This is a genomic window from Leifsonia sp. NPDC080035 (genome assembly GCF_040050925.1).
Classification (GTDB): Bacteria; Actinomycetota; Actinomycetes; order Actinomycetales; family Microbacteriaceae; genus Leifsonia.
Genome location: NZ_CP157390.1, coordinates 3312730 through 3423023, shown reverse-complemented (window position 1 = coordinate 3423023; position 110294 = coordinate 3312730). Strand labels below are relative to the sequence as shown.

At 70.8% G+C, this 110294-nt stretch carries 109 protein-coding genes and 6 tRNA genes (2 of these 115 only partly in view); 45 read left to right on the top strand and 70 right to left on the bottom strand.

Annotated features, from left to right (window positions below):
- The 4 genes from AAME72_RS16615 to AAME72_RS16600 form a co-directional block, all read right to left on the bottom strand.
- On the bottom strand, positions 1–567 hold the 5' portion of the coding sequence (locus AAME72_RS16615; RefSeq protein WP_348787640.1) for a WYL domain-containing protein. Its footprint begins 486 nt before the window's first position; the window shows 567 of its 1053 coding nt (coding positions 1–567); it begins with the start codon at positions 565–567; its stop codon lies beyond the left edge, outside the window.
- Positions 568–597: 30 nt separating this feature from the next.
- Positions 598–1524, bottom strand: a complete 927-nt coding sequence (locus AAME72_RS16610) for a peptidylprolyl isomerase (RefSeq protein WP_348787639.1) — start codon at positions 1522–1524, stop codon at positions 598–600.
- A gap of 63 nt (positions 1525–1587) precedes the next feature.
- Positions 1588–2589 (bottom strand): tRNA (adenine-N1)-methyltransferase, encoded by a 1002-nt coding sequence (locus AAME72_RS16605; RefSeq protein WP_348787638.1) that lies wholly within the window; start codon positions 2587–2589, stop codon positions 1588–1590.
- The gene (locus AAME72_RS16600; RefSeq protein ID WP_348790164.1) at positions 2586–3251 is read right to left on the bottom strand and encodes an HAD family hydrolase; all 666 of its coding nucleotides are present in this window, start codon (positions 3249–3251) and stop codon (positions 2586–2588) included. The genes AAME72_RS16605 and AAME72_RS16600 overlap by 4 nt, the downstream gene beginning before the upstream one ends.
- 110 nt (positions 3252–3361) lie before the next feature.
- Here AAME72_RS16600 and AAME72_RS16595 point away from each other — a divergent pair, with 110 nt between their 5' ends.
- A complete protein-coding gene (locus AAME72_RS16595; protein ID WP_348787637.1) occupies positions 3362–4297 on the top strand; it encodes a PAC2 family protein in 936 nt (311 codons plus the stop codon).
- Positions 4298–4344: 47 nt separating this feature from the next.
- Here the strand turns inward: AAME72_RS16595 and mshC are convergent, their stop codons facing one another.
- The 4 genes from mshC to AAME72_RS16575 form a co-directional block, all read right to left on the bottom strand.
- Positions 4345–5586, bottom strand: a complete 1242-nt coding sequence (gene mshC, locus AAME72_RS16590; protein WP_348787636.1) for a cysteine--1-D-myo-inosityl 2-amino-2-deoxy-alpha-D-glucopyranoside ligase — start codon at positions 5584–5586, stop codon at positions 4345–4347.
- Positions 5587–5597: 11 nt separating this feature from the next.
- On the bottom strand, positions 5598–6461 hold the full coding sequence (locus tag AAME72_RS16585) for an undecaprenyl-diphosphate phosphatase (RefSeq protein WP_348787635.1): 864 nt from the start codon (positions 6459–6461) through the stop codon (positions 5598–5600).
- Between the two features lie 8 nt (positions 6462–6469).
- Complete coding sequence (locus AAME72_RS16580) at positions 6470–7795, bottom strand: M20/M25/M40 family metallo-hydrolase (protein ID WP_348787634.1); 1326 nt, start codon at positions 7793–7795, stop codon at positions 6470–6472.
- Between the two features lie 77 nt (positions 7796–7872).
- Positions 7873–8076: a cold-shock protein gene (locus tag AAME72_RS16575; protein WP_314149134.1), complete on the bottom strand. Its 204-nt coding sequence runs from the start codon at positions 8074–8076 to the stop codon at positions 7873–7875.
- Between the two features lie 182 nt (positions 8077–8258).
- Here AAME72_RS16575 and AAME72_RS16570 point away from each other — a divergent pair.
- The 4 genes from AAME72_RS16570 (at position 8259) to AAME72_RS16555 (ending at position 11585) form a co-directional block, all read left to right on the top strand.
- A tRNA-Leu gene (locus AAME72_RS16570) sits at positions 8259–8343 on the top strand.
- Between the two features lie 105 nt (positions 8344–8448).
- Positions 8449–9423 carry a cation diffusion facilitator family transporter gene (locus AAME72_RS16565; protein ID WP_348787633.1) on the top strand — a complete coding sequence of 325 codons (975 nt, stop codon included), beginning with the start codon at positions 8449–8451 and terminating at the stop codon, positions 9421–9423.
- A gap of 66 nt (positions 9424–9489) precedes the next feature.
- A complete protein-coding gene (locus tag AAME72_RS16560; protein ID WP_348787632.1) occupies positions 9490–10473 on the top strand; it encodes a transcriptional regulator in 984 nt (327 codons plus the stop codon).
- Positions 10470–11585: a VIT1/CCC1 transporter family protein gene (locus AAME72_RS16555; RefSeq protein WP_348787631.1), complete on the top strand. Its 1116-nt coding sequence runs from the start codon at positions 10470–10472 to the stop codon at positions 11583–11585. Before AAME72_RS16560 ends, AAME72_RS16555 begins: the two co-directional genes overlap by 4 nt.
- Before the next feature lie 30 nt (positions 11586–11615).
- Here AAME72_RS16555 and AAME72_RS16550 read toward each other — a convergent pair whose 3' ends face one another.
- Positions 11616–12110, bottom strand: a complete 495-nt coding sequence (locus AAME72_RS16550; protein WP_348787630.1) for a DUF1707 domain-containing protein — start codon at positions 12108–12110, stop codon at positions 11616–11618.
- A gap of 102 nt (positions 12111–12212) precedes the next feature.
- Here AAME72_RS16550 and AAME72_RS16545 point away from each other — a divergent pair, with 102 nt between their 5' ends.
- The 5 genes from AAME72_RS16545 (at position 12213) to AAME72_RS16525 (ending at position 19147) form a co-directional block, all read left to right on the top strand.
- Complete coding sequence (locus tag AAME72_RS16545) at positions 12213–12503, top strand: DUF6504 family protein (RefSeq protein WP_348787629.1); 291 nt, start codon at positions 12213–12215, stop codon at positions 12501–12503.
- Between the two features lie 51 nt (positions 12504–12554).
- Positions 12555–13394: a DUF3097 domain-containing protein gene (locus AAME72_RS16540; RefSeq protein WP_348787628.1), complete on the top strand. Its 840-nt coding sequence runs from the start codon at positions 12555–12557 to the stop codon at positions 13392–13394.
- Between the two features lie 103 nt (positions 13395–13497).
- Entirely contained in the window at positions 13498–14208 is a 711-nt protein-coding gene (locus tag AAME72_RS16535; RefSeq protein WP_348787627.1) for a hypothetical protein, read from the top strand.
- Positions 14208–15758, top strand: a complete 1551-nt coding sequence (locus AAME72_RS16530) for a DNA polymerase Y family protein (protein WP_348787626.1) — start codon at positions 14208–14210, stop codon at positions 15756–15758. The genes AAME72_RS16535 and AAME72_RS16530 overlap by 1 nt, the downstream gene beginning before the upstream one ends.
- A complete protein-coding gene (locus AAME72_RS16525; RefSeq protein ID WP_348787625.1) occupies positions 15758–19147 on the top strand; it encodes an error-prone DNA polymerase in 3390 nt (1129 codons plus the stop codon). Before AAME72_RS16530 ends, AAME72_RS16525 begins: the two co-directional genes overlap by 1 nt.
- A 128-nt stretch (positions 19148–19275) precedes the next feature.
- Here the strand turns inward: AAME72_RS16525 and AAME72_RS16520 are convergent, their stop codons facing one another.
- The 7 genes from AAME72_RS16520 to AAME72_RS16490 form a co-directional block, all read right to left on the bottom strand.
- Positions 19276–19827 (bottom strand): YceI family protein, encoded by a 552-nt coding sequence (locus AAME72_RS16520; protein ID WP_348787624.1) that lies wholly within the window; start codon positions 19825–19827, stop codon positions 19276–19278.
- 104 nt (positions 19828–19931) lie between these two features.
- The gene (locus tag AAME72_RS16515) at positions 19932–21134 is read right to left on the bottom strand and encodes a glycoside hydrolase family 3 N-terminal domain-containing protein (RefSeq protein WP_348787623.1); all 1203 of its coding nucleotides are present in this window, start codon (positions 21132–21134) and stop codon (positions 19932–19934) included.
- Between the two features lie 16 nt (positions 21135–21150).
- Positions 21151–22098, bottom strand: a complete 948-nt coding sequence (locus AAME72_RS16510; protein WP_348790163.1) for a carbohydrate ABC transporter permease — start codon at positions 22096–22098, stop codon at positions 21151–21153.
- A gap of 62 nt (positions 22099–22160) precedes the next feature.
- Positions 22161–23111, bottom strand: a complete 951-nt coding sequence (locus tag AAME72_RS16505) for a sugar ABC transporter permease (RefSeq protein ID WP_348787622.1) — start codon at positions 23109–23111, stop codon at positions 22161–22163.
- A 79-nt stretch (positions 23112–23190) separates the two neighbouring features.
- Positions 23191–24567, bottom strand: a complete 1377-nt coding sequence (locus tag AAME72_RS16500; protein WP_348787621.1) for an extracellular solute-binding protein — start codon at positions 24565–24567, stop codon at positions 23191–23193.
- Between the two features lie 44 nt (positions 24568–24611).
- Positions 24612–26285 carry an alpha-amylase family glycosyl hydrolase gene (locus tag AAME72_RS16495; RefSeq protein WP_348790162.1) on the bottom strand — a complete coding sequence of 558 codons (1674 nt, stop codon included), beginning with the start codon at positions 26283–26285 and terminating at the stop codon, positions 24612–24614.
- Between the two features lie 143 nt (positions 26286–26428).
- Positions 26429–27445: a LacI family DNA-binding transcriptional regulator gene (locus AAME72_RS16490; RefSeq protein ID WP_348787620.1), complete on the bottom strand. Its 1017-nt coding sequence runs from the start codon at positions 27443–27445 to the stop codon at positions 26429–26431.
- 76 nt (positions 27446–27521) lie between these two features.
- Here AAME72_RS16490 and AAME72_RS16485 point away from each other — a divergent pair, with 76 nt between their 5' ends.
- A complete protein-coding gene (locus tag AAME72_RS16485; RefSeq protein ID WP_348787619.1) occupies positions 27522–28355 on the top strand; it encodes a UbiA family prenyltransferase in 834 nt (277 codons plus the stop codon).
- On the opposite strand, the gene AAME72_RS16480 is transcribed toward AAME72_RS16485, so the two are convergent.
- On the bottom strand, positions 28337–29725 hold the full coding sequence (locus tag AAME72_RS16480; protein WP_348787618.1) for an MFS transporter: 1389 nt from the start codon (positions 29723–29725) through the stop codon (positions 28337–28339). The genes AAME72_RS16485 and AAME72_RS16480 overlap by 19 nt on opposite strands.
- A gap of 64 nt (positions 29726–29789) precedes the next feature.
- Here AAME72_RS16480 and AAME72_RS16475 point away from each other — a divergent pair, with 64 nt between their 5' ends.
- Both AAME72_RS16475 and AAME72_RS16470 read left to right on the top strand, forming a co-directional pair.
- Positions 29790–30416, top strand: a complete 627-nt coding sequence (locus AAME72_RS16475; protein ID WP_348787617.1) for a hypothetical protein — start codon at positions 29790–29792, stop codon at positions 30414–30416.
- On the top strand, positions 30413–30619 hold the full coding sequence (locus AAME72_RS16470; RefSeq protein ID WP_348787616.1) for a DUF6186 family protein: 207 nt from the start codon (positions 30413–30415) through the stop codon (positions 30617–30619). The genes AAME72_RS16475 and AAME72_RS16470 overlap by 4 nt, the downstream gene beginning before the upstream one ends.
- Positions 30620–30635: 16 nt before the next feature.
- On the opposite strand, the gene AAME72_RS16465 is transcribed toward AAME72_RS16470, so the two are convergent.
- The 13 genes from AAME72_RS16465 to rplU form a co-directional block, all read right to left on the bottom strand.
- Positions 30636–31943, bottom strand: coding sequence for an LCP family protein (locus tag AAME72_RS16465; protein ID WP_348787615.1), 1308 nt, complete (start codon positions 31941–31943; stop codon positions 30636–30638).
- A gap of 71 nt (positions 31944–32014) precedes the next feature.
- Positions 32015–33334 carry an LCP family protein gene (locus AAME72_RS16460; protein ID WP_348787614.1) on the bottom strand — a complete coding sequence of 440 codons (1320 nt, stop codon included), beginning with the start codon at positions 33332–33334 and terminating at the stop codon, positions 32015–32017.
- A gap of 85 nt (positions 33335–33419) precedes the next feature.
- Positions 33420–34010 carry an NAD-dependent epimerase/dehydratase family protein gene (locus tag AAME72_RS16455; protein ID WP_348787613.1) on the bottom strand — a complete coding sequence of 197 codons (591 nt, stop codon included), beginning with the start codon at positions 34008–34010 and terminating at the stop codon, positions 33420–33422.
- 92 nt (positions 34011–34102) lie between these two features.
- A tRNA-Ala gene (locus AAME72_RS16450) sits at positions 34103–34178 on the bottom strand.
- Between the two features lie 209 nt (positions 34179–34387).
- On the bottom strand, positions 34388–34765 hold the full coding sequence (gene rsfS, locus AAME72_RS16445) for a ribosome silencing factor (RefSeq protein WP_348787612.1): 378 nt from the start codon (positions 34763–34765) through the stop codon (positions 34388–34390).
- Between the two features lie 28 nt (positions 34766–34793).
- Positions 34794–36137 carry a hypothetical protein gene (locus AAME72_RS16440; protein WP_348787611.1) on the bottom strand — a complete coding sequence of 448 codons (1344 nt, stop codon included), beginning with the start codon at positions 36135–36137 and terminating at the stop codon, positions 34794–34796.
- Positions 36134–36736: a nicotinate-nucleotide adenylyltransferase gene (gene nadD, locus AAME72_RS16435; RefSeq protein WP_348787610.1), complete on the bottom strand. Its 603-nt coding sequence runs from the start codon at positions 36734–36736 to the stop codon at positions 36134–36136. The genes AAME72_RS16440 and nadD overlap by 4 nt, the downstream gene beginning before the upstream one ends.
- Positions 36737–36747: 11 nt before the next feature.
- Positions 36748–36984: a hypothetical protein gene (locus AAME72_RS16430; protein WP_348787609.1), complete on the bottom strand. Its 237-nt coding sequence runs from the start codon at positions 36982–36984 to the stop codon at positions 36748–36750.
- Positions 36985–37057: 73 nt separating this feature from the next.
- Positions 37058–38323, bottom strand: a complete 1266-nt coding sequence (locus tag AAME72_RS16425) for a glutamate-5-semialdehyde dehydrogenase (protein ID WP_348787608.1) — start codon at positions 38321–38323, stop codon at positions 37058–37060.
- A gap of 20 nt (positions 38324–38343) precedes the next feature.
- Positions 38344–39159, bottom strand: coding sequence for a glutamate 5-kinase (proB, locus tag AAME72_RS16420; RefSeq protein ID WP_348787607.1), 816 nt, complete (start codon positions 39157–39159; stop codon positions 38344–38346).
- Entirely contained in the window at positions 39156–40712 is a 1557-nt protein-coding gene (obgE, locus tag AAME72_RS16415) for a GTPase ObgE (RefSeq protein WP_348787606.1), read from the bottom strand. The genes proB and obgE overlap by 4 nt, the downstream gene beginning before the upstream one ends.
- A gap of 79 nt (positions 40713–40791) precedes the next feature.
- Positions 40792–41049, bottom strand: coding sequence for a 50S ribosomal protein L27 (rpmA, locus tag AAME72_RS16410; RefSeq protein ID WP_314149437.1), 258 nt, complete (start codon positions 41047–41049; stop codon positions 40792–40794).
- 30 nt (positions 41050–41079) lie between these two features.
- A complete protein-coding gene (gene rplU, locus AAME72_RS16405) occupies positions 41080–41388 on the bottom strand; it encodes a 50S ribosomal protein L21 (RefSeq protein WP_055916382.1) in 309 nt (102 codons plus the stop codon).
- Positions 41389–41657: 269 nt separating this feature from the next.
- Between rplU and AAME72_RS16400 the strand changes: the two genes are divergently transcribed.
- On the top strand, positions 41658–41942 hold the full coding sequence (locus AAME72_RS16400) for a DUF4031 domain-containing protein (RefSeq protein WP_348787605.1): 285 nt from the start codon (positions 41658–41660) through the stop codon (positions 41940–41942).
- Between the two features lie 9 nt (positions 41943–41951).
- Here AAME72_RS16400 and AAME72_RS16395 read toward each other — a convergent pair whose 3' ends face one another.
- Positions 41952–44474 carry an Rne/Rng family ribonuclease gene (locus AAME72_RS16395; protein ID WP_348787604.1) on the bottom strand — a complete coding sequence of 841 codons (2523 nt, stop codon included), beginning with the start codon at positions 44472–44474 and terminating at the stop codon, positions 41952–41954.
- A 319-nt stretch (positions 44475–44793) separates the two neighbouring features.
- On the opposite strand from AAME72_RS16395, the gene AAME72_RS16390 reads away from it, so the two are divergent.
- Positions 44794–45411 carry a vitamin K epoxide reductase family protein gene (locus AAME72_RS16390; RefSeq protein ID WP_348787603.1) on the top strand — a complete coding sequence of 206 codons (618 nt, stop codon included), beginning with the start codon at positions 44794–44796 and terminating at the stop codon, positions 45409–45411.
- A gap of 98 nt (positions 45412–45509) precedes the next feature.
- Here the strand turns inward: AAME72_RS16390 and ndk are convergent, their stop codons facing one another.
- From ndk to AAME72_RS16365, 5 genes are all read right to left on the bottom strand, one after another.
- Positions 45510–45932 carry a nucleoside-diphosphate kinase gene (gene ndk, locus AAME72_RS16385; protein ID WP_348787602.1) on the bottom strand — a complete coding sequence of 141 codons (423 nt, stop codon included), beginning with the start codon at positions 45930–45932 and terminating at the stop codon, positions 45510–45512.
- A 10-nt stretch (positions 45933–45942) separates the two neighbouring features.
- A complete protein-coding gene (locus AAME72_RS16380; protein WP_348787601.1) occupies positions 45943–46332 on the bottom strand; it encodes a DUF4233 domain-containing protein in 390 nt (129 codons plus the stop codon).
- Positions 46329–47702, bottom strand: coding sequence for a Mur ligase family protein (locus AAME72_RS16375; RefSeq protein ID WP_348787600.1), 1374 nt, complete (start codon positions 47700–47702; stop codon positions 46329–46331). Before AAME72_RS16375 ends, AAME72_RS16380 begins: the two co-directional genes overlap by 4 nt.
- A complete protein-coding gene (ileS, locus tag AAME72_RS16370) occupies positions 47699–51031 on the bottom strand; it encodes an isoleucine--tRNA ligase (RefSeq protein ID WP_348787599.1) in 3333 nt (1110 codons plus the stop codon). The genes AAME72_RS16375 and ileS overlap by 4 nt, the downstream gene beginning before the upstream one ends.
- A gap of 220 nt (positions 51032–51251) precedes the next feature.
- A complete protein-coding gene (locus AAME72_RS16365) occupies positions 51252–51893 on the bottom strand; it encodes a TetR family transcriptional regulator (RefSeq protein WP_348787598.1) in 642 nt (213 codons plus the stop codon).
- 66 nt (positions 51894–51959) lie between these two features.
- On the opposite strand from AAME72_RS16365, the gene AAME72_RS16360 reads away from it, so the two are divergent.
- The 5 genes from AAME72_RS16360 (at position 51960) to AAME72_RS16340 (ending at position 57330) form a co-directional block, all read left to right on the top strand.
- Positions 51960–53288, top strand: a complete 1329-nt coding sequence (locus AAME72_RS16360; protein WP_348787597.1) for an MFS transporter — start codon at positions 51960–51962, stop codon at positions 53286–53288.
- Between the two features lie 182 nt (positions 53289–53470).
- Complete coding sequence (gene valS, locus AAME72_RS16355) at positions 53471–56080, top strand: valine--tRNA ligase (protein WP_348787596.1); 2610 nt, start codon at positions 53471–53473, stop codon at positions 56078–56080.
- Entirely contained in the window at positions 56077–56523 is a 447-nt protein-coding gene (locus AAME72_RS16350) for a GNAT family N-acetyltransferase (RefSeq protein ID WP_348787595.1), read from the top strand. Before valS ends, AAME72_RS16350 begins: the two co-directional genes overlap by 4 nt.
- 70 nt (positions 56524–56593) lie before the next feature.
- The gene (locus tag AAME72_RS16345; RefSeq protein WP_348787594.1) at positions 56594–57064 is read left to right on the top strand and encodes a GNAT family N-acetyltransferase; all 471 of its coding nucleotides are present in this window, start codon (positions 56594–56596) and stop codon (positions 57062–57064) included.
- Positions 57064–57330 (top strand): hypothetical protein, encoded by a 267-nt coding sequence (locus AAME72_RS16340; RefSeq protein WP_348787593.1) that lies wholly within the window; start codon positions 57064–57066, stop codon positions 57328–57330. The genes AAME72_RS16345 and AAME72_RS16340 overlap by 1 nt, the downstream gene beginning before the upstream one ends.
- 21 nt (positions 57331–57351) lie before the next feature.
- Here the strand turns inward: AAME72_RS16340 and AAME72_RS16335 are convergent, their stop codons facing one another.
- Genes AAME72_RS16335 through AAME72_RS16325 form a run of 3 tightly spaced genes read right to left on the bottom strand, consistent with a single transcriptional unit; the run spans position 57352 to position 59440 of the window.
- The gene (locus AAME72_RS16335) at positions 57352–57537 is read right to left on the bottom strand and encodes a hypothetical protein (RefSeq protein WP_348787592.1); all 186 of its coding nucleotides are present in this window, start codon (positions 57535–57537) and stop codon (positions 57352–57354) included.
- Complete coding sequence (locus AAME72_RS16330) at positions 57534–58805, bottom strand: MFS transporter (protein ID WP_348787591.1); 1272 nt, start codon at positions 58803–58805, stop codon at positions 57534–57536. Before AAME72_RS16330 ends, AAME72_RS16335 begins: the two co-directional genes overlap by 4 nt.
- Positions 58802–59440: a winged helix-turn-helix domain-containing protein gene (locus tag AAME72_RS16325; RefSeq protein WP_348787590.1), complete on the bottom strand. Its 639-nt coding sequence runs from the start codon at positions 59438–59440 to the stop codon at positions 58802–58804. Before AAME72_RS16325 ends, AAME72_RS16330 begins: the two co-directional genes overlap by 4 nt.
- Positions 59441–59559: 119 nt before the next feature.
- Here AAME72_RS16325 and AAME72_RS16320 point away from each other — a divergent pair, with 119 nt between their 5' ends.
- Positions 59560–61593, top strand: a complete 2034-nt coding sequence (locus tag AAME72_RS16320) for a M3 family metallopeptidase (RefSeq protein ID WP_348787589.1) — start codon at positions 59560–59562, stop codon at positions 61591–61593.
- 65 nt (positions 61594–61658) lie between these two features.
- Entirely contained in the window at positions 61659–62963 is a 1305-nt protein-coding gene (locus AAME72_RS16315; protein ID WP_348787588.1) for an ion channel protein, read from the top strand.
- Here the strand turns inward: AAME72_RS16315 and clpX are convergent.
- From clpX to AAME72_RS16275, 8 genes are all read right to left on the bottom strand, one after another.
- Positions 62920–64194: an ATP-dependent Clp protease ATP-binding subunit ClpX gene (clpX, locus tag AAME72_RS16310; RefSeq protein WP_314148401.1), complete on the bottom strand. Its 1275-nt coding sequence runs from the start codon at positions 64192–64194 to the stop codon at positions 62920–62922. The genes AAME72_RS16315 and clpX overlap by 44 nt on opposite strands.
- Positions 64195–64321: 127 nt before the next feature.
- Positions 64322–65068: an AAA family ATPase gene (locus AAME72_RS16305; protein WP_348787587.1), complete on the bottom strand. Its 747-nt coding sequence runs from the start codon at positions 65066–65068 to the stop codon at positions 64322–64324.
- Between the two features lie 10 nt (positions 65069–65078).
- Positions 65079–65750 carry an ATP-dependent Clp protease proteolytic subunit gene (locus tag AAME72_RS16300; RefSeq protein ID WP_348790161.1) on the bottom strand — a complete coding sequence of 224 codons (672 nt, stop codon included), beginning with the start codon at positions 65748–65750 and terminating at the stop codon, positions 65079–65081.
- 41 nt (positions 65751–65791) lie between these two features.
- Complete coding sequence (locus AAME72_RS16295) at positions 65792–66385, bottom strand: ATP-dependent Clp protease proteolytic subunit (protein WP_314148398.1); 594 nt, start codon at positions 66383–66385, stop codon at positions 65792–65794.
- A gap of 101 nt (positions 66386–66486) precedes the next feature.
- Positions 66487–67380: an EamA family transporter gene (locus AAME72_RS16290; RefSeq protein WP_348787586.1), complete on the bottom strand. Its 894-nt coding sequence runs from the start codon at positions 67378–67380 to the stop codon at positions 66487–66489.
- A 340-nt stretch (positions 67381–67720) separates the two neighbouring features.
- Positions 67721–68206 carry a tetratricopeptide repeat protein gene (locus AAME72_RS16285; protein WP_348787585.1) on the bottom strand — a complete coding sequence of 162 codons (486 nt, stop codon included), beginning with the start codon at positions 68204–68206 and terminating at the stop codon, positions 67721–67723.
- Between the two features lie 85 nt (positions 68207–68291).
- The gene (gene tig, locus AAME72_RS16280) at positions 68292–69713 is read right to left on the bottom strand and encodes a trigger factor (protein WP_348787584.1); all 1422 of its coding nucleotides are present in this window, start codon (positions 69711–69713) and stop codon (positions 68292–68294) included.
- A gap of 60 nt (positions 69714–69773) precedes the next feature.
- Positions 69774–69848, bottom strand: a tRNA-Pro gene (locus AAME72_RS16275).
- Positions 69849–69946: 98 nt separating this feature from the next.
- Here AAME72_RS16275 and AAME72_RS16270 point away from each other — a divergent pair.
- Positions 69947–70017 (top strand) — tRNA-Gly (locus AAME72_RS16270).
- Positions 70018–70078: 61 nt separating this feature from the next.
- On the opposite strand, the gene AAME72_RS16265 is transcribed toward AAME72_RS16270, so the two are convergent.
- From AAME72_RS16265 to AAME72_RS16255, 3 genes are all read right to left on the bottom strand, one after another.
- Positions 70079–72790 (bottom strand): FG-GAP-like repeat-containing protein, encoded by a 2712-nt coding sequence (locus tag AAME72_RS16265; protein WP_348787583.1) that lies wholly within the window; start codon positions 72788–72790, stop codon positions 70079–70081.
- 176 nt (positions 72791–72966) lie between these two features.
- Positions 72967–73623 carry a response regulator transcription factor gene (locus AAME72_RS16260; protein WP_348787582.1) on the bottom strand — a complete coding sequence of 219 codons (657 nt, stop codon included), beginning with the start codon at positions 73621–73623 and terminating at the stop codon, positions 72967–72969.
- Between the two features lie 105 nt (positions 73624–73728).
- Positions 73729–75117, bottom strand: coding sequence for a sensor domain-containing protein (locus tag AAME72_RS16255; RefSeq protein WP_348787581.1), 1389 nt, complete (start codon positions 75115–75117; stop codon positions 73729–73731).
- A gap of 156 nt (positions 75118–75273) precedes the next feature.
- Here AAME72_RS16255 and AAME72_RS16250 point away from each other — a divergent pair, with 156 nt between their 5' ends.
- On the top strand, positions 75274–75756 hold the full coding sequence (locus AAME72_RS16250) for a DNA starvation/stationary phase protection protein (protein ID WP_348787580.1): 483 nt from the start codon (positions 75274–75276) through the stop codon (positions 75754–75756).
- Positions 75757–75803: 47 nt separating this feature from the next.
- Here the strand turns inward: AAME72_RS16250 and AAME72_RS16245 are convergent, their stop codons facing one another.
- From AAME72_RS16245 to AAME72_RS16225, 5 genes are read right to left on the bottom strand one after another with little or no spacing between them, the layout of a single operon-like run.
- Positions 75804–76427, bottom strand: coding sequence for a methyltransferase domain-containing protein (locus AAME72_RS16245; protein ID WP_348787579.1), 624 nt, complete (start codon positions 76425–76427; stop codon positions 75804–75806).
- Between the two features lie 4 nt (positions 76428–76431).
- The gene (locus tag AAME72_RS16240; RefSeq protein ID WP_348787578.1) at positions 76432–77871 is read right to left on the bottom strand and encodes an amidohydrolase; all 1440 of its coding nucleotides are present in this window, start codon (positions 77869–77871) and stop codon (positions 76432–76434) included.
- On the bottom strand, positions 77868–78506 hold the full coding sequence (locus tag AAME72_RS16235) for an FMN-binding negative transcriptional regulator (protein ID WP_348787577.1): 639 nt from the start codon (positions 78504–78506) through the stop codon (positions 77868–77870). Before AAME72_RS16235 ends, AAME72_RS16240 begins: the two co-directional genes overlap by 4 nt.
- 10 nt (positions 78507–78516) lie before the next feature.
- Complete coding sequence (locus AAME72_RS16230; RefSeq protein WP_348787576.1) at positions 78517–79491, bottom strand: zinc finger domain-containing protein; 975 nt, start codon at positions 79489–79491, stop codon at positions 78517–78519.
- Entirely contained in the window at positions 79491–79979 is a 489-nt protein-coding gene (locus AAME72_RS16225) for a ribose-5-phosphate isomerase (RefSeq protein WP_348787575.1), read from the bottom strand. Before AAME72_RS16225 ends, AAME72_RS16230 begins: the two co-directional genes overlap by 1 nt.
- 104 nt (positions 79980–80083) lie before the next feature.
- Here AAME72_RS16225 and pepN point away from each other — a divergent pair, with 104 nt between their 5' ends.
- The 8 genes from pepN to AAME72_RS16185 all read left to right on the top strand — a co-directional run bounded on the left by pepN (position 80084) and on the right by AAME72_RS16185 (position 89891).
- Positions 80084–82627 carry an aminopeptidase N gene (pepN, locus tag AAME72_RS16220; RefSeq protein WP_348787574.1) on the top strand — a complete coding sequence of 848 codons (2544 nt, stop codon included), beginning with the start codon at positions 80084–80086 and terminating at the stop codon, positions 82625–82627.
- A 151-nt stretch (positions 82628–82778) separates the two neighbouring features.
- Positions 82779–83690 (top strand): ATP-binding cassette domain-containing protein, encoded by a 912-nt coding sequence (locus tag AAME72_RS16215; protein WP_348787573.1) that lies wholly within the window; start codon positions 82779–82781, stop codon positions 83688–83690.
- A complete protein-coding gene (locus AAME72_RS16210; protein WP_348787572.1) occupies positions 83687–84526 on the top strand; it encodes an ABC transporter permease subunit in 840 nt (279 codons plus the stop codon). Before AAME72_RS16215 ends, AAME72_RS16210 begins: the two co-directional genes overlap by 4 nt.
- 8 nt (positions 84527–84534) lie before the next feature.
- Positions 84535–85809 (top strand): sensor histidine kinase, encoded by a 1275-nt coding sequence (locus AAME72_RS16205; RefSeq protein ID WP_348787571.1) that lies wholly within the window; start codon positions 84535–84537, stop codon positions 85807–85809.
- Between the two features lie 26 nt (positions 85810–85835).
- Positions 85836–86513: a response regulator transcription factor gene (locus AAME72_RS16200; RefSeq protein WP_348787570.1), complete on the top strand. Its 678-nt coding sequence runs from the start codon at positions 85836–85838 to the stop codon at positions 86511–86513.
- A gap of 55 nt (positions 86514–86568) precedes the next feature.
- Positions 86569–87780, top strand: a complete 1212-nt coding sequence (locus AAME72_RS16195) for a mechanosensitive ion channel family protein (RefSeq protein ID WP_348787569.1) — start codon at positions 86569–86571, stop codon at positions 87778–87780.
- Between the two features lie 4 nt (positions 87781–87784).
- Complete coding sequence (locus AAME72_RS16190) at positions 87785–88189, top strand: globin (RefSeq protein ID WP_348787568.1); 405 nt, start codon at positions 87785–87787, stop codon at positions 88187–88189.
- A 52-nt stretch (positions 88190–88241) separates the two neighbouring features.
- Entirely contained in the window at positions 88242–89891 is a 1650-nt protein-coding gene (locus tag AAME72_RS16185; RefSeq protein ID WP_348787567.1) for an FAD-binding dehydrogenase, read from the top strand.
- Positions 89892–89915: 24 nt separating this feature from the next.
- Here the strand turns inward: AAME72_RS16185 and AAME72_RS16180 are convergent, their stop codons facing one another.
- The gene (locus tag AAME72_RS16180) at positions 89916–90599 is read right to left on the bottom strand and encodes a hypothetical protein (protein ID WP_348787566.1); all 684 of its coding nucleotides are present in this window, start codon (positions 90597–90599) and stop codon (positions 89916–89918) included.
- A gap of 41 nt (positions 90600–90640) precedes the next feature.
- On the opposite strand from AAME72_RS16180, the gene AAME72_RS16175 reads away from it, so the two are divergent.
- On the top strand, positions 90641–91513 hold the full coding sequence (locus AAME72_RS16175; protein ID WP_348787565.1) for an acyl-CoA thioesterase II: 873 nt from the start codon (positions 90641–90643) through the stop codon (positions 91511–91513).
- 22 nt (positions 91514–91535) lie between these two features.
- On the opposite strand, the gene AAME72_RS16170 is transcribed toward AAME72_RS16175, so the two are convergent.
- Positions 91536–92231 (bottom strand): zf-HC2 domain-containing protein, encoded by a 696-nt coding sequence (locus tag AAME72_RS16170; protein ID WP_348787564.1) that lies wholly within the window; start codon positions 92229–92231, stop codon positions 91536–91538.
- Entirely contained in the window at positions 92228–92740 is a 513-nt protein-coding gene (locus AAME72_RS16165) for a sigma-70 family RNA polymerase sigma factor (RefSeq protein WP_348787563.1), read from the bottom strand. Before AAME72_RS16165 ends, AAME72_RS16170 begins: the two co-directional genes overlap by 4 nt.
- Positions 92741–92864: 124 nt before the next feature.
- Between AAME72_RS16165 and AAME72_RS16160 the strand changes: the two genes are divergently transcribed.
- Positions 92865–93299, top strand: a complete 435-nt coding sequence (locus tag AAME72_RS16160) for a Rieske (2Fe-2S) protein (protein WP_348787562.1) — start codon at positions 92865–92867, stop codon at positions 93297–93299.
- A 16-nt stretch (positions 93300–93315) separates the two neighbouring features.
- Here AAME72_RS16160 and AAME72_RS16155 read toward each other — a convergent pair whose 3' ends face one another.
- The 6 genes from AAME72_RS16155 to msrA form a co-directional block, all read right to left on the bottom strand.
- A complete protein-coding gene (locus tag AAME72_RS16155; RefSeq protein WP_348787561.1) occupies positions 93316–93801 on the bottom strand; it encodes a thioesterase family protein in 486 nt (161 codons plus the stop codon).
- A 7-nt stretch (positions 93802–93808) separates the two neighbouring features.
- On the bottom strand, positions 93809–95491 hold the full coding sequence (ettA, locus tag AAME72_RS16150; protein WP_348787560.1) for an energy-dependent translational throttle protein EttA: 1683 nt from the start codon (positions 95489–95491) through the stop codon (positions 93809–93811).
- Positions 95492–95589: 98 nt separating this feature from the next.
- Positions 95590–96042, bottom strand: coding sequence for a DUF3995 domain-containing protein (locus tag AAME72_RS16145; protein ID WP_348787559.1), 453 nt, complete (start codon positions 96040–96042; stop codon positions 95590–95592).
- Between the two features lie 11 nt (positions 96043–96053).
- Positions 96054–96569, bottom strand: coding sequence for a hypothetical protein (locus AAME72_RS16140; protein WP_348787558.1), 516 nt, complete (start codon positions 96567–96569; stop codon positions 96054–96056).
- A gap of 10 nt (positions 96570–96579) precedes the next feature.
- Positions 96580–97068 carry a single-stranded DNA-binding protein gene (locus AAME72_RS16135; protein WP_348787557.1) on the bottom strand — a complete coding sequence of 163 codons (489 nt, stop codon included), beginning with the start codon at positions 97066–97068 and terminating at the stop codon, positions 96580–96582.
- Between the two features lie 139 nt (positions 97069–97207).
- Positions 97208–97735: a peptide-methionine (S)-S-oxide reductase MsrA gene (gene msrA / locus AAME72_RS16130; protein ID WP_348787556.1), complete on the bottom strand. Its 528-nt coding sequence runs from the start codon at positions 97733–97735 to the stop codon at positions 97208–97210.
- A gap of 105 nt (positions 97736–97840) precedes the next feature.
- On the opposite strand from msrA, the gene AAME72_RS16125 reads away from it, so the two are divergent.
- Complete coding sequence (locus AAME72_RS16125; protein ID WP_348787555.1) at positions 97841–98548, top strand: hypothetical protein; 708 nt, start codon at positions 97841–97843, stop codon at positions 98546–98548.
- A gap of 108 nt (positions 98549–98656) precedes the next feature.
- On the opposite strand, the gene nadE is transcribed toward AAME72_RS16125, so the two are convergent.
- Positions 98657–99499, bottom strand: coding sequence for an ammonia-dependent NAD(+) synthetase (nadE, locus tag AAME72_RS16120; RefSeq protein ID WP_348787554.1), 843 nt, complete (start codon positions 99497–99499; stop codon positions 98657–98659).
- A 75-nt stretch (positions 99500–99574) separates the two neighbouring features.
- Between nadE and AAME72_RS16115 the strand changes: the two genes are divergently transcribed.
- Entirely contained in the window at positions 99575–100792 is a 1218-nt protein-coding gene (locus AAME72_RS16115) for a cation:proton antiporter (protein ID WP_348787553.1), read from the top strand.
- Between the two features lie 37 nt (positions 100793–100829).
- Here the strand turns inward: AAME72_RS16115 and AAME72_RS16110 are convergent, their stop codons facing one another.
- A complete protein-coding gene (locus AAME72_RS16110; RefSeq protein WP_348787552.1) occupies positions 100830–101684 on the bottom strand; it encodes a LysR substrate-binding domain-containing protein in 855 nt (284 codons plus the stop codon).
- A 169-nt stretch (positions 101685–101853) separates the two neighbouring features.
- Here AAME72_RS16110 and AAME72_RS16105 point away from each other — a divergent pair, with 169 nt between their 5' ends.
- Both AAME72_RS16105 and AAME72_RS16100 read left to right on the top strand, forming a co-directional pair.
- Positions 101854–103158, top strand: a complete 1305-nt coding sequence (locus tag AAME72_RS16105) for an MFS transporter (RefSeq protein WP_348790160.1) — start codon at positions 101854–101856, stop codon at positions 103156–103158.
- Positions 103159–103211: 53 nt separating this feature from the next.
- Positions 103212–103284 (top strand) — tRNA-Arg (locus tag AAME72_RS16100).
- Between the two features lie 99 nt (positions 103285–103383).
- On the opposite strand, the gene AAME72_RS16095 is transcribed toward AAME72_RS16100, so the two are convergent.
- Positions 103384–103686, bottom strand: a complete 303-nt coding sequence (locus AAME72_RS16095) for a thioredoxin family protein (protein ID WP_348787551.1) — start codon at positions 103684–103686, stop codon at positions 103384–103386.
- A 98-nt stretch (positions 103687–103784) separates the two neighbouring features.
- On the opposite strand from AAME72_RS16095, the gene AAME72_RS16090 reads away from it, so the two are divergent.
- From AAME72_RS16090 to AAME72_RS16080, 3 genes are all read left to right on the top strand, one after another.
- Complete coding sequence (locus AAME72_RS16090) at positions 103785–104594, top strand: SGNH/GDSL hydrolase family protein (protein ID WP_348787550.1); 810 nt, start codon at positions 103785–103787, stop codon at positions 104592–104594.
- A 9-nt stretch (positions 104595–104603) separates the two neighbouring features.
- On the top strand, positions 104604–105227 hold the full coding sequence (gene orn / locus AAME72_RS16085; RefSeq protein WP_348787549.1) for an oligoribonuclease: 624 nt from the start codon (positions 104604–104606) through the stop codon (positions 105225–105227).
- A 48-nt stretch (positions 105228–105275) separates the two neighbouring features.
- Positions 105276–105351 (top strand) — tRNA-His (locus tag AAME72_RS16080).
- A 61-nt stretch (positions 105352–105412) separates the two neighbouring features.
- Here the strand turns inward: AAME72_RS16080 and AAME72_RS16075 are convergent.
- Complete coding sequence (locus tag AAME72_RS16075) at positions 105413–105946, bottom strand: winged helix-turn-helix domain-containing protein (protein ID WP_348787548.1); 534 nt, start codon at positions 105944–105946, stop codon at positions 105413–105415.
- 73 nt (positions 105947–106019) lie between these two features.
- Between AAME72_RS16075 and AAME72_RS16070 the strand changes: the two genes are divergently transcribed.
- From AAME72_RS16070 to AAME72_RS16055, 4 genes are all read left to right on the top strand, one after another.
- Positions 106020–107294 carry an MFS transporter gene (locus AAME72_RS16070; RefSeq protein ID WP_348787547.1) on the top strand — a complete coding sequence of 425 codons (1275 nt, stop codon included), beginning with the start codon at positions 106020–106022 and terminating at the stop codon, positions 107292–107294.
- 334 nt (positions 107295–107628) lie between these two features.
- Positions 107629–108417, top strand: coding sequence for a hypothetical protein (locus tag AAME72_RS16065; protein WP_348787546.1), 789 nt, complete (start codon positions 107629–107631; stop codon positions 108415–108417).
- A 46-nt stretch (positions 108418–108463) separates the two neighbouring features.
- Positions 108464–109513 (top strand): hypothetical protein, encoded by a 1050-nt coding sequence (locus AAME72_RS16060; RefSeq protein WP_348787545.1) that lies wholly within the window; start codon positions 108464–108466, stop codon positions 109511–109513.
- Positions 109514–109587: 74 nt separating this feature from the next.
- Positions 109588–109869: a metallopeptidase family protein gene (locus AAME72_RS16055; protein WP_348790159.1), complete on the top strand. Its 282-nt coding sequence runs from the start codon at positions 109588–109590 to the stop codon at positions 109867–109869.
- 10 nt (positions 109870–109879) lie between these two features.
- On the opposite strand, the gene AAME72_RS16050 is transcribed toward AAME72_RS16055, so the two are convergent.
- Both AAME72_RS16050 and AAME72_RS16045 read right to left on the bottom strand, forming a co-directional pair.
- Positions 109880–110146, bottom strand: a complete 267-nt coding sequence (locus tag AAME72_RS16050) for a hypothetical protein (RefSeq protein ID WP_348787544.1) — start codon at positions 110144–110146, stop codon at positions 109880–109882.
- Positions 110143–110294: the end of an ATP-binding protein gene (locus AAME72_RS16045; RefSeq protein ID WP_348787543.1), read on the bottom strand. The gene runs 478 nt beyond the window's last position; the window shows 152 of its 630 coding nt (coding positions 479–630); its start codon lies beyond the right edge, outside the window; the stop codon is at positions 110143–110145. Before AAME72_RS16045 ends, AAME72_RS16050 begins: the two co-directional genes overlap by 4 nt.

Here is a 110294-nt window from a genome sequence, read left to right as displayed (position 1 = left end):
CAGCCGCGACGCGCTCTCGCCGGGCTTGAGGTACGGGAACTGGACGATCGCGTGGCGCTCGAGCGCCTGGCTCAGCGGCTCGAAGGCGCTCTCGCGCACCCGGAGCCGCGGCGCGTAGCCGACCACCGGGTCGTCCGCCTCGACACCGAGCGACCGCAGTTTCATCAGCGCCCGGCGCGACTCCCCCGAGAGCGAACCCTCGCGCCACACGGTCGCGGCGAGGCCGAGCAGGGTGATCTCCTCCGGGGAGAACACCACGTCCTGCGGCAGGTCGTATGCGCCCTTCGGGATGCGGTAGCGCAGCAGCTGGTTGTTCCCGGCGGCGTCCGGCGACTCCACCGTCTCCAGCGGCACGCCGAGCTCGCGGATGTCGTCCTTGTCGCGCTCGAACTGACGCTCGAGACTGCTGTTGTCGCCGTGCGCGTCGAACCGCTGCCGGTACCCCTGAACGGTCGAGAGGATCTCGTTCTTGGTCAGGCCGTTCTCGGTCGCGAGCAGCGCCAGGACGAGACTGAACAGACGCTCCTCGACCGGGACGCGCGCGGGCGAAGAGGACGATCGGGGCACCCGACCATCCTAGTGCGGTTCCAGGCTCCGCTAGCGGACGCCGAGGATGTCGACGACCCAGGCCTGCGGGGCGAAGTTCGCGTCCTTCGGGGTCTCGATGACCAGCTGCGAGCCGACCTTCTGACCGACCAGCTCGCCGAGCATCGCCTGCGGCAGCGCCGTGATCTGGTCCTGGTTGCTGATCTGGAGCTGGCCGTTGGCCATGCTGACGAGACCCGGGCCGCCGTTCAGCCAGCTCGTGGTCGTCACCTGCTTCGAGTCCCAGCCCACCGCGGTGTACTGGAGGGTGACGATGCTCGTCTTCTTGACCTCGGCGCCGTCGCCGGCCTTCAGGACCTCGCTGCGCACCTTCGTCGGGGCGCCTCCCGAGGACGGGAGGGTGACGCCCGGCTGGCCGGTGGGCGCGAGCACGACGGTCGGGAAGCCGTTGGCGGCGGGACGGACCGCGCCGTCCGCGCGGGAGAGCGAGGTGCCGACGACATCGAACACGTAGATCTGGGCGGGGCCGCCCGCGGCGGACTGCGCACCGGTGTCCTTCGGGGCGATCGCGACGGCGACCCGGGACCCGACGGTGGTGCACTGCAGGGCCTTGCTGAGCGCCTTGGGGACCGAGTCGGTGCCGAGCGGGATGACCGCGGCCTGCGCTCCGTAGCCGCTCTGCGCGACCTGTCCTGTCGACCCGTCGATCGCCGTGAAGCCGACCTCGACCAGCTGTCCGGTGTGCACCTGGGCGCCACGGCCCGTGGTGAGGACGGTGCGCTGCGACGTGGAGGTGTCGACGGGCGTCGGCACCGTGATCTTCGGCTCGGAGCCGATCTTCCCGGTCGCGGTGACCAGATCGGACGCCTGGCCGCTCGGCAGCGCCGTGGAGCAGTCGGTGTTGGGGTCCGAACTGCATCCGGTGAGCGCGACGGCGACGATGCCTGCCGCCACGACGAGAGCGGGAACTCTGCGCACGGGTCCTCTTTCGATCCGATCGGTGGGGAGGGTGCGAGGGATGATCCTCACGCCCTGTTCATGCTAGTCGACGCTCGCGTCGTCCTCGCGCGCCTTGGCCAGCTCGGCGCTGGCCGCAGCCTCGCGCATCCGCTTGCGAAGTGCCTTGGGGGTGGACTGGCGTTCGCCGAGAGCGCCCGGTGTCCACGCCTCCACGTCCTCAGCGCTGTAGTCGCTCTTGGACGGCCGGCGCTTGAGCTCCGGCAGCACCGTGCCCGGCGCGAGGCGGCGGGCGGTGAGCAGGAAACCGGTGTGCGCGATCATCCGGTGGTCGGGGCGGACGGCCAGGCCCTCCACGTGCCAGCCGCGGACCATGGTCTCGCTCGACTGCGGGTGCGTGTACTGGCCGGTCGCGCGGATCGCCTCGGCCACGCGGGAGAGCTGGGTCACGGTCGCGATGTAGCAGATCAGCACGCCGCCCGGCTTCAGCGCCTCGGTCACCGGCTCCAGCGTCTCCCACGGTGCGAGCATGTCGAGCACGACCCTGTCGACGCTGCCGGGCTCGGCCGCCGCCGGGAGCTGCTCCTGCAGGTCGCCGACCGTGACGCTCCAGTTCTCCGGGTCGGAGCCGAGGAAGGTCGCGACGTTGTCACGGGCGACGTCGGCGAACTCGTCGCGGCGCTCGAAGGAGAGCAGCCGGCCCTCCGGGCCGATCGCGCGCAGCAGCCACAGCGAGAGCGCTCCCGAGCCGACGCCGGCCTCGACGACCGTCGCGCCGGGGAAGATGTCGGCGAGGGCCAGGATCTGCGCCGCATCCTTCGGGTACACGATGGCGGCGCCGCGCGGCATCGACATCACGAAGTCGTTCAGCAGCGGACGCAGGGCCAGGTGCTCGACGCCCGCGTTGTTCGTGACGACGGAGCCGTCGGGCAGCCCGATGATCGCGTCGTGCTCCAGCACGCCGCGATGCGAGTGGAAGAGCTTGCCCGGCTCGAGGGTGATCGTGTTCAGCCGGTTCTTCGGGCCGGTCAGCTGCACGCGGTCGCCGGCGCGGAAGGGGCCGGAGCTGCGGCGGGTCTCGTTCATCGGGAGGTCTCCGTCCGTGCCGCGGCGACCGCGGCGATGTCGTCGGCGGTGCGGCCGTCCAGGGTCGGCCAGAGTGTGTGCCGGTCGGACTCCGGCAGCGGCACGATGTGCGGGACGCCGATCGCGGCCGCGCCGGACGCGACGGCCGAGGACAGCCCGACCAGCGAGTCCTCGATCGCGACCGCGTCGCGCGGGTCGACGCCCAGCAGCGTCGCCGCCCGCAGGTAGGGCTCGGGATGCGGCTTCGGCTCGTCCACCTCGTCGCCGGAGACGATCACGTCGAAGGCGTCGAACGGGATGCCCGCGACGATCTGCTCGGCCATCGAGCGCACCGACATCGTCACGAGGGCCGTCGGCACGCCGCGGTCGCGCAGGGACTTCAGCAGCTCGCGGGCGCCGGGGCGCCACGGAACGCCGTCCGTCGCCAGCCGCTCCCGCACCCGCTCGGTCAGCCAGTGCACGATCGCGTCCTCGTCCATGTCCACTCCGCGCGAGCGCAGGATCTCCGCCGAGTTCCAGAGGCCGAGGCCCACCAGCAGCAGGCCGTCGTCGTGGGTCCAGGTGCCGCCGAACGAGCCGACCAGCTCCTGCTCGGAGGCCATCCAGTACGGTTCGGTGTCGACGAGCGTCCCGTCCATATCCCAGAAGACGGCGGCCGGCATCCCGTGCGGAGTCAGTGAGGTCACGACGGACAAGTCTATCCCGGGGCACCTCGGGCCTATCCTGGATGGATGGCGCCGACCGGTCGCCGACGAGAGGACCACGAACTCACGTGACTGACGCGAAGAACATCCTGGGCGGCCGCATCCTGGTGGTGGCCTTCGAGGGGTGGAACGACGCAGGCGAGGCGGCGAGCGGTGCGGTGAAGACGCTCAAGGAGCAGCTGGACGTCGTCCCCGTCGCCGAGGTCGACCCCGAGCTCTACTTCGACTTCCAGTTCAACCGTCCGGTGGTCACGGACGACGACGGGCGCCGCCGGCTGATCTGGCCGTCGGCCGTCATGCTCGGCCCCGCCTTCCCCGGTGACACCGGGGACGCACTCGCCGGCGACGCCGAGCTCGACGTGACCGGCGACAACGCCGGCAACATCTACCTCCTGCTCGGCACCGAGCCCTCCCGCAGCTGGAAGTCGTTCACGGCGGAGATCATGGATGCGGCGCTCGCCGCCGACATCGGCGCCATCGTCTTCCTCGGCGCCATGCTCGCCGATGTGCCGCACACCCGCCCGATCTCGGTCTTCGCCTCCAGCGAGAACGCAGCCGTGCGCGCGGAGCTCGGCATCGAGCGCTCGACCTACGAGGGACCCGTCGGCATCCTGAGCGCGCTGGGCGAGGGCGCGGAGGACGTCGGCATCCCGACCATCTCCATCTGGGCGTCCGTCCCGCACTACGTGCACAACGCGCCGAGCCCCAAGGCCGTGCTCGCGCTGATCGACAAGCTCGAGGAGCTGGTCGATGTCACCATCCCGCGCGGCACCCTCGTGGAGGAGGCGGCGGCCTGGGAGGCGGGCATCGACGCACTGGCGGCGGACGACGAGGAGATGGCCGCATACATCCAGCAGCTGGAGCAGGCTCGCGACACCGTCGACTCCCCCGAGGCGAGCGGCGAAGCGATCGCCCAGGAGTTCGAGCGGTACCTGCGCAAGCGCGGCGACGGCCGTGACGGAGGCACCGCCGGCCGCGCACCCGACGACCCCCGCCGCGGCTGACGCCGGTCGCGACGCGGCGTGTCGGGTCCCCTCTGCCGCCGGCTCGATCAGAGGCGGACGCCGAGGAGGGCCTGGACGGCGGTCGGGACGAGGTCGGTCGCGGCGGCGGGATGCGTCGCCGCCCACTGATCGACGGCCCGCAGCGCCGACGGCGTGTCCAGGTCATCGCGCAGCGCCGCGCGCATCCTCTCGACCACGGCGCGCTCCTCCAGCGCCGCGTCGGCGTCGACCGCCTGCGCGGGGTTCGCGGTGGCCGCGCGCCAGCGCGCGAGACGCTCGGCCGCCCCGTCCAGCGCGTCGTCGAACCACTCCCAGTCGCTGCGGTAGTGGTGCGCGAGCACCGCGAGCCGCAGCGCGCAGGCCTCCGTTCCGTGCTCGCGCAACGTCGACACGAGCACGAGGTTGCCGAGCGACTTGCTCATCTTCTCTCCGCGGTACGCGATCATCCCGGCATGGCTGTAGACGCGGGCGAGCGGGTGGCCGCTGAGCGCGGCCGCGTGGCCCGCGCTCAGTTCGTGGTGCGGGAAGACGAGGTCGGAACCGCCGCCCTGAACGGTGAAGTCACGGCCGAGGTGCATGAGCGCGATCACCGAGCACTCGATGTGCCAGCCGGGGCGTCCCTCCCCCACGGCCGACGGCCAGCTCGGCTCACCCGAGCGCGCCGACCGCCAGAGCAGCGGGTCGAGCGGGTCGCGCTTTCCCGTCCGGTCCGGGTCGCCGCCGCGCTCCGCGGAGAGGGCGAGCATCGCATCCCGGTCCAGACCGCTCTCCTCGCCGAGCAGCCACGGCGAGACCTCCTGGGCCGCGGCGATATCGAAGTAGACGTCGTCGTCGACGCGGTAGGCGACCCCGCCCTCCAGCAGCCGTTCGACGGCGCGCCCCACCTGCGGGATCACCTCGGTGACGGCGACGTAGTCGTCCGGCGGCAGCACGGCCAGGTACTCCATGTCGCGGCGGAAGCCCTCGATCTCCGCGGCGGCGAGTTCCCGCCAGTCGACGCCGGTATCCCGTGCCCGCTCAAGCAGCGGGTCGTCGACATCGGTGATGTTCTGGGCGTAGTGGACGCTGCGGCCGGCATCCCGCCACACCCGCTGCAGGGTGTCGAAGGCGACGTAGGTCGCCGCGTGCCCGAGGTGCGTGGCGTCGTACGGCGTGATGCCGCAGACGTAGAGCCGGACGATGTCGTCCGCTCCCGCCTCCACCAGCTGCTGCGACGCCGTGTCGAACAGCAGCGGGGTCACGCCGTCGCCCGGGACGGCGGGGATTCTCGGCGGGTCCCAGGCACGCATCGCCGCTGCCGTCAGGCCGCCAGGACGCCGGTGCCGAGCAGGATCATCAGCAGCACGCCGAGCACGATGCGGTAGATCACGAACGGCAGGAAGCTGCGCCGGGAGATGTAGCCCATGAAGAAGGCGATCACGACGAGCCCGACCGCGAACGCGACGATTGTCGCCACCGCGGTCTCCGCCAGTCCGAACACCTCCACGGTGCACTTCCCCGCGGAGGCGAGCGCCTGCGTGCACGGCTCCTTGATCGCCTTGTAGAGCTGGTAGAGGCCGCTGCCGAACACCGCGGGCAGCGCCAGCAGGAAGGAGTAACGTGCCGCGGCGCGACGCTGGTAGCCCATGAACAGACCGGCCGTGATCGTGCCGCCGGAGCGCGAGACGCCCGGGATGAGCGCGAGCGCCTGCGCGAAACCGAAGATGATGCCGTGGCCCCAGGTGAGTTCCTTCAGCCGCCGGGTCTTCGCGCCCACCCAGTCCGCGATCCCGAGCAGGATGCCGAAGACGATGAGCGTCGTCGCCACGATCCAGAGCGAGCGGAAGGTGGTCTCGATCGCGTCCTGGAAGAACAGGCCGAGAACCACGATCGGGATGCTGCCGAGGATGACCAGCCAGCCCATCCTCGCGTCGGGGTCATTGCGCGGGATGCGCCCGAACAGCGCCAGGAACCAGCGCGAGACGATCCGCACGATGTCGCGCCAGAAGTACAGCAGCACCGCGGCCTCCGTGCCGAGCTGGATGATCGCGGTGAAGCGGGCGCCCGGGTCCGCGCCGGTGCCGAGCAGCTCGCCGACGATGCGGATGTGCGCGCTGGAGGAGATGGGCAGGAACTCGGTCAGCCCCTGGACGAGTCCGAGGATGACGGCGTTGATGAAGTCCATGGGTTCCTTCAGTAGGTGCGCAGGAGGTCGCGCAGGACAGTCCTTCCGAACACTAGTGCGTCCAGCGGCACCCGCTCGTCGACACCGTGGAACATGCCGGGGAAGTCGAGCTCCTTCGGCAGCCGGAGCGGCGCGAAGCCGTAGCCGGTGATCCCGAGCTTGCTCAGCGCCTTGTTGTCGGTTCCGCCCGAGAGCAGATACGGAAGCACCGGGGCTCCCGGGTCGTGCGTCGCCAGGGTCCCCGTGATCGCGTCGATGAGGTCGCCGCCGAAGTCGGCCTCCAGGCCGATGTCGCGGTGCATGATGCGCACCTCGATGTCGTCGCCGACGAGCTCGCGCACCTCGGCGAGGATGCGGTCCTCGTCGCCCGGCAGCGTGCGGATGTCGACCAGCGCCTCCGCCGTGTCCGGGATGACGTTGTGCTTGTAGCCCGCCTCCAGGAGGGTCGGGTTGCTGGTGGTGCGCAGTGTCGCCAGGATGAACCCGGCCGCGGTGCCCGTGCGCAGCACGACCTCGTCCGGGCCGACCTGCTCCGGGTCGACGCCGAGGAGGCGGCCGAGCTCGGCGATCAGGCGGGTCGTCGTCGCGGTCAGCTGCAGCGGCCACTCGCGCCGGCCGATCTTCACGAGGGCCTCCGCCAGCTTCGTGATGGCGTTGTCGCGGATCAGCCGGGAGCCGTGGGCGGCGCGTCCGCGCGCCACCAGCTTGATCCAGACCAGCGACTTCTCTCCGGTCTGCAGCAGATAGGCGCGCTTGCCGTCGATGTCGATCGAGTAACCGCCGACCTCGCTGATGGCCTCGGTGGCGCCGGCGAAGAGCTCGGGATGGTTGTCCACGAGAAAGTGCGAGCCGCGGCGGCCGCCGTCCTCCTCGTCGGCGAAGAACGCGACGACCAGATCCCGCTCCGGCTGCTCCCCCGCGCGCAGGATGTCGCCGACCGCGGTGAGGATCATCGCGTCCATGTTCTTCATGTCCACGGCTCCGCGGCCCCAGAGCAGGCCGTCCTTGATGACGCCGCCGAACGGGTCGACCGACCAGTTGCGCGGGTCGGCCGGCACGACGTCCAGGTGGCCGTGCACCACGAGCGCCGGCTTGGACCGGTCGCGGCCCTCGACGCGCGCGACGACGCTCGTGCGGCCGGGGTCGGAGTCGAACAGCTGCGGACTCAGCCCGAGGTCGCGCAGCCTGGCCTCGACGTACTCGGCCGCGTCCGTCTCCCCGTTGGACTTGCCCTCGCCGTAATTCGTGGTGTCGAACCGGATGAGATCCCGCGCGATGATCGCGGTCTCGTCGAGTTCGGGCTCTGGCGCAGGGACGATGCGGGAGTCGGTCATGCAATCAACGCTACCCGGCCGTGGGGCCGGGTAGCGTCGAGTGCGTGTCGAGTCGAGGACTCAGTCGAGTCGAGGACTCAGAGCGGGCGGATGTTCGAGGCCTGCAGGCCCTTGGGGCCCTGCGTCACCTCGAACTCGACCTTCTGGTTCTCCTCAAGGCTGCGGTAGCCCTGCGACTGGATCTCGCTGAAGTGAGCGAAAACGTCGGCGGAGCCGTCGTCCGGAGAGATGAATCCGAAGCCCTTCTCCGCGTTGAACCATTTGACGGTACCTGTGGCCATCGTTTCTTCTTCCTGGTGTCGGGGGCGGATGCATCCCGCCCGGACACAGGCTACCGCGAAACCACCCCCGGAACGGAAGTGCACGCGCCACGCCCGGGGTGCGCAGCGATGTGAAGGGCCCCGTGCTTTTCGTGCTAATGTCTTTCTTCGGCGGCCGGAACACCCGGCCCGCTGGAACACCCGTCCGGGTGGCGGAAATGGCAGACGCGCTAGCTTGAGGTGCTAGTGCCCGTATAGGGCGTGGGGGTTCAAGTCCCCCCTCGGACACCGCAGGAGAAAGGCCCCGATCGCGAGATCGGGGCCTTTCTCGTTCCCCCCGTACAGCCTCGTTCCCCGGTGCAGCGCGGCGGCGGTCGGGATTAGTGTTGCGCCATGTCGACGGCCAGCCGCGAGACCACCAGCCCCCGGAGCTCCGCGAAGAGCTCCAGCCTCCTCACCGTGCTCCTCGCCCTCGGCGCCAACATCATCGTCGCCATCGCCAAGAGCGTCGCCGGGTTCCTGACCGGGTCGGCGTCGATGGTCGCCGAGGCGGCGCACTCGTGGGCGGACGCGGGCAACGAGCTGTTCCTGCTGCAGGCCGAACGCGTCGCCGTGCGCCCGCGCGACCCTGCGCATCCGGGCGGGTACGGCCGCGAGGCCTACGTCTGGTCGCTGTTCGCGGCCGTCGGGCTGTTCACGGCGGGGGCCGTCGTCTCGATCATGCACGGGGTGTCCCAGCTCGGCGCGGAGGAGCCGGAGACCGACTACCTCATCAACTACATCGTGCTCGCCGTCGCGTTCGTCTTCGAGGGCGTCTCGTTCATGCAGTCCTACCGGCAGGCGCACGCGCTCGCGGACGAGCGGGGCACCAGCACCGTCGAGCACGTGCTCAGCACGTCCAACCCGACCCTGCGGGCCGTGTTCGCGGAGGACGCCGCCGCGCTGATCGGCCTGTTGATCGCGTTCCTCGGCGTGCTGTTGCACGAGCTGACCGGCAACGCGGTGTTCGACGCGCTGGGCTCCATCCTCGTCGGCGTTCTGCTCGCGATCGTCGCCTTCGTGCTCATCGACAGGAACCGGCGCTTCCTGCTCGGCGAGCAGGCGCCGGAGCGCGTGACCCAGGCGGTTCTCGGGATGCTGCTGCGACATCCAGAGGTCAGCTCGGTCAGCTATCTGCACCTGGAGTACGTCGGCCCGGAGCGCGTGTTCCTTGTGGCCGCCGTCGACCTGGTCGGCAACGACAGGGAGTCCGACGTCGCGGACGACCTCTACGCCGTCGAGCAGGAGCTGGAACGCAACGAGCACATCGCCGAGGCGGTGCTCACGCTGTCCCGGCGCGGCCAGCCGACGCTGCGCGCCTCGGAGTAGGGCCACTGCCCGACGCCGCCCCGATTGCGGTCACATTCCGGCCGTTGGGTGCGCGAGACTGGGCGCATGGCCAGCACAGGATCGCGCACGCTGCAGCTCCTCTCGCTGCTCCAGACCCACCGCTATTGGCCGGGCCAGGAGCTCGCCGAGCGGCTCGGCGTCTCTCCGCGCACGCTGCGCAGGGACGTCGACCGGCTCCGCGACCCCGGCTACCCGGTGGATGCGACGCGCGGGGTCGCCGGCGGATACCAGCTGGCGGCGGGCGCCTCCCTGCCACCGCTCGTCGTGGACGACGAGGAGGCCGTCGCTCTCGCGGTGGGACTGCGGACGGCAGCGCAGAGCGGCGTCTCCGGCGTCGAGGAGGCGTCGGTGCGGGCGCTCACGAAGGTGGTCCAGGTGATGCCGCCGAGGCTGCGGCGCCGCGTCGACGCGCTGCGCGTCGCCACGCTCGCCTCCGCACTCCGGCCGGGGCCGGTGGCCGACGCGGCGACGCTGACGACGGTGGCGCAGGCCTGTCGCGATGAGGAGCGGCTGGCGTTCGCGTACACCGCACGCGACGGCGCGGAGACGACCCGCACGGTCGAGCCGCACCGGCTGGTCTCCGTCGGCCGGCGCTGGTATCTGGTCGCCTACGACCTCACCCGCTTCGACTGGCGCAGCTTCCGGCTCGACCGGCTGAGCGATCCGCGGCCGACCGGCGCGCGGTTCCGGCCACGCGCGCTGCCCGCCGAAGACGCGGCCGCCTTCGTGCGCGACGCCCTCGCGGGAGCCGGGGACCCGTTCGTCGTCGACGCGGTGGTGGATGCGCCCCTCGCGCGGGTGCAGGAGGTCATCGGCCGGTGGTCGACGGCCGAGGCCGTCACGGCGACCGAGACACGGGTGCGGATGACCGCGGACACGCCCGAGTGGGCGCTGTTCGGGCTCGCGGCGCTGGGGACGTCGTTCCGCGTCGAGGGCCCGGAGGAGGTCGTCAGGCTCGCGGCGGCGTGGGGCGAGCGCTTCTCCTCGGCGGCGGGCGGCGGCGCGTCGCCTAAGCTAGCTGATCGATGACCGCCGACTCCCCCGCATCCACACCGCCCGGTTCCCCGTCCACCGCCGACATCAAGCGCTGGCGGCGATACCTCGCCGACGAGCGCGCCGAGGCCGCCGTCTACCGCGACCTCGCCGGACGCAGGGAGGGAGAGGAGCGGGAGATCCTCCTCTCGCTCGCCGAGGCGGAGCGGCGGCACGAGCAGCACTGGCTCACCCTGCTCGGCGACCAGGTCGGGCGACCGCTGCGCGGCGACGTCCGCACCAGGATGCTCGGGTTCCTCGCCCGCCGGTTCGGCTCGGTGTTCGTGCTGGCACTTGCCCAGCGGGCGGAGGCGCGTTCGCCGTACGCGGGCGACGCAGACGCGACCCCGAGGATGGCCGCGGACGAGCAGGTGCACGAAGAGGTCGTCCGTGCACTCGCCGCGCGCGGCAGGCAGCGGCTCTCCGGGACGTTCAGGGCCGCGGTCTTCGGCGCGAACGACGGTCTGGTGAGCAACCTCGCGCTCGTGCTCGGCGTCAGCGCGAGCGGGGTGCCGACGCACGTCGTGCTGCTGACCGGCATCTCCGGACTGCTGGCGGGTGCGCTGTCGATGGGCGCCGGCGAGTACGTCTCGGTGCGCTCCCAGCGCGAGCTGCTGGAGGCGTCCAGTCCCAACCCGGCAACGGCGTCCGCGCTGCCGCACCTCGACGTCGATGCGAACGAGCTGACCCTTGTGTACCGCGCCCGCGGGATGAGCCCGGAGGAGGCGCAGCGGCACGCGCACGACGTGCTGTCCACACTCGGCGCGTACACGTCCCCCGTCCCCGTCCAGCCGGCGGGCGCGGAGCCGGACGTCGACGAGCACGAGGCGATCGGCAACGGCTGGAGCGCCGCGCTCTCGAGCTTCTGCTTCTTCGCCTCCGGCGCGCTCATCCCGATCCTGCCGTACCTGTTCGGCCTGACCGGGACGGTCGCGGTCATCGTCTCGGCGCTGCTCGTCGGCCTGGTGCTGCTCGGGACGGGCGCGATCGTCGGACTGCTCTCCGGCGCATCCCCGCTGAAGCGGGCACTGCGCCAGCTCGCGATCGGCTACGGCGCGGCCGCGGCCACCTACATCCTCGGCCTCATCTTCGGCGCCACCCTCGGCTGACCGCCGCGACCTCCGGGTCGAGGCGGGGCGTCAGCGGCGGCGGCCCCCGTCGGCGCCGTACGCGACCGCACCGACGATCGGGATGAGCAGGAACCACAGCCAGCTGTACTGGTATCCCCACGCCATGCCCGTCACGAAGAAGAGGATGAGCGCAACGAACGGAACGACCGAGACGACGACGTAGCCCCAGCGCCCCGGCCGCCTGCGGTACGGCTCGTCCGCCGCGTCGAACGCGGACGCCGACCCGGACGATGCCTCCCCCGCCGCGGCCATCGGCCTCCGGACGGACGGACGCGGGCCCGTGCCGGTCTCCGCATCCAGGTCCAGGGGTCCCGGCAGGTCGGTGAACAGCGGCGCGAGGTCCCCCCTGGTGACCGCCGCGCGGGCCGCCGAGCTGCGGGAGGCGAGCTCCGCGTCCGTGAGCCTGCCCTGCGCCGCGTGGCCCTGCAGGGCCGCGACCGCGCGTTCGCGCTCGTCGTCGCTCAGCCGCAGCGACGCACCGGACGGATCGCTGAAGTCAGTCATGGCGCTCAGTATGGCAGGTGCGCTCCGTCGGCCGGGAGGCTTACACTTCTCTTCGAACATACGTTCGAGCGAACCGCTCGGCACACCAGGAGGAGGCGTCCCATGACCGACATCGACGAGTCCGTCGCGGTGTGGACGACGGACGAGGGCGTCCCCACCCGCCTCGTGTGGCGCGCGACCCGGTACCGGGTCACCGACACCCCGACGGTGTGGGCCGAGATCTGCACGTGGTGGCGCCCGTTCGGCGAGCACCGCTACGGCATCGGCAGCCTGCCGCGGGAGATCGGCGGGTGGCGCTTCCAAGGCACCAGCGACACCGGCGACGCCCACGTCTTCGACGTGCGGCACGATCCCGGCGAGCGCACCTGGCGGCTGGTGCGCGTCTTCGACTGACGGAGCGCCTCCCCCACCCGCCCGCCCGGTTCGCCTAGCCTCCACAGGGTGATGGACGACCGCTACGGAACCGATGTGCTCGCGACGGACTGGCGGAACGCCGGCCGGAAGCCCATTCCCGAGGTGGAGGCGGTGCGCGACCTCGTCGTCGAGGAGGCCGCGACCGGCTTCTGCGGGGCGATCACCCGCCTCGAGGCGCAGACCGTGGAGCTGGAGGACTACTTCGGCAAGAAGCGCGTCTTCCCGCTCTCCGCGGGATTCCTGATCGACGGTTCTCCCGTCCGGCTCGTCGTGCCGAAGGCCGGACGGCAGGGCAGGACGCGCACGGCGTCCGGCTCGTTCGCCGTCGGGGACGCGCCGGCCAGGGTCGCGCGCGCCAGCCGCATCTTCGTCGAGGGCAGGCACGACGCCGAGCTGGTGGAGCGGGTGTGGGGCGACGATCTGCGTGTGGAGGGCGTCGTCGTCGAGTACCTGGAGGGCGTCGACGACCTGGACGCGATCGTGAAGGAGTTCGCGCCAGGACCCGGCCGTCGCATCGGCGTGCTCGTCGACCACCTCGTGCCCGGCTCCAAAGAGAGCCGGATCGCCGAGAAGGTGGCGCGCGGACCGTTCGGGACGCACGTCCTCGTCGTCGGCCACCCCTACATCGACATCTGGCAGGCCGTGAAGCCGGCACGGGTGGGGCTTGCGGCGTGGCCGAGCATCCCGCGTTCGATCGAGTGGAAGCACGGGATCTGCGAGGCGCTCGGCCTGCCGCACGCGTCGCAGGCCGACATCGCGCGGGCGTGGAAGCTCATCCTCTCCCGCGTGAGCACGTACTCGGACCTCGAGCCTGAGCTGCTCGGCCGGGTGGAGCAGCTGATCGACTTCGTGACGGAGCCCGCGGCGTAGCATCGAGGGGCACGTCCGGCGCGCCATCGGCGCGTCTCGAATCGACGCGCGGGAGAGCGTTTAAGCATTTGCCAAGTTCGAACATGTGTTCGAAAATGGAGGCATGTCCCTTGCAGCGCTCCACACCGCGGACCCGGTCGTCGACCGGGCCCAGGTGCACGAGCTGCAGACGCGCATCCGCCAGATGCAGGCGACCAAGCTGGAGAGCCGGTCGCTGCAGACCCACCCGGCCCTGGCGCCGCTGCTGCCCGGCGGCGCACTGAAGGCGGGGGCCGCCTATTCGGTGCTCGGCTCCACCACGCTGCTGATGGCGATGCTCGCCGGCCCGAGCTCGGCGGGCGCGTGGTGCGGGGTGGTCGGGATGCCGGACTTCGGCGCCGAGGCCGCCGGCCGGTTCGGCATCGACCTGGAGCGGCTGGTGCTGGTCCCGCATCCCGGCGATCAGTGGCTGACGGTGACCGCCGCCGTGGTGGACGTGCTCAGCGTGGTCGTGCTCGCCCCGCCCGCCCGCGCGACGGACGGCGACGTCGCCCGGCTGAGCGCTCGGCTGCGCCAGCGGGAGTCGACGCTCGTCGTCGCCGGCGCCTGGCCGCAGGTCGAGGCGACGCTGCGGGTCGCCCGCAGCGGCTGGGACGGGCTCGGCTCCGGGGCGGGCTACCTCTCCGCGCGGCGGGTGACCGTCGAGTCGGCGCCCCGCGGCGGCTCCGGCCCGCGGCGGCGCGCCGAGCTGTGGCTGCCCGCCGTCGACGAGAGCTTCCGCGCGTCCGGCCCCACCCGGCTGGAGGCGGTCGGTCCGATCCAGGGGGTCGGCTGATGCGCGAGGTCACCCGCGCGATCGTGCTCTGGTGCCCGGACTGGCCGGTGATCGCCGCCCGTCAGCACCTCGAACTGCCGGAGGACATCCCGCTCGCGCTCGTGGAGAAGGGGGTGGTCTTCGCCTGCTCGGCCGCCGCGCGCGCCGACGGCGTGAAGCGCGGGCTGCGGATGCGCGAGGCGCAAGCGCGCTGCCCGCAGCTGGAGGTCGTGCCCTACGACCCGGTGCTCGACGCGCGGGCGTTCGACCCGGTGCTGGCCGCGATCGAGGAGATCGCGCCCGGCGTCCAGCCGATGCGGCCAGGAACGTGCGTGCTGCGGGCGCGCGGCCCCGCGCGCTATTACGGCGGCGAGGAGCAGGCGGCGGCCGAGCTGTTGCGCTGCCTGGACGGGTTCGCGCTGACGGAGGCGCGCATCGGGGTGGCCGACGGCCCCTACGCCGCGGAGCAGGCCGCGCGCTCCACCGGCCGCGACCGGGTGCGCATCATCCCTCCCGGCGGCTCCCCCGCCTTCCTCGCGCCGCAGCCGATCGCCCAGCTCGGGCTCGCCGACCTCACCCCCCTTCTGCGACGGCTCGGACTGCACACGCTCGGCGACCTTGCCGCGCTCGGCCGGGTGGATGTGCGCGAGCGCTTCGGCGAGCGGGGTGAGCACGCGCACGACCTCGCGAGCGGGATGGACAGCGCGGGGGTCGTCCCGCGCACCCCGCCGGCGCAGCTGGACCGGGCGATCGAGTTCGAGCCCCCGCTCGACCGCGTCGACCAGGTGACCTTCGCCGTCCGCGGCACCGCGGAGCAGTTCACGGCGGGGCTCACCAAGGCCGGGCTGGTGTGCACGTCGCTGCGGGTGGAGGTGACGGACGAGTCCGGGCGCACGAGCGAGCGCACCTGGCTGCACCCGAGGCTGTTCTCCGCGGCGGATGTGGTGGACAGGGTCCGCTGGCAGCTGCAGGGTTCCGGTCCGACCGACAGCGGGCTCGCCTCGCCGATCGCGCGGGTGACGCTGACGCCGGAGGCGGTGGACGACATCGGTCACCACGAGGACGGCCTGTGGGGCGGCGGCGCGGACGAGCGCATCCACCACGGCCTCACCCGCGTGCAGAGCATGATCGGGCACGACGCCGTGCTCACCGCGACGATCGGCGGCGGCCGCGGACTCGCCGACCGGCAGGTGCTGGTGCCCTGGGGCGACCGGCCGGTCGGCGTGCCGAGCGCCGACCGACCGTGGCCGGGGTCGCTGCCCGCCCCGGCGCCATCGACGGTGTTCGAGGTGCCGCGGCCGGTCGCGGTCCTGAACGCGTCCGGGGAGACGGTGGAGGTCACCGACCGCGGCGACGTGACCGCCCCGATCGCCGCCTTCTCCCCCACCGGCACGGCCGCGAGCGCCCGGCCCGTCGACTCCTGGGCCGGCCCGTGGCCGGTGCGGGAGCGATGGTGGGACGCCACCCTCGCCCGCGCCATGCACCGCTTCCAGCTCGTCGACGCCGACGGGACCGCGTGGCTGCTCGCCCTCAGCGGCACGGCCTGGTTCGCCGAGGCGAGGTACGACTGATGGGCTGGAACAACCCGCCGATCCCGTGGGCGGAGTTCGAGCGGCGGCTCTCGGGGCGCCGCACCGGCGAGCAGCCGGACGAGCGGCCGTCCTCTCGCAAGCGGCAGAAGTACGTTCCGCAGCCGATGCCCCAGGAGCCGGACGACGGCCACGTCGGCTACGCCGAGCTGCACGCGCACAGCAGCTTCAGTTTCCTCGACGGTGCGAGCTCGCCGGAGGAGCTGCTGGAGGAGGCGACACGGCTGCGGCTGCACGGCCTGGCGATCACCGACCACGACGGCTTCTACGGCGCCGTGCACCTCGCCGAGGCGGCCGAGGCCTACGACCGTGTGAAGACGGTCTTCGGCGCCGAGCTGTCGCTCAGCCTCAGCCGCCCCCAGAACGGCGAGGCCGACCCGGAGGGCAGTCACCTGGTGCTGCTGGCCAGGCGGCAGTCCGGCTACCACCGGCTCGCGGCGGCGATCACCGCCGGTCAGCTGGCGGGCGAGGAGAAGGGCCGCCCGGTCTACAGCCTCGAGCAGCTCTCCGAGCAGTCCGGCGGCGAGTGGATGGTGCTCACCGGCTGCCGCAAGGGCGACGTGCGGCTGGCGCTGGCGAACGGCGGCGAGCGGGCGGCCGAGCGCGAGGTCGCCCGGCTCGCGGAGCTGTTCGGCCCGGACAATGTGCTTGTCGAGCTCATCGACCACGGCAACCCGCGCGACACGACCGACAACGACATCCTCGCCCGCGTCGCGCAGCGGCTCGGGCTGCCGACGGTCGCGACCAACAACGTCCACTACGCCTCGCCTGCGCAGTACCCGCTCGCGACGGCGGTCTCCGCGGTGCGCGCCCGGCGCAGCCTCGACGAGATGGACGGCTGGCTGCCCGCCTCCGCGTCCGCCCACCTGCGCAGCGGCCGCGAGATGGCCGCGCGGTTCGCGCGCTACCCCGGCGCGGTCGAGCGCACCGTGGAGGTGGCGGACGACCTCTCCTTCCGGCTGCGCAGCGCCCGGCCGAAGCTGCCGAAGCAGGAGGTCCCGGAGGGGCACACGCCGATGAGCTGGCTGCGCGAGCTCACCTGGCGCGGCGCGGCGGAGCGCTATCCCGACCTCGAGCGCAACCCGGCCAAGCGGGAGCGCATCGAGCGGGAGCTCGACGTGATCGAGGCGAAGGACTTCCCCGGCTACTTCCTCATCGTCCACGACATCGTGCAGTTCGCGCGCAGCCGGGGCATCCTCTGCCAGGGACGCGGCTCCGCCGCGAACTCTGCTGTCGTCTACCTGCTCGGGATCACCGCGGTCGACTCGATCAAGTACGACCTTCCGTTCGAGCGCTTCCTCTCCAGCATGCGCGAGGAGGAGCCGGACATCGACGTCGACTTCGACTCCGACCGGCGCGAGGAGGTCATCCAGTACGTCTACCGCAAGTACGGCAGGAACAACGCGGCGCAGGTCGCGAACGTCATCACCTACCGGCCGAAGAACGCGGTGCGCGACATGGCGAAGGCGCTCGGCTACTCCACCGGTCAGCAGGACGCGTGGAGCAAGCAGATCGACTCCTGGAGCCGCGTCACCACCACGGACGACCACGACATCCCCGAGCCGGTCGTCGACCTCGCCCAGCAGGTGCTGAAGTTCCCGCGACACCTCGGCATCCACTCGGGTGGCATGGTGCTCACCGACCGCCCGGTCGGCGAGGTGTGCCCGATCGAGCACGCGAGGATGCCGGGCCGCACCGTGCTGCAGTGGGACAAGGACGACTGCGCGTGGATGGGCCTGGTCAAGTTCGACCTGCTCGGGCTCGGGATGCTCTCCGCGCTCGACTACGCCATGCGCACCATCGAGGCCTCTCTCGGCGAGTCGTGGACGCTGGAGCGCATCCCCAAGGAGGAGCAGGGCGTGTACGACATGCTCTGCCGCGCCGACTCGATCGGCGTGTTCCAGGTGGAGAGCCGTGCGCAGATCGGCACGCTCCCCCGGCTGCAGCCGCGCAGCTTCTACGACCTCGTCATCGAGATCGCGCTGATCCGGCCGGGCCCGATCCAGGGCGGCGCGGTGCACCCGTACATCCGCCGCAAGCTCGGCAAGGAGCCGGTCACCTACCTGCACCCCGCGCTGGTGCCGGTGCTGGAGCGGACGATGGGCGTGCCGCTGTTCCAGGAGCAGCTGATGCAGATGGCGGTCGCCGTCGGCGGCTGCACGGCCGAGGACGCCGACCTGCTGCGCCGCGCGATGGGCTCCAAGCGCGGGGTGGAGCGGATCGGCGCGCTGAAGGCGAAGCTGTACGACGGGATGGCCGACAACGGCATCACCGGGGACGACGCCGACGCGATCTACGAGAAGATCGAGGCGTTCGCGAACTTCGGCTTCGCGGAGAGCCACGCGATCAGCTTCGCGCTGCTGGTCTACGTGAGCTCGTGGATGAAGCTGCACTACCCCGGCGCGTTCCTGGCCGCGCTGCTGCGCGCGCAGCCGATGGGCTTCTACTCGCCGCGGACGCTGACGGCGGACGCCAGGCGGCACGGCGTCGTGGTGCACAGGCCCGACATCCAGCGCTCCGGGGTGTTCCCGCTGCTGGAGCCGATCGACGCGTCACGGCCGGGTCCGACCGGGTCTGCGGCGTGCCTGGAGCACGACCAGCCGGTGCCGGGGCCGTTCCGGCGCGAGGTCCCGCTCGAGAACTCCGTGCATCGCAGGGATGCCGGCCACGCGGTCCGGCTCGGGCTCGCCGGGGTGACCGCGATCGGCGAGAAGCTCGCGGAGCGCATCGTCGCCGAGCGCGACGCGACCGGCCCCTACCGCGATCTCGGCGACCTCGCCCGGCGCACCGGGATGAACACGGCGCAGCTGGAGGCGCTCGCCGCGGCCGGCGCGTTCGAGAGCTTCGGGCTGAGCCCGCGCCAGGCGATCTGGGAGGCGGGCAACGCCGCCCAGGAGCGGCCCGAGTACCTCGCGGGCACCACGATCTCGGTGCAGCCGCCGCTGCTGCCGATGCTGTCGCCGGCGGAGCAGCTGGCGAGCGACCTCTGGTCGACCGGCGTCTCCACGGACGACCATCCGATCAGCTTCCTGCGGCCCTCGCTCACCGCGCGCGGCGTGCGTGCGGCCGAGACGCTGGCGACCGCGGAGTCCGGCAGGCGGATCGAGGTGGGCGGGGTCGTGACGCACCGGCAGCGTCCGGCGACCGCCGCCGGGGTCACCTTCCTCAACCTCGAGGACGAGACCGGACTGGTGAACGTGATCTGCCCGGTCGGCGTGTGGAACCGCTACCGCCGGGTGGCGAGGCAGGCGCCGGCGATGATCGTCCGCGGCATCCTGGAGCGCAGCGAGGAGGGTGTGGTCAACGTGCTCGCCGATCGCCTGGAGCCGCTGGACTCCGCCATCCGCACCACCTCTCGCGACTTCCGCTGAACGCTCCGCGGACACGCCTCGCGGAAACGCCGAAGGGCACGTCGTTGTCGCCTTCTCGGGTGAGAAGCGACAACGACGTGCCCTTCGAGGGATCGGGTGGATCCGGTGGATCCGATGGATCCGGTGGATCAGGCCTGCTGCAGGACCGCCTGCAGCTCGAGCGTGATGGTCACGTCGTCGCCGAGCAGCATGCCGCCGGTCTCGAGCGCCGCGTTGTAGGTGAGGCCGAAGTCCTCGCGGTTGATCTTGGTCTTCGCGGTCGCGCCGGCCTTGTAGTTGCCGTACGGGTCCTGACCGAAGCCGCCGAAGTCGAACTCGAACGTGACCGGCTTGGTGACGCCCTTGATCGTCAGGTCGCCGTCCACCAGGAACTCGCCGTCCTCGTGGCGCACGCCGGTGGAGACGAAGTCGATGGTCGGGAACTCCTCGGCGAGGAAGAAGTCGCCGGTGCGCAGGTGCGCGTCGCGGTCGGCGTTCTTGGTGTTGATGGAGGCGACGTGCGCCTTCGCGCTGACGGTGGACTCCAGCGGGTTCTCGGCGGTGACGAAGCTGGCGTCGAAGTTCTCGAACACGCCCTTCACCTTGCTGATCATCAGGTGGCGGATGCTGAAGCCGACCTCGCTGTGGGTGGGGTCGATGGTCCAGGTGCCGGCCTTGTAACCGGGGATGTCGATCGTCATTCGGTGGGTCTCCTTGGATCTGGTCTGTTGCGACAAGCCGTCGAAGTGTATGCAAGCGCATCGATCCGCCCACTATTCCGGAATCCGGAAAAAAAGTTGACGCGTCACCCCTGAGGGGCGAGCGAGCGGCGCAGCTGAAGCACCTTCCTGGCGTCCGCGTCGATCGTCGAGGCCGGGATGCGGCCCTGGCCCACCGCGGCGACGACCGCGTCGATCATCGCGCCAGGGTCCGTGCCCGCACCCTGCACCATCAGGATCATCGTGTTCCCGGCTGCCAGCGCCTGCACCGCGTTCGCGCCGGCGTCCCGGTACTCCGGCAGCCCGGTGTCCTGCAGCATCCGCATGTCGTCGGTGACGGTCACCCCGTGGAAGCCGAGCTCGTCGGCGAGGATGCGGTGCCAGGCGGGCGAGAGCGACGCGGGCCGCGCATCCACTCCTCCATAGACGAGGTGGCCGAACATGACAAGCTCGGCGCCCGCGCGCACCCCCGCCCGGAACGGCGGGGCGTCCTGCGCCGCCCAGCGCGCCCTGTCCACCGCGGCGGTCGGAACCGTCCGGTGTGAATCGGCCTCGGTCTCGCCGTGCCCGGGGAAGTGCTTGATCGTGCTGAGCACGCTCCCCCGCTCCCCGGTCACGGAGGCGGCGACACGGGCGGCCGCCGACCCGGGATCGGTCCCGAGCACCCGGTCGTAGATGAAGGACGACGGATCGGCGGTCACATCGGCGACCGTCCCGAAGTTCACGTTCACCCCGGCCTGCTTCAGCAGGGCCGCCCGCCGGGCGAACACGTCCTGCGTCGCCCGTGGCGGCTGTCCGCGCAGCTCCGACGCCCCGGGCAGCCCGTCCCACGGCAGCCGGGTCACGTCCCCGCCCTCCTCGTCGGTGCCGATCAGGAGCGGCAGGGACGGCTCGGAGGCGTTCGCCGCCGCGGTCTGCGCCGCGAGAGCCGCGGGGGTCGCCGGGATGTTGTCGCCCATCAGGATCAGTCCGCCGAGCCCGTAGCGGTCGGCGAAGGCGCGCAGCGCGGCGCCGTCCGTCCCCGGGCCGTGGAGGATGAACAGGCTCGCGACCTTCTGGCGCAGCGTCATGTTCGCAAGCCGCGCGTCCGCGTAGGCGGCCACCGGATCCGGCGTGGCGGTGGCGGTGGCCGTCGGCGTCGGCGACGGCGACGCGCTCGCCGCGCGGGCGCCCGCCGGATCGTCCACGGACCCGGAGGGTCGCGGAGCGGCGGCGCCCGCCGCGCACCCCCCGAGCGCGGCGGCCAGGGTCACGGCGACCGCCGCCGTGAACCACCGGGAACGTCGCATCCAGCGATGGTAGCCCTCAGCCCTTGACGGCTCCTCCAAGGCCGGCGCTGCGCAGGAACAGCCCCTGGAACACCAGGAACAGCACGATCGGGATGAGCGTCGAGATCGCCAGCGCGGCCAGGTACACGTCAAGCTGGATCGCCGCCTGCAGGGTCGGCAGCCGCACCGACAGCGGCTGGATGCCCGGGTCGCGCAGCACGAGCAGCGGCCAGAGGTAGTCCTTCCAGGCGGCGATGATCGCGAACACCGAGACCACCCCCAGGATGGGCTTCGACATCGGCAGCACGATCGAGACGAACAGCCGGAACGGACCGGCACCGTCCGTCCGCGCGGCCTCGAACACCTCGCGCGGCAGGTTGTCGAAGAACCGCTTCACCAGCACCAGGTTGAAGGCGCTCGCTCCGGCCGGCAGCCACACCGCCCAGAACGTGTTGATCAGCGACTGCCCGAGCAGCGGCGGGTTCAGGATGGTCAGGTACAGCGGCACCAGCAGCACCACCGACGGCACGAACAGCGTGCAGAGGATCAGCCCGTAGAGCACCTTGCCGTACTTCGGCCGGAGCACGCTCAACGCGTATCCCCCCGTCGTGGCGACGATGACCTGCATCGCCCACGAGCCGACGGCCACCCAGATCGTGTTCATGAACTGCACGTCGATGTGCACCGTCGACCACGCCGTCGACAGGTTCGCCCAGTCGACGCCGTTCGGCCAGAGCGCCATCGGGGTCTTCAGCGTGTCCGCGGTCGGGGTGATCGCCGACTTCGCGAGCCACAGCAGCGGTCCGAGCCCGACGATCAGGAGCACCACGAGGAGCAGCGCGTTGATCACCCGGCTGGAGACGCGGACCCCGGGGCGGCGACGGTCGGAGATCGAGAGGATGCCGCGGTCGCCGTCGTCCTGCGCGCTCCTGCGTCGCCGGCGGCGACGATCGCCGGGACCGCCCGGCCCGTCGCCGCCGGTCAACTGCTCGTCGGCGACGTCGGTGAGGACGCGGCGCACCTCGGGCGGGGTCTGGGTCGAGGTGGTCAATTCTGGCTCCAGGACTTGGTGAGGCGGAAGTAGACGAGGGAGAGAACGGCGAGGAAGGCCGCGAGCATCAGGCTGAGCGCGGTGGCGGCGCCGTAGTCGCCGCCGAGCGAGTTCTGGAACGCATAGCGGTAGATCAGCAGCAGGATCGTCACCGTCGAGTTCACCGGTCCACCCCCGGTGAAGAGGAACGGCTCGAGGAACACCTGCGCCGTCCCGATGATCTGCAGGATCAGCGTGATCAGCAGCACGCTGCGCAGCTGCGGCAGCGTCACATGCCAGATCTTGCGCCAGATCCCTGCGCCGTCCACCTCCGCCGCGTCGTACAGCTCCGGGGCGACCCCGGTGATCGCGGCCAGGTAGATGATGATGGTGCCGCCGGCCGCCGCCCAGGTCGCCTCGACCACGAGCGAGGGCATCGCCTGCGTCGCATCCTGGATCCACGGCTGCGGCGGGATGCCCACCCACCCGAGGATCGTGTTGAAGACGCCCGTAGGCCTCGCGTCGTAGAAGAACTTCCAGAGCAGCACCGCCACGACCGGAGGCACGACGACCGGCAGGTACGCGAGCGCGCTGTACAGGCCCTTCGCCCGCTTGACCTCGCTCATCAGGACGGCCGCGATCAGCGGGATCGGGTAGCCGAGGATCAGCGCGAGGAAGGCGAACCAGGCGGTGTTGCCGACCGCCGTCCAGAACAGCGGATCGTTCACCACCTGCACGAAGTTGTCCCAGCCGACCCACGTGGGAGCCGAGACGAGGTTGGTGTGCTGGAAGCTCATCACGACGCTGCGGACGATGGGCCACCAGGAGAAGACGCCGAAGATCACGAGCATCGGCACCAGGAACAGCAGGGTCGTGAGCCCACCTCCCCGGATCCAGGTGAGCGGGGTCCGCCTCGGGCGTTCCCGTGCGGCCGGCCGCGGGCCGCGTGGTCGGTCGATCGCTGTCATTGCGCAGGTCCTTCTGTGCGGGTGCCGGCGGGATGCGCGGTGCGGCGCATCCCGCCGGCGAGTGGCTACGTGCGAGTGGCTACTTGTCGGCGTCGACGAGCTTCTGGATGTCGCTGTCGACCTTGCTGAGCAGCTGGTCGACGTCCGCGTTCTTGTCCGTCAGCACCGCCTGGACGACCGCGTCGAGCGCGCCGTACAGCTCCTGGGTGTGCTTGTTCGGCTCGGGAACCAGATTCGCGTCGAAGATCGTGTCGGTGAACGGTGCCACGTTCTGCTGCGGCACGTTGATCTCGTCCTTGATCCACTCCATGTTCTGGTCGTAGGTAGCCTTGTCGAACACCGGCAGGGTCGGCACGCCGACCGGCTGACCGGACTTCACCAGCACCTTGGCGTCGGCGACGGCCTGGTCCTGGTTGAGCAGCTTCTGCATGTAGTAGAAGTCGATCCACTTCACGGCGGCCTCCTTCTGCTCCTGCGACGACTTCGGGCTGACCGCCGCGACGTTGCCGCCGCCGAGCACCCCGGCGTCCTTGTTGCTGCTGTCGATCGGCAGCATCGTCAGCCCGTAGTTCTTCGGGTCGACCGCGTTCTGCTGCACGAGCGAGGTCAGCACGTCGGAGCCGGACGGGTACATGGCCACCTGGCCGGCGCCGAAGGCCTGGTTGATCCCGCTCCAGTCGAGCAGGAAGTTGCTGCCGACCGAGTTGTCCTCCCAGCGGAGGTCGTGCAGCCACTGCAGCGCGTCCTTGGTGACCGGGTTGTTCGTGGTGACCTTCGTCGTGCCGCCGTCGACCGTCTCCATCCGGCCGCCGCGCGCGTACACCGTGGTGGTCAGCTCCCAGCCGCCGGTGTTGCCCTGCGTCATCTGCATGTAGCCCGCGACGCCCGGCACCTTCTGGGAGATGGTCTTCGCTGCCGCGCGGACCTCGTCCCAGGTCGTCAGCGGCTTGTCGGGGTCGAGCCCGGCCTTCTGGAAGATCTCGCGGTTGTAGGAGAGCCCCATCGCGTACGGGCCGTAGGGGATGCCGAAGATCTTGTCGCCCTGCTTGGCGACCGCGAGGACGTTCTCGTTGAACGTGTCGGCGTACGGCAGCTTCTTCACCTCGGCGGTGATGTCGGCGAGCTGGCCGGCCTGCAAGAGCGACTGGGAGTCGGTGAAGGGGACGTTGAAGACGTCGGGAAGGGTGCCGCCCGCGAGCTGCGTCGCGAAGGTCGGGCCCGTCCACTGGTACTCCTCGGACTTCACGACGATGTCGGGGTTCGCCTTCTCGAACTCCTTGACGCGGTCGTCGAAAGCCTTGAACGCGGCCTTGTCGCTGCCGGGGATGAGGCTGGCGACCGTGATGTGGACCTTGCCGTCGCCGGAGTCCGAGCCGGACGACGAGCATCCGGCCAGGAGCCCCGCTCCGGCGATCGTGACCGCGGCCACCGCCGCGATGGTGCGTGCTGACTTCATTGTCGGTGACGTTCCTTTCATTGAGTGGTGAGGTTCTCCGGCGGCTAGTGCTGTGTTCTGAGCCACGCCGTGGAGTCGGTGGGCAGCATCCCGTCGACGAGGGGACTGCTGCTGAGCAGAATCGCGGTGTGCTCCGGCAGCGCGACCGGGGCGTCCGACAGGTTGGTGACGTTCACGAAGCGCTCGCCGCGGTCGAAGACGAGCACGCCCGCCGGCGCCTCCCGCCAGGTCAGCGGGCCGTCGCCGAGGCCGGGCTCCGCTCGCCGGAGGCGCAGCGCCTGCTTGTAGAGCCAGAGCATCGACGACGGATCGCTCTGCTGCGCCTGGACGGTCAGCGCCGCCCACGAGGCGGGCTGCGGGAGCCACGGTTCGGCCGACGCGCCGGCGGGGCTGAACCCGAACGGGGACGAGAGCCCCCGCCACGGCAGCGGGACCCGGCAGCCGTCCCTCCCGGGGTCGACGCCGCCGGAGCGGAAGTGCATGGGGTCCTCGATGCGGTCGGCGGGCAGGTCCTCGACCTCGGGCAGACCGAGCTCGTCTCCCTGGTAGAGGTAGAGCGAACCGGGCAGCGCCACGGTCAGCAGAGCCGCCGCCCTGGCCCGGCGGGTGCCGAGGGCCAGGTCGGTCGGTGTGCCGCGTCGCTTCTTCGCGAAGGCGAACGAGCTGTCCTCGCGTCCGTACCTGGTCACCGGGCGCGTCACGTCGTGGTTGGACAGCACCCAGGTGCTCGGGGCCCCGACCGGCGCGTGCGCGGCGAGAGTCTGGTCGATGGAGGCGCGCAGCTCGTCCGCATCCCACGGCCGGGCCAGGAAGTCGAAATTGAACGCCGTGTGCAGCTCGTCCGGGCGCAGGTACTTCGCGAACCGGTCGATGTCCGGCAGCCAGATCTCCCCGACCAGCACCCGGGTGCCTGGGTAGGAGTCGGCGAGCCGGCGCCAGGACCGGTAGATGTCGTGCAGCTCGTCCCTGTCCTGGTTGGGATGCTCGCCGGGGCCGGGAGCAACCGGCACCTCCGGCAGCGCCGGGTCCTTGACCAGCAGCGCGGCCGAGTCGATGCGGACGCCCGCGACGCCGCGGTCGAGCCAGAACCGGAGGATGTCCTCGTGCTCCGCCCGCACGTCCGGGTGGTCCCAGTTCAGGTCGGGCTGCTGCGGGCTGAACAGGTGCAGATACCACTCCCCCGGCGTCCCGTCCGGGTTCGTGGTCCTGGTCCAGGTGTCGCCCGAGAAGTTGGATGGCCAGCCGGTCGGCATCTCGTCGCCCGCCGGCCCGCGTCCGGGACGGAACCAGAACCGGTCGCGCTCCGGTGCGCCGGGACCGGCGGCCAGCGCCGCCTGGAACCACGGGTGCTGGTCCGAGACGTGGTTCGGCACGACGTCGATAATCGTGCGGATGCCGAGCGCGAGCGCCTCCCGGATGAGCGCCTCGGCCTCGGCGAGCCTGCCGAACGCCGGGTTGATCTCGCGGTAGTCGGCCACGTCGTAGCCGCCGTCGGCGAGCGGCGATGCGTACCAGGGCGTGAACCAGATCGCGTCGACCCCGAGGTCGCGCAGGTAGCCGAGGTGCTGGCGGACACCGGCGAGGTCGCCCACTCCGTCGCCGTTGCCGTCCGCGAAGCTGCGCGGGTAGATCTGGTAGATGACCGCGCTGCGCCACCACTGGGCGTCGTCGGCCGGTGCGGGCACGGTCGCTACGGGCGCGGCGTTCTCGCCGGCCAGCACGGAGAGGTCCACGGTGAGCCCTTCGCTGGATGCGACCCCGGGCGGGGTCGGCGTTGCTCACCGAATGTAGCTATCGCGACAGAATGACGCAAGAACTAAACAATACGCAATTGGTTTGCGTACATTTGCGCTGAATTGCGCTACGCGGCCGGGACTCTCGCCGGTCCCGTCGAGCCGCGCACCACGAGTTCCGGCTCGAAGAAGAGCTCGTCCCTGATTGCTGAGTCGCTCGAGATCTGCCGCAGCAGCAGCTCGATCACCGTGCGGCCCATCGGCTCGATCGGCTGCCGGATGGTCGTCAGCGGCGGCTCCGTGCAGTTCATCAGCGCGGAGTCGTCGTAGCCGACGATCGAGACATCGCCCGGCACCGAAAGGCCGGCACGGCGGACGGCCCGTATCGCGCCGAGCGCCATCGGGTCGCTGGCGCACACGATCGCCGTCACCCCCGCCGCGAGCAGCCGCGTCGCCGCGGCCTGCCCGGCCTCGAGCGAGTAGAGCGAGTTCACCACGAGGCTCTCGTCCAGCTCCCCGCCCCAGCCTGCCAGGATGCGCCGAGCCGCGGCGAGCTTCCGCTGCGAGGGCACGTGGTCGCGCGGCCCGAGCAGCATCCCGATCCGCTCGTGCCCGAGCGAGCGCAGGTGGGTGAGCGCCTGGGCCGTGGCGACCGAGTCGTCGCAGGAGACCGTGGCGAAGTGCAGCGCGTCAACGGGCGCGTTCACCAGCACCGTCGGCAGGTGCAGGTCGGCCAGCCGGGCATAGTGCTCGTGCGACGCGTCCTGCTGTGCGTACGCGCCCCCGACGAAGACGACCCCGGAGACCTGCTGCTGCAGGAGGAGCTCGACGTAGTCGGCCTCGGAGATGCCACCCGCCGTCTGCATGCACAGCACGGGCGTGTAGCCGTTCTGCGCGAGCGCGCCGCCGATGATCTCGGCGAACGCCGGGAAGATCGGGTTCTGCAGCTCGGGAAGGACGAGCCCGACCAGGCGAGCGCGCTCTCCGCGCAACTTGCTCGGCCGCTCGTAGCCGAGCACATCCAGCGCGGTCAGCACCGCCTGCCTCGTCGCGTCCGAGACCCCCGGCTTGTCGTTCAGCACGCGGCTCACCGTCGCCTCGCTGACCCCGACCTTGCGCGCGACCTCCGCGAGACGTTTCGACATGCCCACAGTGTACGCAATTCCTTGCAGGAGAGCGCAAGCCCTTTGCAAGCCGCCCATCCCGGCCTACGATGACGCCATGGCGAACAAGCCCGTCTCCCTGCTGCTCGCCAGTCACCCGGGCCCCACGCTCGTCGTCACGGTCGTCGCCGCCGGCCTCGGCGTCGGCCTCGGCTACCCTCCGGCGCGCCTCGCGCTCCTGGCGTTCGCGATCCTGCTCGGCCAGCTCTCCATCGGCTGGTCGAACGACTGGCTGGATGCAGCGCGCGACCGCTCGGTCAACCGAGCCGACAAGCCCGCCGCCCGCGGAGACATCCCGGTGACCGTGGTGCGCGCGTCCGCGTTCGTCGCGCTCGCCGCGGCCGTGCTCGTGACCGCACCGCTCGGCTGGGCCGCTCTGGCCGCGCACGCCCTCGCGATCGCGGGCGGCTGGGCCTACAACCTCGGGCTGAAGCGCACGGCGGTCTCGTTCGTCCCCTTCGCGGTCAGCTTCGGCATCCTGCCGGCGATCGCGACGCTCGGCCAGGCCGAGCCGGCCTGGCCTGCCCCGTGGGTGCTCTCCGCGGGCGCACTGCTCGGGGTCGCCGCGCACATCACCAACGTGCTGCCCGACCTGGCCGACGACGCCCGCACCGGCATCCGTGGGATGCCGCACCGGCTCGGTGCACGCAGCAGCGGCATTCTCGCCTTCTGCTGCCTCGCGGTGGCGACCGGACTGGTGGCCCTCGGCCCCGGATTCCCCGTGCGGCCGCTCCTGGTCGCCGGCCTCGTCATCGGGCTCGCCGCCGCGATCGCAGGGATCGCCCTGGTGCTGCGGCGCAGCCCCACCCGGCTGCTCATGCAGCTGATCATGACCTGCGCGATCGTCGACGTCGCGATGCTGGCGCTGGCCGGTCAGTCCATCACAGTCTGAATGGGCTCCGCCGCAGGCTCGTGGTTGCGGATGCCGATCGCCGACACCACACCGCCAACGATCAGCAGGCCCGCCGTCGCGAGCATCGCCCTGTGCATCCCGTCGGTGTCCAGCTGCTGACCGATGATGATGCCCGCCATCGCGACGGTGATCAGCCCCGCGATGCGGGAGACGGCGTTGTTGACGGCCGAGCCGATCCCCGCCTGCCCGGGGTGGATGGAGCCGAGGATCGCGCTGGTCAGCGGTGCGACCGTCATCGACAGCCCGACACCGAACAGCAGGACGCCGGGGAGGAGGTTGAACCAGTAGTCGACGTGGGTGCCGAGCAGCAGCATCCAGAGGAAGCCGGCGGACGCGACGATGGGTCCGACTCCCATGAAGAACCGCGGTCCGTACTTGCCCGCCAGCCCGCCGAAGAAGCCGGAGAGCAGCAGCATGCAGATGGTCGAGGGGATGAAGACGAAGCCGGCCACCGTCGCGGAGAAACCGACCACCTGCTGCAGGTACAGCGTCACCATCAGCGGCCCGAACGACAGCGCGCCGTACACGAACGCGGTCGCGAGGTTACCGACCCAGAAGTTGTGGACGCGGAACAGCCCCATCGGCAGCATCGGCTGTTTCACGCGGGTCTCGGCGACGAAGAAGCCGATGAGGGAGACCACGCCGACCAGGAACGGGATCCACACCCGCGGGCTCCCCCAGCCGTACGCGCCCTGCTCGATGAGCGCGAACACGGTGCCGGCGAGGCCGATGGAGCCGAGGACGGCGCCGAGGATGTCCACGCGCCCTCCGCTGCCGCTGTCGCTCTGCCCGAGCGTCAGCATCAGGATGAGCGTCACGGCGATCGGGATCACGTTGATGACGAACACCCACCGCCAGGACAGGGTGTCGACGAAGATGCCGCCGATCACGGGGCCGGCGATCATCGCGATGCCCGTCCACGCCGTCCACCGGCCGATCGCCTTCGCCTGGGCCGCGCCCTCGAACGTCGAGATGATGATGGCGAGCGAACTCGGCACGAGCAGGGCGCCCGCGACGCCCTGGAGGGCGCGCGAGACCACGAGGAACGGGCCGTTCGGCGCGAAGGCGCACAGCAGCGATGTGACGAGGAAGCCGATCAGGCCCGCGTACAGCACGCGCTTGCGCCCGAACACGTCCGAGAGCGAGCCCGCGATCAGGATGAGCGAGCCGAGCGTGACGAGGTAGGCGTCCACCACCCACTGCTGCAGCGGAAGGCCGCCGCCGAGCTCCTTGTCGATGGCCGGAAGGGCGACGTTGATGACCGCGCCGTCGAGGAAGGCGACGAAGCTCGCGAGGATCGCGACGAGGAGGACCCGGAACTGCAGCGATGTCATTCTGTCCCGGGCCATGGACTCATTCAACGTCCCCGGCATGGCCGCGCGCAAGCCGGGGGCACCGGCGTAGGGTGACCTCGTGTCGCAGGTGCCACGCCCCGTCCCCTCCTCCCGCCCGCGCCGGGTGCGGGCGGACGTGCTCACCCGGGTCGGCTGGATCGGCGTCCTGCTGCTGACCAGCGTCTTCCACTTCGTCCGTGGCGCGCCCGTCGACGGCGTCATCTATGCCGCGGGCGCGGTCGTGCTGGCGCTCGACGGGCTCGGCTGGCTGCGCATCCCGTTGCGCCTGCGCGCGGACAGGGACACCGTGCGCAGGCGGGTCGCCGCCGGCGTCCTCATCGCTGTCGCGTCGCTCACGCTGGCCGTCACGCCGCTGTACAGCGGAGCGGACACCGCGATCGTCGTCGGACTGGGCGTGCTGCTGCTCCCGGTCGCCTGGGCGAACCGCCCAGGACCTGCCGCGGACACCGACCGCGCTGCGCTGCGCCGGGCCGCGATCGCCTGGTCCGTGCTCATCGCGGCTGGCTGCCTGTGGGAGGTGGGCACGTTCTTCCTCGGCCGCGGGACTCCGGGCGGCATCACCGACTTCCCCGCCCTCTCCGACCTGACCGACCCGCTCGTCGCCTGGCCGCCCGCGCGCGCGGTCCTGGTGGCGTGCTGGCTCCTCGGCGGCTACGCGCTGGTGCGGAGGGGGTGGGCGCGGTGAGGGCCGTGACGATCGCCGGCTTCGTCCTCTGCGGCGTCCTGATCGTCGTGCTCGTGGTGCAGTCGCGACGGCGCCCGCTGCGCAGGGCTCCGCTCGGGACGCTGCTCGACCGGGTGATGACCGACCGGGCGGCCCGGGTGACCATCCTGCTGTTCTGGTGGTGGATCGGCTGGCACTTCCTCGCGGTCGCCCCGGTGCCGTGACCCGCCTTGCGCCCGCCTAGTCCTCGACGCGGCCCTTCGCACAGGTCTGCTGGGCGGCCGTCTGGCCGGTGACGGTGTCCGGCAGCGTTCCGTCGCTGCCCGGCGTCGACGGTGCCGACGGGGATGACGAGGCGGAACCGGGCGCAGGGGTTCCCGGCGTCGGCCCGGTCGTCGCCGGCGCGCCCGTGCCCGGTGCACTCGTGCCCGGCGCGGGCGTGCTGCCCTGCTGCGGCTCCGCCGCGCGACCGGGAGCGCCGCTCAGTCTCAGCGGCCGGTCGGCGACCAGCGCGGCACCGACCGCGGCGGCGGCGGCCTCGTCGGGGACGACCCGGTTCGGGTCGTCGGGATCGTCCACCACCGGGTACTGCAGGAACACCATGTTCTCCAGCCCCGTGTTCTTCACCGCCAACGCGATCTGCACCAGGGTGGTCGGGTTGCGCAGGGTGTCGGACGGCGTGATGTTGGCCACCGCGGCCTTCGCGAGCGCGTAGAGCTTCACCGGGTCGCCCAGAACCCCGCCGTTCACGATCTTGCGGGCGAGGGCCGAGAGGAACACCTGCTGGCTGCTGATCCGGGAGAGGTCGCTCGCGTCGCCGACGCCGTGCCGCGACCGCAGGAACGACTGCGCCTCCGCGCCGACCAGGGTGTGCTCCCCGGCGGACAGATCCAGCGCGGGATGCGTCCGGTTGTCGCGCATCGGCGACGCCAGGCACACGGTGACCCCGCCGACCGCGTCCGACAGCGCGGTGACACCGGCGAAGTTCACGACCGCACCGAACGGGATGTCGAGGCCGGTCAGCTTGGACACGGCGAGCACCACGCAGGAGAGCCCACCGTCGGAGAGCGCCGTGTTGAACTGCGCGAAATGCCCGGAACCGCTTGCGGGATCGGAGCAGTCCGGCAGCTCCGTCATCATGTCCCGGGGGAAGCTGACCACGGCGGCGCTTCGGTGGTCGGCGGCGATGTGCAGCAGCATCGTGACGTCGTTGTGGCCGGCACCGCCCTCCGCCTGATCCGCCGGGTTGTCGTACGGACCGCCGAGGCCCTCGCGGCTGTCGGTGCCGACCAGCACCAGGTTCACACCGCCCTTCAGCGCGCCGACGTCGGGGATGTCCTTCTGCGTCCCGCCGCCGAGCTTGCTCAGGGTGACGCCGGGCTTCACGGACCGCGCGACGTCCCACACGCCGTAGGCGGCGACACCGGCAGCGGAGAGCACGAGGACGCAGACGGCGATGCCCACCAGGCGGAGCGCGGAGCGTGCAGCGCTGCGTGGTGCGAGCTTCCCGTGGCGCGCGATTTCGGGATCGTGCGTTCGGTCGACCATGACCAGACACTATGCCCGGGAAACCGCTGTCCACGGAGACCTCCGGGCGGATTGCCAGGTCGCCCGGAGCGTCAGTTGTTGCCCTTGGTGCACGTCTGCTGGGCCGCGGTCTGGCCGGTGACCGTGTCCGGCAGCTCGACGGCACCGGTTCCCGTGGGTGTCGGCGTCGGCGCTGCACCGGACGGCGGCGGCGTGGCTGTGTCCGTGGAGGGAGGCGGGGATCCCGTGTCGGTGGGAGCGGGCGTCGCCGTCGCGGTCGGGTCCTCGGCCGCCCTGCCGGTGCTGCCGGTCAGCTTCACGGGCTGGTCCTTCACCAGGGCCTCGTTAACCGCCTCCGCCGCGTACGACGGAACGACGCGGTTGACGTTGTCCGGATCCCCGACCGTCGGGTACTGCAGGAACACCATGTTCTGCAGCCCGGTGTCCTTCACCGCCAGTGCGATCTCGACCAGCGTGGTCGGGTTGCGCAGCGACTCGGAGGGCGTCACGTTGGCGACGGCCGCCTTCGCCAGGGCGTAGAGCTGCACGGGATTGGCGAGCACACCGCCGCTGACGATCTTGCGGGCGAGCGCGGAGAGGAACACCTGCTGGTTGGAGATGCGGCCGAGGTCGCTGCCGTCGCCGACGCCGTACCTGCTGCGCAGGAACGAGAGCGCCTCGTCGCCGACGAGGGTCCTGTTGCCGGCGGGGAGGTCGAGCGGCGGGTTGGTGTGCTCGTCGACCACCGGGGAGGCGAGGCAGACGGTAACGCCCCCGACCGCCTTGGACATCGCGCTGACCCCGGCGAAGTTGACCGTCGCCGCGAACGGGATCTGCACCCCGGTCAGCTGCTCCACGGTGAGCACCGCACAGGCGAGGCCGCCGCGGGAGAGCGCCGTGTTGAACTGCGCGTTGTCGGAGCCGTACACCGTCCCGTCGCCGTTCGGCGCCGGGCAGTCCGGGATCTCGACCATCATGTCGCGTGGGAAGCTGACGACCATCATGCTCTTGTGGTCCTGCGCGATGTGCAGCAGCATCGTCACGTCGTTGTTGCCGGCGCCGCTGCTCGCGTCCTGCTCCTCCGGGAGCTCGTAGATTCCGCCCAGCCCGGAGCGGCTGTCCGTCCCGGTCAGCAAGAGGTTCACACCGCCCTCGATGGCGCCCACGTTCGGGATGTCCTGCGGCAGTGCCGAGTGACCGGGCAGCGCGACCAGCTTCACCCCGGTCTTCACGGACCGGGACACGTCCCAGACCGCGTAGGCGGCGACCGAGACGGTGCTGACCAGCGCGACTGCGACCACACCGGCGAGCAGTTTCGCGACCGACGACGCGACGCGCCGCCGCGGCAGCCGTCCGTGACGCACGGCCGGTGAACCCTTCGCGCGCTGGTGTCGGCGTGGCAGATCGGTCATCCCGGCCTCTCGCGTTCGGAACAGGGTGCTGCGCCAAATCCTACCGACTGGTCGGCCGCCAGCCGTTGCATCGGCGCGGGGCGGGTCAGCGATCCACGATGGTCCTGATGCCGCCCGGGCCCCGGAGCGCCTCCATCGTGCGACGGGCAGCGGTGTCGATCTGCACGCGCGGCCCGTCGGGCAGCGCGTCGGGGTAGAACGTCCCCTCCCCGTAGAACTGCCCGTAGCGCAGCACGACCGAGCCGTCGCTGAAGCCGAGCACGGTCCGTTCGAGCTCGGCGACCGCGTCAGCCCCCTCACCGGGAGGCAACGTCCACGCGATGCTCTGAGCGATCACGCGGTCGGTGCCCGCGGCCGAGGCGGCGCGGAGGAGGTTGCGCGTCCCCTCGATTCGGATCCGCGCGTTCGCGGGTCGGAAGTCGCCGAGCTGCGCCGCCGAGTCCGGTAGGTCGGTCAGCTCGTGCAGCACGATGTCGGGGCGGAAGGCCGTCACCGCCGACACGAGCCCGTCGGCGTCGTAGACGTCTGCGACGAGGGCCGTAGCGCCCTGCGCCTCCAGCGCGCCCGACTTCGCCGACGACCGGGTCATGCCGAGCACCTCATGCCCGTCCGCGACCAGCAACGGAACGAGGCGGCTTCCGATGACGCCGGTGGCGCCGGCGAGGAATATGCGCATCCGTGAATCATAGGGCGGGCGACGTCCGACGCCACGTCTCCCCACCAACGACGAAGCCCGGCTCTCGCGTCTCGCGACAGCCGGGCTTCTGTTGGTGGATCTGAGGGGACTCGAACCCCTGACCCCCTGCATGCCATGCAGGTGCGCTACCAGCTGCGCCACAGACCCGTATGAAATTACCGTTCGTTTTCCCGGATGCTCTCCGGGGCAACTCATTCAGCGTACTACACGCCCGCGGCGCGACGAAAATCGAGCGGGCATCCCGGGCGTGTACACACCGGCCGAGCCGACGAGAGGTCGCGACACGCCGCGTGCGCTCGCGCGTGGCGGCATGTCGCGACCCCTCGATCGCCGGAAGCAGGTGGCGCGGCGGGTGGCTACTCTGCGCGCTCGTGGACCGGGAGCTCGACCGGGATCACCGGGCAGTCCTTCCAGAGCCGCTCGAGCGCGTAGTACATGCGGTCCTCCTCGTGGAAGACGTGCACGACCAGGTCGCCGAAGTCGAGCAGCACCCAGCGGCCCTCCGCCTTGCCCTCGCGGCGCAGCGTGCGGACGCCCGCCTCGTTCAGCCGGTCCTCCACCTCGGACGCGATCGCGATCACGTTGCGCTCCACCCGACCGGAGACGAGCAGGAAGGCGTCGGTCAGCGGCAGCGGCCCCGAGACGTCCAGCGCGACGGGATCCGAGCCGCCCTTCGCGTCGGCGGCCGCGGCCGCGATCTGCAGGATGTCCCGGGCGTGCTGGGATGCGGTCACAAAAGGTCCTTCGGGGTCGAGCGGGTCATCAGAAGAGGTGGAGCGCGTACGCGGCGACCAAGAGGCCGATGACGCCGACGGCGAGGACGCCCGCGACCACCATCAGGACGACGGGCAGCGTGTTGCCGCGCTTCTTGGGAGGGGTGATCACGCCACGGGTGGAGGTGTGCGAGCTGATCGCGCGCGACGCGCGCACCGGCGCCACCTCGGACGTGTTGAACTCGTTCTCCTCGCCGTCGAGGAGACGGTCGATGTCGGAGGAGTCGATGCGGTCGGGGTGCGCGCCGGTGGCGCCGAGGCCGCGCGGGAGGTCGATCGAGCCGGTCACGAGGATCTCACCAGTGCTGGTGAGCGGACCGGTCGCGTCCGCCTGAGGCAGGCTCGGCAGGATGAGCGCGTTCGTCGTGGTCGCGGCCGTCGAGTGGGCGACGTTGCGCGAGGTCACCGGCGCGTTCTTGTCGTCCAGTTCGGCCGCGGTCGACCAGTGCCCGGTCGGCGGGGTGAAGGGACGACGCTCCTCGGGCGACGCGGCGGGCGCATCCGGCGCATCCGGCGCCTCGACACCGGCGGCGGGCTTCTCCTCGTCCTTCCACGGCGTCGGGATGCCCAGGGCCGTGAACGCGGAGGTCGCCGACTGCGTCACCGCGGTATCGGGGCCGTTCGACGGCCGCGCCGGAGCGGCACCGGCCGGAGCGGCACCGGCGGGTGCATCTGCACCGCCCGCGCTGAACGGCCACGCCGTCTTCACGCTGGTGTCACCGGACGGTGCGGCCGGTGTCGGTGCGGGCGCCGGGGTCGCGGGAGCGGCCGCCGGCGCGTCGTCGTCGGGCGTGAAGGTCACGGGGAAGACGGCGTCGGTCACCGGAGCGGCGTTGTTGACCTGCTGGTTCGCCTCCTGGGCCTGCAGCATCGCGCGCAGTTCCCGACGGGTGAGCGTGCGCTCCCCCGCCGTGGAGGGCGTGGCAGGCACGACGCCGACCGGCTGCGTGACCGGCTCGGGCGTCGAGGGGTCCGAGACCTGCCGGAACAGATCGGGTGCGGGCGCTGCGTCGTCGCGCTTCGCGGGCCCGGCACCGGAGCCGGAGTCGAAGACGAGGTCGTCGAAGCCGCCGGAGCTGCTCGTGGGACGGCTCGGGCTGTGCACACCGGGATCGGCGAACGCGGTCGCCGGGATGGCCGGCGCCTCATCGGTCGGAGCGGGCCGCTCGGGCTCGCCGGCGCGGAAGCTCGTCGTGACATCGGGGATCTCGCCCGCCGGCGTCGGTTCGGCGGTGCCGGCACGACGTGCCGCCTGCCGTTCGCTCTCTCGAGCCTGCCGCCGTGTCTGAGGCGGCTGGCTCGCATTCGATGGCTGTTCAGGCCACAAACTCATGCCACGCTCCGATACAAGTGGTGTTTGGAGATGTACTGTACGACGCCATCAGGTACGAGGTACCAGACCGGGAATCCCCTGCTCACCCGGCTCCGGCAGTCAGTGGACGAGATCGCCAGGGCCGGAACTTCCAACAAGCTTACGTCCTGTTTCGGCAATCCAGAAATACTCAAGTCATGTCCCGGACGACTCACAGCAACGAAGTGTGCGAGCTTCCAGAGCTCCTCAACATCGCGCCAACTGAGGATCTGGGCGATGGCGTCGGCTCCCGTGATGAAGAACAGTTCGGCGTCCGGCCGTTCCTCGTGCAGATCGCGGAGCGTGTCGATCGTGTACGTGGCGCCCGCGCGGTCGATGTCGACGCGGCTGACCGTGAAGCGCGGGTTGGACGCGGTCGCGATGACCGTCATCAGGTACCGGTGCTCGGCGGGTGTGACCGCACCCTTCTGCCAGGGCTGCCCGGTGGGGACGAAGACGACCTCGTCGAGGTCGAACGACTGCGCGACTTCGCTGGCGGCGACCAGGTGGCCGTGGTGGATGGGATCGAAGGTGCCGCCCATCACGCCGATGCGCGGGCGGCTCTTCTCCGTCAGCTCCATGCCGCGGCGGCTCAGTGTCCCTGGGTCGGGTGCCCGGTGCCGTGGTGGGTCGCGCCCGGGGCGCCAGCGTGGCTTGCCGCATCCGCCGCCGAGCGGTGGCCGTGGCGGTTGGCGACGTCCTTGTAGCTCCAGCAGACGCCGAGGAGAAGCAGGAAGACCACGATGGCGATGACGCCGAAGGCCCACGTGGGCATCGGCAGTTCGACGTGTGCCTCCGCTGCGGCGAGGACGGTCGTCAGGTGGGACATCGTGTTCGTTCCTTTCGGTGCGCTGTATTTCGAAGGCGCTGTGGCGCGAAGCCGGATCCAGTCTAGCGGTCGGTCACGCGCGGATCTGACCCGACCCGCGCACGATCCACTTGGTGCTGGTGAGCTCCGGAAGCCCCATCGGGCCGCGCGCGTGCAGCTTCTGCGTGGAGATGCCCACCTCCGCGCCGAACCCGAACTCGCCGCCGTCGGTGAACCGGGTGGACGCGTTGACCATCACCACAGCGGAGTCGACCTCGTTCAGGAACCGCTCGGCGTTCGCGAGGTCGTTGGTCACGATCGCCTCGGTGTGCTGGGTGGAGTACCGGCGGATGTGCGCGATCGCCGCATCCAGGTCGTCCACCACGCGCACCGAGATGTCGAGGCTCATGTGCTCGGTCGCGTAGTCCTCCTCGGAGACCGCGACACCGCCCGGCGCGTATGGCAGCGCGGTCTCGTCCGCGTGGATCGTGACACCCGCATCCGCAAGCGCGCCGAGCACGGGCGGGAGCAGCCGCTCGGCCGCCGCGCGGTGCACCAACAGGGTCTCGACGGCGTTGCAGACGCTCGGCCGCTGGACCTTGGCGTTGCGCACGATGTCGACCGCCCAGTCCTCTCGCGCGCTCTCGTCGAGCAGGATGTGCACGACACCAGCCCCGGTCTCGATCACCGGCACCGTGGACTCGGTGACGACGGTGCGGATCAGGTCGGCGCTCCCCCGCGGGATGAGCACATCCACGAAGCCGCGCGCGCGCATCAGCTCGGTTGCGCCGTCGCGGCCGAAGTCGTCGATCGTCTGCGCGGCGTCCCCGGGGAGGCCCGCGGAGGCGAGCGCGTCCTGGATGACGCCGACGAGCACCCGGTTCGTGTTGATGGCCGCGCTGCCGCCACGGAGCACCACGGCGTTGCCGCTCTTGACGGCGAGGGCCGCGATGTCGACGGTGACGTTCGGCCGCGCCTCGTAGATGGCGCCGACCACGCCGAAGGGCACCCGCACCTGGGTGATCCGCACGCCGTTCGGCAGGGCGCTCCCGCGGACCGCCTGACCGACCGGGTCCGTCAGGCCGACGACGTCGAGCACCGCGTCGGCGAGGCCCTGCAGCCGCGTCGGGCTCAGTGTGAGCCGGTCGAGCAGGCCGGTGCTCAGGCCGTTCTCGCGGCCGTTCGCCAGGTCCAGCTCGTTGGCGGCGAGGATCTCGTCCGCCGCGGCGAGGACGCCATCGGCGATCGCCCGCAGCGCGGCATCCTTCCGATCGGTGGTGGCGGTGGCCAGCTCGATGGACGCGCGCTTCGCCGCGCTCAGCCGTTCGGCGAGGGTCGTTGCTGCGGTGGTCTGCGACATGCGTCAATTCTAGGGCGCGGCTAGGACGCGGCGGCGGCGTCCTCTGCGGCGGTGGCCGGTGCCGGTGCGAACCAGGTGCCGACGGGCTCGCCGCGCAGCGCCTCGGAGACCAGCGACGTGGCCGTCAGGATGACGGCCGTGCCGCGCTCGGCGGCCTGCCGGGCCGCGGACACCTTCGTGAGCGCACCGCCGGTGCCGACGCCGGAGAGCCCGGTCGCGCCGATCTCGACGCCCTCGAGCCCGTCGTCCCAGCCGACCTGGGCGATCCGTTCGGCGCCGGGCTCCTGCGGCGGCTTGGTGTACAGCGCGTCGACGTCGGAAAGCAGCACGAGCAGGTCCGCCTCCACCAGCAGCGCGACGAGCGCCGCGAGCCGGTCGTTGTCGCCGAAGCGGATCTCGTGGGTCGCGACGGTGTCGTTCTCGTTGACGATGGGCAGGATGCGCAGGTCGAGCAGCCGCTCCATCGCCCGCTTCGCGTTGCTGCGGTGCGTCGGGTTCTCCATGTCGCCCGCGGTGAGCAGCACCTGGCCGGCGACGATGTCGAACCGGTCGAGGCTGTCCTGGTAGCGGTAGATGAGCACGTTCTGCCCGACGGCGGCCGCAGCCTGCTGCGTGGCGAGGTCGGTGGGCCTCGCCTCCAGCTGGAGATACGGGATGCCGGTCGCGATGGCGCCGGAGGAGACGAGGATGACCTGGGTGCCGCGGCCGTGGGCCTCGGCGAGGGCGTCGACCAGCGGCCCGATCTGTCCCGCGTTCTCGCCGCTGATGGACGAGGAGCCGACCTTGACGACGATGCGTCGGGCGGCGGGGACCTGGCTGCGGTCGTCGATCGTCATTCCCTGCCCGTCTCCTCGCTCTCGGCCTCGTCGGCGGCCGCGTCATCGTACTCGTCGTCCTGCCAGAGGCCGGCCTCGCGCTCGCGGAGCAGCTCGGCGCGCGCCTCGGCCTTGGCATCCATCCGGTCGAAGTAGTCCTCGCGGCGCTGCGCGCGGGTGGGACGCGCGTTCACGTCGATGCGCGCGTCGCTGCCGCGCGGGGAGGTGATGAGCTCCGCGGTGGAGGTGAGCGTGGGCTCCCAGTCGAAGACGACGCCGTTGTCCCGGCCGATCACGACGGTGGAGCCGGCGACGGCGCCCGCCTTGACCAGCTGATCCTCCACTCCCAGCTTGGCGAGCCGGTCGGCGAGGTAGCCGACGGCCTCGTCGTTGGCGAAGTCGGTCTGCGCCACCCAGCGCTCGGGCTTGGCGCCCAGGATCCGGTAGACCGGGCCGTCGGAGCCGCCCTCGACCTTGACGACGAAGCCGGAGTCGTCCACGGCCTTCGGCCGCATCACGATACGCGGGCGCGCCTCCTCGATGGCGGCCTGGGCCTTCCGTGCCTCCTCGACCAGTTCGGCGAGGGCGAAGGACAGCGGACGCAGCCCCTCGTGGCTGACCGCGGAGATCTCGAAGACGCGGTAGCCGCGGGCCTCGAGGTCCCCTCGGACGAAGTCGGCCAGCTCCTTGGCGTCCGGCACGTCCACCTTGTTCAGCGCGATGAGCTGCGGCCGCTCGAGCAGCGGCGGCTGGCCCTCCGGAACGGGGTACGCGGCCAGCTCGCCGAGGATGACCTCGAGGTCGCTCAGCGGATCGCGACCGGGCTCGAGGGTGGCGCAGTCCAGGACGTGCAGCAGCGCGGAGCACCGCTCGACGTGCCGCAGGAACTCGAGGCCGAGGCCCTTGCCCTCGCTGGCGCCCTCGATCAGACCGGGGACGTCGGCGATCGTGTAGCGCACGTCGCCCGCCTGAACGACGCCGAGGTTCGGGTGCAGTGTGGTGAACGGGTAATCAGCGATCTTCGGTTTGGCCGCGGAGAGCGCCGCGATCAGGCTGGACTTGCCCGCGGACGGGTAGCCGACCAGCGCCACGTCCGCGACCGTCTTCAGCTCGAGGAGGACGTCGCCCTCCCAGCCCGGCGTTCCGAGCAACGCGAAACCGGGCGCCTTGCGCTTCGGGTTGGCGAGGGCGGCGTTGCCGAGGCCGCCGACGCCGCCGGGTGCGACGACGATGCGCATCCCGGGCTCGGTCAGGTCGGCGAGCTCCTCGCCGTCGGCCGACTTCACGACGGTCCCGACGGGCACGGGCAGCTCGAGGTCCTCGCCGGTGTGACCGCTGCGGTGGTCGCCCATCCCGAACCCGCCGTTGTCGCTGGAACGGTGCGGGTGCCGGTGATAGCCGAGCAGGGTCGTCACCTGCGGGTCGGCGACCAGGACGATGTCGCCGCCGTCGCCGCCGTTGCCCCCATCGGGGCCGGCGAGCGGCTTGAACTTCTCGCGACGGACGGAGACGCACCCGTTGCCGCCGTTGCCGGCGCGCAGATGCAACGTCACGCGATCCACGAACGTTGCCATGGGTACTGCTCCTAACGCTTGCTGAAAGACGGATGGGCGGGCCGAAGCCCGCCCATCCTCACGTGGTTGTGGCCGAGGCTCAGACCTCGGCGGCCACGATGTTGACGACCTTGCGGCCGCCCTTGTTGCCGAACTCGACGGCGCCCGCCGCCAGGGCGAACAGGGTGTCGTCGCCACCGCGGCCGACGTTCACGCCGGGGTGGAAGTGGGTGCCGCGCTGGCGGACGAGGATCTCGCCGGCGTTGACGGTCTGGCCGCCGAAGCGCTTCACGCCGAGGCGCTGCGCGTTCGAGTCACGACCGTTGCGAGTGGAGCTCGCTCCCTTTTTGTGTGCCATGTCTTCTTCTCCTCGAAGGTCCGCTAGCGGCTACTTGATGCCGGTGATCTTGACGCGCGTGAGCTCCTGGCGGTGGCCCTGGCGCTTCTTGTAGCCGGTCTTGTTCTTGAACTTCTGGATGACGATCTTCGGGCCGCGCAGGTCGCCGAGGACCTCCGCCGTGACCTTCACCTTGGCGAGGGACTTGGCGTCGGAGGTGATCTTGTCACCGTCGACAAGCAGCACAGCGGCCAGCTCGACGTTGCCGTCCTTGTCGGCCTTGATGCGGTCCATCGTCACGATGGTGCCGACCTCGACCTTCTCCTGCCGGCCACCGGCGCGCACAACTGCGTAAACCACTTGTCTCTACCTTTTTCGTCGGGGAACAGTTCCGTGAGGCGACGCCGTGGATCTGGTCCTGCTCTTTGCTGTTCAGGGGGAGTTACTGGTGAGCCCATCACCCGCCGCATCGTGCAGCGGGTGGCTCTCAGAAAACCGTGTGGATGGCCGGGCAGCACCCGACACACACCAACGGTCAACTTTACCCGACGCCACACACTGCGTCAATTCAGCAGGGGGCGGTGGGACCGTCCGGCACCATCGACGGCACCGGTTCCTAGAATCATTCTATGACGGTCCTGATCGATCCCCCGGCATGGCCCGCCCACGGCATGTTGTGGTCGCATCTGGTCAGCGACGCGTCGCTGGACGAGCTGCACGCCTTCGCGGCCGCGAACGGCATCCAGGCGCGCGCGTTCGACCTCGACCACTACGACGTCCCCGACCGCCGCTACGACGAGCTTGTCGCCGCGGGAGCGACGCCCGTGCCGGGCAAGGAGCTGGTGCGCCGGCTCATCGCCAGCGGCCTCCGCGTCCCCGAGCGCGAACGCCGGGGACGGGGAGGCGGGCGCTGACCGGGACGCTCAGGACTCGGTGCCGCCGGGGATCTCTCCGCCGGCGATGACGGTGGTGCTGGCCCTGCGGCTGCGGCTACGGCCCTGACCGGGCTGCTTGGGCTGGGGCAGGGAGTCGAGCACGGAGTCGAGCAGCAGCTCGGTCTCCACAGCGGACGGTCGCTGCGCGGGCGCCGTGTGCGCCGGTTCCGGCAGGTCGATCAGCGGCACCGAGGTGTTCGCGTCCGCCTCCTCGGCGGCCGGCGTCGCGGCGGTCTCGTCGGCATCCCGCGTTCCGGCGTCGGAAGCGTGGCGCTCGGCCGGCTCCGCACCGTCGGGCGCCTGGTGCGCCTCCGGCTTCTGCTCGGCCTGCTGGGCGCTCTTGCTCTTGCGGCGGCGCTTCTTCGGCGCCTGCTCGACCACCTCGGCAGCGGGAGCGCTCGGCGCCTCGCCGTCCACCTCGTGCGGGTGGATGGTCGACGCGGCGATCTGGGCGAGCGCGTTCTTCGCGTCGTCGGTGATCGCGTGTGTGCCGTTGCCGGAGTGCTGCGCGCTCGGCGCCGCACCCGCTCCGCCTCCCCCGTTGCCGCCGCGGCCACGACGGCGCGGCTCGCCGCCGTTCTGCTGCTGCGGCTGGCGGTGCTTCACGACCGGGTCGTGGTGCACGATCACACCGCGGCCGGCGCAGACCTCGCACGCCTCGCTGAAGGTCTCCAGCAGGCCGAGTCCGAGCTTCTTGCGGGTCATCTGCACCAGACCGAGCGAGGTGACCTCCGCCACCTGGTGCTTGGTGCGGTCGCGGCTCAGGCACTCGACGAGCCTGCGGAGCACGAGGTCGCGGTTGGACTCGAGCACCATGTCGATGAAGTCGACCACGATGATGCCGCCGATGTCGCGCAGACGCAGCTGGCGGACGACCTCCTCCGCGGCCTCGAGGTTGTTCTTGGTGACGGTCTCCTCGAGGTTGCCGCCGGAGCCGACGAACTTGCCGGTGTTGACGTCGACGACCGTCATCGCCTCGGTGCGGTCGATGACGAGCGAGCCGCCGGACGGCAGCCAGACCTTGCGCTCCAGCGCCTTCTCGATCTGCTCCGTGATGCGGTACTCGTCGAACGCGTCCTTGTCGCCCGTGTACGGCTCGATGCGGTCGAGCAGGTCCGGGGCGACCTGGCGCAGGTAGCTCTCGATCGCCTGGCGCGCGTCGTCGCCGGCGATGACCAGCTTCTGGAAGTCCTCGTTGAAGACGTCGCGGATGATCTTGATCAGCAGGTCGGGCTCGCTGTGCAGGAGCGCGGGCGCCTGCTGGGTCTCGACCTGGGTGCTGATGTCCGCCCACTGCGCGGTCAGGCGGTTCACGTCGAGCGTGAGCTGCTCCTCCGTCGCGCCCTCCGCAGCGGTGCGCACGATCACGCCCGCGTTCTCGGGGAGGACCTCCTTGAGGATCTTCTTCAGCCGGGCGCGCTCGGTGTCAGGCAGCTTCCGGCTGATGCCGTTCATGGAGCCGTTCGGCACGTACACGAGGTAGCGGCCGGGAAGCGAGATCTGGCTGGTGAGGCGGGCGCCCTTGTGGCCGACAGGGTCCTTGGTGACCTGGACGAGCACGCGGTCGCCCGGCTTCAGGGCCAGCTCGATGCGGCGCGGCTGGTTGCCGGTCTCCACCGCGTCCCAGTCCACCTCGCCGGAGTAGAGCACGGCGTTGCGGCCGCGCCCGATGTCGACGAACGCGGCCTCCATGCTCGGCAGGACGTTCTGCACGCGGCCGAGGTAGACGTTGCCGATGAGCGACGCCTCCTGCGAGCGGGCGACGTAGTGCTCCACGAGGACCTTGTCCTCGAGCACGCCGATCTGGATGCGGCCGCCCTTGGAGCGGACGATCATCTGGCGGTCGACCGACTCGCGGCGGGCGAGGAACTCGGCCTCGGTGATGACCGTGCGGCGACGGCCGGCGTCGCGTCCATCCCGGCGGCGCTGCTTCTTCGCCTCGAGCCGGGTGGAGCCCTTGACCTTCTGCGGCTCGGTGATCAGCTCCGGCTCGCGCGGCGCACGGACCTTGACGACCGTGTTCGCGGGGTCGCCCGCGTCGTTGCGCCCCGTCTCGCCTGCGCGGCGGCGGGAGCGGCGGCGGACACTGCCGGACGCCTCCTCTTCGTCGTCGGGCAGCGGCGGGAGCGGCAGGATGTCGGGGGCCTGGAACAGCAGCGTCGTCGGAGGCAGGCCCGGAGCCGCCGGACGGCTGGGCGCCTCGTCGCCGAGCGGCTGCGGGAGCGCGGGCGGCTCGTGCGCGGGGGGCGCGCTCGGTGCCGCGGCGCCGGCAGGCGTTGCCGCGTCAGCGGCGTCCTGCGACGGGTCCTGCTGACCGGTGCCGCCCTGCGCGGCGGGGACGGGCGGTGCACCCGCGTCCGCAGCGGAGGTGCGGGCGTCGTTCACCTCGCCCGAGGCGGGAAGACCCGCGCGCGTCGCACGGCGGCTCCCGAAGAGCCCCCGTCGCCTGCGTCCCCCTGTCTCCGTCTCGTTGTTGGTGTTCGTGCTGTCGGTATTCTCGTTTTCCACCATCGCTGGTGCACTCCTCGACCGGCGGCGGTTCCCCGCTCGCCGGGTACTCTCCGTCGGAGGCGACCCTTGCGGGTCCCTCCGTAATCCTTGCTCGGGCGCTGCCTGCTCGTGGCACGGCGTGCGTCCGGCTCTTCCTGGCCGGCCATCGCGGCCGGCATTTCTCACGTGGGCGCACTCGGCGCCCTCAAGCCTTCTCTTGGCGTCCTCCGGCACAGGCCGGAACGACTTCTGGCAACGATTATCGCATGTCGCGGGCCGGACGCCCGTCGCACACGCGCCTTCCAGGTCGCCGATTGGGCGCGCATGCCATAATCCGACTGTGTCAGACTCCTCCGCAGCGGCCGACTACCGCCGCCCGACGGCCCTCGCCGTCTTCCTGATCATCGCCGGAGCCATCGGCTTCTGGGCGGCCTTCATGCTGACGCTGGACAAGTTCGCGCTGCTCGCGAACGCGAACGCCCAGCTCTCGTGCAACTTCAATGTGCTGGTCGGCTGCGGCAAGAACCTCGGTTCGTGGCAGGGCTCGCTGCTCGGCTTCCCGAACCCGCTGCTCGGGCTCGCCGGTTGGACGGCCACGATCGCCGTCGGCGTCGGGCTGCTCGCGGTATCCGGCCGCTTCGCTCGCTGGTACTGGCTGACCTTCAACGTCGGTGTCGTGCTCGCCCTGGCGCTCGTGATCTTCCTGATCACCGCCTCGCTGACCGACCTGCGGGTGCTCTGCCCGTGGTGCATGGTCACCTGGGTCGTCACCATCCCTACGTTCTGGGCGGTGACGCTCTACAACCTGAAGTCGGGCAACATCCCGCTGCCCGAACGCGCCCGCCGGGTGTTCGCCGCGCTGTACAGCTGGATCCCGGTGATCACCCTGGTCAGCTACGCGATCGTCGCGATCCTGGCGCAGATCCAGCTCGACTGGATCCACCGCGCGTTCGTCTGAGCCGCCCCTCGAACGCCGAAGGGCACGTCGTTGTCACTTTCGAGCGTGAAAAGCGACAACGACGTGCCCCTCGGCGGACGCGCCCGGCGCGGTGCTGGTTACGCGAACCAGAGGGCGAGCTCGCGGGCCGCGGACTCGGGAGAGTCGGAGCCGTGCACGAGGTTCTGCTGCACCTTCAGGCCCCAGTCCCGCGCGAAGTCGCCGCGGATGGTGCCGGGCGCCGCGGTGGTCGGGTCGGTCGTGCCCGCGAGGGAGCGGAAGCCCTCGATGACGCGGTTGCCCGCGAGGCGGATCGCGACGATCGGGCCGGACTCCATGAACTCGACGAGCGGCTCGTAGAACGGCTTGCCCTCGTGCTCGGCGTAGTGCTTGGCCAGCAGCTCGCGGTCGGCCTGCAGCATGCGGATGTCGACGAGCGAGTAGCCCTTGGCCTCGATCCGGCGCAGGATCTCACCCGTCAGGTTGCGGGCGACTCCATCCGGCTTGACGAGGACGAGGGTCTCTTCGACGGCGGTGGTCATGGGTTCTCCTTTATCGCTTGGTGGTGCGGTCGATGCGGGCGGCGGCGACCATGCAGTAGGTCCACATGGCCGTGAAGATGGCGCCGACCACGAAGAAGGCGGGGACGAGGAAGCCCGCGGCGACGACGATCAGCTGGACGATCCAGCCGAGGGCGATGCCCGCCGGCCAGCGCAGCAGCCCGATCGCGACGATCATGAGCACGACGACGACGGCTCCCCCGCCGAGCGCGACGGCGGCGGGCAGCGCCTTCAGGCCGAAGACGACGAGCGCGCCGAGGAACACGATGACGAGCTCGAAGGCGAGCACGATCGAGCCGAGCGTCTCGCGGAGCGAGCGCTGCCGGCGCGGGCGGCCTGCGGCCGCGGCATCGCCCTCCGGCGCCTGCTGCTCCCCGCTCACGCCGGCGCGTCCTTCCAGCCCTGCTCGGCGGCGTGCGCCATGGCGGCGCCGACGAGCACGATGGAGCCCGTGACGACGACGGCGCGGCGCGCCTCCTCGCCCGCCCACTCGCGGGCGGCCTCCAGCGCGTCGAGCGCGTCGCTGTAGACGATCGTCGCCTCGTCGCCCGCCTCCTCGCGCACCACGTCGCCGAGGTCCTCCGCGGGCAGGGCCCGGTCGGACGACGGCTCGGTCACGAAGAACTGCGTCGCGACGGGGGTGAGCGCGCGGACGACGCCGCGCGCATCCTTGTCGCCGAGGCTGCCGAGCACGAAGGTGATCTCGTCGAAGTCGAAGTACCGGCGCAGCGCGTCCGCGAGCGTCGCGGCGCCCGCGGGGTTGTGCGCGGCGTCGACCAGGACGGTCGGCTCGATGCCGATCAGCTGGAGGCGGCCGGGCGAGGTCGCGGTCGCGAAGCCCTCCTCCACCAGGTCGGCCTTCAGCGGCTGCGTGCCGCGGCCGAGGAAGGTCTCCACGGCGGCGACCGCGACCGCGGCGTTCTGCGCCTGGTGGTCGCCGTAGAGCGGCAGGAACACGTCCTCGTACGTCGCCGCACGACCGCGCACGGTGACGAGCTGCCCGCCGACCGCGACGCGCGTCGCCGCCACGTCGAAGGCGCCGGGCTGTGCGGCGAGCGTGGACTCGGTCAGCCGCGCCGCCTCCTCCAGCTCCGCCATCGCCTCGGTGGTCTGCGCCGAGGTGACGACGTCGGCGGACGGCTTGATGATGCCGGCCTTGGTGCGTGCGATCTCGCGGACGGTATCGCCGAGCTGCTTCGTGTGGTCGAGCGAGATCGGCGTGAAGACGGCCACCTGGCCATCGCCGACGTTCGTCGAGTCCCACTCGCCGCCCATCCCGACCTCGATCACCGCGACGTCGACCGGGGCATCGGCGAACGCCGCGAACGCGAGGGCGGTGAGCGCCTCGAAGAAGGTCAGCGGCTGCTTGCCGGCCTCCACGAGCTCGGAGTCCACGATCTCCAGGTACGGACGCACGTCCTCCCAGTTGCGCACGAGGTCCTCGTCGCCGATCGGCTGGCCGTCGATCACGATCCGCTCGTTGAAGCTGACCAGGTGCGGGCTCGTCAAGAGACCCGTGCGCAGGCCGTAGGCGCGTAGGAGGCTCTCGATGATCCGGCTGGTCGAGGTCTTCCCGTTCGTGCCGGTGATGTGGATGATCGGGTACGCGCGCTGGGGGTCGCCCAGCAGCTCGACCGCCCGCCGGGTGGCGTCCAGCCTGCGCTCGGGCGCCCCCTCGCCGATCCGGGCGAGGAGGGCCTGGTAGACGGCCTCCGCCTCGTCCCGCAGCTCGTCGTCGAACGCATCGCTCATCGAACGCTCACCTCCGCCTTGGCGACACCCACCGTGAAGGCGCCCGCGTTCGCGAACCGCCCCGCGGCGAAGCTCTTCCGGAACTCGCCGTCCTCGCTCGTCTCGACGATCCCGCCCGCGGCGATGCCCACGAGCTCGGCGAGCGTCTCCGCGCCGATGTCGACGGCGCCTGCGGCGGATTCGACCGCCGCGCCGTCCGCCGGGTCCTCGAAGCTGAGCGACAGCTCGATGCGGTCGCTGACGTCCAGGCCCGCGGCCTTCCGGGTGTCCTGCACCGCGCGGATGATGTCGCGCGCAAGACCCTCGGCCTCCAGCTCCGGCGTGAGCGCCGTGTCCAGCTCGACGTACACGCCGTTCTCGAAGCGGGCGCTCTGCGCGCTGATCACGACGGTCTTCTCGTACTCGCCGGGCAGCAGCTCGACTCCCCCGGCGCGCACGACGCCGTCGACCTCGTCCCAGTCGCCGCTCTTCGCGGCACGGATGACGTCCTGCACCTGCTTGCCGATGCGGGGTCCGAGCATGCGCGCGTTGACGGTGAGCGTCTGCTCGACGCCGCCGTGCTCGCCCTCGACCAGCTCGACCGCCTTCACGTTGAGCTCGTCGCGCAGGATGCCCTCGAACGGGCGCAGCGCATCCACGCCCTCGGCGACGACCGTCAGCTTCGCCAGCGGCAGCCGCACGCGGAGGCCGGACTGCTTGCGCAGCGAGAGCGCCGTGGAGCTGATCGCACGCACGCGGTCCATCGCCGCGACCAGCGCGTCGTCGGCGGGGAACTCGTCCGGCTCCGGCCAGCCGGTGAGGTGGACGCTCCGGCCGCCGGTGAGGTCCTTCCAGATGCGCTCGCTGACGAGCGGCAGAAGGGGCGCGGCGACCCGGGTCAGCGTCTCCAGCACGGTGTAAAGGGTGTCGAACGCCTCGGCGCCGGAGCCGTCCTCGCCGACGCCCGCCCAGAACCGGTCGCGCGACCGGCGCACGTACCAGTTGGTGAGCACGTCCGCGAAGTCGCGGAGCTTCGCCGCGGCGAGGGTGGAGTCGAGGTCTTCCAGATCGTCGGTCACCGCTTCCACCAGGTCCCTGGTCTTCGCCAGCAGGTAGCGGTCGAGCACGTCGGTGGACGCGGTGGAGCGCTTCGCGTCGTACCCGGTCGCGTTGGCGTACAGCGAGAAGAAGTACCACGTGCTCCACAGCGGCAGCAGCACCTGACGGACGCCCTCGCGGATGCCCTCCTCGGTGACGATGAGGTTGCCGCCGCGCAGCACAGGGCTCGACATCAGGAACCAGCGCATCGCGTCGGAGCCGTCGCGGTCGAAGACCTCGTTCACGTCCGGGTAGTTGCGCAGGGACTTCGACATCTTCTGGCCGTCGCTGCCGAGCACGATGCCGTGGCTGATCACGTTCTTGAACGCGGGACGGTCGAACAGCGCGGTGCCGAGCGTGTGCAGCAGGTAGAACCAGCCGCGGGTCTGCCCGATGTACTCGACGATGAAGTCGGCCGGGCTGTGGCTGTCGAACCAGTCGTGGTTCTCGAACGGGTAGTGCACCTGGGCGAACGGCATCGAGCCGGAGTCGAACCAGACGTCGAGCACGTCCGGGATGCGGCGCATGGTGGACCGGCCGGTCGGGTCGTCCGGGTTCGGCCTGGTCAGCTCGTCGATGAACGGGCGGTGCAGGTCCGGCTCGCCGTTCGCGTTCAGCGGCAGGCGGCCGAAGTCGCGCTCGAGCTCTTCGAGCGAGCCGTAGACGTCGACGCGCGGGTACGCCGGGTCGTCGCTCTTCCACACCGGGATGGGCGAGCCGAAGTAGCGGTTACGCGACACCGACCAGTCACGGGCGCCGGCGAGCCACTTGCCGAACTGGCCGTCCTTGACGTTGTCCGGCACCCAGTTGATCTGCTGGTTCAGCTCGACCATCCGGTAGCGGAAGTCGGTGACCCGGACGAACCAGCTGGACACCGCCTTGTAGATCAGCGGGTTCCGGCAGCGCCAGCAGTGCGGGTAGGAGTGCTCGTAGCTGGCCTGGCGGAGCAGCCGGCCCTGCTCGCGCAGGAGCGTGGTGAGCGGCTTGTTCGCCTCGAAGACCTGCAGGCCCGCGACATCCGCCACCGCGGGCAGGAACCGGGCGCCGTCGTCGACAGAGATGATGACGGGGATGCCCGCCGCCTCGCAGACGCGCTGGTCGTCCTCGCCGTAGGCGGGAGCCTGGTGGACGATGCCGGTGCCGTCCTCGGTGGTGACGTAGTCGTCGACCAGGATGCGCCAGGCGTTCTGGGTGCCGTACGTCTCGGCATCCGCGTAGTAGTCCCAGAGCCGGTCGTACTCGACGCCCGCGAGGTCGCGGCCGGGGATCGTGCGTCGGACCGCATCCCGCGCGGCCTCCGCGGAGGCGTAGCCGAGGTCCTTCGCATAGTTGCCGACGAGGTCGATCGCCAGCAGGTACTCGCCGCTCAGCACGGTCTCGTCCGGCGCGCCGTGCGTGTCTGCCGCGCCGTTCGGGCCGGCGGGCACGACCGCGTACGTGATGTCCGGACCGACCGCAAGCGCCATGTTCGTCGGCAGCGTCCACGGGGTGGTCGTCCAGGCGAGTGCGCGCACGCCGGTCAGGCCGAGCACCTCGGCCCTCTCACCCACCAACGGGAAGGTGACCGTGACGGTCTGGTCCTGCCGCATCTTGTAGACGTCGTCGTCCATCCGCAGCTCGTGGTTGGACAGCGGGGTCTGGTCGCGCCAGCAGTACGGCAGCACCCGGTGGCCCTCGTAGGCGAGGCCCTTCTCGTGGAGCTGCTTGAACGCCCAGATCACCGACTCCATGTAGCTGGTGTCGAGGGTCTTGTAGTCGTTGTCGAAGTCCACCCAGCGCGCCTGGCGGGTGACGTACTCCTGCCACTCGCGGGTGTAGCGCAGGACGGAGTCCTTCGCGGCCTGGTTGAAGGCGGCGAGGCCCATCTCCTCGATCTGGCTCTTGTCGGTGATGCCGAGCTGCCGCTCCGCCTCCAGCTCCGCGGGCAGGCCGTGGGTGTCCCAGCCGAAGCGGCGCTCCACCTTCTTGCCGCGCATCGTCTGGAAGCGCGGGAAGACGTCCTTGGCGTAGCCGGTCAGCAGGTGGCCGTAGTGCGGGAGCCCGTTGGCGAACGGCGGGCCGTCGTAGAACACCCACTCGGGCGCGCCTTCGCGGTTCTCGATGGAGGCGCGGAAGGTCCCGTCCGCGTCCCAGAAGGCGAGCACGTCGGTCTCGATCTCCGGGAAGACCGGCGAGGGGGTGACATCCTGGCGCTCCGCGGCGTCTGCGCGCTCGGGCTCGGCTCCGTCCGGTGCGGACTTGGGGTACGGCATCTCTCTCCTGGCAGGTTCGCTGTTCTGCACGAGGACGCCGGACGCTCGCGCGCCCGTCGCGGTACCACCCCGCTTGCCCCATCCGTCTTCTGCGCCGGATGCGGCCTCTCGTTCATCGGCTGTGACGGGCCGTACCCGTTCGGTTCTACTGAGCGGGAGGCCCGCCGTTCTTCCGAAGACTCGCCGGTGATGGCCGGGTCGATGTCTGTGAGTGTCGATTCTACCGGGTCGCGAGCGCGTCCGCGTAGCCCGCGCACACCGGCTCGACGGCGGAGCGGACGATGGGGGCCAGCGCTCCCCGGCGCACGCCAGCGCGCGCCCAGGCGCCGGCCGCCGCGACGGCCGCGCCGACGACGGCCGTGGCCGCAGCGTTCGGCAGCAGCGCGTCCGCCTCGTCGCCGGTCCTGGCGGCGATCGCGGCCGCGACCTGTCGCACGACGGCGAGGAAGCGCGGCAGCGCGGAGGCCTGCAGCTCGCCGTCCGTCCCCATCAGCTCGACCTGCGTGACCGCGAGCGGCAACCGGTCGGGACCGAAGCTCTCGGCGAGCCGGATGAAGGCGGCGAGCACCGCGTCCATCGGGGGGATGTCCGGAGCCGGTTCCGCGAGCATCGCGGGGAACAGCGCCAGGGACTCGTCGACCTCGAGCCACAGGAGGTCACTCTTGGAGGCGAAGTAGTTGAAGAAGGTCGCCCGGCTGACCCCGGCGCGGCGGGCGATGTCGTCGACGGTCGTTCCCGCATAGGTCTGCTCGAGGAACAGCTCCCCGGCCGCCTCGGCGAGCATCCCGCGCGACGAGGCGCGCGGACGGCCGGTGGCAGCCTGGCCGTGCGTGTCTGCACCCGTGGAATGGCGGGGTGTCATGCTGCGTTGTCTCCTCACGCCTATTATTGGACCCGGTTCAAATACCTGACAGTCAGAAGGACACCCGTGACCTCCACAGCCACCCCGCCCGTCAGCGACACCGACCTCCCGGGGATCACACCCGGGACCGCGCGCCGCGTCACCGTCGCATCGTTCGTCGGAACCGCTCTCGAATCGTACGACTTCTACCTCTACGCGTACTTCGCCGCGTTCTTCGTCGGGCCGCTGTTCTTCACCCCGCTCGGCGCCTTCGGCGGTGTCCTCACCGGGTTCCTTGCGATCGCCGCCGGCTTCGTCATCCGCCCGGTCGGCGCGGTGCTGTTCGGCCACCTCGGCGACCGCATCGGCCGCCGCCCCGTGCTGCTGATGACCATCCTGCTGATGGGCATCAGCACCGGCCTGGTCGGCGTGCTGCCCAGCTACCAGGCGGCCGGCTGGTTCGGCGGCATCGCCCTGATCGTGCTGCGGTTGGTGCAGGGACTGTCGCTCGGCGGCGAGTGGGGAGGCTCGATCCTGCTCGCGACCGAGTACGCCAACCCGAAGCGCCGCGGGTTCTACGCTGCGCTCCCCCAGCTCGGCTCGCCGGTCGGCTCGATCCTCAGCGCCGTCGTCTTCATCGTGCTCACCCTCACCATGTCGAGCGCGGACATCGCGGCGTGGGGATGGCGCATCCCGTTCCTGACGGCGTTCCCGCTGCTGCTCGTCTCGCTCTACCTGCGCTGGTCGATCGACGAGACGCCGGTGTTCAAGAAGCTGCTGGAGACAGGTCGCCGCGACCGCTTCCCCGTGCTCGACGTGTTCCGCAAGGCCCCGACCGGGTTCGTCATCGCCGTCGGCGCCGCCGTCCTCGGCATCGGCTCCTACTCCCTGATGAACACCTACATGGTGGACTACGGCACCAGCGTCCTGAAGTTCTCGTTCCAGGACCTGCTTGTCGCGACCACCATCGGCGGCCTGCTGCAGCTGGTGACCATCCCGCTGTTCGGCCTGTGGGCGACGCGGATCGGCTCCGCGCGCGTGGTCGCGATCGGCGCGATCGGGACGCTGCTGATCGCCTTCCCGATGTACCTGCTGCTGCAGTCCGCCTCGTTCGCGGTGCTCGTCGGCAGCATGATCATCGGCGGCATCCTGCCGACGCTGTCCTGGGCAGGCCTCGGCGGGCTGATGGCCGACCTGTTCCCGAGCGAGGTGCGCTACAGCGCCCTGTCCGTCGCCTACAGCATCGCCGCACTGCTCACCTCCTTCGTGCCCGCGCTGACGCTGCTGCTCGGCAACGCGACCGGCAACGCCTGGTGGCACCCGGGGATCGTGCTCGCGGTGATGTCGGCGATCACGCTTATCGCCGCCTGGGCCGCCGCGCGCCGGCGCCCCGTGCTGGACGACGTCTCCGCCTGACCCGACGCGCCCGCCCAGAGGGGACGCGACACGCCGCCCGGCCGACCGGGACACGGCGGGTCGCGTCCCCTCTTCGCATCCGCCGGCCGACGGGGGATGCGGCGATTCCGCTACCCTTGATGGGTTATGACATTCAGGCACCTCGAGGACACGGTGCCGCACATATCGAATCGGAGACAGCCATGAGCGCCACGAACCCCGTGCCCGACAAGCCCGCACTCGAGGGCCTGGAGACCAAGTGGGGCGACCACTGGCAGCAGGAGGGGACGTTCCGGTTCGATCGCGCCGGGGCCCTCGAGGCCGGCCGCGAGTCCGTCTACTCGATCGACACCCCGCCGCCGACGGCGTCCGGCTCTCTGCACATCGGCCACGTCTTCAGCTACACCCACACCGACGTCGTCGCCCGGTACCACCGGATGCGGGGCGAGAAGGTGTTCTACCCGATGGGCTGGGACGACAACGGCCTGCCCACCGAGCGCCGCGTGCAGAACTACTACGGCGTCCGCTGCGACCCGTCGCTTCCCTACGACCCGGACTTCGTCCCGCCGTTCGAGGGCGGGGACAACAAGAGCTCGAAGGCCGCCGACCAGAAGCCGATCTCGCGCCGCAACTTCATCGAGCTGTGCGAGCGGCTGACCGTCGAGGACGAGAAGCAGTTCGAGGCGCTGTGGCGCTCGCTCGGCCTCTCGGTCGACTGGTCGCAGACCTACCGCACCATCGGCCAGGAGGCGCTGCACGTCTCCCAGCTCGCCTTCCTGCGCAACGTCGCCCGCGGCGAGGCGTACCAGGCGCTCGCGCCGACGCTCTGGGACATCACGTTCCGCACCGCGGTCGCCCAGGCCGAGCTCGAGGACCGCGAGCAGCCGGGCGCCTACCACCGCGTCGCCTTCCACGGCGCCGACGGCCCCGTCTTCATCGAGACCACCCGTCCCGAGCTGCTCCCCGCCTGCGTCGCCCTCGTCGCGCATCCGGACGACGAGCGCTACCAGCCGCTGTTCGGCACGACCGTCCGCACCCCCGTCTTCGGCGTCGAGGTGCCCGTGGTCGCCCACCACCTGGCGCAGCCCGACAAGGGCACCGGCATCGCCATGATCTGCACCTTCGGCGACATCACGGATGTCACCTGGTGGCGCGAGCTCGACCTGCCGAACCGCGCGATCATCGGCTTCGACGGCCGGATCCTGCCCGAGCCGCCCGCCGCCATCGAGTCGGAGGCCGGCAAGGACGCGTACGCGCAGCTCGCCGGGAAGACCGTGTTCTCGGCCAAGCAGGCCGTGATCGAGCTGCTGCGCGCCTCCGGCGACCTGATCGGCGAGCCGAAGCCCATCCAGCACCCGGTGAAGTTCTTCGAGAAGGGCGACAAGCCGCTCGAGATCGTCTCGACGCGCCAGTGGTACGTCAAGAACGGCGCTCGGGACGAGAAGCTGCGCGAGCGCCTCATCGAGCTCGGGCGCCAGATCGACTGGCACCCGGACTTCATGCGCGTGCGCTACGAGAACTGGGTGAACGGCCTCACCGGCGACTGGCTGATCTCGCGCCAGCGGTTCTTCGGCGTGCCGATCCCGGTCTGGTACCCGCTGGATGCGGACGGCAACCCGGTGTTCGACCAGCCCATCCTCCCGTCGGAGGACGTCCTCCCCGTCGACCCGTCCTCGGACGCGGCCCCCGGCTATGAGGAGTCGCAGCGCGGCCAGGCCGGCGGCTTCGTCGGCGAGCACGACGTGATGGACACCTGGATGACCTCCTCGCTCACCCCGCAGCTCGCGGGCGGCTGGCAGCGGGACGACGCGCTGTTCGAGACCGTCTATCCGTTCGATCTGCGCCCGCAGGGCCAGGACATCATCCGCACCTGGCTGTTCTCGACCCTGCTCCGCTCGCAGCTGGAGGCGGGGCTCACGCCGTGGACGAACGCCGCCATCTCCGGCTTCATCGTCGACCCCGATCGCAAGAAGATGTCGAAGTCCAAGGGCAACGTCGTCACGCCTGCGGACATCCTCGAGAAGCACGGCTCCGACGCGGTCCGCTACTGGGCGGCGTCGTCGCGGCTCGGCACCGACGCCGCGTTCGACCCGCAGAACCCGACGCAGATCAAGATCGGCCGGCGACTGGCCATCAAGCTGCTCAACGCGGCCAAGTTCATCCTCGGCTTCGAGGCCCCGGCATCGCTCGACCTGGCGCAGGTGACGAGCCCGCTCGACCGCAGCATGCTGCAGCAGCTGGCCGAGGTCGTCGCGGACGCGACCGCCGCGCTCGACGGCTACGACCACGCCCGCGCACTGGAGGTGGCGGAGACGTTCTTCTGGACGTTCTGCGATGACTACCTCGAGCTCGTGAAGGAGCGTGCGTACGGCGAGGCGACCGCCGAGCAGGCGTCCGCCGTCGTCGCGCTGCGCACTGCGCTCTCCGCGTTCCTGCGCCTGTTCGCACCGGTCCTGCCGTTCGCCTCCGAGGAGGCGTGGAGCTGGTTCAACGAGGGCTCCGTGCACGTGGCACCGTGGCCGACCACGGCCGAGGTCGCCTCCGACTGGAGCGACGACCGCGCGGTGCTGACCATCGTGGGGCGCGCGCTGACCGGCATCCGCGGCGCCAAGACCGCAGCGAAGGCCTCCCAGCGCACCCCGGTCGACTCCGCGGTGATCGCCGGGCCCGACACCGAGATCGCCGCCATCCGCTCGGCGGCGGGCGACCTCGCCTCGGTGGGCAGAATCGCCGAACTGCGTTTCGCATCCGCCGAGGAGACGCACGTGACCGATATTCTGCTTGCTCAGGCGCCGATCGAGGAGGAAAGATGACGGCAACGGTCCGCCGCGTAGAGGACAACGAGTTCTTCACCTGGCTCGACCTCTACACCGGCTACGGGGAGTTTTACGAGAACCCGGTGACCGATGAGAAGGCCCTCCTCGTCTGGAGCTGGTTGAGCGATTCCGACAACGACCTCGAAGCGTGGTTCGCCGTGGACGAGGACGGCAAGCCGATCGGACTCGCCCACGTGCGCGAGTTCGCTCGACCGCTGGACGGCAGCAAGGGCCTCTACCTCGACGACCTCTTCGTCGTGCCGGACGCCCGCGGCGCCGGCGCCGGCACCGCCCTGCTCGAGCACCTGCGCGACCAGGCCCGGGAGCGCGGTCTCTCCGTCGTCCGGTGGATCACCGCGAAGGACAACGAGACCGCCCGCCGGCTCTACGACCGCGTCGCCGAGAAGACGAAGTGGGTCACCTACGACCTCGTCCCCTGAACCGGACCGCGATATGGTCGAAACACACACCGGACGCCCAGCCGTGCGGGGAACGCGAACGGAGGAACCCATGTCGATCGAGGTTCGACCGGTCAGGGACGGCGATTTCTTCGCCTGGCTCGATCTGTACGCGAAGTACGCCGAGTTCTACGACACCGAGCTGACCGACCAGAAGGCCCTCGTCCTGTGGTCGTGGCTCAGCGCCGCCGACCACGAGGAGAGCGGCTACGTCGCGGTCGACGGCGAGCGGATCGTCGGTCTCGCTCACGTCCGCGAGTTCGCCCGCCCTCTCGAGGGCGACCGCGGCCTGTTCCTGGACGACCTGTTCGTCGCGGAGGACGAGCGCGGCAAAGGCATCGGGCGCCGGCTCATCCAGACGGTCCGCGAGCTCGCGGAGCAGCGTGGACTCGGTGTCGTGCAGTGGATCACCGCGCAGGACAACACCGCGGCACAGAAGGTCTACGACGGCGTCGCCGAGAAGACGGGCTGGGTCACGTACGAGATCGACCTCGTGTCGGCCCGAGCCCGCGAGCGCGCCTGATGCAGCTCGGGACCCGCTGGGCCGTCGGCGAACAGCCTCCGTCGTCCCTCCCGGAAGTGGTGGCGTACGCCGTCTCCACCGTCGAGGAGGAGCTCGTGGCCACCGACGTGGAGACGGACGGCTGGCGCTGGACGCTCACCTGGCTCGAGGGCAAGCCGGTGGTGGAGCTGGACGACGGGACGGTCATCCGGTACAACCAGGCCGAGGACTCGGCGACCATCACCCAGCCCGTCGAGCCCGAGTCGACGGACTACGACGAGGTCTGAGCGGGGTCGCATCTCGGCGTCTCAGCGCGGCAGCTGCGGGAGCAGACGGGCCGCACGGTCGCGGCTGGATTCGATCGACGTCACGCGCGCGGCGTGATCGGGCCCGATGGCGGGCTGGCGCGTCCCCCACGCGGTGAGGGCACGGCCGACCCGGACGGCGGTGCGGTGGCTGAACGACGTGCGGACGGGCACGAATACGGCGGTCATTTCACGGTTCCTTCCGGAATGGTGTCGGTCGGTGCTTCGGTGCCGGACCCGCTTGCGGCGGACGGCCCGTAGCTGTCGGCGCTGAGGAGCAGCCGGGTGGCGATCAGGGTGAGGACGACCACGACGACGCCGCCGATGAGGAACGGCAGCTTCAGGTCGATGCGGGCGACGAACCCGCCGAGGATGGTGGCGATCGGCGTGAGGCCCCAGCCGATGGAGCGCACGATGCCCATGGCGCGACCGAGCATCGCGTTCGGGACGATCGCCTGGCGGAGCGCGCCCCACGGCACGTTCCAGACGGCGACGCCGAAGGCGCCGATGGCGTAGGCGAGGATGCCGAGCACGACGTTGCCGGTGAGCCCGACGCAGCCGATGCCCAGCCCGCTGACCAGGATCGAGACGAACATCACGCGTCCGCGCCCGAAGCGGGCGACGAAGCGGCTGGAGAGCAGGGCCCCAGCGAGGGCGCCCACTCCGATCAGCGCGGTCACCACGCCCACCAGCGCGGCCGGCAGGCCGTAGGTGTTCAGGAGCAGCAGCACCACGCTCCCCTGCGCGAACGCGAGAGCGGAGGCGGTGATGGAGGTGAGGATGATCATCGGCCGCAGGAAGCGGTGGCCGGCCAGGAAGCGCACGACCGCGCCCATCCCCGGCCGCGCCTCGCCTGCGTGCTCGCCGCCGAACGCGTGAGCGCGCGCGGCCGCCGCCGGGATGGTGAGCGCGAGGAGGCCCGCGATCAGGAACCCGGCGCCGGTCAGCCAGACCGGAAGGAGCAGGGAGGCGGCGAACAGGAAGCCCGCCACCGGCGTCGCCACGAAGTTCTGGATGACGATCTCAGCGGACTGCATCCGCCCGTTCGCGCGGTCGAGCTGGTCGCGGGTGACCAGGCTGGGCACGACGGTGGTCGTCGCGTTGTCGAAGACCGTCTCCCCCAGTCCGAACAGCAGCACGCAGGCGTACAGCCACCAGATCGTGAGGGCGTCCCCGGCGATCAGCAGAGCCAGCAGCGCGGCCACGGCGAATCGCACGCTGTTCGCGACCGCCATGGCGATCCGCCGGTCCACCCGGTCGAGCAGCATGCCCGCGGGGATGCCGAACAGCAGCCAGGGCAGGAAGGTCACGGCGGTGAGGCCCGCGATCAGGGCCGGGTCGTGCGTGAGCGTCGTCCCGATCAGCGGGACGGCGGTGCGCCCGATACCGTCGGCGAGGTTGCTGGCGATCGCGGACGTCCAGAGCCGCCCGAAGCCCGCGCCGAGCCGGGTGCTCATCGCTTCTCACCCTCCGCGCGATCCTCCTGCTCGACGAGCGGGAAGGCGTTGAACTGCGCCTGGATGCGCTTCTTGGGTCCGTCGTCCGGCTCGGCCTTCCACTTCTCCTTGAGCCGGTTCACCAGGATGTAGTACTCCCGGCCGAGCTCGGCGAGCTGGTCGCGGGTGACCTCGAGGTGGGTGGTGGAGAGTGCGCTCGCCTCCATCCACTCCATGCCGAAGGTCTCGAGGCCGCGGCGGACGAAGGCGCTCAGGCGGCGGTCGTTGTTCTGCTGCCAGCTGAGGGACACCTGCTCGGTGGCCTCGCGGCCGGCCGGCGATTCGAGGATCGCGGGGCCGCCGAGCGAGACGCCGCCGGGTGCCATCTTCCACCAGCGCTCCCGGCCCTTGCCGCGCTCGTCGTCCTCGACGATGATTTCGTGCTTGGCCAGCTGGCGCAGGTGGTAGCTGGTGGCCCCGCTGGACTCCCCCAGCCGCTCGGCGAGCATCGAGGCCGTGGCCGGGCCGAAGTCGGAGAGCTCGTTCATGATCTCCACGCGGAGCGGGTGCGCGAGGGCTCGCAGCGCCGGCATCCCGATCGGTTCGAAATGCGGCTCGTACGGCTCGGCGGCGGCCTGCTCTTCGTCGTTGCTCATGTCATCAGAGTAGCGATGCAAAGACTTCTTTGCAAGCGTATCTTTGCATTGATTCTTTTGCATGGTTCTCTTTGCAACGGGATCTTTGTACGTTTGCTGGACGGGCCTAGGCTGGAGCAATGGCTGAAACGTCCAATCCCTTCTTCGCCCCCAGCACGCTCCCCTACCAGCTGCCCCCGTTCGCGGAGATCCGCGACGAGCACTACCGCCCCGCCTTCGAGCGCGGGTTCGAGGAGCAGCTCGCCGAGATCGCCGCGATCACGGCGACGACCGATGCGCCGACGTTCGAGAACACGATGCTGCCGCTCGAGCGGTCCGGAGGGACGCTGATGCGGGTCGCCGAGGTGTTCTTCAACAAGAGCTCGTCCGACAGCACCGACTTCACCAACGCGCTCGAGGAGGAGATCGCACCCCGGCTCTCGGCGCACCAGGACGCGATCCGGCTCGACCCCGAGCTCTACGCACGCATCGCCGCGCTCTACGAGCAGCGGCACGACCTCGGACTCGACGCCGAGTCGCGCTACCTGATCGAGCGCTACTACACCGAGTTCACCCTGGCCGGCGCCGGTCTCGACGACGCGGAAAAGGCCCGCCTCCGCGAGTACAACCAGCGCCTGTCCACCCTCACCACACGATTCGAGAAGAACCTGCTGGCCGACACCAACGACCTCGCCGTCGTCTTCGACACCGCAGAGGAGCTGGACGGCCTCGGCGAGGGCGAGCTGTCGGCCGCGGCGGAGGCGGCGAAGGAGCGGGGGCTCGACGGGAAGTACGTCGTCACGCTCGTGCTCCCCACCGGCCACCCGTGGCTCGCGAACCTCACCGTGCGCGCGTCGCGCGAGCGGATCATGGCCGCCTCCCGCGCCCGCGGCATCCGCGACGGTGAGAACGACAACCGCGAGCTGGTGCTGGAGATCTCGCGGCTGCGCGCCGAGCGCGCCCGTCTGCTCGGCTTCGACACGCACGCGGCCTTCGTCACCACGGACGAGACGGCGCGGAATCCGCAGGCCGTCGCCGACATGCTCGGCCGGCTCGCCCCTCCCGCCGCCCGCAACGCCCGCGCCGAGCAGGCCGAGCTGGAGAAGCTGGCCGGCGACACCGTGGAGAGCTGGGACTGGGCGTACTTCACCGACAAGGAGCGTCAGGCGACCTACGATGTCGACTTCGCCGCGATGCGCCCGTACTTCGAGGCCGAGCGCGTGCTCCGCGACGGCGTCTTCTACGCCGCCACCCGCCTCTACGGCATCACCTTCGAGGAACGGCCCGACCTCGTCGCCTACCACCCCGACGCGCGCGTGTTCGAGGTGCGCAACGAGGACGGCAGCGAACTGGGACTGTACATCCTCGACCTCTACACCCGCGACTCCAAGCGCGGTGGCGCGTGGATGAACCCGCTGATCTCGCAGTCGGAGCTACTCGGCACCCCGACCGTCGTCGTCAACAACCTCAACGTGCCGAAGCCCGCCGCGGGCGAGCCGACCCTGCTCACCTACGACGAGACGAACACGCTGTTCCACGAGTTCGGCCACGCCCTGCACGGGCTGTTCGCCCGCGTGACGTACCCGAAGTTCGCCGGGACGAACGTGTTCCGCGACTTCGTCGAGTTCCCGAGCCAGGTCAACGAGATGTGGATGCTCTGGCCCGAGATCGTCGAGAACTACGCGGTGCACCACGTGACCGGCGAGCGGATGCCGCAGGAGCTCATCGACCGCCTGCACGCCTCCGAGGCGTTCAACGAGGGCTTCGCGACCAGCGAGTACCTGGCCGCTGCGCTGCTCGACCAGGCGTGGCACTCGATCACGGCCGACGACACCGTGACCGATGTCGCGGCCTTCGAGGCGCAGGCGCTCGCGTCCGTCGGCCTCGACAACCCGGCCGTTCCTCCGCGCTACGCGAGCACATACTTCGCGCACACCTTCTCCGGCGGCTACGACGCCGGGTACTACTCCTACATCTGGAGCGAGGTGCTCGACGCGGACACCGTCGAGTGGTTCAAGGAGAACGGCGGGCTGAAGCGCGAGAACGGCGACCGGTTCCGTCAGCGCCTGCTCGGCGTCGGCGGATCCAAGGACCCGCTGGAGGCGTACCGCGACTTCCGCGGCCGCGACGCCGTGATCGACCCTCTGCTCAAGCGTCGCGGCCTCGACGGCTGAGACACGCCCTAGCCCCCTTCCCGTCCGACGCTCTAGCCTGAGCGCATCGCGGGAAGGGGGCGCAGATGACGTCGAGCGAACCGGTGCTCCCGGCGCCTACCGTGCGATCGCTGCTGCTGCTCAGCATCCCCGCGCTCGTCATCGGCATCGTGAGCGCCCTGACGCTCTGGGCCGTCGACGAGATCGCCGGCGTCGTCGAGGACGGCGTGTGGACGGCCCTGCCGCACGCGCTCGGCATCGACCCGTCGTCGGGATGGTGGATCTTCGCCGTGCTGACGGTGACCGGTTTCGCGGTCGGCCTGACCGCCTGGCTGGTCCCCGGCCACGCCGGACCGGACTCGGCGACGACGGAGCTCGTCGCGCCGCCGCTGCGGCTCGCCGTGGTGCCCTCGCTGGCGCTGGCCGCGATGCTGGGGCTCGCCGGGGGCGTGAGCCTAGGGCCCGAGAACCCGATCATCGCGATCAACGTCAGCATCATGGTCACCCTGATCGGGCGGCTCTGGAAACGGGTGCCCGCCAACGTCGTGATGCTGATGGCCGCGTCCGGCACGATCGGGGCGCTGTTCGGCACCCCGGTCGCCGCCGCGCTCGTCTTCACGGGCATCGTCGCGGCCGTCCGGGGCGGCGGCGAGGTGTGGGACAAGCTCTTCCTCCCGCTCGTCTCCGCAGCGGCCGGGTCGCTGACCATGACGCTGCTCGCGCATCCCTCGTTCGCCATCCCGATGCCGGCCTACACGCAGGTGACCGGGTGGGACCTGCTGGCCGCGCTCGTCATCGCGGCCGTCTCCGCCGCGATCGGCGTGCTGGCCGCCACCGTCTTCCCCGTCGTCCATCGGGCGTTCCACGCGTTGCGCCATCCGGTGCTGATCACCCTGGCGGGCGGAGCGGTGCTCGGGCTCCTCGGCGCGCTCGGCGGCCCGATCACCCTCTTCAAGGGGCTGCAGCAGATGGGAGAGCTCGTCACGCACCGCGGCGACTACACGGCAGGGCAGCTCGTCACGATCACGGTCGTCAAGCTCGCGGCGCTGCTGGTCGCGGCGGGTGCCGGCTTCCGCGGCGGCCGGGTCTTCCCCGCCGTCTTCATCGGCGCCGCCGTCGGGACGCTGGCGAGCTCCCTCGTGCCGGGGATCCCGGTCGCCGTTGCTGTCGCCGCGGGGGTGCTCGGGATCACGCTCGCGGTGACCCGGGACGGCTGGATCGCCATCTTCGTCGGGGTCGCGGTGACCCACAACCTGCTGATCCTGCCCATCCTGTCGCTGGCGGTGCTGCCGGCGTGGCTGATCGTGACGAAGGCACCGCCGCTCCTGATCCGGACCGAGCCGGAGGCTACGCCGACTTCTCCTCGCGCCGCGGACGGTGCGGGACGATAGTCGGTGCCGCGTTCTCCAGCACCGCCTCCTTGGTGACCACGACCCGAGCGACCTCGGAGCTCGACGGCACCTCGAACATGATCGGGCCGAGCACCTCCTCCATGATCGCGCGAAGGCCGCGGGCGCCGGTCTTGCGGAGAACCGCGAGGTCGGCGATCGCCTCGAGCGCAGAGTGCTCGAACTCGAGCTGCACGCCGTCGAGCTCGAACATCCGCTGGTACTGACGCACGAGTGCGTTCTTCGGCTCGGTGAGGATCTGCATCAGCGCGTCCTGGTCGAGCGGGGTCACCGTCGTGACGACGGGGAGCCGGCCGATGAACTCGGGGATGAGTCCGAACTTGTGCAGGTCCTCCGGCAGCACCTCGCTGAAGAGGTTGATGTCGTCGCCCTTGGAGTGCAGCGGGGCGCCGAAGCCGATGCCCTTCTTGCCCGCGCGCGAGGAGATGATCTCCTCGAGCCCGGCGAACGCGCCGGCCACGATGAACAGCACGTTCGTCGTGTCGATCTGGATGAACTCCTGGTGCGGGTGCTTGCGGCCGCCCTGCGGCGGCACCGAGGCGACCGTGCCCTCGAGGATCTTCAGCAGCGCCTGCTGCACGCCCTCGCCGGAGACGTCGCGCGTGATCGACGGGTTCTCTGCCTTGCGGGCGATCTTGTCGACCTCGTCGATGTAGATGATGCCGGTCTCAGCGCGCTTGACGTCGTAGTCGGCGGCCTGGATGAGCTTCAGCAGGATGTTCTCGACGTCCTCGCCGACGTAGCCCGCCTCGGTGAGAGCGGTCGCGTCCGCCACGGCGAACGGCACATTGAGCCGGCGCGCGAGCGTCTGGGCGAGGTAGGTCTTGCCGCAGCCCGTCGGGCCGATCAGCAGGATGTTCGACTTCGCGATCTCGACATCGTCGATCGCGTCGGCCGACGTGATGGTCTGCTTGGCGCGGACCCGCTTGTAGTGGTTGTACACCGCGACGGCAAGGGCGCGCTTGGCCTGCTCCTGGCCGATGACGTACTCCTCGAGGAAGCCGAAGATCTCCTTCGGCTTCGGCAGGTCGAACTCGCTCGACGCCTCCTCGCCCGCCTCGGCGAGTCGTTCCTCGATGATTTCGTTGCAGAGCTCGACGCACTCGTCGCAGATGTACACGCCGGGACCGGCGATCAGCTGCTGCACCTGCTTCTGGCTCTTGCCACAGAAGGAACACTTGAGCAGATCGGCGCTCTCCCCGATGCGTGCCATCCGTCTCCCCCTCCTTGTCGGGTCTCTCCGACGAGCCTAACCCGCGGCGGCGACATTGGCGCGCACCTGGGACGCATTTGGTCGCTGCGCGCCGTTACGCCCTGAGCAGAAGCGCGGGGCGACCGGCTCAGAGCAGGTGCTTCAGCCACCGTCCCGGCGCGTCGAGGAACGACCGCCAGTTGCGCACGATCTCCAGGTCGTCCCATTCCGCCTCGCGGATCCCCCACTCGCCGAGCTCGAGGATGTGAGCGCCGGGCAGCGAGCAGAGGATCGGCGAGTGCGTCGCGCACAGCACCTGCGTTCCGCGCTCCGCCATGACCGCCAGGTTCGCGACCCACCCGAGGGTCGACTGGAACGACAGCGCCGCCTCCGGCTCGTCGAGGCAGACCAGCCCGGCCACGAACTGCGGGTGGTTCAGCCGGGTCTCCAGCAGCGTGTTGAACGACTCGCCGTGGCTCATCGTGTGCAGCTGCGGGTCGCCCGCGGTCGCGACGGACTCGAAGTACGTGTAGTAGCCGTGCATGGTCTCGGCCCGCAGGAAGAAGCCCCACTTCGCCGCCCAGGGCGCGCGCTCCAGCGCGAGCCACTCCGACAACGGGGACTCGGTGCGGCGTGTCGCGTGGTGGCCCTGGTTGCTGCCACCCTCTGGAGGGAGCCCATAGGCCTCGGCGACGGCCTCCACGATGGTGGACTTGCCAGCACCGTTCTCGCCGACGAGGAAGGTCACGCCCGCCGGGAGGTCGAGTCCCTCGCGCAGCAGCTGGCCCACCGCCGGGATCGACGCCGGCCAGACCGCGGTGTCGTACGCCGCATCCAACCGCGTCCTGACACGACGAACGGGGCGGTCGTCGAAGAGACCGCCCCGTTCCGCCATGTGCGACAGGCTACTTGACCAGTGCCGGCAGCGTCTTCCTGCTGGTGAGCACCTGGTCGATCAGGCCGTACTCGAGGGCCTCCTCCGCGGACAGGATCTTGTCGCGGTCGATGTCCTTGTTGACCTGCTCCACCGAGCGGTTGGAGTGCCGCGCGAGCGTCTCCTCCAGCCAGGTGCGCATCCGCATGATCTCGTTCGCTTGGATCTCGATGTCGGACGCCTGCCCCTGTCCGGCCTCGCCGACGGCGGGCTGGTGGATGAGGATGCGGGCGTTCGGCAGCGCGAGGCGCTTGCCGGGCGTTCCCGCCGCGGTGAGCACGGCGGCGGCCGAGGCGGCCTGGCCGAGCACGACGGTCTGGATCTGCGGGCGGATGTACTGCATCGTGTCGTAGATCGCCGTCATGGCCGTGAACGAGCCACCGGGCGAGTTGATGTACATCACGATGTCGCGGTCGGGGTCCTGGCTCTCGAGCACGAGCAGCTGGGCCATGATGTCGTCGGCCGACGCGTCGTCCACCTGCACGCCGAGGAAGATGATGCGGTCCTCGAACAGCTTCGCGTACGGGTCCTGGCGCTTGTAGCCGTAGGCCGTGCGCTCCTCGAAGCTGGGCAGGATGTAGCGGGCGCCTGGCGCCTGCACGCCTCCGAAGGCCTGACCGCCGAAGGACGGTCCGCCGAGCATAGGGGTGTTCATTTCGTGGGTCCTCGTCCTTCTCGCGGGTCCTACTTGGTCTCCTGGTCGGTTCCGCCGCCACCGGCGACGTCGAGAGCCGACTCGCGGATGTGGTCGACGAAGCCGTAGTCGAGCGCCTCCTGGGCGGTGAACCAGCGGTCGCGGTCGCCGTCGGCGTTGATCTGCTCGACGGACTTGCCGGTGGCCGACGCCGTGATCTCGGCGAGGCGCTTCTTCATGTCGAGGATGAGCTGCGCCTGCGTCTGGATGTCGCTCGCGGTGCCGCCGAAGCCGCCGTGCGGCTGGTGCAGCAGGACGCGCGCGTTCGGCGTGATGTACCGCTTGCCCTTGGTACCCGCCGTCAGCAGCAGCTGGCCCATAGACGCCGCCATGCCGATGCCGACGGTGACGATGTCGTTCGGGACGAACTGCATGGTGTCGTAGATGGCCATGCCGGCCGTGATGGAGCCGCCGGGAGAGTTGATGTAGAGGTAGATGTCGCGCTTCGGGTCCTCTGCGGCCAGGAGCAGCAGCTTCGCGGCGATCTCATTCGCGTTCTCGTCCCGGACCTCGGACCCGAGCCAGATGATCCGGTCCTTCAGCAGTCTGTCGAAAACACTGGGCTGGATACCCATGTCGGCCATGTTCGCTCCGTTTCCTTTGTCGCTTGGAAATGAATCTATCGGAGGGTTTCCGGCATTTCCGCGCTGTTCGCCGTGGGCAGATACAGTGTCGCCGCGTGGCGTCAGCCGAGCGCGAGCAGCGCGACGCCGCCCAGCACGACCGCGGATCCGGCGAGCCGCTGCAGCGGACGGGGCTCGCGCAGCAGCAGCCAGCCGGCGAGGCTGACGAGCACCACCGACAGCTCGCGCGTCGGGGCGACGAGAGAGACGGGCGCAAGCGTCATCGCGCAGAGCACCAGGATGTACGACAGCGGCGACAGCACGCCGACCACGACGACCTGCCGGCGGTAGTCGCGCCACGCCGCCCGCACCTCCGCCCGGCGCCGGTACGCGATCGGGGCGAGCAGGACGATCTCGCCGAGTGAGCATCCCACCATGAACGACACCGGGGAGACCCCGAGGTCGTTGACCGTGAACGCGTCCCAGAGCGTGTACACGGCGATCGTCACGCCCGTGAGCAGGCCGTAGAGGACGCCGGGGCCGAGCAGCAGCCGGGCGCGTCCCCGTCCGCTCTCGCCCGGCACGGCCGCGGGCGCACCGGTGCTGAGGCCGATGCCGACGATCCCGGCCACCACGACGGCGGCGCCGGCGAGGGCGAGCGCTGACGGGTGCTCGCCGAACAGCAGGATCGCGAACACGACGGAGAGCAGCGGGCCGGTGCCGCGGGCCATCGGGTAGACGACGGAGAGGTCGCCGTGCCGGTAGCCACGCTGGAGCACCCACATGTAGCCGACGTGGATGACCGCCGAGACGCCGGCGCCGACGGCCAGGCCGCGCAGGTCGGCGCCCGCGAGCACCAGGTCCACCCCGGCGGCCGGCAGCCAGAGCACGGTCGAGGCGACCGCACCGAGGAAGATGAACGGGATGCCGCTGGCGCTGGCGCGTTTGGACGCCAGGTTCCAGGCGGCGTGGCAGAACGCGGCGATGACGACGAGCAGCAGGGCGGTGGGCGACACGAGGATCCTCTCCCCCGTCGCGTGGGCGCGACGGATCGGATCCTCCGGGCTTTTGTCCTGTCAGATGACGGGGCGCGGTGCGCTCCCGTGGTGCCGCTCGGACCAGTCCACCCGCCGGGGCGGGAACGGAACCCTAGGCACTGTCACGCTCAGCCTAGCGGTCGCCGCAGGGGCGGTGCTCCGTCGGCGCACCCGGCGCGGGTGAACAACTCAGGAACGGTCGGCCAAGCCGCCATCGGTTCCGGAGTTCTTCACGCGACACGCCGATGCAAACCGTGAACAACTCCGGAACCGATGGCGAGGGTGCCAGTGATTCGGGAGTTCTTCACGCGTCTCCGGCCTAGCGGTCCTCCAGCTCGGCCGCGTAGGCGGCGACGGCGCGTCCGTAGCGCGGCAGGCCCTGCGCGAGCGCGTCGAGGGCCTCGCGCAGGGCAGCGGCGGGCAGGCCGGAGTCGAAGAGGGCGAGCGCGGCGAACGCGTGCGCGGCGCTCGCGAGCTCGTGACCGGGGTTCTCCTGGAGGAGGTCGCGCAGCATCCCGAGCGCCTCGTCCGGGCGGTCGAGGTTGCGCAGGGTGCTCGCGAGCTGAATGACCGCCTGCCCGCGCCGCGGCTCGGCGAGCCCGGCATCCAGCGCCGCCCTGTAGAGGGGTTCCGCCTCGGCCTCGCGGCCGGCGAAGTCGCGTGCCCCCGCCGCCTCGAACAGCGCGATCGGGTCGCCGGGGTCGCGCTCGGCGACGAGCGCATCGATCGCGGCCACGGTCTCCCGCTCGTCGCGATCGCCTGCCGCGTCCCAGACCGCGTCGACGCGGTCCTGCCAGTCGTCCATGCGCGTCACCCTTCTCGTCCCGTCATGGTGCAGAACGCACGAGAGGCCGGGCCCACGCGGGACCCGGCCTCTCACACGATGCGACCTACTTGTCGGCTGCCTTCTTCTTGGCGGCGGCCTTCTTCTTCGGCTTCTCCTCGGCGGCGGGCTCCTCGGCGGGGGCCTCGTCCGCGGCCTGCTCGGCGGCGGGCTGCTCCTCGGCGGCCGCCGCGTCCTCGGCGTCGTCCTCGTCCGGCAGGGCGATGAACTCGGTCAGGTCGACCTTCGCGCCGTTCGTGTCGACGACCTCGACCTTGCCGAGGATGATCGCGAGCGCCTTGTTGCGGGCGACCTCGCCGACCATCGACGGGATCTGGCCGTTCTCGCTGAGGATCTTCACGAACTCGTTCGGGTCCATGCCGTACTGCGCGGCACCCTGCACCAGGTACTGGGTGAGCTCGTCCTGGCTGACCTTGATGTCCTCGTTCTGCGCGACCTCGTCGAGCAGGATCTGGGTGCGGAACGTCTTCTCGCTCGACTCCTTCACCTCGGCGCGGTGGACGTCGTCCTCGAGGCGGTTCTCCTGCTCGAGGTGACGGTGCACCTCGTCCTCGACGAGCTGCTCCGGGACCGGGATCTCGACGAGCTCGAGGAGCTTGTCCACGAGCTGGTCGCGCGCCGCGGTGCCCTGGCCGAACGACTTGGCGCGCTCGACCTGCGTGCGCAGGCTCTGGCGCAGCTCGCCGATGGTGTCGAACTCGCTGGCGATCTGGGCGAAGTCGTCGTCCGCCTCCGGGAGCTCGCGCTCCTTGACGGCGTTCAGCGTCACCGTGATCTGGGCGTTCTCGCCCTCGTGGTCGCCGCCCATGAGCGGGGCCTCGAAGGTGGTGGTCTCGCCGGCGGTGAGGGTCTCGAGCGCCTCGTCGATGCCGTCGATGAGCTCGCCGGAGCCGATCTCGTAGGAGATGTTCGCGGCGGTGTCGACCTCCTCGCCGCCGATGACGGCGACCAGGTCGATCTGGGCGAAGTCGCCCTTCTTGGCCGGGCGGTCCACGGTCACGAGCGTGCCGAAGCGGCTGCGCAGGCGGTCCAGCTCCTCCTCGACGTCGTCGACGCCGACCTCGGCCGCGTCGACCGTGATCGTGATGTCGTCGAAGGCGGGCAGGGTCACCTCGGGGCGGACGTCCACCTCGATGGTGAGCAGCAGGTCGCCGGAGAAGTCCTTCTCGTTCGGCCACTCGGTGATGTCCGCCTCCGGGCGGCCGAGCGGACGGACGTCGTTCTCCTCGACGGCCCGGCGGTAGAACCCGTCCAGGCCCTCGTTGACCGCGTGCTCGAGGACGGCGGCCTTGCCGACGCGCTGGTCGATGATGGGCGGCGGCACCTTGCCCTTGCGGAAACCGGGAATGGTCACCTGCTCGGCGATGTGCTCGTACGCGTGGTTGATGGACGGCTTCAGCTCCTCCGGCGTCACCGCGATGGTGAGCTTGGTGCGGGTGGGGCTGAGCTTCTCGACCGTGGTCTTCACGATGTCTGGGTTCTCCTGAATGTTCGAACGATGGTCTACTCGCAAGGAACGAGGTCCTCGTCGGGGCGACAGGATTCGAACCTGCGACCTCCCGCTCCCAAAGCGGGCGCTCTAGCCAAGCTGAGCTACGCCCCGGCTTCAGCGGTGCGAAAGACCACGCGCAAGTCTACTGCACACGGGCGCGGGCCCGTTATGTACTACGATGGTCGTCGGCCGTCCGGGTGGACGGCTTCGGGGATGTAGCTCAATGGTAGAGCCTCAGTCTTCCAAACTGATTACGCGGGTTCGATTCCCGTCATCCCCTCCGACACGGAAAACCGCTGGTCATCGGGCTCGATGACCAGCGGTTTTCCTGTTTCCGGGGTTCAGCGGAAGATGTCCCAGCCGCGACCGATCGCGACGGCGGCCTTGGCGTAGCCGGTCGTCACGGCGCCCGCGTCTCCCGTGCCGGAGTAGAAGTAGACCGTGCCGTCCGGCCGGACGGCGACCAGGTCGTTCTTCCCGTCGCCGTCGAGGTCGCCGACCCCTGCCACCGACGAGAAGATGCTCCAGCCGCGACCGATCAGGGCGTTGCGCGAGAACGTCTTCGCACCATTGACCGTTCCGGTGCCGAGCTTCAGCGTCACCGTGCCGTCCGGAGTGCGCGTGATGAGGTCGGCCTTGCCGTCGCCGGAGAAGTCCTTCGGCCCGATCAGGTCTGCGCCGCCGTTCCAGCCCGTCCCGAGCTGGACGGCCGGCTTGTAGCCCTCGTGGGTGGCGTCCGCGATCCCGGTGCCCGCGTAGAACATCGCGACGCCGTCCGGACGGACCGCGACGAGGTCGTTCTTGCCGTCGCCGTTGAGGTCGCCGACCCCGACGATCGAGGAGTACACGTTCCAGCCGTGGCCGATCTGCACCGCCTTCGCGTAGCCCTCGTCCCCGCTGCCGACCTTGCCGGTGCCGGCGTAGAACCAGAGCGTGCCGTCCGGTCGGATCCCGAGGAAGTCCGGCTTCTTGTCGCCGTTGAAGTCCCCGGTCGCGACCACCCGCGAGTACACGGTCCAGTTCGAGCCGATCTTCACCGAGGCGCCGAAGACCGTGGAGGTCCGGGTGCCGGGGTGCAGGTACAGCGAGCCGTCGGTGCCCGTGGTGAGCACATCCGGCTTGCCGTCCCCGTCGATGTCGCCCGCAGGGATGACCTGCGACGTCGACGCCCAGTTCTGGCTCAGGACGCGGCCGGCCGCGTACCCCTCCGCGATCTGGCCGCCGCCGATGAAGCGGAGCTCACCGGAGACGGTGCGGTCGAGCAGGTCGGGGATGCCGTCGCCGTCGAAGTCGCCCGGCGCCGCGAACACGTCGGTGGAGCTGACGCCCGGGATCGTGATCGGGACCGCGACCTTGTAGTACGGCGCGGACCACGTGCCCGAGTAGAAGCCCGCAGTGCCGTCCGCGCGGATGCCGACCAGGTCCGGCTTGCCGTCCCGGTCGAGGTCGCCGACGCCGAGGAGGACCTTCCAGGTGTTCCAGGAGCTGCCGATCTGCGTCGGCGTGCCGAAGATCCCGTTCGCCACCGCGCGCCCGGTGCCCGGCAGCAGCCAGAGCGTTCCGTCGGGCTTGACCCCGAGCACGTCCGCCTTGCCGTCGCCGGTGAAGTCGCCGGCGCCGACGAGCTGCGAGTACTGGTCGTAGCCGCTGCCGACCTGCACGGCGGCCGCGTAGCCCTCCGAGCCGCCCCCGACCCTGCCCGTGCCGGCGTAGAACCAGAGCGTGCCGTTCGTCCTGCGCGCCAGGAGGTCCGGCTTGCCGTCGCCGTTCAGGTCACCCGTGCCGACGAGCGCGTCGTAGACGCCCCAGCCGGTGCCGATCTGCTGGGCGGACTGGTATCCCGTGCTCATGCCGGTGACCGACCCGGTGCCGGCGTAGAAGAGCAGGGCGCCGTTCGACCGCCGCCCGATCAGGTCGGGCTTGCCGTCGCCGTTGAAGTCACCGACGCCGATCACGGGCGCGGCCATCGGCTCGACGATCGGACCGTTCGAGGCGAACTGCTGCAGGTTCGCCAGCGTGCCGTTGAAGGTGTCCTGGTCGCCGGGGAAGATCCCCGAGCTCGCGTACTGCCAGATCGAGTAGTTCGACCAGCCGGCCGGCAGCGTCCCCGCGCCCGAGGAGATGTTGGAGGGGTAGCGCGCGATGAACAACGGGTTCGCGCCGAAGCCCGGGTTGTTGCCGGTGCAGCGCGTCCACCAGTCGGTGGTCGAGTAGATGGCCGGGAGGCGGCCGGTGCGCGCCAGGATGGTGTTCGAGAAGTCCCGGATCCACGACACCATCTCTGCCGCGCTCAGGCCGTAGCATGTGGCGCCGTACGGGTTGTACTCGATGTCGAGCAGGGGCGGCAGCGTGCGGCCGTCCGCGCTCCAGCCTCCCCCGTTGTTCACGAAGTAGTTCGCCTGCGTCGCCCCCGAGGAGGTGTTCGGCGTGGCGAAGTGGTACGCGCCGTGGATGAGCCCCGCAGCGTAGGAGTCGTTGTACTGCTCGGCGAACTGACTGCTCTTGTAGTCCGTGCTCTCCGTCGCCTTGACGTACACGAACTTGGCGCCGTTTGCGGCGATGGTGCGCCAGTTCGCCGCGGTGAGCACCTGCCAGCCGCTCACGTCGAGACCGGGGACGCCCGGCGGGAGACCGCCGGCGAACGACGACAGGCCGCGTGCCGACTTCGCGGAGCTGTTGGGGTCGTTCGCAGCGATCGTCGAGCCCATTGCGTGGTTGCGCGCCGCGTTCTGGGTGGCGAGCGACGGGTCCTCGGCGATCTCGACCTGCGAGGACGCGGACGGAGCCGGCGACGTCGTCGGCGCAGGAGCCGGGGAGGCGGACGGCGACGGCGTGCCCGTCGCGGACGGGGTCGGCTCCGGCGTCGGCGCGGTGGGCTCGGGCGCACCCGATTCCGGGGTCGCGGTCGCAGCGGAACCCTGGGTCGTCGCGGGCTCGCCCGCCGAACCGGGACCGCTGGTCGCGAGCGCCGGCGCGGCGCCCGTCACGGTCAGGCCGGTCGCGAGCGCGCCGACGAGCAGAGGGAGAAGGGCTCGAGGGATTCGTCGGGGCATTTCGTCTTCCAGGGTCGCGTCGGGGTCGATCCGGGCCAGACCGCGTGGTCTACCGTCCCTGGCCAGGGTACGACGGGATCGCCGCAACCGGGGAACCGACGCGCTCAGTGCGGTGCAGGATCCATGCCTTCACATGAATGCGGCGACGGCTCGCGCGTGCTCGTGCCAGCCTGAACTCAGCGCTGAAGGAAGGCCAGCACCGCGAGCACCCGGCGGTGGTCGTCGCCCGAGTCCTCCAGCGCGAGCTTCTGGAAGATCGAAGTGACGTTCTTCTCGACGGCGCCCACGCCGATCACCAGTCGGGCGGCGATCGCGGCGTTCGTCCGGCCCTCCGCCATCAGCGTCAGAACGTCGCGTTCGCGCGGGGTGAGCGAGGCGAGCGGGTCGGTGCGGCGCATCAGCAGCTCGCGCACCACCTCGGGGTCCAGCACCGTGCCGCCGGCAGCGACACGAGTGACCGCGTCCCTCAGCTCGTCGAGGGAGGCGATCCGGTCCTTCAGCAGGTAGCCGGTGCCGCCCCGTCCGCTCGCCAGCAACTCCTGGGCGTACGCGCCCTCGACGTACTGGCTGAGCAGCAGCACCGCGACCCGTGGATGCGCGGCCCGCAACTCGAGGGCGGCCCGAACGCCCTCGTCGCGGAAGCTGGGCGGCATCCGGACGTCGAGCACGGCGACGTCCGGCTCGAGGGATGGGATCGCGGCCAGCAGCGATTCGGCGTCGCCGAAGGCGCCGATCGTCTGGAAACCGGCCTCGTCGAACAGCCGGATGAGCCCCTCGCGGAGCAGGACGGAGTCGTCGGCGACGACGAGGCGGAGGGGTGCGGCGTCTGACACCCCTCCACCCTAGGGCGCGGCGTCTCCGCGCGCCGAGAGGTCGCGACGTGCCGCCTCGATGGTGTCGAGGCGGCGTGTCACGACCCTTCGGCGCCCGTCGCCGGGTCAGGCGAGCGGGATGCGCGCGCCGATCCGGGTGGGCCCTCCCTCGGGGCTGTCCACGACGAGCTCTCCGCGCAGGCCGTGCACCCGCTCGGCCAGCCCGCTCAGCCCGTGGCCGGGCAGGGCGCTCGCGCCGCCGCGGCCGTTGTCGGTCAGCCAGACGTCCAGCCAGGCGGCGCCGGCTTCGTCCAGGCGACGGTCGAGCACCAGCCGGGACGCGGTGGCGCCGGAGTGCTTGGCGAGGTTCGCGGCGAGCTCGGCCAGCACGTAGTACGCGTTGCGCTCGATCTCCGGGCTGAACCGCTCCCCCGGCGCCAGCGACGATTCCACGCTCATCGGCACTGTGCTCCGGGCGGCCAGCGACTCGGACGCGGCGAGAAGGCCGCGGTCCTGCAGCAGCGGCGGCGCGAAACCGCGGGAGAGCGCGCGCAGTTCCTGCAGGGTGTCGCCGGCCTGCTGCCTCGCCTCCGCGAGCAGCGACGCTGCGGCGTCCGGGTCGTCCGCCAGCTTGCGCTCGGCGGCCGCGATGTCCATCTGCAGCCGGATGAGCCGCTGCTGCGGGCCGTCGTGCAAGTCGCGCTCCAGCCGGCGCAGCGCCTGGTCCTCCGCGGCGACAGCCGCTCCGCGCGACGCCGACAGGTCGGCGACCTCGCGCTGCAGCGCCTCCGAGCGCCACGACCCCAGCAGCCCGCGGGCGATGGCGTGATGCATCAGCGTCAGCCCGCGGGTGACGAACGGCAGCGTCACCGCGAACAGCACGCCGAGGATGAGCTCCAGGATGCGGTCGCCCACCACCGGGTCGAAGCTGGAGTGCACGCCGAACACGGCGTCCACGATCACCCGGGAGAGGAAGATGTCCTGATCGCCGCGCGGGATGAATCCCCGCCAGATCCACGAGGTCAGACCGCCGAGCACGACGGAGGTCCAGGCGATGGTGATCGCCCAGCTGACGATGCTCACGATCGGGTTGATGAACAGCCCGTGCAGCAGGTACAGCCAGTAGTGCCCGTCCACGAACGGCCCGAACGCCGACCGCCAGAACGAGCGCGGCTTGTCCGCCGGCTCCCACTTCGGCCGCTGGATGCGGGGTCGGCCCGCCCACTCCAGCCGGACCAGCTCCAGCGTCCCGAATCCACGGGCGGTGTAGAAGGTGCCGATCAGCACGAACAGTCCGACGTAGATCACGATGGTGCCGACACCGAACCAGAACAACGTCTGCAGCACGGAGAGCCCGACGATCGCGATCGGCATGGTGAGGAGGAGGAAACCGAGCTCCCTCGGCACGCCGCGCCAGAGCGACCCGTACGTGGTGCGGGCGGCGGGCGCGGTCGGCGTCGTCGGGGGCGTCGTCTGGGTCACGGCATCCAGCGTGGCAGATGTGCTGTTCGTCATGCCTCCAGCCTCGCGGGCGGGGGCGGACGGACCCACCGGGTGCGCCTCCCGAACCGTACGGGGGTTAACCCGCCCTTAGTTAGCGCAGCCTCAGCTTCGTTGCGGAATTCCGGGGCCGCAGTAGCGTTGACGCAGGCAGAAGAAAGGACGCCCCACATGACGGACATCGCTGCAACCCAGAGCGTTTCGAACCCGGATGTCGCCGCGGGGGTCGCTCAGTTCCTGAGCCCCGTGGTCATCGACCTCACCGCCATCGTCGTCGACGGAAAGCAGGCGCACTGGCACGTGCGCGGCGCGAACTTCATCGGCGTGCACGAGCTGCTGGACACGATCGTCGCCCACGCGCAGGAATGGGCGGACCTTGCCGCGGAGCGCATCGTCGCCCTCGGCCTCCCCGTCGACGCGCGCCTGGCCACGGTCGCCGCCAAGACCACCACCCCGGAGCTGACCGCGGGCTTCCGCCCGTCGAACCAGACCATCGCCGAGGTCATCGCGCAGATCGACGCGGCGCTGGCGAGCGTCAACACCGCGGTCAAGGAGCTCGACGAGCTCGACCAGACCAGCCAGGACGTCGCGATCGAGATCGCGCGCGGTCTCGACAAGGACCGCTGGTTCCTGTTCGCACACATCAGCGAGTAGGTCCTCGCCAGACCGTCGCCCCCGGACCCGCCGTCCCGGGGCGACCGTCAGTTAACGGCGCGGATCGTCTCGATCATGCCGAACGATCGCCGTTCATGCTCGGTGACGGTGAGTCCCGCCGCTCGGACCGTGGCCAGATGCCGACGGGTGAGGTGCTCCCCCTGGATCGGGACGGTGAACAGCTCCGCCATCCAGAGCACCGCCGTCACGGGAGGCCAGGTGCTGCGGACGTGGTCCGCGAGCAGCAGCGTGCCGCCGACCCGGAGCACGCGCTTCATCTCAGCGATCGCGACCGCCGGGCGTGGGATGCTGCAGAGCGCCAGGGCGCACACGACCGTGTCGAACTCCCCGTCTGCGAACGGCAGAGCCTCCGCGTCGCCGGTCATCAGCTCGACGGGATGTGCGCGGCCGGCGACGCGGGTGCGTGCGATCGCGAGCATCTCCGGGCTGAGGTCGACGCCGGTCAGTTCGACATCGTCCCGATAGAACGGGATGCTGCGGCCGCTGCCCACCGCGACCTCCAGCGTCCGGCCCGAGGCGCGCTCGCCGATCCACCGGCGTGCCGTTCCGATGACCCCGCTCTCGGCGCGGCCGATCTGCTCGTCGTAACGCGTCGCCTGGCGGCGCCAGGTCCGCTGCTGGCGCCGGATCCGCCGGTCGGGCGATGTCAACGCGTCACCCGAGCCCGTCGTGCGTGAACCGGCCGGCGAGCAGCGTTGCGGCGACCGGCATACCGCGCAGCTCGTCCGCGGACGCGGCGAACGGGTCGCGCTCGATCACCGCGAGGTCGGCGGGCTCGCCAACGACGATCGCGCTGCGTGAGGAGGCATCGAGCGCCGCATCCACCGGGATCGCGTTCTCGGGGTGCCACGGCTCGCGGCCGTCGCGGCTGCGGAAAACAGCGGCGGAGATCGCGACCCACGGGTCCAGCGGGGCGACCGGCGCGTCGGAACCGAAGGCCAGCCGCGCCCCGGCGCGGAGAAGGCCCGCGAACGGGAATGTGTCCGCGGTCCGTCCCGCCCAGAGCCGGTCGGCGACGTCCCTGTCGTCCATGGCATGCTCGGGCTGGACGCTCGCCGTCACCCCGAGCGCTGCGAAACGCGGGACGTCGTCCGGGTCGATGAGCTGGGCATGCTCGATCCGGCCGCCCGACCCGAGCTCCTGGAATGCGTCGAGGGCGCGGTGGTTCGCCTCGTCGCCGATCGCGTGCACGGCCGGCTCGATCCCGGCGCGCGTCGCCGTGCGCATCCCCTCGATCAGCTCACGCGGAGTGAGGTTCGCGACGCCGTGGTCGCCGTCCGGATAGGGATGGCTGCACAGGGCGGTGCGGGTGTTGAGCGAACCATCGGAGATGACTTTGAACGGGCCGGTCGTCAGTAGGCCGCCGGTCCCCTCGATCGGCGTGCCCGTGCGGAGGCCGAGGGCGACCGCCCGCTCCAGGTCCTCGCGGTAGAAGCCGGCCGCCACGCGCAGGTCGCCCTGTCCGGCGGCGAGCCGCCGCGACCAGGTGTCGATGTTCCAGCCGTACTCGAGGTCGACGATGCCCACGACACCACGCCGGGCGGCGGCCTGTGCCGCGTCGGCCGCCCAGCGGTCGAGCGTCGCCTGGTCGGTGGCGGTCAGCCTGCTCGTGACGGCGAAGCTCGCGTCCTCGCGCAGGACCGCGTCCTCCGACCCCGGCGCGAAGAGACGGGACGCCGCCGTGTTGAGCCACGAGCAGTGCAGGTCGCCGGCGACCAGGACGACGGGACGCTCCCCCGCCGCCTCGTCGAGCAGCCGCCGCGTCGGGATGTCCGGCCAGAGCGCGTCGTGGAAGCCGAAGCCGACGAGGACATCGTCGCCCGGCTGCGCCTCGACGCGCTGCCGCACGAACCGAGCGGCCTCCGCAGCCGAGGAGGCCTGCGAGACGTCCAGCCGACGCGCCGTCTGCGCCCACTGCGTGAAGTGGACGTGCTCGTCCCAGAGGCCGGGGACGACCCACCGGCCGGCGAGGTCGCGGCGCTCGGCGCCGGGCGCATCCAGCCGCTCGCCGACCCCGACGATGCGGCCGCCGTCGACCGCGATCTCGACGGCACAGCCGCCGGGGATGCGCGCTCCGGTCAGCAGCAGGGTCATCGCGCGGTGCGGCGCCGGTCGTGGACGATGCGCATCTCGCGCAGCAGGGCCTCGCTCGCGTAGGGCGAGTCGCCGCCGAGCTCGGTCATGATGCTGTCGACGATGTGGTCGGGACGGTTCTGGCTCATCTTCTGCTTGGCCACGATCTTCGTCGGGGTGAGGCGGAGGCCGACGGTGCCCGAGGAGATCCGCTCGGCGTAGCGCTCGTCCTCGAGGGTGCCGCGCATCCGCCGGGGATCCGGCAGCTCGCGCTCGAAATGGTCGACCAGCCTCTCGAGCACCTGGAGGTTCTCCTCGGCGCTCAGGATCTCCGGCACGCCGGAGAGGTGGACGGCGACGAAGTTCCAGGTGGGAACGGCCGGGTCGGCGTCGTACCAGCTGGAGGAGATGTAGCCGTGCGGCCCCTGCAGGATGACGAGCAGCTCGTGCTCGCCCAGCTCGTGCAGCTGCTCGTCGGGACGCCCGACGTGGCTGACGATGCTGAGCTCCTCGCGGGTGTCGTCGAGGATGACCGGGTAGTGCGAGGCGACGAGACCGGTGGAGGCGTTGCTCACGAAGGTGCCCCACGGGTTCTCGCGGATGATCCGCTCGATCTCGGCGCGGTCGGTGAGAGTGAAGCTCGGGTTCTGACGCATGCGGGGCCCCCTACTTCTGGTCCTTCGGGCACCAGTAGAGCTTGCGGCCGCCGAGCTCCTCCATGACGATGTGCGTTCCGCACACCCGGCACGGCAGGCCCTCGCGCTTGTAGACCCAGTGCCGGTCCTCGCGATTGGCCATGGCGCGGCGGTAGGACTCCGGATCCAGGTCGTCCATCGTCATCATCTGGCCGGTCTCGACGCCGATGCGCAGCAGGTGCACCCAGTCGCGCCAGAGCGCGCGCACCGTGTCCTCCGGCACCTGCTTGCCGGGGGTGTGCGGGTTCTGCCTGGCGCGGAACAGCAGCTCGGCGCGGTAGACGTTGCCGATGCCGCTGACGACGCTCTGATCCATCAGCAGCAGGGCGATCGCCGTCGGCTTCCTGCGGACCTTCGCGACGAAGGCCTCCTCCGCCTCCGGCCCATCGTCGAGCTGCGGGTCCGGGCCGAGCTTGGCGATGACCGCATCCACCTCGGCCGGGTCGAGCACCTCGCACGCCGTCGGCCCGCGCAGGTCGGCGACCGCGGTGTCGGTGAGCAGCCGCACGCGCACCTGGCCGACGGGCTCCGGAGGGAAGTCCGTGATCTCGTCCTCGAGCTTCTCCGACTCGGCCATGCGCAGCCGGGTGCGGCGGGGCGCTCCGATGGAGTGCAGCGAGTTCTCGCCCGCGGAGTCGAACACGGTCCCCGCCTGGTTGGTCTGGCCCATCCGTCCGTTCGCGCTCGCGATCGTCGGGTCGACGCTGATGTCGCCCGCGAAGTCCCACGCGCCGTAGATACCGAGGTGGATGCGCAGCCAGAGCTCGTTGTCGAACTCCAGGAACATCTGCTTGCCGACCGCCTTCGCGGCGGTCATCCGGTGGCCGTCGATGCGCCGAGCATCCTCGGCGAACCGGCCCTGGGGCGAGGAGACCGCCACCTCGTGCCCGACGAAATTGACCGCGAACTGCTTCGCGATGCGGTGGACGGAGTGACCCTCTGGCATCAGCGGTCCACGTTCTTACCCGCGATGTCGCCAGTCGCCTCGTACTCGGCCAGCTGGGCGATGCGGCGCACGTGCCGCTCCTCCAGCGAGAACGGCTCGGCGATGAAGACGTCGATGAAGCGGGTCGCCTCCTCCACCGTGTGCTGCCGTGCACCGATCGAGATGACGTTGGCGTCGTTGTGCTGGCGGGCGAGCTGCGCGGTGCTCTCGTTCCAGACGAGCGCGGCGCGCACCCCGAGCACCTTGTTCGCGGCGATCTGCTCGCCGTTGCCGGAGCCGCCGAACACCACGCCGAGCGCCTCGACGCCCGCCTGCTGGTCGCGCACCACGGCCTTGGCGGCGTTGATGCAGAACGCCGGGTAGTCGTCGATCGGGTCGTACTCGGTCGGACCGTGGTCGACGACCTCGTGACCGGCCGCCGCGAGATGCTCCTGGAGGTGCCTGCTGAAGTCGAGACCAGCGTGATCGGTGGCGATGTGGATGCGCATGTGCTCAGTCTAGGGAAGGCCACCGACCTCCCCGGCCCGACCTCACTAAGGTGGATCGGGTGGACACGATCCACGGCCATTCCGCCTTTCCCAAGGAGTCAGCGTTGCCCGGAGAAAACCTCACCCGCATCGAAGCACAGGAGCGCGCCGCGCTCGTCACGACCCACGAGTACGACGTCGTCCTGGATCTGACGACCGGACCGGAGACCTTCCGCAGCACCACGACGGTTCGCTTCTCCGCCACCGAGGGCGCATCCACCTTCATCGACGCGATCACCCGCACGGTGCACTCGGTCACCCTCAACGGCGTCGAGCTGGACCCGGCCGAGGTGTCAGACGGCGTGCGCATCCGGCTGGAGAGCCTGCAGGCCGAGAACGTGCTGACCGTCGACGCCGACGCGATCTACACGAACACCGGCGAGGGCCTGCACCGCTTCGTGGACCCGGTCGACGGCGAGGTGTACCTCTACTCCCAGTTCGAGGTGCCGGACTCGCGCCGCATGTTCGCGGTGTTCGAGCAGCCGGACCTGAAGGCCCGGTTCCGCTTCACCGTCACCGCTCCCGCGCACTGGGCGGTCGTCAGCAACTCCCCCACGCCGGAGCCGACCGACGCCGGTGACGGGAAGAAGACCTGGGCGTTCGCGCCCACCGCCGTCATCTCCTCCTACATCACCGCGCTCATCGCCGGCCCGTACGAGTCGGTGCACAGCGAGCTGACCAGCCGCGACGGCCGCACCATCCCGCTCGGCGTGTACGCGCGCAAGAGCCTGGCGGAATACCTCGACGCCGACTACATCTTCGAGAAGACGCGCGAGGGCTTCGCGTTCTACGAGGAGAAGTTCGACTACGCGTACCCGTTCGAGAAGTACGACCAGCTGTTCGTGCCGGAGTTCAACGCCGGCGCGATGGAGAACGCGGGCGCGATCACCTTCACCGAGACCTATGTCTTTCGCTCCAAGGTCACCGACGCGATCAAGGAGCGCCGCGTCGTCACCATCCTGCACGAGCTCGCCCACATGTGGTTCGGCGACCTGGTCACCATGAAGTGGTGGAACGACCTCTGGCTGAACGAGTCGTTCGCCGAGTACGCCTCCACCCTCGCCACCGCCGAGGCCACCGAATGGCACGAGGCGTGGACGACCTTCGCCGCGATGGAGAAGAGCTGGGCGTACAAGCAGGACCAGCTGCCATCCACCCACCCGATCGTCGCCACGATCAACGACCTGGAGGACGTGCAGGTCAACTTCGACGGCATCACCTACGCGAAGGGCGCCTCGGTGCTCAAGCAGCTCGTGGCGTGGGTCGGCCAGGACGACTTCCTCGCCGGCGTCGCGCAGTACTTCACGAAGCACGCGCACTCGAACACCGAGCTGAAGGACCTGCTCGTCGAGCTGGAGGCGACAAGCGGCCGCGACCTCACCGACTGGTCGGAGAAGTGGCTGGAGACCGCGGGTGTCAACACGCTCCGCCCGGAGATCGCGGTCGACGCCGACGGGACGATCACCTCCTTCGCCGTGCTGCAGTCGGCTGCCGCCGACTACCCGACCATCCGTCCGCACCGCCTCGCGATCGGCTTCTACAACCTCGTCGACGGCCGGCTGGTCCGCGACAAGCGCGTCGAACTCGACGTCGACGGCGAGCGCACCGAGGTCGCCGAGCTGGTCGGGACGAAGCGCCCGGCGCTCGTCCTCCTGAACGACGACGACCTCGCCTACGCGAAGATCCGCCTGGACGAGGAGTCGCTGGCCGCCGCGGTCGAGCACCTCTCCTCCATCGAGAGCCCGCTCGCGCGCTCGCTGGTCTGGGGCGCAGCCTGGGACGCCACCCGCGACGCCGAGACCCCGGCGAGCGACTACGTGCGCCTGGTGCTCGGCAACATCGCCTCCGAGACCGAGTCCACCACCATCCGCACCACGCTGAACCAGCTCGTTCTGGCAGCGACCTCCTACGTCGCTCCCGAGCGGCAGAAGCAGACCAGCGAGGAGGCGGCCTCCGCGCTGTGGACGCTCGCGCAGCAGGCCGAGGCGGGCAGCGACGCGCAGTTCCAGTTCGTGAAGTTCTTCGCCGCCCTCGCCTCCACCGAGGAGCACGTGCAGGCGATCGCGGCGCTCCGCGACGGCTCGACCCAGCTGCCCGGTCTCACGGTCGACACCGACCTGGCCTGGGAGCTGCTGATCGCGCTCGTCGCCGGCGGCGCGGCGGGCACCGCGGAGATCGACGCGGCGCTCGCGGCGGACAACACCGCCAACGGCGGGCAGTTCGCCGCGCAGGCCCGCGCATCGATCCCGACGCTCGAAGGCAAGCAGGCGGCCTGGGATTCGGTGTTCGGCTCGGACGCTCTGCCGAACACGATCGTCCGCTTCACGGGGATGGGCTTCCAGCGCGCGGCGGACACCTCCGTGCTCGCCGCCTTCGTCGAGCCGTACTTCGCGGCGCTCCAGGAGATCTGGGCCTCGCGCAGCTACAAGATCGCCGAGTACCTGGTCTCCGGGATGTACCCGGCGCCGCTGGCGAACGCGGAGCTCCGCGACGCCACCCGCGCGTGGCTCGACGCCAACCCGGAGCCAGCGGCCCTCCGCCGCCTCGTCGTGGAGAACCTGGCCGGGGTCGAGCGCGCCCTCGCCGCCCAGGCCCGCGACGCCGCGTAACCCGCACCGCGCAACCCGCGAGTACGCAGAAAATCGCACGAAAGCCGCCGAGTACGCAGAGGATCTGCGTACTCGGCGGCGACGTGTGCGGGGCGGGGATGGTACCCGGGGAGGATGTTGCCGGGCGAGCGGCGGCCCTAGGGTCGAAGACATGATCCAACTCGACCGCCTCACCAAGACGTTCGGTTCCAAGACCGCCGTCGACGACATCACGGCGACCATCCAGCCGGGCAAGGTCACCGGCTTCCTCGGCCCGAACGGCGCCGGCAAGTCCACCACCATGCGCATGATCATGGGACTGGACCGCCCGACCCGGGGCGCCGCCACCATCGACGGGAAGCGCTACGCGGACCTGCAGTCCCCGCTCAGCGAGGTCGGCGCCCTGCTCGACGCCAAGGCCGTGCACACCGGTCGCACCGCCTACAACCACCTGCTCGCGATGGCCGCCACCCACGGCATCCCGAAGCGCCGCGTGGAGGAGGTGATCGGCCTCACCGGGCTCGAGTCGGTGGCGGGCAAGCGCGTCGGCGGCTTCTCCCTCGGGATGGGCCAGCGGCTCGGCATCGCCGCCGCCATGCTCGGCGACCCTGCGACGCTCATCCTCGACGAGCCGGTCAACGGCCTCGACCCGGAGGGCGTGCTCTGGGTGCGCCAGTTCGCCCGGCACCTCGCCGGCCAGGGTCGCACCATCTTCCTGTCCTCGCACCTGATGAGCGAGATGGCGCAGACCGCCGATCACATCATCGTGCTCGGCCGCGGCCGCATCCTCGCCGACGCCCCTGTCGAGCAGATCCTGGCCGGCGCCACCCGCGGCGCCGTCCGTGTGCGGACCCCGCAGGTCGATCAGCTCGCCCGCACCATCGCCGGCCCCGACGTCACGATCACCGGCGTCGAGTCCCAGCTGATCGAGGTCACCGGCCTGACCGCCGCCCAGATCGGCGACATGGCCGCGGCCACCGGCGTCGTGCTCCACGAGCTCACCCCCATCAACGCCTCCCTCGAGGAGGCCTACCTCGAACTGACGCAGGACGAGGTCGAATACCACTCGGAGGTCACCCGATGAGCACCGCAACCGCTGCCGTGCAGCAGCACCCGCACTCCTCGCTCGGCCGGCTGAGCTTCCCCCGCGTCGTCCGCTCCGAGTGGATCAAGCTGCGTTCGCTGCGCTCCACGTTCTGGACGCTCGTCGCTGTCGTCGTGATCGTCGTCGGCCTCGCCGCGCTGCTGTCCGCCGTGGTGCCGAACGCGTCCACGCTCGGCGCGCAGGTGCCGCCGGCGCAGCTCGCGGACTTCGTGACGAACACCGCGACCTCGGGCCTCATGTTCGCGCAGCTGGTGGTCGCCGTCCTCGGCGTCCTCGTGATCAGCGGCGAGTTCTCGACCGGCATGATCCGTTCCTCGTTCGCGGCGGTCCCGCGCCGGTTCCCGGTCCTGGCGGCGAAGGCCATCGTGCTCTTCCTCACCTCGTTCATCGTCGGCCTGGTGAGCATCGCCATCTCCTGGGCCATCGCGGTCCCGATGCTGACCGGCAAGGGCTACACGGGCGACCTGTTCACGCAGGACACGCTCTGGGCGATCCTGGGCGCCGCGCTCTACCTCGGCCTCGTCGCAGTGTTTGCGCTCGGCATCGGCACCATCGTGAAGGCGAGCGCAGGCGGCATCGCCGCGGCGCTCGGCGTGCTGTTCCTGCTGCCGATCCTGGCGAGCCTGTTCGGCAACCTGATGAACCAGAAGTGGGTGACCGACGCGTCGCACTACCTCATCAGCAACGCGGGGACCGGCATGTCCGGCGGCACCAACGGGACGCTCGAGCCGTGGGCGAATGTCGTGACCGTCCTGGTCTGGGCGGCCGTCTCGTTCATCCTCGGCGCCATCCTCCTGCAGCGCCGCGACGCTTGACCCCTCCCGTGACCGCTCCGGATCCCGCCCCGGGCGCCCTCGAACTGCCGAGGCCGCCCGGGGCGATCCGTCGGTTCCTGGCGGCGCATCCCGTCGTCGTCGACCTCTTCGTCGCCGGTGTGTACCTGGTGCCGGCGCTCGCCTACGGCGTGCTGATGATGGTCGCGCACCCGAGCGTGACCGTCGCGATCCACCTGATGGTCGCCTCGGTGGCCGGGGCGTCGCTCATCGCACGCCGGGTGCACCCGCGCGCCGTGTTCGCCATCACGGTGAGCGCGCTCGCGGTCAGCGTGTTCCTCGGGCACGATGTGGACTTCGTGCCGGCGATGTTCGCGCTCTACGCCCTCGCGGTCTACCGCTCGGTGCGGTCGGCCTGGATCGGCTACGCGATCACCGCGGGCGTCACGATAACCTCGCTCGCCGCGACGTCGATCCTCGGCGAGCTGTTCGTCATCACGCCGCTGGATGCGGAGGCGGCGCCGTCCGCGTTCGCCGTGCTCTCGCTGTGCGTCGTCGCCGTGCTGCTCGGCGTCAACGTCGGCAACCGGCGCCGCTACCTGCTCGCCCTCATCGACCGCGCCCGGCAGCTCGCCCGCGAGCGCGACCAGCAGGCGGAGATCGCCACCGCCGCCGAGCGCAGCCGGATCGCGAGAGAGATGCACGACATCGTCTCGCACAGCCTGACGGTGATGATCACCCTCGCCGACGGCTCCGCCTCCCTCGCCGAGACCGCCCCCGAGCGGTCCGCGGAGGCGATGCGGATGGTGGCGGAGACTGGGCGCGGCGCGCTCGCCGACATGCGCCGGCTGCTCGGAGTGCTGAGGGCAGGCGAGGGCGACGGCGCGGAGCACGCTCCGCAGCCGGGACTCGGCGAACTGCGCGAGCTCGTCGAGCGGTTCCGCGCAGCCGGGCTCCCGGTGCGGATCACCGTCAGCGGCACCGCTCCGGAGGACGTCGGGCAGCAGCTGACCGTCTTCCGCGTCGTGCAGGAGGCCCTGACCAACGCGTTGCGCTACGCGTCGCTCGCGACGGCGGTCACGGTCCGGATCGCCTTCGGCCATGACCGCACCCGTATCGTTGTGGAGGACGACGCGAGCGTGCGCACCGAGGCGGTCGCCGGTTCCGGCCGCGGCCTGCTCGGACTCCGCGAGCGCGTCGCGCTGTACGGAGGGACGCTCGAGGCCGGTCCCCGCCGGGGCGGCGGCTGGCGGCTCGTCGCCACCTTCGACACCGTCCCACCGCGCAGTGGCGACGATCGCATCCCAGCGGGCCCCGACGCCTGAGACCACATCCGAGGAGACAGACACCCGTGACCGACCCCGCTCCCCTGCGCGTCCTGCTCGTCGACGACCAGGCGCTCGTACGCCTTGGCTTCCGGATGGTGCTGGAGGCCGAGCCCGACCTGACCGTGGTCGGGGAGGCTCCCGACGGCGCCGAGGCCGTGCGGCTCGCGGTCCAGACGCGACCGGACGTGATCCTGATGGACGTGCGGATGCCGTCGATGGACGGCATCGAGGCCACACGCAGGATCGTCGCGGCGAACCCGGAGGCGCGGATCATCATCCTCACCACCTTCGACCTGGACGAGTACGCGTTCGGCGGCCTGCGCGCCGGCGCCAGCGGCTTCCTGCTGAAGGATGCGCGGCCGGCCGAGCTGATCGCGGCGATCCGGGCGGTCGCCGCGGGCGATGCCGCCGTGACCGGCAGGATCACCCGTTCGATGCTCGAGCTCTTCGCCGACCGGCTGCCCGCGGGCGCGTCCGGTACGGCGGCAGGCGGCGACCCCGCCTCCGCCCTCACCCCGCGCGAGCGCGAGATCCTGCTGGCGATGGCGGACGGCCTGACCAACGGCGAGATCGGCGCGAAGTTCTTCCTCACCGAGTCGACGGTGAAGACGCACGTCGGCCGGGTGCTCTCCAAGCTCCAGCTGCGCGATCGCGTGCACGCCGTGATCTTCGCGTACGACAACGGACTCGTCGACCGGTGATCGCGCCCCCGGCCCCAGCCGACGCCAAGGCGCGTCTCGCTAAGATCGCAGCGGTATGAGCATCCTGAAAGCGAACTTCTGGACGGACTTCGGGTCCTGGGCCGCCAGCACGGGATGGACGCTGCTGCACGTCGTCCTGATCATCGTCGGAGCCTTCCTGATCAGCTGGATCCTGCGGGTGATCATCCGGCATGTTGTCAGGCAGATCGTCAGCGGCGTCAAGAAGGGCCAGAGCGTCACCGATACCCAGGCGCTGGTCGCCTCCCCGCTCGCGGCCGTGCGGGTCGTCCAGCGGACGCGGACCCTCGGTTCGGTGCTGAGCAACATCGTCAACGTGGCGGTCGGCATCATCGCCATCGTGCTCGTGTTCGGCGTGGTCGCGCCCGGCGCTGCCGGATCGCTCGCCCTGCTCACGGCGGCGATCGGCGCCGGCCTCGGTTTCGGCGCGCAGAACATCGTTCGCGACGTGCTGAACGGCCTGTTCATGGTCATGGAGGATCAGCTGGGCGTCGGCGACGTCGTGGACCTCGGTCCCGCGACGGGCGTCGTGGAGGCGGTGGGCATCCGCGTCACGCAGGTGCGCGACGTCAACGGAACGCTCTGGTTCGTGCGCAACGGCGAGATCCTCCGGGTCGGCAACCTCTCGCAGGGCTGGTCGCGCGTGATCGTGGACCTGGCGGTGCCGTACGATGCCGACATCGAGGCGGTCCAGAACGCCATGATGGAGGCGGCGACCGCCCTGGCGACAAGCCCGAAGTGGCGCTCGCGCATCCTCGAGAAGCCGGAGCTGTGGGGGCTCGAGTCGGTGTCCGACGAGGCGATGGTCATCCGCATCGTGCTGAAGACGCGCACGACCGCGAAGGACGACGTGTCGCGCGAGCTGCGCCTCCGGCTCAAGCAGGCGGCCGATCAGCTCGGCGTGAAGCTGCCGTCTCTGGAGGCGGTCGTCCTCAGCGGCTTCGACAGCGCGGGCAGCGTCACCGGCGCCAAGCCGCCGCGCACCCGCCCGACGCCGGCCGTTCCGGAGAAGCCGCTCAAGGGCCGCAAGGCGCGAGCGGCGGCCAAGAGCAGGACGTCGGTGCCCGACCCGGGCGCGATCCGCATCCACCCGGCGGTCGAGACGCCGCCTCCCGCGACGCCGAAGCCGCGGACGGCCAAGCCGCCCGTGGCGCCGAAGCCGCCGACGGCCGCGCCGAAACCCGACCAGCCGACCACAGACAAGCCGACCACTGACAAGCCCACCACCGACCAGCCCCCCGCGGAGTGAGACGATGACCATCCCTGTCGGACCGCCGAGCGGGCCGTCCTTCTACGAGCAGGTGGGCGGGCACGAGACCTTCCGGCGCCTGGTCGACGCGTTCTACCGCGGCGTGGCCGACGACCCGGTGATGCGGCCGATGTACCCGGAGGAGGACCTCGGCCCCGCCGCTGAGCGACTGACCCTGTTCCTGGAGCAGTACTGGGGCGGCCCGACCACCTACAGCGAGCAGCGCGGGCACCCCCGGCTGCGGATGCGGCACCAGCCGTTCCGGGTCAACCCGGACGCCCGCGACCGCTGGCTCGCGCACATGCGCACGGCGGTCGACGAGCTCGGCCTGCCGCCTCTGCAGGAGGAGACCCTCTGGAGTTACCTGGAGCGCGCGGCGTTCGCTATGGTCAACACATTCGAGGAGTAACCACCCCCAGCGCCTCTCCCCCGGCGCCGCGACGTGTCGAAGGAGCCACGCCATGATCCACGACCCCGACTGCATCGTCGTGGGAGCTGGCCTCGCCGGCCTGGTCGCCGCGAGCGAGCTGCTCGATGCGGGCAAGCAGGTCACCATTCTCGAGCAGGAGCCCGCCGCATCCCTCGGCGGACAGGCGTGGTGGTCGTTCGGCGGCCTGTTCCTCGTCGATTCGCCGGAGCAGCGCCGGATGGGCGTGCACGACTCGCTGGCGCTTGCCCGCCAGGACTGGTTCGGCAGCGCCGCCTTCGACCGCGACGAGGACCACTGGCCGCGCCGCTGGGCTGAGGCCTACCTGCAGTTCGCCGCGTCCGAGAAGCGCGCCTGGCTGCGCGAGAAGGGCGTCTCGTTCTTCCCCGTCGTCGGCTGGGCGGAGCGCGGCGACGGGACCTCCGGCGGCCACGGCAACTCGGTCCCGCGGTTCCACATCACCTGGGGCACCGGTCCCGGCGTGCTGGAGCCGTTCATCCGCCGGGTGCACGCCGGGCTCGCCACCGGACACGCGCGCATCCAGTACCGGCACCGCGTCGACCGCCTGATCGCGGAGGACGGCCGTGTCACGGGCGTCGCCGGGGCGGTCCTCGCGCCGGACGGCGCCGCGCGGGGCGCAGCGAGCAACCGGGACGTCACCGGCGAGTTCGAGCTGCGCGCGCCCGCCGTGATCGTCGCGAGCGGCGGCATCGGCGGCAACCACGACCTGGTGCGAACGGCCTGGCCGGAGCGGCTCGGCACGCCCCCGGCGTCCATGCTCTCCGGGGTGCCCGCGCACGTGGACGGACGGATGCTCGGCATCGCGGAGTCCGCCGGCGCGCACCTGATCAACGGCGACCGGATGTGGCACTACACCGAGGGCATCCAGAACTGGGATCCGGTGTGGCAGCGGCACGGCATCCGCATCCTCCCCGGTCCCTCCTCGCTGTGGCTGGATGCCCACGGCGATCGGCTGCCCCCGCCCCTCTTCCCCGGCTTCGACACCCTGGGCACGCTGGAGCACCTGCGGCGGACCGGCTCGGACTACAGCTGGTTCATCCTCACGCAGAAGATCATCGAGAAGGAGTTCGCGCTCTCCGGCAGCGAGCAGAACCCCGACCTGACCGGCAAGGACATGAAGCTGCTCGCCAAGCGCGTCGGTCCGGGCGCGCCCGGCCCGGTGGAGGCGTTCAAGGAGAAGGGCGCGGACTTCGTCGTCGCCGACACGCTCGACGACCTGCTCTCGGGCATGCAGCGCCTCTCGGAGGTGCCGCTCGACACGGAGCTGGTCACCCGGCACGTGCGCGAGCGCGACCGCGAGCTCGACAACGACTTCGGCAAGGACCTCCAGCTCGCCGCGATCCGCGGCGCGCGCGCCTACCGCGGCGACAAGCTGATCCGGGTGGCGAGCCCGCACAAGCTCACCGACCCGAAGGCCGGGCCGATGATCGCGGTGAAGCTGCACATCCTCACCCGCAAGAGCCTCGGCGGGATCGAGACGGATCTGGACGCGCGCGTGCTCGGCACGGATGGGGAGCCGATCCCCGGGCTCTACGCGGTGGGCGAGGCGAGCGGCTTCGGGGGCGGCGGCGTGCACGGCTACCGCGCGCTGGAGGGGACGTTCCTCGGCGGCTGCCTGTTCTCCGGGCGGCAGGCGGGACGGGCGGTCGCCCGCGGGGTCTGAGAGCCTCCGAGCGCCCGGACGCTCTCAGCCGCGGAGCGACCAGGCCTGGCGGCGGATCAGGATGTGCCCGCGCGCGGTGGTGAGGCGCGTCCAGGTGCCGGTCTCCAGGATGCTGACCGGCTCGTCCGGGGCGAGGAAGCCGAGGCTCTCCGCCGCGAACGCCGCACCGGCCGGCACGTACTCCAGCCCCTCGATCGGCGTGCCCCAGACCTCGGCGCGCACGCGCTGGACCAGCTGCTCGCCTGTGCCGGACGGGATCGCCTCGGCCACCTCGGCGATGCCGGCCTTCGCCGTCTCCTCGAGCAGCGCCGCCGACGTCTCGCCGACCGGGCGCCAGCCGCCGCGCGGCGGCGAGATGCCCGCCCAGGTGACCGTGGACACCTCGAGAGGGAGCCGCAGGCCCACCTCGCCCTCCGTGCCGTCCGCCTCGGCGGTCTCCCTGGCCCTCGCGAGCCGGTCGAGCAGCGAGCGGATCGGCACGACGGCGTCGAACTCGGCGCCCGCGTCGGTGGCGAAGGTGCGCAGCCCCAGCACGGTCGGCGTCTGATCGAGCAGACCCCGCGCGTAGAGGATCGCGGTGTAGACGGCGAGCACGCCCGATCCTGCGATCAGGCGCACCGACCCTTCCTCGACGCGCGCAGCCCGAGACAGGTAGGTCTGCAGGTCGGCGACGGCGAGGGTGTCCTGGAGTGAAAACGACTGGCTCATCTGACCTCTAAACTACTAGAGAGACCCGCATCGGAGGCACCGTGACCGAGCCCTTGGCTTCCCTGCTCACCGCACTCGATCTGACCGACACCGGCGCACGCACCAGCGAGGACATCTTCACCGGTCCATCCCAGTGGATGCCGCTGGGCCGCGTGTTCGGCGGCCAGGTGCTCGCCCAGTCCATCGTCGCCGCGACGCGCACGGTCTCCGACGAGCGCAGCATCCACTCGATGCACGGCTACTTCCTGCGGCCGGGCGACGTGAACCTGCCGATCACGTTCTCCGTCGACCGCATCCACGACGGCCGGTCGTTCTCCACCCGGCGCACGCAGGCGTACCAGAACGGCCTGCCGATCCTGTCGATGATCGCGTCGTACCAGGACGAGGACGAGGGACTCGAGCACCAGGTGACCATGCCGGAGGGGCTGCCGGAGCCGGACGAGCTGCCCAGCTCGGCGACGACGCTCGAGGACGTGGAGCATCCGGTCGCGCAGTACTGGGCCAGCCAGCGTCCGTTCGACATGCGGCACGTGTCGTCGCCGGTCTACCTGTCGGTGGAGGGCGAGCACGTCGCGCACCAAGCGGTCTGGTTCCGCTCCATCGGCGACCTGCCGGACGACCCCGCGTTGCACCGCGCCGCCCTCGCGTACGCGAGCGACTACACGATCATGGAGCCGGTCATGCGCCGGCACGGCGTCGCCTGGGCAACGCCGGGCCTGAAGGCCGCGAGCCTGGACCACGCGATGTGGTGGCACCGGTTCGCGCGCGTGGACGAGTGGCTGCTCTACGTGCAGGAGTCGCCGAGCGCCAGCGGCGGCCGCGGCCTCTCCCTCGGCAGGATCTTCAGCCGCGACGGCCGGCTGGTCGCGAGCGTGGCGCAGGAGGCGATGGTCCGCGTCCCCGACGCGCGCTGAGCTGCTGCCGTTGCCGCCGCCGCTAGCCGAAGGTGGAGCGGAGCAGGACGGTGCCGTCGCCCGCCGAGCGGATGTCCACCGCGGCGATGTCCGCGAGCGGGACGCTGGTGGTGGCGGTCGGCACCACCGTGCTCCCCTCCTCGGCCGTCCACGTGGAGATCTGCGCCTGGCGCCCGTCGCGGTCGGTGACCACCATCGCGTACGTCCAGGCGCGGCCCTTCTCGCCGGAGCCGACCTCTGCATAGCTGCACCGGGAGTCGATCCTGGTCCCCCACGGCTCCGCCGTGAGCCTCAGGTCGGCCGTGAGGGCGCTGGGCTCGACCTGCTGCATCGCGACAGTGGTCGCCGATGACGTGGATGAGTTCAGGACGCTCGGCAGGACGATCGCGAGCACGCCGACCAGGACGGCCGCCGCGACCGCGGCCACGGTCGCGGTGATCCACCGCGACCGGATGCGACGGCGCCGCGCGGTGTGCAGGAGACTCGGAAGCACCTCCGCGCCGACACCGCCGTCGCTCGGCGGTTCCGCCTCCAGCACGGCGAACGCCAGCTCGCGCGGAACGCGCCCGAGCAGCCCCGGCATCCCGGCCAGCTCGGCGACGGCCTCCCCGCAGCGCTCGCACGTGCGCAGATGCTCCTCGTACGCTCTGCGCTCGGCCGGTGAGAGGGCTCCGAGCACATACGCGGCATCCCAGGTCGCGAACTCGTCGTGGCTCATCGCTCGGTCACTCCTCTCTCCTGCAGGGCGAGCCGCATGGCCCGCAGTCCGTAGTGCAGCCTCGATTTGACGGTGCCTTCCGGGATGTCGAGCTCGCGAGCGATCTCGGCGATCGACCGGCCGCCGTAGTACGCGTGGACGATGACCGCCCTGTGCTCTGCCGAGAGCTCGGCGAGGGCGTCGGAGACCAGCCAGGCGTCGAGCACCGCGTCCGCCTCGTCGGTGGCGGCGGGGCGTTCCGGGAGGGTGTCCGTGCCGTATTCGTGCTGCGCGTGGGCGCTCCGCCTGTCGTCGATGACGATGTTGCGGGCGACCGTGAACAGCCAGGCGCGCGCAGACTGCTGCGACTGGTCGAGGACCGCCGGTCTCCTCCAGGCGCGGAGCAGCGTCTCCTGCACGACGTCATCGGCCATGGCGCGGTCGCCGGTGAGGTGCACGACGTAGCGCCACACGGCCTGTGCGTGCTGGTCGTGCAGTTCGCGCAGCAGTCGCGCGTCCTCGTCCGGCATGTTCACCTCCTGAAGAGACCACGGGATGGGCGGCGAATCGGTTCAGGATCCGCTGGATGAACCTTCGGCCACGCGCCCTCGTGCATACGGTAGGAGAAAGTTCAGCCGACCGGGAGGATCCACGATGACCGAACCCACTCCGATCACGAGGCGCACGGTCGTCCAGCTCGGCGGCGCGACCGCCGCCGGGGCGGGCGCTCTGCTGCTCGCGGCCTGCACGCCGGCCGGATCCGGCCAGGGCTCGGGCGATGCCGGGGGCTCCGGGGGCTCGGCAACGGTCGAGCTGTCGTCGATCCCGGTCGGCGGCGCCGTCTCCGCCTCGCTCGGGTCGACGCCGATCGTGGTGTCGCAGCCGTCGGCGGGCGAGGTCGTGGCGTTCAGCGCCGTGTGCACGCACCAGGGCTGCACCGTGGCGCCCCAGGGCAAGGAGTTCGACTGCCCGTGTCATGGCTCGAAGTTCGACGCGGCCACCGGCGACGTGCTGAACGGGCCGGCCCGGGATCCGCTGAAGAAGCTGAAGGCCGCCGTTTCCGGCGGGACGGTCACCGTCACCGAGTAGCGCTGTCGCGCGCGCGTCAGCCCCGTTTGGTGAACTGGACGGGGTCGTCGAGGTACGGCGTCCACGCTGCGCGCTCGCGCTCGTTGATGCGCCGGGGCCTCTGCGAGGCCGCATCGACGAGGACGATCGTCGTCGCCGCCCGGGAGAACATCGTCTCCGGCTCGGCGCCCTCCGGCGACCAGACCTCGTAGCAGACCTCGAGGCTCGCGCCGCCGAGCCGCCCGAGCCAGAGCTGCACGTCGAGCGGCTGCCGCAGGTACGGGATGGGCGCGAGGTACTCGATCTCCTGGCGCGCGATCAGCGTCAGCGTGTCCGCGCCAGGGCGGCCGTCCAGGACGGCGGTCGTGCCGCCGACCGCCTCCCCGGTGCCGACGGCGTCGTCCGGCGCCCAGAACGCCTCGATGCGCGCCTCCTCGAGGAGGCGCAGCATCGCGGCGTTGTTGACGTGACCGTACGCATCCAGGTCGCTCCAGCGGAGCTTGATCGGGACGTGCAGTCGCATGGCGGCCCTAGTCGCGGGTCAGCTTGCGGTACGCGGAGCGGTGCGGCTTCGCGGCGTCCGGCCCGAGGCGCATCACCTTGTTCTCCTCGTACGCCTCGAAGTTGCCCTCGAACCAGTACCAGTCGGCGGGGTTCTCGTCCGTGCCCTCGTACGCGAGGATGTGCGTGGCGATGCGGTCGAGGAACCACCGGTCGTGGGTGATCACGACGGCGCAGCCGGGGAACTCGAGCAGCGCGTTCTCGAGACTCGAGAGCGTCTCGACGTCGAGGTCGTTGGTCGGCTCGTCGAGGAGCAGGAGGTTCCCGCCCTGCTTCAGGGTGAGCGCCAGGTTCAGCCGGTTGCGCTCGCCGCCGGAGAGCACGCCCGACTTCTTCTGCTGGTCGGGGCCCTTGAACCCGAACGTGGAGACGTAGGCGCGCGAGGGGACCTCGGTCTTGCCCACCTGGATGTAGTCGAGCCCGTCGGACACGACCTCCCAGACGTTCTTGTTCGGGTCGATGCCGCCGCGGGTCTGGTCGACGTAGGAGATCTGCACGGTCTCGCCGACCTTGAGGTCGCCGCCGTCGAGCGGTTCGAGCCCGACGATCGTCTTGAACAGGGTGGTCTTGCCGACGCCGTTCGGGCCGATGACGCCGACGATGCCGTTGCGGGGAAGCGTGAAGCTCAGCCCGTCGATCAGCCTGCGGTCGCCGAAGCCCTTCTCGAGGTTCTTCGCCTCGATGACGACCTGGCCGAGACGCGGCCCCGGCGGGATCTGGATCTCCTCGAAGTCGAGCTTCCTGGTGCGCTCCGCCTCTGCGGCCATCTCTTCGTAGCGAGCCAGACGCGCCTTCGACTTGGCCTGGCGGCCCTTGGAGTTGCTGCGCACCCAGTCGAGCTCCTCGGAGAGGCGCTTGGCGAGCTTCGCGTCCTTCTTGCCCTGGATCTCGAGGCGCTCGCGCTTCTTCTCCAGGTAGGTCGAGTAGTTGCCCTCGTACGGGTAGAGGTGGCCGCGGTCGACCTCGGCGATCCACTCGGCGACGTGGTCGAGGAAGTACCGGTCGTGCGTGACGGCGAGCACGGCGCCGTGGTACTTGGCGAGGTGCTGCTCGAGCCAGAGCACGCTCTCGGCGTCGAGGTGGTTGGTCGGTTCGTCGAGGAGCAGCAGGTCCGGCTTCTGCAGCAGCAGCTTGCAGAGCGCGACGCGACGCTTCTCACCACCGGAGAGGGTGTTCACCGGCCATTCGCCCGGCGGGCAGCGCAGGGCGTCCATCGCCTGCTCGAGCTGCGAGTCGAGGTCCCATGCGTCGGCGGCGTCGATCTGCTCCTGAAGGGTGCCCATCTCGGCGAGCAGGGTATCGAAGTCCGCGTCGGGATCCGCCAGCAGACCGGAGATCTCGTTGAAGCGGTCGACCTTCTGCTTGATGTCGCCGACCCCCTCCTGCACATTCTCGAGGACGGTCTTGTTCTCATCCAGCTGCGGCTCCTGCATGAGGATGCCGACGGTGTAGCCGGGGCTCAGCTTGGCTTCGCCGTTGGAGGGGGTGTCCAGGCCCGCCATGATCTTCAGGATCGTCGACTTACCTGCACCGTTCGGCCCGACGACGCCGATCTTCGCGCCGGGCAGGAACGACATCGTGACGTCGTCCAGGATGACCTTGTCTCCGACCGCCTTGCGGGCGCGGACCATCGAGTAAATGTATTCGGCCACTCTTCTTCCTAAACTCCCTCGAAGTCTTCGGGCCTCACGGGCCCTGTACGAGGATACCGGCTGAACCTCGACACGCAGTCGGGGCCGTATCCGTTCCGCTAGGCGCGATCAGCGCCGCGAGCGCTCACGAGCGCGGCGACTCCGAGCAGGAGGCAGAGCGGCCGGTAGACGATGGCGTCCAGGCGCTGGAACCGCGTCCCCGGGTTCCCGAGACCGAGCATCCGTGCGGCGACGACCCCGCCGGCTGCTGCACGCCCCAGCAACGCCCCGGCCGCCGCGTACCGCGTCAGTCGCGCGAGCCCGCGCTCTCCCCCGGCTCCCGCCGTCGCGGCCGCCGCGACGAGTGCCGGTGCGCCGACGACGACGCAGGCCGACGCGGGCATCCGGACCGCCGACCCGCCGAGGACCGCCTCCGCGAGGGCGTCCGCATCACGCGAAGGCCACGACGACCCCGTCGCCCATACCAGGTGCAGGAGCCCGACCGCTCCGATTCCCGCTCCCGCGACGATCCGCGCAGAGCGGAGCAGTCGCGGGCTCGATGGGGATTTCATGCGTCTTCCCTTCACCAGTCGATGGGCCGCGTGTCGCCGATCAGGCAGGTGCCAGTGGCGAGCACCGGCGTCACCATGCTGCTGTAGCCGCCCGCGTCGGCGCCGTTCTGCCCGATCAGGCAGGTGGAGCCGAGCTTCACGGAGAACTGGATCGAGTTCGCCTTCAGCCCGATCGTGGTCGTGTCCGGGGTGACCTGCATGTCCTTCTTGACGAACCCGGCCGCGACGAGCGCGTCGATGAAGTCGCGGCCGTGCGCGTTCGGGTTCGCGGCGAGCGTCGCCCTGTTGACGCGGTCGAAGAACGGCTTGTTCTGCTGGGCCGTGCCGCCGATGACCAGCGCGGGCGCCGGAGCTGCCGAGGCCGTCGGCGTCGATGTCGCCGTGGCGGTCGCGGTCGCCGTCGGGCGCGGGGCGGCCGGCGACGAACAGCCGGCGAGCGCGATCCCCGAAGCGACCACGATGACCGTGGCGACGGCGCGCACGGCACCGCGCGCTCCGAGGCTGCGCCGCTGTGACGGTGGGGTCATATGTCGCATCCTAGGGGGCGGCTCCTGGAGAATCATGGGGAAGCTGCGGCCCGGGATCCTCCACGGCATCCGGCCCCGCATCGCTCCCAGGATCGCCGCCCGATTCGCTCACCCCATCGCTCACCGGGTCCGTGCCCGAGCCCGCCCGCGGCGAACGCGTAAAGGTGCTGCTCCCCCAGCTCAGGTCGTGGCCGATGCTGTCCGCCTCGATCTCGGCCGTGATGCCCCGGTGTTCGCCCATCCACTCCCGGATGGCGAGCCGCCCAGTGACCAGCACCGGGTCGCCCTTCGCCAGACAGCCGGCGGCGCTCAGGGCCAGACGCCGGAAGGAGCTCACCGTGTACCAGTTGCGCTCGGCGTCCTCCCACGTGCCGGTGTCCCTGTTGAACCGCCTTCGCGTGCTCACCAGGCGGAAGCTCGTGATCGCCACCCCGGCTTGCGTGACGAGGTGGCGCGGATCTGTCGCGATGACGCCGCGAACGGCCACCGACTCGGTCATGGTCTCTCTCCTCTCGCCCCGCCGGCGGCGGGCGCTGAGACCACTCTCGGCGCCGGGCGCGCACTCCGTGGCGCCCACTCCGGATCCGTGGAGAGAACGCGATCCTCCGCGGCCTGTGGAGAAACAGGACCCCGCGCTCTCAGGCGGCGGTGACGTACTCCGCGTACGACGCCCGGATCTTGTTCACCTTGGGCAGCGCGACCGCCAGGCAGTAGCCCTGGCCGGGGTTCTTGGCGAAGAAGTCCTGGTGGTACTCCTCGGCGCGATAGAACGGGCCGAGCGGCTCGATCGTCGTGACGATCCCGCCGTCCCAGTACTCCGCTGCCCGATCGCGCGCCGCCTCGAAGAGCGCCTTCTGCTCGTCGCCGTCGAAGAACATCGCCGATCGGTACTGGGTGCCGACGTCGTTGCCCTGCCGATTCAGCTGGCGCGGATCGTGGAGTGTGAAGAACACGTCGAGGATGACGCTCGGCGGGACGACCTCGGGGTCGAAGGTGACCGCCACCGCCTCCGCGTGACCCGTCGTCCCGGTGCAGACCTCCTCGTAGCTCGGTTCGACGGTCGTGCCACCGGTGTAGCCGGACACGACGTCCTGCACGCCGCGCAGCACCCGGTAGACCGCGTCGAGGCACCAGAAGCACCCGCCGGCGAGGACGAAAGTCTGCATGAGTCGATCCCTTCGATTCGTGTTCCTCCCTATTCTGCGCCCGGGATGCGCGACACAGCGCACGCGGTCCGCGGACCTGCGGCGCCTCGCCGTTACCATCACCGCATGCAGTGGTGGAATGACTTCGTCGATTGGCTCTCCTCGTCGGCCGCGCAGCCCGCGGTCTTCAACGCCGTCGTGCTCGCCGTCGCCGTGATCATCTCCGGATTGATCGCGGCGTGGATCGCACGCGGTGCCCTCCGCGGACTCCTCTCCCGCAGCGACCGTCAGCAGAAGGCCAGCGCCATCGCGGCGCTCGTCGACGCCGCGACCGAGGCCTCCGTCTGGAACTCCCTCACCCCCGCCGAGCAGATCCTCTCGGACCGTGCGGTCGGCCAGGCCGACATCCAGGTGCGGCTGCTTCCGATCAAGGGCGCCGGCATCGCGGCGAACTGGGCGGGGCACCAGCTGGCCGAGATGAAGCGCGCGTCCGCGACCTTCGGCTACCAGCTCGACCCCGCGATCGCGGAATTCCGCGACCGCCTGATCGAGTGGCAGAACAACCCGCGCCGCGCCAGGAAGATCTTCCAGAGCGACCTCGAGCGCTGGCGGTTCGAGAACACCGACGCCGAGCGATCGCTGATCTCGCAGCAGGACGCGTGGGTCGCCCAGCAGCACCACGAGCAGTACACCCCCGTGCCGGCCAACGCCGACGCCCAGGCACAGGTCCCGGCCGCGGCCGCGGCCGAGGACACGGTCGTCTCCCCGTTCACGACGGCGCAGGGCGACGGTTCCGACACCGCGCCGACGCCCCGGCTCGGCCAGCCCGTCTGACGCCGCAGGCGGTCACACCACCCGAGAAGACCCGCACGGCCAGTCGGCCAGCGCACCACGAGAAGGGCGCCGGAACCCCGTTCCGGCGCCCTTCCCGCATGTCCGGGATCAGTCGGTGTAGTCGCCGCGGGTGCGCCACCACGCGTCGAACATGGTCGCGGGCACCCGGCGCTTGTGCTCGGTCGCGAGATACCGCGTCTCGATCGCCGTCGCGACCTCCTCCGCGACATCGCCGCCCTCGAGGAAGGTGTCGATGTCCCGGTAGCTGAGCCCGAGGTTCGCCTCGTCCGTCTGCCCGGGGTCGTGATCGAGCAGGTCCGCCGTCGGCAGCTTCTCGTAGAGCCGGGACGGCGCGTCCAGGTGCTCGAGCAGGGCGCGCCCCTGGCGCTTGGTCAGGCCGCTCAGCGGGAGCACATCCGCACCGCCGTCGCCGTACTTGGTGTAGAAGCCCGTGACCGCCTCGGCCGCATGATCGGTGCCGACCACGAGGAGGCGGCGCTGGCCCGCGATCGCGTACTGCGCCACCATCCGCACGCGGGCCTTCACGTTGCCCTTGGTGAAGTCGGTCATCGCATCCCCGATGGCATCCGTGTATTCGGCGACCACGCCGTCGACACCGCGCTGGATGTTGAAGGTCACGGCGCGCTGCGGACGGATGAACGAGAGCGCGAGCTGCGCATCCTCCTCGTCGTGCTGCACCGCGTACGGCAGCCGAACGGCGATGAACTCCGCGTCCACGCCCTGCTCGGCCAGCCGCTCGACAGCGAGCTGGCAGAGCCGGCCGGCGAGGGATGAGTCCTGACCGCCGCTGATGCCGAGCACGAACCCGGACGCCCCCGTCGCCTTCACGTACTGCACGAGGAAGTCCGTCCGCTTCTCCACCTCGGCCGCCGGGTCGATGGTGGCGGAGACGTTCAGTTCGTCGATGATTCTGGCCTGGAGTTCTCGCATGCGCCAACGATAGCCCGCCGGGATTTCGTCCGTGTGAACTGCCCGGAGACCCGTCCGCGCCACTAGCATGCGGCCATGGAGCACGCTGTCGGCACCATCGTCCTGGTCCCGCTGCTCGCCGTCGGCGCCGCACTGCTGACCTCTGCGGTGGGCAGGGTCGCGAAGATACCGCTGGTCGTCTTCGAGATCGTCCTGGGGCTGATCGCCGGGCCGAGCGTCCTCGGCTGGATCCCCACCTCCGACGCGCTGGACAGCGTCGCGAACTTCGGCCTCGCCTTCCTGTTCTTCATGGCGGGGAACGAGATCGACTTCGCCGCCATCCGCGGCAGGCCGGTGCGGACCGCCTCGCTCGGCTGGCTGATCTCGCTCGTGCTCGGCGTGCTGATCGGGGTGCTCCTCGCGCCGTCGGCGGTCGCGGGCGTCTACGTCGGCATCGCACTGTGCTCCACCGCGCTCGGCACCCTCATGCCGATGCTCCGGGATGCCGGCGAGCTGAAGTCGCCGTTCGGCCGCGCCGTCACCGCCGTCGGGGCGGTCGGCGAGTTCGGGCCGCTGCTGGCGATCTCGCTGTTCCTGAGCGGTCGCAAGCCGCTCGCCGCGGCGCTCGTCCTCATCGGCTTCGCCGTGATCGCGGGGGCCGCGATCTGGTTCGCCTCGCGGGGACCGCACGAGGGCTTCCATCGGCTGGTCCGCGCGACGCTGCACACCAGCGGGCAGTTCGCGATCCGCTTCGTTGTGCTCGTGATCGCCGGCCTCGTGGGGCTCAGCATCGCCTTCGGCCTGGACATGCTGCTCGGCGCGTTCGCCGCCGGAGTCCTCTGCCGGGTCCTGCTCTCGGGGGCGGCGGAGCCGGACGCCCGCCTGATCGAGACGAAGCTGGAGGCGGTCGCGTTCGGGGTGCTCGTGCCGGTGTTCTTCATCAACACCGGCATCACGTTCGACCTGCGCGCGCTGCTCGGAGACCCGCACGCTCTGCTGCTGCTCCCGGTGTTCCTGGTGCTCCTCCTGGTGGTGCGCGGCCTCCCCGGCTCCCTCGCCACCCCGCGCGGATCGACGTTCGCGGACCGCGCATCCATGACGCTGTTCAGCGCGACCGGGCTGCCGATCATCGTCGCGGTGACCAACATCGGCCTCAGGGAGCACGACCTGAGCGCAGGCACGGCGACCGCGCTGGTCGGGGCAGGGATGCTCTCGGTCCTGCTGTTCCCGCTGATCGCCCTGGTGCTGCGCCGCCGATCCGCCGACGGCGGGCTGCGTCCACCGGATCCCGATCGCGTCCCGATCGTCGGCTGACCGCCGGACGCGGCAGCGCGGTCGGCGTGGCGTCTCGTCAGGGGACGCGCGTCACCGCCCGCGCCAGGATCGCCGTGGTCAGCGCGTCGACCGGCTCGCGCGCCGCCGACGGGTTGGACAGCAGTGTGAAGTCGACATGCCCGAGGTCGGGAAGCGCGAAGCGGTTGGTGACCTTGATCAGGTCCGTCGGGATGAGAGAGCGCGGGAACACCGCGACGCCGATGCCCGCGCGCACAGCGGCGAGCACCCCGTTCACCTCCCGGGTGTTGCAGGTGATCCGCCACGTGCGGCCCGCCGCCTCCAGCGCGTCGATCGTGATCTGGCGGCTCAGGCTCGGCCCCTGATACGCGATCAGCGGCACCGGCTGGTCGGGCTCGAGCACCGTCTTCTCGTGGCCGATCCAGACCAGCTCGTCGGTGGCGACGACGGTCCCCTCGGTGGTGCCGGGGTTCTGCTTGATGAAGATCAGGTCGAGCTGCCCCGCCTTGAGCCGGCGGTGCAGGGGCGCGGACTGGTCGACCGTGAGCTCGAGGTTCACCTGCGGGTTCTGCTGGCGGAAGTGCCGGAGGATCCGCGGCAGTGTGGTGATGGCGAGGTCGTCCGCCGCACCGAAGCGCAGCCGCCCGCGCATCGCCGAGCCGCTGAAATAGCTGTCGGCCTCCGCGTGGGCGGCGAGGATCGTGCGCGCGAACCCGGCCATCGCATCCCCGTTGTCGGTCAGCCGCACCTCGCGGGTGTCGCGGGCGACGAGCTGTCGCTTGGCGGCCTGCTCGAGCCGGCGGATGTGCTGGCTCACGGTCGGCTGGCTGATGCCGAGACGTCCGGCGGCGCGCGTGAAGCTGCGGGTGTCGGCGACGGCCAGGAAGGTCTGCAGCAGGATGGGATCGAACACGGGCGCATCCATTCAGAAAGCCAATGGGACTTATAGCGTCAATTGGCTCACAGAATACCGCGGATGTCCGTAGCGTTGAAGGCAGAGCACAAGCGAACGCATACGAAACCAGGAACCCAGGAACCGAAACGTGGCCTCCCCCGCAGCAGCAGCCCCGCCCACCGGCCCCATGCCCGTCCTCAGCGCCCGGCCGCCGTGGCGTGAGACCTTCGTCTCGCTGCGCGTGCCGAATTACCGCCGCTTCGCCGCCAGCAACCTCGTCGCCAACACGGCGGTGTGGATGCAGCGGATCGCGATGGACTGGCTGGTGCTGCAGCTCTCCGGGAGCGTGGCGGCGGTCGGCGTCACCGTGTTCATGCAGTTCACCCCGATGCTCCTGTTCGGGCTCTGGGGCGGCGTCATCGCCGACCGCTACTCGAAGCAGAAGCTGCTGATCGCCACCCAGAGCGCGGCGGCCGTCCTCGCGGCCGTCCTCGCGGTGCTCACGCTCACGGACGCGGTGCAGGTGTGGCACGTCTACCTGATCTCGTTCGTGCTCGGCCTCGTAACCGTCGTCGACAACCCGGCCAGGCAGGTCTTCGTCAACGAGCTCGTCGGCCCGCGGTACCTGCGGAACGCGATCAGCCTCAACTCCTCCATCTTCCAGCTCGGCGGCCTCATCGGGCCGGCGCTCGGCGGCATCCTGATCACGGCGGTGGGCGGCGGCTGGTCGTTCGCCATCAACTCGGTGGCCTGCCTCGCCGTGGTCGGGGCACTGCTCTCGCTGCGCCGCCACGAGCTGCACCACTCCCCCGCGGCGCCGCGGCGCAAGGGACAGCTGACCGAGGGGATGCGCTACGTGCGGCGCAAGCCGGTCATCTTCTGGACGGTCGTGATGGTCGCGGTGCTCGCGGTGTTCGCCTTCAACATGCCGGTCTTCCTCGCCGCCTACGCCAACGATGTGTACCGGGTGGGCGCGCAGGGCTACGGGATGTTCAACGCGCTGGTCGCGGCGGGAGCGCTCGCCGGTGCCCTCGCATCCACCCGGCGCACGTCCGTGCGGCTGTCGATGGTGGTCGGCACGGCGGCGGCCCTCGGCGTCGTCCAGGCGCTCGCCGGCCTCGCCCCTGGCGAGATCGCGTTCAGCGTGCTGCTGGTGGGCATCGGCATCGGCAACCTGCTCTTCATCACCGCCGCGAATTCGCTGGTGCAGATGTCGTCGAACGTGCAGATCCGGGGACGGGTGATCTCGCTCTACATCCTGGTGCTGCTCGGAGGCCAGGCCCTCGGCGGCCCGCTGATGGGCTGGGTGGTCGAGCTGGCCGGACCGCACGTGGCGATGGCGATCTCCGGGATCGTGCCCGCCGTCGCCGCGGTCGTGGTCGCCGTCCTGATCGCCCGGCACGCCAGCCTGCGGCTCCGGTTCGGGCTGCGCGGCCGGCGCCCGGTGATCGCGATCGTGAACCGCGCGGGCAAGTCCGGCGCCACCCTGTGACCGGCCCCCGGCGGCCCGGGCGCCCGGCGCGCCTACGGTATCGTTGAGGGAGCGCCCCCGTAGCTCAGCGGATAGAGCAGGAGCCTTCTAATCTCTTGGTCGCAGGTTCGATTCCTGCCGGGGGCACCTCCACGCCCGGGCCGCGACTGACACCTCCCGGTACGAATGCCCGTGCTCGAGCACGGGCAGACGTACCGAACGGGCACCGTCACCGCGGCCGGGCGCTCAGACGGCCTTCGCGAGCGCGACCAGGACCTGGTTGAGGGTCGGCACGCCGACCGCTCGGAAGACTTCGTCACCGTCGGCGCCCGCCACGATCACGGTCGGCGTCGAGTGGATGCCGTCGGCCTCCGCCCGCTCCTGCTCGCGCGCGACATCGCGCTCCGTCACCGTGAGCCCGGGGACGAGACGGGACGCCTCGGCGAGTACGGCGCGCGTCTGCATGCACGGCTCGCAGAACGCCGAGGTGTACAGGGTCAGGCCGACCGCTCCGGTGACGGGGCGGCCAACGGCGGGTGTCGCATCCACGCTGCCCAGTGTACGTCCGGCGAATTCCCGACGACCATCGCGGAACGACCGGCCGCGACGCCGACACGCCACTGCGGCGACGGCACAGAATCGCATCTGTGAGCCGAACCAGCTACTCCCGGTATGTCGCCCTCGGGGATTCGCTCACCGAGGGGCTGTGCGATCCGACGCCCGGGCGCGCGGGCGACTGGCTGGGCTGGGCCGACCGCCTGGCCGGCATCCTCGACGGCGACGCCCGGCTCGCCGGCCACGGCCTCGAGTTCGCGAACCTCGCCGTCCGCGGGCGCCGGATCTCGGACGTGGTCGGCGAACAGATCCCGCACGCGCTCACCCTCCGGCCCGACCTGGTGTCCGTGCTCATCGGCGGCAACGACCTGATGAGCCCGTCCGCCGATCCCGATGTCCTCGCCGACCGGCTCGCCTCCGGCGTCGCCCGGCTGCGGGCCGGAGGCGCTACGGTGCTCCTGGCCAACCTGTTCGATCCCCAGTTCGCCTTCTTCCTCAAGCCGTTCCGCGGCCGCGCCGCCGTCTTCAACGCCAACGTGTGGAGCATCGCGCGCGACCACGGAGCGGTCGTGCTCGATGTGTGGGGCGTCCGGGAGTTCCAGGATCCCGGGATGTGGGCCGCCGACCGCGTGCACCTCAGCTCCCGCGGCCACCGGCTGCTCGCGAGCCATGCCGCGCACACCCTCGGCGTCCCGTACGCGGAGATCACCACGTCGGCGGCGGCCGAGCCCGCCCCCGACGCGCCGGACGACCTGCCGTTCCGCACCTGGCTGCGCGTCCACGCCCTGCCCTGGGCGGCCCGGCGGCTCCGGCACATCTCCGCGGGCGACGGACTCGGCCCCAAGCTCCCCGAGCCCGCGCCCGTGAGCGTCCGGCCGCGGATCGTCGGAGGGCCGCACTAGACTCGATCCATGGCTACCTCCTCGGATCGTCTGGTCTGGATCGACTGCGAGATGACCGGACTCGACCTCGAGGTCGACGAGCTGGTCGAGATCGCCGTCGTGATCACGGACTTCGACCTGAACGTGCTCGACCCCGGACTCAGCATCGTCATCAAGCCGGACGCGTCGGCGTTCGAGAACATGAGCGACTTCGTCCGCGAGATGCACACCACCTCGGGACTGATCGAGGAGATCCCGAACGGCAAGAGTCTCGCCGAGGCCGAGTACGAGGTGCTCGAGTACGTGCTGAAGTTCGCGCCGGGCACCCGCACGGCACCGCTGGCCGGCAACACCATCGGCACCGACAGGATGTTCCTCGCCAAGTACATGCCGCGTCTCGACAACCACCTGCACTACCGCAACGTCGACGTGTCCTCCATCAAGGAGCTCGCCCGCCGCTGGTACCCGCGCATCTACTTCAACGCCCCCGCGAAGAACGGCGGGCACCGCGCCCTCGCGGACATCCTGGAGTCCATCCGCGAACTGGACTACTACCGCAAGGCCGCGTTCGTCGCCGAGCCCGGACCCACCACCGAGGAGACTCAGGCCGCCGCCACCGACGTGGTGGAAAAATGGGCCGCTCGGATGTACTAGAATCGATGAGTTGCTTGCGCACGGATCGGACGATCGGCGCAGGACATGGTGGGTATAGCTCAGCTGGTAGAGCGCCTGGTTGTGGTCCAGGAGGTCGCGGGTTCAAGCCCCGTTACTCACCCCAATGACGAAGGGCCCGGAGCGTTCGCTCCGGGCCCTTCGTACATCCACCCGACGCCGCGGACTCACTCCGCGGCGCGGTGGAGCAGGAACATGCCGCCGTGGGCGGGCAGGTGCGAGCGCTGATCGTCGGTCTCCACGTACTCGTCGATGACGGCGACGATGCGCCGGTCGAGCTCTGCCACATCCTCCGGCGACAGGTGCAGCGAGAACCGGGCGTACGTCGCGATCGATCCGGAGCCCGCCTCGGCGAGCTCCTGCTGGAACGCCTCCACCGGCGCGAAGCCCTCTCCGAGGTCGAGCTGATCCAGCTGCATCGAGAGCCACCAGCTGCGGCCGGTCGAGCGGTAGGGCTTCTCGAGCGCGCCGCTCTCCCCCGTGCGCACCGGCGCCGGCTCCAGGAATCCCGCGTCGACGAGCTGCCGCACGTGGTAGTAGACCGTGCCAGGGTCGACGCCGAGCCGGTCGGCGAGCTGCTTGTTCGTCAGCTCGTGGTCGCCGCACAGCCGGATGATACGCACCCGCAGCGGGTGCGACATCGCCTTGATCTCCTTCACGGTGGCGGGGCGGCGCTTGGCATCGGGGTCGATCTCGGCCATGACCCGATGATAGCCGCTGATTTGCTTCCTCCGATCGATTGAGATTTCCCAATCGACGTGCGATCCTGGACGGGTGACCTCCTCGATCCGGCTCGGCGCCCCGTATTGGAAGCTCTGGACGTCCGCCTCGTTCTCCAATCTCGCCGACGGCGTGATGAAGGTCGCGCTGCCGCTCGTCGCGGTCCGCTACACCGACTCACCCGCGCTGATCGCGGGGCTCTCGTTCGCCTTCACGCTGCCGTGGCTGCTCTTCGCCCTGACCGCGGGAGCGCTCGCCGACCGCTACGACCGCCGTCGGCTCATGCTGATCGCGAACATCGCCCGCGCCGCCTTCCTCGCGGCGCTGACGATCGTCACCATCGCCGGAGCCGAGTCCATCTGGCTGCTCTACGTCGCTGCGCTCTGCGTCGGCACCGCGGAGACGATCTACGACACGTCCTCGCAGTCGATCCTGCCCCAGCTGGTCGACCGGTCCGCTCTGCCGCGCGCGAACGGGCGCCTGTACGCGGCGGAGTTCGCCACCAACCAGTTCATCGGGCCACCGCTCGGCGGCTTCCTCGTCGCGGCCGGCATCGGCCTGGCGTTCGGCTCGCCGGTGCTGCTGTGGGTCGCCGCGGTCGGGGTCCTGCTGCTGGTGCGCGGCCGCTTCGACACGGGACACACCGGGCAGACCACCATGCGGGCGGACATCGCGGAGGGCCTGCGCTTCCTGTGGGGCAACACGCTGCTGCGGGTCCTCGCGATCATGGTCGGCGGGATGAACTTCGCCAGCAACGCGGCGATGACCGTGTTCGTGCTCTACGCCGTCGGGGCGGGCTCGCAGATGAAGCTGACCGACCCCGGGTACGGCATCCTGATCACGACCTTCGCGATCGGCAGCATCCTCGGCACGTTCCTCGCTGAGACCGTCGAGCGCCTCCTCGGCCGTGCCGGCGCTCTGATACTCACGGTGTTCGGATCGCTCGCGACGATCATCACCCCCGCCCTCACGACGAGCCCATGGATCATCGGCGCCGCGTTCTTCGTCGGCGGTGTGCTCATCTCGGTGTGGAACATCATCACGGTCTCGCTGCGGCAGCGCGTCACGCCGCACCGGCTGCTCGGGCGTCTCAACTCGGCGTACCGACTGCTCGCCTGGGGCACGATGCCGCTCGGGGCGGCGGCGGGCGGCCTGATCGCCCAGCTCTTCGGGATCCCGGCGGTCTTCTTCTCGATGAGCGCGCTGGTCCTGTGCCTGCTCACAGGCATGATCTGGGTGACGAATCGGCGGATGGATGCCGCGGAACGCGAGGCGGAGGCCGCCGAGGCTGCCGACACCGCCGCGGAGGCGCCGGCGTCCGAACGGTGACGCGTACACGACTTTGCCAGCGTTCACGCCTGTTCCGTCCAGAGTAGGCGCCTAACGTGGCTTGCCGACGGCACCTGTTGCTGTCCGTGCTGCGCCGCATGCGCCCTCCCCCAACCCCCTGAACACGCCCGGAGGACGTCGGCCCGAAACCCTTGGTGCGGCACACCCGCGCCGCACGCCGCGCCCTCGGGACCCCCTGGTCCATGGACGCTTCCGCGCGTGCCGGCGCGGTCTTGCCAGCCCGTCCGGCGCGGACCCCGTTGGGATCGCGCCTGCCGTGCCGGCGTCCGGCAGGGCGCAGCACGGCGGCGGGGCAACCCGACCCAGGAAGACTATGCCGAGCATTCTCCGCACCATCCGCAACACCAACCTCCCCTTCGGCCGCATCGTCACGGGCGCTGCGGCCATCATCCTCTCCGCGAGCGTCGTCGCCCCCGCGATGGCGCAGCAGCAGGCCAGCGAGCACGCCACCCGCGAGCTCGCACAGTCGACCGGCCTGCACCACGAGCAGCTGGGCGTCTACGACTCGATCTGGCGCGATCGCCTCGAGGGCGAGGCGCAGAAGGCGCTCACCTCCGCCCAGGCCACGGTGAAGGCCAACCAGACGAAGGCCGACGCCAGCGCGGCGAAGACCGCGATCGCGGGTCTGGGCACCTTCAAGAAGCTGGACGACAGCGAGATCCGCGCGGGCATCGACAAGACCGAGGCTGCGGCAACGGCACTTGCGGCCGCCGGAGCAGAGGCCGACCGCAAGGCGGCGGAAGCCGCCGCGGCAGCGGCCGCCGCAGCCGCCGCCGCGCAGGCGCAGGCGAACACCCCGGACGGCGCCAAGGCGACCGCCCGCACCCTCGCGGCCAGCACCTACGGGTGGGGCGACGACCAGTTCCAGTGCCTGAGCAACCTCTGGCAGAAGGAGTCCGGCTGGAACTACGAAGCCTCCAACGGCGGCAGTGGCGCCACGGGCATCCCGCAGTCGCTGCCGGGCAGCAAGATGGCCACCTTCGGCGCCGACTGGGCGACCAACGCCACCACCCAGATCAAGTGGGGCCTCGACTACATCAGCCGCTCGTACGGGACTCCGTGCTCGGCGTGGGGCCACTCCCAGGCGATGAACTGGTACTGATCTCCGCCACCGGGATCAGCGGGGCCGGGCCGGTAGACTCACGCGAGTGAGCACCAGCCCGGCCCCTGCCCTTCCCCGCGGCGCCCACCTCGTCGGCAGCGTCAACCTGCCCGACGCGGACAGCGTCTTCCGCACCGTCAGCGAGCACCTCGGCGGCCGCCTCCGGCGCATCCCGGACGGCGAGGTCGGTGAGCGGTTCTACTGGATCCAGTTCCAGACCAAGCGCTTCGACACGATGGCGGGTCTCTCCCGCATCCCCGTCGAGCCCTTCTACCTGCGCGACGTGTTCGACGGCCGTCCGTTCCAGCTCGACCCCGGGGTGCAGGCGGACGACCTGCGCTTCCCCGATCTGGGCTACGCCGAGGCGGCGCTCGACTCGTACGCGCGATTCGCCCGGCTGCGCGAGGCCGGCGCCATCGCGGCCGGAACGCGCTTCCAGGTCTCGCTGCCCACGCCCGCCGCGATCGCCGGTGCCTTCGTCGTCCCGCAGGACCGCGCGGCCTTCGAGCCGGCGTACGAGAGTGCGCTCTTCGCCGAGCTCGACCGGATCGCTGCGGGGATCCCGCACCAGGATCTCGCCATCCAGTGGGACACCGCCGTCGAGTTCGCGCTCCTGGAGGGTCGCATCGAGCCCTGGTTCGACGATGTTCTCTCCGGCGTCATCGAGCGCGCCGTCCGCCAGGCGGCGGCCGTGCCAGACGACGTGGAGGTCGGCTACCACCTCTGCTACGGCGACGTCGAGGAGCAGCACTTCGTGCAGCCAACTGACGCAGGACACCTCGCTGCCGTCACCGCCGGTGTGCTCGCCGGCGCCGGTCGTCCGATCGCCTGGTTCCACCTCCCGGTGCCCATCGAGCGCGACGACGACGACTACTTCGCGCCGCTGAAGGACATCGAGATTCCGGAGTCGACCGAGCTGTACCTGGGTCTCGTTCACCACGAGGACGGTGTCGAGGGCGCTCAGCGCCGCGCCCGGGCGGCTTCGACCGCCCAGCCGCGGTTCGGTGTCGCCACCGAGTGCGGCTTCGGCCGCGGTCCGAGTGAGCGAACGGTCGCCCTCCTCGACCTGCACGCGGCCGTCGCCGAGGCGTGGTGACGGTGCCCGTCACGTTCGGCGAGGAGGCCTTCGAGGCGATCGTCACCGACGAGCTCGATCGGCTCCCCGACGAGATGGTCGATGGACTCGACAACGTCGTGTTCGTCGTCGAGGACCGGCCCGAAGACGGCTCGCTCGACCTGCTCGGACTGTACGACGGCGTCGCGCTGACGGAGCGCGACCGCTACGGCTTCGGCGAGATGCCGGACCGCATCATCCTCTATCGGGAGCCGCTGCTGGCGATCTGCGCGAACGAGGACGAACTCCGCGACGAGATCCACATCACGCTCGTCCACGAGATCGCGCACTACTACGGCATCGACGACGAGCGCCTGCACGAACTCGGCTGGGCGTGACCCGCGAGGCCTAGAGGGACTCGTCCTCCTGGTCGGCCTCCACCGGGTCGCTGTCCGGGGCATCGAAGTGGTAGGAGACGTAGCGCTCGCCGTTCACCGTGCGCTCCTCGCCCGCGACGTACCAGAACAGCGACTCCAGCCCCTCCACCGCGGCGACCGCGCCGATGCGCTCGTCGACCTTGCCGTCCACGAGGAGGCGACGGTCGGCGGTGCCGGCCAGCGGGCCGTCGGCGTACTCGACGATGTATTCGGTCTCGGAGGGGCGTGTCTCGCTCATACGACAACCGTAGTCCCGTCGTGGCGCTCTCGCGGTCCTTCGAGCGGCCAGGCGGTCACATCGACGCGCAGGGTGGCGTTGTCGCGGGGATGCTCGCGCGCGACGTAGCGCTCGAACTCGCCCTGCCACTGCTCCCAGTGCACGGCGA

What these genes read in the sequence shown, in the direction of transcription:
- AAME72_RS16605 (WP_348787638.1), bottom strand. Translation starts at nt 2,589, where the DNA reads ATGAACGAGACCCGCCGCAGCTCCGGCCCCTTCCGCGCCGGCGACCGC.
- AAME72_RS16600 (WP_348790164.1), bottom strand. Translation starts at nt 3,251, where the DNA reads ATGCCGGCCGCCGTCTTCTGGGATATGGACGGGACGCTCGTCGACACC.
- mshC (WP_348787636.1), bottom strand. Translation starts at nt 5,586, where the DNA reads ATGCGTGCCTGGGACCCGCCGAGAATCCCCGCCGTCCCGGGCGACGGC.
- AAME72_RS16585 (WP_348787635.1), bottom strand. Translation starts at nt 6,461, where the DNA reads ATGGACTTCATCAACGCCGTCATCCTCGGACTCGTCCAGGGGCTGACC.
- AAME72_RS16580 (WP_348787634.1), bottom strand. Translation starts at nt 7,795, where the DNA reads ATGACCGACTCCCGCATCGTCCCTGCGCCAGAGCCCGAACTCGACGAG.
- AAME72_RS16575 (WP_314149134.1), bottom strand. Translation starts at nt 8,076, where the DNA reads ATGGCCACAGGTACCGTCAAATGGTTCAACGCGGAGAAGGGCTTCGGA.
- AAME72_RS16565 (WP_348787633.1), top strand. Translation starts at nt 8,449, where the DNA reads ATGTCGACGGCCAGCCGCGAGACCACCAGCCCCCGGAGCTCCGCGAAG.
- AAME72_RS16560 (WP_348787632.1), top strand. Translation starts at nt 9,490, where the DNA reads ATGGCCAGCACAGGATCGCGCACGCTGCAGCTCCTCTCGCTGCTCCAG.
- AAME72_RS16555 (WP_348787631.1), top strand. Translation starts at nt 10,470, where the DNA reads ATGACCGCCGACTCCCCCGCATCCACACCGCCCGGTTCCCCGTCCACC.
- AAME72_RS16550 (WP_348787630.1), bottom strand. Translation starts at nt 12,110, where the DNA reads ATGACTGACTTCAGCGATCCGTCCGGTGCGTCGCTGCGGCTGAGCGAC.
- AAME72_RS16545 (WP_348787629.1), top strand. Translation starts at nt 12,213, where the DNA reads ATGACCGACATCGACGAGTCCGTCGCGGTGTGGACGACGGACGAGGGC.
- AAME72_RS16540 (WP_348787628.1), top strand. Translation starts at nt 12,555, where the DNA reads ATGGACGACCGCTACGGAACCGATGTGCTCGCGACGGACTGGCGGAAC.
- AAME72_RS16535 (WP_348787627.1), top strand. Translation starts at nt 13,498, where the DNA reads ATGTCCCTTGCAGCGCTCCACACCGCGGACCCGGTCGTCGACCGGGCC.
- AAME72_RS16530 (WP_348787626.1), top strand. Translation starts at nt 14,208, where the DNA reads ATGCGCGAGGTCACCCGCGCGATCGTGCTCTGGTGCCCGGACTGGCCG.
- AAME72_RS16525 (WP_348787625.1), top strand. Translation starts at nt 15,758, where the DNA reads ATGGGCTGGAACAACCCGCCGATCCCGTGGGCGGAGTTCGAGCGGCGG.
- AAME72_RS16520 (WP_348787624.1), bottom strand. Translation starts at nt 19,827, where the DNA reads ATGACGATCGACATCCCCGGTTACAAGGCCGGCACCTGGACCATCGAC.
- AAME72_RS16515 (WP_348787623.1), bottom strand. Translation starts at nt 21,134, where the DNA reads ATGCGACGTTCCCGGTGGTTCACGGCGGCGGTCGCCGTGACCCTGGCC.
- AAME72_RS16505 (WP_348787622.1), bottom strand. Translation starts at nt 23,111, where the DNA reads ATGACAGCGATCGACCGACCACGCGGCCCGCGGCCGGCCGCACGGGAA.
- AAME72_RS16500 (WP_348787621.1), bottom strand. Translation starts at nt 24,567, where the DNA reads ATGAAGTCAGCACGCACCATCGCGGCGGTGGCCGCGGTCACGATCGCC.
- AAME72_RS16490 (WP_348787620.1), bottom strand. Translation starts at nt 27,445, where the DNA reads ATGTCGAAACGTCTCGCGGAGGTCGCGCGCAAGGTCGGGGTCAGCGAG.
- AAME72_RS16485 (WP_348787619.1), top strand. Translation starts at nt 27,522, where the DNA reads ATGGCGAACAAGCCCGTCTCCCTGCTGCTCGCCAGTCACCCGGGCCCC.
- AAME72_RS16480 (WP_348787618.1), bottom strand. Translation starts at nt 29,725, where the DNA reads ATGGCCCGGGACAGAATGACATCGCTGCAGTTCCGGGTCCTCCTCGTC.
- AAME72_RS16465 (WP_348787615.1), bottom strand. Translation starts at nt 31,943, where the DNA reads ATGGTCGACCGAACGCACGATCCCGAAATCGCGCGCCACGGGAAGCTC.
- AAME72_RS16460 (WP_348787614.1), bottom strand. Translation starts at nt 33,334, where the DNA reads ATGACCGATCTGCCACGCCGACACCAGCGCGCGAAGGGTTCACCGGCC.
- AAME72_RS16455 (WP_348787613.1), bottom strand. Translation starts at nt 34,010, where the DNA reads ATGCGCATATTCCTCGCCGGCGCCACCGGCGTCATCGGAAGCCGCCTC.
- AAME72_RS16440 (WP_348787611.1), bottom strand. Translation starts at nt 36,137, where the DNA reads ATGAGTTTGTGGCCTGAACAGCCATCGAATGCGAGCCAGCCGCCTCAG.
- nadD (WP_348787610.1), bottom strand. Translation starts at nt 36,736, where the DNA reads ATGGAGCTGACGGAGAAGAGCCGCCCGCGCATCGGCGTGATGGGCGGC.
- AAME72_RS16430 (WP_348787609.1), bottom strand. Translation starts at nt 36,984, where the DNA reads ATGTCCCACCTGACGACCGTCCTCGCCGCAGCGGAGGCACACGTCGAA.
- AAME72_RS16425 (WP_348787608.1), bottom strand. Translation starts at nt 38,323, where the DNA reads ATGTCGCAGACCACCGCAGCAACGACCCTCGCCGAACGGCTGAGCGCG.
- proB (WP_348787607.1), bottom strand. Translation starts at nt 39,159, where the DNA reads ATGACGATCGACGACCGCAGCCAGGTCCCCGCCGCCCGACGCATCGTC.
- obgE (WP_348787606.1), bottom strand. Translation starts at nt 40,712, where the DNA reads ATGGCAACGTTCGTGGATCGCGTGACGTTGCATCTGCGCGCCGGCAAC.
- rpmA (WP_314149437.1), bottom strand. Translation starts at nt 41,049, where the DNA reads ATGGCACACAAAAAGGGAGCGAGCTCCACTCGCAACGGTCGTGACTCG.
- AAME72_RS16400 (WP_348787605.1), top strand. Translation starts at nt 41,658, where the DNA reads ATGACGGTCCTGATCGATCCCCCGGCATGGCCCGCCCACGGCATGTTG.
- AAME72_RS16395 (WP_348787604.1), bottom strand. Translation starts at nt 44,474, where the DNA reads ATGGTGGAAAACGAGAATACCGACAGCACGAACACCAACAACGAGACG.
- ndk (WP_348787602.1), bottom strand. Translation starts at nt 45,932, where the DNA reads ATGACCACCGCCGTCGAAGAGACCCTCGTCCTCGTCAAGCCGGATGGA.
- AAME72_RS16375 (WP_348787600.1), bottom strand. Translation starts at nt 47,702, where the DNA reads ATGAGCGATGCGTTCGACGACGAGCTGCGGGACGAGGCGGAGGCCGTC.
- ileS (WP_348787599.1), bottom strand. Translation starts at nt 51,031, where the DNA reads ATGCCGTACCCCAAGTCCGCACCGGACGGAGCCGAGCCCGAGCGCGCA.
- AAME72_RS16365 (WP_348787598.1), bottom strand. Translation starts at nt 51,893, where the DNA reads ATGACACCCCGCCATTCCACGGGTGCAGACACGCACGGCCAGGCTGCC.
- valS (WP_348787596.1), top strand. Translation starts at nt 53,471, where the DNA reads ATGAGCGCCACGAACCCCGTGCCCGACAAGCCCGCACTCGAGGGCCTG.
- AAME72_RS16350 (WP_348787595.1), top strand. Translation starts at nt 56,077, where the DNA reads ATGACGGCAACGGTCCGCCGCGTAGAGGACAACGAGTTCTTCACCTGG.
- AAME72_RS16345 (WP_348787594.1), top strand. Translation starts at nt 56,594, where the DNA reads ATGTCGATCGAGGTTCGACCGGTCAGGGACGGCGATTTCTTCGCCTGG.
- AAME72_RS16340 (WP_348787593.1), top strand. Translation starts at nt 57,064, where the DNA reads ATGCAGCTCGGGACCCGCTGGGCCGTCGGCGAACAGCCTCCGTCGTCC.
- AAME72_RS16335 (WP_348787592.1), bottom strand. Translation starts at nt 57,537, where the DNA reads ATGACCGCCGTATTCGTGCCCGTCCGCACGTCGTTCAGCCACCGCACC.
- AAME72_RS16330 (WP_348787591.1), bottom strand. Translation starts at nt 58,805, where the DNA reads ATGAGCACCCGGCTCGGCGCGGGCTTCGGGCGGCTCTGGACGTCCGCG.
- AAME72_RS16325 (WP_348787590.1), bottom strand. Translation starts at nt 59,440, where the DNA reads ATGAGCAACGACGAAGAGCAGGCCGCCGCCGAGCCGTACGAGCCGCAT.
- AAME72_RS16320 (WP_348787589.1), top strand. Translation starts at nt 59,560, where the DNA reads ATGGCTGAAACGTCCAATCCCTTCTTCGCCCCCAGCACGCTCCCCTAC.
- AAME72_RS16315 (WP_348787588.1), top strand. Translation starts at nt 61,659, where the DNA reads ATGACGTCGAGCGAACCGGTGCTCCCGGCGCCTACCGTGCGATCGCTG.
- clpX (WP_314148401.1), bottom strand. Translation starts at nt 64,194, where the DNA reads ATGGCACGCATCGGGGAGAGCGCCGATCTGCTCAAGTGTTCCTTCTGT.
- AAME72_RS16305 (WP_348787587.1), bottom strand. Translation starts at nt 65,068, where the DNA reads ATGGCGGAACGGGGCGGTCTCTTCGACGACCGCCCCGTTCGTCGTGTC.
- AAME72_RS16300 (WP_348790161.1), bottom strand. Translation starts at nt 65,750, where the DNA reads ATGCTCGGCGGACCGTCCTTCGGCGGTCAGGCCTTCGGAGGCGTGCAG.
- AAME72_RS16295 (WP_314148398.1), bottom strand. Translation starts at nt 66,385, where the DNA reads ATGGCCGACATGGGTATCCAGCCCAGTGTTTTCGACAGACTGCTGAAG.
- AAME72_RS16285 (WP_348787585.1), bottom strand. Translation starts at nt 68,206, where the DNA reads ATGGACGACTGGCAGGACCGCGTCGACGCGGTCTGGGACGCGGCAGGC.
- AAME72_RS16265 (WP_348787583.1), bottom strand. Translation starts at nt 72,790, where the DNA reads ATGCCCCGACGAATCCCTCGAGCCCTTCTCCCTCTGCTCGTCGGCGCG.
- AAME72_RS16255 (WP_348787581.1), bottom strand. Translation starts at nt 75,117, where the DNA reads ATGACGAACAGCACATCTGCCACGCTGGATGCCGTGACCCAGACGACG.
- AAME72_RS16250 (WP_348787580.1), top strand. Translation starts at nt 75,274, where the DNA reads ATGACGGACATCGCTGCAACCCAGAGCGTTTCGAACCCGGATGTCGCC.
- AAME72_RS16240 (WP_348787578.1), bottom strand. Translation starts at nt 77,871, where the DNA reads ATGACCCTGCTGCTGACCGGAGCGCGCATCCCCGGCGGCTGTGCCGTC.
- AAME72_RS16235 (WP_348787577.1), bottom strand. Translation starts at nt 78,506, where the DNA reads ATGCGTCAGAACCCGAGCTTCACTCTCACCGACCGCGCCGAGATCGAG.
- AAME72_RS16230 (WP_348787576.1), bottom strand. Translation starts at nt 79,491, where the DNA reads ATGCCAGAGGGTCACTCCGTCCACCGCATCGCGAAGCAGTTCGCGGTC.
- AAME72_RS16225 (WP_348787575.1), bottom strand. Translation starts at nt 79,979, where the DNA reads ATGCGCATCCACATCGCCACCGATCACGCTGGTCTCGACTTCAGCAGG.
- AAME72_RS16215 (WP_348787573.1), top strand. Translation starts at nt 82,779, where the DNA reads ATGATCCAACTCGACCGCCTCACCAAGACGTTCGGTTCCAAGACCGCC.
- AAME72_RS16210 (WP_348787572.1), top strand. Translation starts at nt 83,687, where the DNA reads ATGAGCACCGCAACCGCTGCCGTGCAGCAGCACCCGCACTCCTCGCTC.
- AAME72_RS16195 (WP_348787569.1), top strand. Translation starts at nt 86,569, where the DNA reads ATGAGCATCCTGAAAGCGAACTTCTGGACGGACTTCGGGTCCTGGGCC.
- AAME72_RS16190 (WP_348787568.1), top strand. Translation starts at nt 87,785, where the DNA reads ATGACCATCCCTGTCGGACCGCCGAGCGGGCCGTCCTTCTACGAGCAG.
- AAME72_RS16185 (WP_348787567.1), top strand. Translation starts at nt 88,242, where the DNA reads ATGATCCACGACCCCGACTGCATCGTCGTGGGAGCTGGCCTCGCCGGC.
- AAME72_RS16180 (WP_348787566.1), bottom strand. Translation starts at nt 90,599, where the DNA reads ATGAGCCAGTCGTTTTCACTCCAGGACACCCTCGCCGTCGCCGACCTG.
- AAME72_RS16170 (WP_348787564.1), bottom strand. Translation starts at nt 92,231, where the DNA reads ATGAGCCACGACGAGTTCGCGACCTGGGATGCCGCGTATGTGCTCGGA.
- AAME72_RS16165 (WP_348787563.1), bottom strand. Translation starts at nt 92,740, where the DNA reads ATGCCGGACGAGGACGCGCGACTGCTGCGCGAACTGCACGACCAGCAC.
- AAME72_RS16160 (WP_348787562.1), top strand. Translation starts at nt 92,865, where the DNA reads ATGACCGAACCCACTCCGATCACGAGGCGCACGGTCGTCCAGCTCGGC.
- AAME72_RS16155 (WP_348787561.1), bottom strand. Translation starts at nt 93,801, where the DNA reads ATGCGACTGCACGTCCCGATCAAGCTCCGCTGGAGCGACCTGGATGCG.
- AAME72_RS16145 (WP_348787559.1), bottom strand. Translation starts at nt 96,042, where the DNA reads ATGAAATCCCCATCGAGCCCGCGACTGCTCCGCTCTGCGCGGATCGTC.
- AAME72_RS16140 (WP_348787558.1), bottom strand. Translation starts at nt 96,569, where the DNA reads ATGACCCCACCGTCACAGCGGCGCAGCCTCGGAGCGCGCGGTGCCGTG.
- AAME72_RS16135 (WP_348787557.1), bottom strand. Translation starts at nt 97,068, where the DNA reads ATGACCGAGTCGGTGGCCGTTCGCGGCGTCATCGCGACAGATCCGCGC.
- msrA (WP_348787556.1), bottom strand. Translation starts at nt 97,735, where the DNA reads ATGCAGACTTTCGTCCTCGCCGGCGGGTGCTTCTGGTGCCTCGACGCG.
- AAME72_RS16125 (WP_348787555.1), top strand. Translation starts at nt 97,841, where the DNA reads ATGCAGTGGTGGAATGACTTCGTCGATTGGCTCTCCTCGTCGGCCGCG.
- nadE (WP_348787554.1), bottom strand. Translation starts at nt 99,499, where the DNA reads ATGCGAGAACTCCAGGCCAGAATCATCGACGAACTGAACGTCTCCGCC.
- AAME72_RS16115 (WP_348787553.1), top strand. Translation starts at nt 99,575, where the DNA reads ATGGAGCACGCTGTCGGCACCATCGTCCTGGTCCCGCTGCTCGCCGTC.
- AAME72_RS16105 (WP_348790160.1), top strand. Translation starts at nt 101,854, where the DNA reads ATGCCCGTCCTCAGCGCCCGGCCGCCGTGGCGTGAGACCTTCGTCTCG.
- orn (WP_348787549.1), top strand. Translation starts at nt 104,604, where the DNA reads ATGGCTACCTCCTCGGATCGTCTGGTCTGGATCGACTGCGAGATGACC.
- AAME72_RS16075 (WP_348787548.1), bottom strand. Translation starts at nt 105,946, where the DNA reads ATGGCCGAGATCGACCCCGATGCCAAGCGCCGCCCCGCCACCGTGAAG.
- AAME72_RS16065 (WP_348787546.1), top strand. Translation starts at nt 107,629, where the DNA reads ATGCCGAGCATTCTCCGCACCATCCGCAACACCAACCTCCCCTTCGGC.
- AAME72_RS16055 (WP_348790159.1), top strand. Translation starts at nt 109,588, where the DNA reads ATGGTCGATGGACTCGACAACGTCGTGTTCGTCGTCGAGGACCGGCCC.
- AAME72_RS16050 (WP_348787544.1), bottom strand. Translation starts at nt 110,146, where the DNA reads ATGAGCGAGACACGCCCCTCCGAGACCGAATACATCGTCGAGTACGCC.